This is a genomic window from Pedobacter sp. (assembly GCF_039594775.1).
Classification (GTDB): domain Bacteria; phylum Bacteroidota; class Bacteroidia; order Sphingobacteriales; family Sphingobacteriaceae; genus Pedobacter.
Window position 1 is genome coordinate 173,015 of the sequence record NZ_JBCNMT010000004.1, and the last position, 115,343, is coordinate 288,357.

Consider the following 115,343-nt stretch of genomic DNA (forward strand, 5'->3'; position numbering starts at 1 on the left):
AATTTAACATCAACAACATTTCTTTCCGTCCTGCTGCAAAACCTATCGTGGTGATTTGTATAGATGGCTCGGCAGATGAATATTTGGATGTAACCGCTGCGCATAATCGTTTACCGAACCTGTCAAAAATGAGCCGAGTGGGCTACCGTGGTATGGTAAGGGGGGCACTTCCTTCGTTCACTAACGTAAATAATTCCTCTATTGTAACGGGGGTTACGCCTGCCGTGCATGGTATTTCTGGCAATTTCTTTTACGATGCGGCCAAGGATCAGGAAGTGATGATGAATTCATCGGAATATTTAAGAGCAGAAACTATCTTGGCTACAGCTGCAAATGCAGGCAGAAAAGTAGCGGTAGTAACGGCAAAGGAAAAGTTAAGGGACATTTTATCCTATAAATTAAATGGTATTGCTTTCTCTGCGGAAAAAGCTAATCAGGCAGAAGAAAGTACCCATGGAATTGCGAATGCAGAAGCTGTAGTGGGTTATCCTACACCAGCAATTTATAGCCTGGAAGCTAGTCTTTTTGTATTGCGTGCAGGAACGGCATTGATCCAACAAGGCAAAGCCGATTTCCTTTATTTGTCGCTAACTGATTACATGCAGCATACGTATGCGCCGGAAGCAGAAGAATCCTTAGCTTTTTATGAAGAAATGGATAAAGAGATAGGGAAAATGTTAGACCTTGGTGCGGTAATTGGTGCAACTGCAGATCATGGGATGAATGCCAAAATCAAAGCAGACGGTTCGCCAAATGTACTTTTTGTGGAAGACATGTTGGAAGCACAATTTGGTGCTGGCTTTAGGGTGATTTGCCCAATTACAGACCCTTATGTGAAACATCATGGTGCCTTGGGTTCGTATGTAGTGGTGCATATAGATGATAAAACACGAATTAATGAAGTGAAAAACTGGTTGTCGTTACAGGCAGGTATTACCGAAGTTCATGATAAACAATCGGCAGTTGCCTTATTGGAGCAGCCAGAAGATCGTATCGGCGATTTAGTAGTGCTTTCTGCAAGAGATGTGGTAGTAGGCCGTCGTCCAAAAGATCATGATATTTCTGCTTTAGACGGTACGTTACGTTCTCACGGTGGCAGATATGAGGAAATGGTGCCTATGATTATCTCTCATCCCTTAAACCAAACCTACAAATTGAAAGCCTCTGGAGATCCTAGAAACTTCGATATTTTCGATTTTACGGTAAATGGTACCAACTAAAGGAGGGAAGGTTGATGGAGAACAAGGAAGTGAATAATGCCACTTGCTATGTGGCGGGTAAACCGGTTAAGGGAGAGAATACTTTAGAGGTAAGGAGCCCATACGATGGTCGCTTGGTAGGAGCTGTAGCTTTGGCCAACGCCGAGGATGCAAAGCGGGCCATTGATATAGCAATAAGCGATAAAGTATCATTATCAAAATATGAACGTTATGCCATTTTAGACAAAGCCCGAACCTTATTGGTTCAGCGCAAGCAAGAATTTGCCGCCACGATTAGCAATGAAGCAGGTCTGGCCCTACATGAAGCGCTTTATGAAACAGGTAGGGCACACGATGTGCTTTTTTTTGCAGCAATGGAGTGTTTAAAAGATGATGGACAGATTTTCTCTTGCGACATTTCGCCGCAAGGCAAAGCTAGAAAAATATTTACCCACCGTGAATCTTTAAATTTAGCGGTTTGTATTACGCCTTTTAATCATCCCTTAAACCAAGTACTTCATAAAATAGCCCCGGCCATTGCGGCAGGGACACCGGTAATTTTAAAACCTTCTGAAAAGACACCTCTAACTGCTATTAAAATTGTAGAAGTGTTGTATGAAGCAGGTTTGCCGCATAGCATGCTGAGTGTGCTATTGGGGCCAACAAATGAAATTGCCGAACCTTTAATTAAGGATGACCGGGTAGATATCGTTTCTTTTACGGGAAGCGTAGCCGTAGGTAAAAAAATAGCGGCTACTGCTGGTTATAAAAAAGTGATTTTGGAATTGGGCGGAAACGATCCGATCATTATCATGGAAGATGCAGATTTGGATTTGGCTGCTTATTTGGCTGCAGAGGGTTCGTTTCGTAACAGTGGTCAACGTTGTACTGCCGTAAAACGGATATTAGTGCATGAGCAGGTTAAAGAGCATTTTCTGGAGAAGTTTTTGGAAGTGGCAAAGAAATACAAGGCAGGAGATCCTTTAGCGGCCGATACCAAAGTGGGTACGGTCATTGATGAGGCTTCGGCCATTTATTTGGAAACTGTCGTGAAAAAAGCAGTAGCCCAAGGGGCCAAAGTATTGTTGGGCGGTAAGCGCACAGGTGCTCTGTTAGAGCCAACGATCATTGATGAAGTCCCTCGTGATGCTGATATGGTTGTGCATGAATCTTTTGGCCCATTGGCACCTATCCTTACTTTTAAGGATATTGATGATGCCATTGCGCTATCTAATTCTACAGCATACGGCTTGTCTTCGGGCGTAGTAACCAACAACATGCAGTACATCATGAGGTTTGTAAAAGAATTAAAAGTAGGTACGGTAAATGTAAACGAGGTTCCTGGCTATCGCATAGAAAGTTCGCCGTTTGGCGGGATCAAAGACTCAGGTTTGGGAATTAAGGAAGGTGTGATAGAAGCCATCAAGTGTTTCACCTTTGTTAAAACTTTTTCATTGCCTTGGTAGTTTTTCCATGAGTAGTTAGCTCAATTCCCTTTATCTAAATAATATGGGAATTGAGCTTTCATTGTACTATGTTTTTGTGCAAAAAAAACGATACTTAAATTTGTTACTCCTTATCTGTGAACTTGGCTATGTGTTATAAAGAGTATAAATGAATAAAAAATGATAAACATTAAAACAACGATGATGAAAACTGGGAAGCTAATGATGGGTGTATTGATGATAGGTATGTTGTTTGTAGGTTGTAAAAAATCCTCAGAACGAATTGTAGATTGCTTTGGAGAAAGTTTGAAGCTAAGCGTTCATGTTACGGTTAATCCAAATAACGCAAAGCAGGTTTCAACAGAAGTAAAATATTGGGGCGAAAAAAAGATAAGCGGTATTAAGTGGGAGTATGGAGATGGGGCGACAGAAGCAACGACGGGTCTCACGGGCAATCATCTATATGCATCGGCTGGAACATATACCGTTAAGGCAAGGGTCACTTTTACGGAAGGCAAGTCTTCTTGCGAGGTAGATCCAACCAAAGCCGTAACCATTCAGTAGGTGTATCAATTGATCTGATGAATTGCGTATAATCATTTTGTTAATCATAAAATATTCCTTTTAGAAGTAGTATTTTATTGCTATCTTGTAGCACGGGCTTCTTGTTTGCTTGGTGAGATTTAGTGATTTGAGGTCTGGCAGATTAACAAATTCAAATACGCTCATTATGAAGAAAAAATGTCTACTACTTTCATTTTTGTTCATTTTCTCACTGTCAGCTATCGCCCAGCAAACTGATATTTCGGGTATTGATAGAGATACCATTACCAACTATTCCACATATAAGCGTTCCATTGGTTTTGCGGGTCTGTTACAGACCAGATTTGTTGCTTCCCTTTCCGATAATGTAGATATCAATGGGAAGAATTTTAATGACGCATCGACGAGTAAAAACACCAATGCCTTTCTGTTAAAAAGAGTGCGGCTTCAGGTAAAAGGTAATGTAAATGACCATTTTGCCGCGAACATCATGTTCAACTTTGCGGAATTTAGTTCCAATCCAGCCAATAAGGTCTTAGAAAATGCTTATGTGAAATATACTTTAAGCAAGCATTTTCAGGTACAGGCTGGACAATTTAGACCTTTCTTTGGGATTGAGGATGCACTCCCTGTAGATGTCATCAGGACCTTCGACTATTCTAATCAATATTATGCTTTTGGCGCCAGCGGATGGCAAAGTTTCCAAATAGGTTTATCTCTGTTTGGCGATGTTACTTCAAAGGGCCAAATGCCCATCAGGTATTATGTAGGGGTTTACAATGGAAATAATAGAAACGAATCTAGCGATAACGATGATGCCAAAAACTTTTACGGTCGGATAGAAGCGGAATTGGCTAAGAAGTTAATTGTAGGGGTGAATGCTGCTGTGGGAAGCATGGGTAAAGGCCAGGGCGATGCTTGGGGAGCTGATGTGGTGACTACTCACAAATTTGGAAACAGGTGGCAACTCTCGTTGAGCGGCGAATATAAAAATGGTAGCAACCTTTCATTGTTCAATACTTTTACCACCAATGCTCCAAGTCTTTCCAAAGTGCGGATGCATGGTTTTTATGTGTTTCCAATCCTGCGCTATAATTGCAATCTGCCACGTTTGAGAGGGATTGAGTTCTCTTCGAGATACGAACACCTTGATCTGAATTATAAGCTTGATAAAAATGTGCGAAGGAATATTGTTCCCAATATCTCACTGGTATTTGCCGACGACTTTTATGCTGCCATCCAAACAGGGGTTTCCCTCAATTTGTATGATCGCAATGTTCCGTTAAGCACCACTTACAATAGTCATCTTTATTACTTGCAATTGCAGGTCCGTTTTTAAACCCTCATTTATGAAAGAAGTTAACCTAAAATCGCTGGCCATTACCGTAGTTATTGGCCTCATTATCTGGTTCATTCCAGTTCCAGAAGGTGTTAAGCCCAATGCCTGGCATTTACTGGCCATTTTTGCGGCCACTATTATCGGCATTATCCTTAAGGCAGCACCTATGGGCTCTATGGCCATGATCGGGATGACTGTTTGTGCAGCTACACAAGTATTGGCACCCGGAGATCCTACGCAATCCATTAAAAATGCCTTAAGTGGTTTTGGAAATTCAACCATTTGGTTAATTGGATTGGCTTTCTTTATTGCCAGAGGATTTATTAAAACTGGATTGGGTACCAGATTGGCCTATAACTTTATCCGCATGTTCGGTAGGAGTTCGCTAGGACTGGCTTTCGGCCTCAATACTGCCGATTTAATTCTCGCTCCGGCTATTCCTAGCAATACCGCAAGGGCTGGTGGGGTAATTTTTCCTATCATGAAGTCCATTGCGGTAAACATGGGCTCTACTCCGGAGAATGCAGAAAGTCATAGGAAAATCGGTTCCTTTTTAACATTGAGCAGCTATAATGCGAATATGATTACCTCGGTAATGTTTTTAACGGCTACAGCCAGTAACCCTATGGCACAAAAGTTTGCCAAAGATTTGGGCATCAATATTACTTGGGGCAGTTGGTTCATGGCAGCGGTAATTCCCGGCTTAGCCTGTTTTATATTGGCACCACTTTTCCTTTATAAATTTTATGCCCCTGAATTGAAAAGAACACCAGATGCTCCTCGTTTAGCGGCAGAAAAGCTAAAAGAAATGGGGCCTGTAACCAGACAGGAATGGTTAATGGTGGCTACTTTTATCATTCTTTTAGTACTGTGGATATTTGGAAACCTGTTTGCGGTAGATGCGACCACTGGTGCTTTAATCGGTTTGTCCATCCTATTGCTCTGTGGTGTATTAACCTGGGATGATGTAAAGTCTGAAAAAGGTGCATGGGATACCATTGTTTGGTTCTCTTCACTGGTAATGATGGGTTCCTATTTAAACTCCCTTGGTTTTATTGGTTGGTTCGGCAACTTGGTAGGTACTAAAATGAGCTCCTTTAGTTGGCAACTCGCCTTTCCGATCATCATATTGGTCTATTCTTATTGTCATTACCTTTTTGCAAGTGCAACGGCACAAGCTGCGGCCATGTATTCGGTGTTTTTGGCCGTGGGTATTTCGGTAGGCGTACCCGGTACCATGTTGGCTATTTTCTTGGGCGCTTGTGCTACGTTGATGGGCTCTTTAACACATTATGGACATGGTCCAGCGCCTATTTTCTTTGGTAGTACCTATGTAGATATGAAAGATTGGTGGAAACACGGCTTCTTCATTAGCGTACTCTTCTTGTTAATTTGGTTTGTAATTGGTGGGCTTTGGTGGAAAGTTATTGGATTATGGTAAAAACTATGGGAACTACACAGACCTATAAACTTTGGATGGCCTTAACCGGACTTTTTTTGTGCGTGTTTTTGGTCATACACGTATTGGGCAATCTACAGCTTTTTCTCCCTGCCGAAAAAGCAAGAATCCAGTTCAATTGGTATTCGCAGCTCCTGTCCAACAATATCATCATCAAGATTATTTCTTATGTGCTCTATCTATCCATTATTGCGCATGTGGTTTATGCCATTATTCTTTCTCTCAAGAAACAAAAGGCCAATGGGGTAAAATATGCTTATGACCAACGTGGAGCGGTGAGCCCCTGGTACAGTCGTAACATGGGTGTATTGGGTACCATTATTTTCTTGTTTCTGATTGTTCACCTGAAAGATTTTTGGTATCAATATAAGTTTACGGAATTACCCTTGGATGTGCATGGACAAAAAGATTTATACACGATTGTGGTGAGTGCCTATCAGGAACTGTGGTATGTGATTTTGTATGAAGCGGGTTTGATAGCCTTAGGGTTTCACCTATTACACGGGTTTTTCAGTGCCATCAGAACTTTAGGATTATATCATCCCAAATATGTGAAGTTGGCCAAATGGGTGGCATGGGTTTATACACTGGCCATTACGCTGGGGTTTATGGCCATGCCAATTTATGTTTATTTAAGCAACTGACATGAACGGTTTAAATGCAAATATTCCAGAAGGAGCTTTAGAAGATAAATGGTCCAATTTTAAGGAGAAGGCCAAATTGGTTAATCCTGCCAATCGGCTAAAAATGGAAGTAATTGTGGTGGGTACCGGTTTGGCTGGAGCTTCTTGCGCTGCTTCGTTGGCCGAACAGGGGTATCGAATTAAATCCTTTTGCTTTCAGGATAGCGCCAGAAGGGCGCATTCGGTAGCAGCTCAAGGAGGGGTGAATGCCGCCAAAAATTACAAGAATGATGGCGATAGCGTTTACCGGATGTTTTATGATACCATTAAAGGCGGTGATTTCCGTTCCCGTGAAGCTAATGTATATCGTTTGGCCGAATGTTCTTTAGCGCTAATTGACCAGTCGGTGGCACAAGGGGTGCCTTTTGCGAGGGAATATGGAGGTTATTTGAATAACAGGTCCTTTGGTGGTGTACAGGTGTCCAGAACTTTTTATGCCCGTGGACAAACGGGACAACAATTATTGTTAGGCGCTTATCAGGCTTTAATGCGACAAGAAAGTGTGGGAAAGGTAAAGACCTACACCCGACATGAAATGTTGGATTTAGTATTGATAGATGGAAAAGCCAAAGGCATTATCACCCGTGATTTGGTAACGGGAGAAATAGAACGACACGCTGCGGATGCAGTAGTATTGGCTACTGGCGGTTATGGTAAAATCTATTACCTCTCAACTTTGGCCATGGGCTGTAATGGTTCGGCCATTTGGCGGGCGCATAAAAAAGGGGCGTTAATGTCGGGTGTCAGCTGGATACAATTCCATCCCACTTCTTTACCACAATCAGGAGAGCAGCAATCCAAATTAACATTAATGTCCGAATCGTTACGTAACGACGGTAGGATCTGGGTGCCTTTAAAAGCGGGCGAACAAAGAGAGGCGGGACTTATTCCCGAAGAAGAACGAGATTATTATTTGGAACGTCGTTACCCAGCATTTGGAAACCTTTCCCCTAGGGATATATCTTCACGTGCAGCTAAGGAACGCATTGATGCAGGCTTTGGAGTAGGCCCAATGAAGAATGCGGTTTATCTGGATTTTTCAAGAGCCATTAAAGCGCAGGGAAGAGAGAAGATCAAAGAGAAGTACAGCAACCTATTTACCATGTACGAAAAAATAACAGGGATCAATGCTTATGAGCAGCCTATGTTGATTTCGCCAGCGGCCCACTTTACCATGGGTGGACTTTGGGTAGATTATCAATTGATGACTTCTATTCCAGGTTTATTTGCCTTGGGCGAAGCCAATTTCTCGGATCACGGGGCTAATCGATTGGGGGCCAATTCGCTCTTGCAAGCTTGTGTAGACGGTTATTTTATTGCGCCCTATACCATCCCGAATTATTTGGCCGATGAATTAAAAGCGCAACGAATAAAAACTTCGCACCCAGCGTTTGATGAAGCCGAAGCGCAAGTAAAAGCGAAGCTTCAACAGTTAATGAACATTAAAGGTAATTTCTCGGTCGATTATTTCCATAAAACATTGGGGAAACTGCTTTACGATAAATGTGGGCTCTCGAGAAGTAAAGAGGGGTTGCAACAAGCCATTGAAGAAATTAAAGCCCTTAGGAATAAATTCTATACTGATTTAAAGCTCACAGGCGACGAACATCTGAATAGTGAATTGGAAAAAGCGGGAAGGGTGGCCGATTACCTGGAACTTGGCGAGCTGATGTGTTTGGATGCACTGCAAAGAGAAGAATCTTGTGGGGCACATTTTAGGGAAGAGTATCAAACAGCTGATGGCGAAGCGGTGCGTGATGATGAACATTACGCCTATGTATCTGCTTGGGAATGGAAGGGTGAAGATGAGCAACACGTGTTGCACAAAGAACCTTTAACCTTCGAAAGAGTGAGTTTAACAGTTAGGAGCTATAAATAAAGGAAACAATGAAGTTGAACTTGAAAATATGGCGACAAGAAAATGCTTCGGAAAAAGGCAGGCTTGTTGATTATCAATTGGATGGGGTAACTACGCACATGTCTTTTTTAGAGATGATGGATATGTTGAACCAGCAGTTGATTGAAAAAGGGGAAAGAACCATTGAATTTGATCATGATTGTAGAGAGGGGATTTGTGGGCAATGTGGTATGATGATTAACGGTCGTGCCCATGGCCCTTTGGCCAATACCACGACCTGCCAATTGCACATGCGGAGCTTTAATGATGGCGATACCATTTATGTAGAACCTTTCAGGTCAAGCGCTTTTACTGTTTTAAGGGATTTAAAAGTAGATCGAGGCAGTTTCGATAGAATTATACAAGCGGGAGGATTTATCTCTGCTTCTACAGGACAGGCACCCGAAGCCAATAGCATTCCTATAGGCCATGAAACCGCCGAAGCTGCTTTTGATGCTGCAGCCTGTATTGGTTGTGGTGCTTGCGTAGCCACTTGTAAAAACTCTAGTGCTGCGCTGTTTACCGCTGCAAAAGTAGTTCATTTGGCCATATTGCCACAAGGTAAGTTAGAAACAGCTAAACGAGTGGATGCCATGGTACAACAAATGGATGCGGAAGGTTTTGGGCATTGTTCTAACACAGAAGCCTGTGAGGTAGAGTGTCCGCAGAGTATTTCAGTACTTCATATTGCCAGGTTTAATTATCTATACCACAAATCTCGCTTATTGAGCAAAACATAAAAAAGGGCCGTTGAATATACTCCAACGGCCCTTTAAATTTATCTTAAAATTTACGGTTTCAAAGTGTATTTGTCAGTAGTGATCATTGGCATTTCGTTGCCCAACATTTTAATCACTACCTCCACTCGGTCATTAACAGGTACATAGGTTTTATCCTTTTCAATGTACTGGTAGGTTACTTCGGTTGTGAGTTTGATAGCCTTGAGGATTTTGATTCTTAAGTCCTTCAAATTTACTTCGGTCATTTTCTTTAACCTTCCCGTTTTAGCATTAATGTGTAGCGTAAATAGGCAGTCCTTGAAAAAGCCGTGATCACCATCTATCGTAGTTGGGTCATATTGATAAGTAATTTCTAAAGTATTTCCATCATCTTTGGTTACTTTATAAGAGTTATCGTCAACCTTAAAATTGGTTTTCAGATTGTGCTCTTTATCAAAGGCTTTTTGTTCTCCTTTTGATGGATTTTTGCCGTTTACCGAAACCAAAGTCCATTGCGGTGGGTCTTGTTTGTTTGGGTCAAAAGTGGAAATGTACACTTTGTCTTTGTCATTAACGGTCACAGTTCTTTGTACTTCATGCGCATATTTTTCCAGATTGTCTTTCAAATTTGGGTTCAATACCTCTTCGCTAACATTATACTTTTTTAAGGCTTGAAGCACTAGGCTCTTTTGTGCAAATGCAGAATAGCCTAATAAAACCGCCATGATGGCAAGCAACAGTCTTTTCATGTTGTAGGAGCTTTAGTTATTTACGATATAATGGGCAACGTTTCAACAGGTATTGCAATGGACTGCTAAAACCACCATCTGTATTGGAGAAAAATGCCCTGTGACTCTGGTTGTAGATGTTGGCATTATTGTCGTTGTAAATGCTCAGGCTCACCGAAACATCATAGCGTTGTTCGGCGTTCGAGAAAGTAGAACCATAAGAGTTTACCTTGGTCACCTTATCGTTCCCATTTCTTTTTACGTTGGTGTTCGAATTGTCGCTGGTGTAACTGGTTTGTGAAGCTTTGTTTTGCTTAACGGTACCATCAATAATATATTCTACGCCAAGAATATTGCATAGTTCGTTCATGGTAAAGCCCGTAATATTTTCCTTGGTTACACCACCTTTTGCCAATAAAGCATTGGTGGTTCTAGGGTCAATTAAGGTATAGCCTGTGGAGTGTTGCGATAAAAACGCGTAGGTGTCTTGTTGTGCGCTCAAGCCTATCTCATCAGCACCGGGTTGGTTCTCAATCAAGTAATGGAAAGGAAGTACCGCAATACGATTATGATGGTCGGCAGGGGTACCTTTCATCACAATCTGGTCGTTTTTACGAATATCAGAAGGTAAGGGAGGTTGATTAATAATTTCTACCCTGCCGCTTGAATGGGTAATTTTCAAAATATCCGATTTTTTAACCGTATATTCCAAGGTTTCACCACTGTAAATAAAAGTGAGGTCGGTGTCGGTAATTTTAGTGATTTTACCTTTCATTTCATCGCCATTTACTTTTAGGATTACATCGACAGGAGTTTGGGCAAAAGTGCTGATAGAGAGCAACAGCGCTAACAGCAATAGGAGAGGTCTGCTCATGAGCTGATTATTTTTGTTTGCTATAAATTTACCTTTTAAGACTTTAAATATTACTCTTTTAGCGAATATTTTTTTATTTTCATAGCATTGAGTAGATGATGACTATTCTATTTATTTGATTTCATATGCAGCCTCAACTAATACGTCTATTCATTTTTTTACTTCTTTTAGTGGGGCTATTTGGTATGGCTTATGGCCAAACCAATAAATCAAGTCAAAAAGACACTGCGAATTCAAAAAGCTTTGTAGTAAGGATGCAGGATTTTGCTAAAAGCTCGGCCATTAGTAGTGTGGCAGATTTTGAAGCGGATAAAGCCGAGCAAGTACAAGAGGCTACTTTGGTAGAGATTAAGAAAAATATTCAAAAAGCCAAACTTTATCTGCGTACAGGTTTAGATACTTTAGCGGCAAAAAATGAACTCTCGTTAATTGCCGAGCACGCAAAGCTGGCAGGCGATGGGCTGTTTGCCAACAAGGAAACGCCAAGAACTTATCGGAATTTAGTATCTACCCAAAAGCTCCTTAATGCTTTATTGGAACGGTGTAATTTGCAGAAAACCAAATTAGATAATCACAAAAAGCAACTTTCGCAGTTTAAATATCAAATCGATTCTCTTTCCAAAACCAAGGAGCTGTTTAGCTTTCCTAAGGATTCCTTAAAGCTGTCGAAGTACATGCAAACCTTGGTGGTGTTGGCTCGTGAAGTAGCTCCTATTGATAGTGTGATTGACCAATCCATCATGCAGACCCAAACGTTGCAAAATCAAGCTAGTTTGCAGACCTATAGTTTAGAAAATCACCTTGATGAGGTCACTCATTTTCAGCAACAGATGTCAAATCAGCTGTTTCATCCCGAATTAAGTTATCTCTGGCAATCCTCTGAAATATTTAGACCATTTGGACAAATTTTTGATTATTCGGCACAAAAAAACCAGTTGATTTTAAGCTTTTTTACCTTCAGCAATGTGGGTATATTAACTTGTGTCCTACTGCTGATTTTGGTATGCTATTGCTTTGTATGGTCGCTTAAAAGTGCTTATCATAAAGAAACAGAAAGTCAGCCTGTTGAAAAGGAGCATTTGATCATTAGGAATCCATTACTTTCTGCTATTTTCATCATTGCAAACCTAGGACAGTTTCTGTTCAATGCACCACCCTTTATTTTTAGTATGTGTTTTTGGTTGGTTGCAGCGGTTGCACTTACCTTATTGCTGCGGGGCTATATCACTAAATTTTGGATGTATGCCTGGTTGGGAATGTTGTCGTTGTTTGTACTATCAGCCATTGATAACCTCTTTCTTCAAGCCTCTGGTATTGAAAGATGGTACATGTTCTTTTTGTCGGTTGCAGGTTTGGTATTGGGTTTTTTGATTTTTAAAAAGGGAAAACGTGAAGAGTTAAAGGAAAGTCTGATTGTTTATGCCATCGGGCTGATGGTGGTACTAGAGGTGTTTGCCCTATTGTTTAACATTTTCGGTAGCTACAATTTGGCTAAATCCTTATTGGTGGCGGGTTATGTGAACGTAATCATTGCTATTATGTTTTTATGGACGGTGAGGCTCATTAACCAAGGTTTACAGTTGGCCTTTAACCTTTACGCCAGACAGGACAAAAGCCTATTTTTCATGAATTTTGATAAAGTGGGGCAAAAAGCACCCATGTTGTTTTATGTGCTACTAGTTATCGGCTGGTTAATTTTGTTCGGGCGTAATTTTCCCGCTTATGCTTTTATTGTAGAGCCTGTACGTGATTTCTTCTTCGACCAACGGTCTATAGGAAGTTATACGTTCAGCATCAGCAATTTAATTTTGTTCTTCTTCGTCGTATCGGCGTCGGTGATTACTTCTAAAATAGTATCTTTCTTTGCGGTAGATAAAAGGACTTTCTCTAAACAGGACGGCAAAAAGGGCATTGGGAGTTGGATATTGTTAATTCGTATCACCATTATCCTTTTAGGCTTATTTTTGGCATTTGCAGCGGTAGGCATCCCTATTGATAAGATTGCAATTGTGCTGGGTGCTTTGGGTGTAGGTATTGGTTTTGGTTTGCAGTCCTTGGTCAATAATCTGGTAAGTGGGTTGGTCATTGCTTTTGAAAAGCCTTTAAATTTAGAAGATGAAGTAGAAGTAGCGGGTAAAAGCGGTACCGTTAAATCTATAGGGTTCCGTAGTAGTGTCATCACCACTTTTGATGGTGCTGAGATTGTGATGCCCAACGGCGATTTGCTTAACTCGCATTTGGTGAACTGGTCAAGTGGCGGCAGCAAGCGCCGGACTTCCGTTATTGTTCATATTGCCCATGGCGCAAACCTTCAGCAAATACAAAAAGGTATATTAGACTTGTTGGAGGCCGACGATCGGATATTAAAGCATCCAGAACCTTCCGTTTTCTTTAAAGACATTAGCCCAGAGGCATTGGAAATGCAGGTGTTTTATTGGAGCCGACAAACCAAGCAGCTTGCCGAAATCAAAAGTGATGTGATTGTAGCAATCAATCAGCTATTTATTAAAAACAATATTCAGATACCCTATCCAAAGCAAGAGGTCTTTATGCATACGGTTGACTCAAGAAAAAATAAAACTTAAATAAAACCATAAAAATTAACAGCAAATGATCAAGAAACTCTTACTCCTTTCAGCTTCGGTTTTTGTCTTTTCGGTAGCTAGTGCCCAAAAGGGAACAAATGCTATTCAGGTAGGTGCTCGTGTAGCTTTCCCAACCGAAAAATTAAATAAAATAGCCAATACAGGTTTTGGTGGTAGTTTAAAGGGCATATATGGTATTGGCGGCAAAAGTAGCCCACATCAGGTGACTTTGGAGGCAGGTTACAACCGATTTGGATTGAAAGACCTTCCTACGGGGGCAAGTGGTTCCTATTCGGCCATTCCGATTTACACAGGCTATCGCTATCTTTTTGGTAAAATCATTTTAGATACACAGGCAGGTATTTCTATCAATAGGGTTGCTGGTAAAAGCGCATCGGGTGTAAAAGCCAGTGGTAGCGAAACAGCATTTGGTTGGGCTGTTGGCGCAGGTTATATGATCAATCAAATTGAGTTGGGCGTAAAATACCAAAGTTCAGATATGAAAGATGATATTTACGATATCAAATTCGTGAGCATTAGGGTAGGCTACAATTTTGCATTGTAAACGTATTTAACTAAATTATCATGGTAGTTAAATTTGTTGGCTGATGATACGTACTGAAAAAACATTGTCGGAAGTAATGGAGGTGTTGCGAGGGAGAGGTTATGTAGAGGATTTTAATCTATTGGAAGAAAACATTTCCTATCGGGATGGTGGTGAGAAAGTGAACCTATCCGACATTATCATAGATAAGATTTATCGCTTTACCGGGCAGAATGACCCCGATGATGAAGCTATTTTATATGCCATGCGAAATGTGAAAGATGGGGCTAAGGGTATTTTTGTAAATGGTTTCGGCATTTATACAGATGATAGGGCGGATGCTGTTATTGCCCAAATTACCTTTGAAGAAGATCAGTCTGGCATTTGGCCTTAGCGTTTATTAATAGTTACTGCAAAGCTCGACTTTCTTCTGATCGGTGCTATCACCGCACCAGTTGACGTTAATGTGGTATGGTGATAACACCAACCACAGGTTAAAAACTTTTTACAACCTTTCCTAGTTTCAACAAAGTTGATAGTGATTTCAACGAAATCGAAATTGATGATAGTGGTTTGCAGCTAAATTTGTATTAGCCATTCATCTTGGTAAAAAATTAGGAGTGATGAGAAAGACAACGATTAAACAACTAGCTAAAGAACTTCAACTCTCCACGTCTACCATTTCCAGAGCCTTGTCTGATAATTACCAGATCAGCAAAGAAACCAAGGAAAGGGTAAAGCGTTATGCAACAGAAAGACGATATACCGTAAACCGATATGCCAAAAGTTTAAGGGAAGGAAATACAAAAACCATTGGTGTAATTATTTGTGCCATAGATAAACCATTTATGGCACAAGTGCTCAACGGTGTTTATGAGGGTTGTAACCAAGCTGGTTATCAATTTTTGGTGATGCAAAGCAAGGGAAGCTTTACGGCAGAAAAGGAATGTGTAGAAAGACTATTGCATAATGGTATCGATGGACTCCTGATTTCACCAAGCTTTAATAGTTTTGATCTGAGCTATTTGGTTGAACACCAAGCCAAGGGACTGCCCATTGTATTGTTTGATCGCATTAGCCAGCAAATAAAGACACATCAGGTTGCGGTAGATAATTTTTTAGGGGCACAAACATCGGCCGAACATCTTTTGAGCAAAGGGATTAAAAGGGTATTGGTAATTGGTTGTTTGGAAGAAGTATGGTTAAGCAGGGAAAGGGTAGACGGTTTCATGAGCACAATGGAAATACTTGCGCCAAACGAGCATGTGTGCGAAGTAGTTAACGTGGATCCTACCAACAGGGAACAGTTGGCGCAACAGTTGGAAAAAGTATTTGCCATGCGGTTAAAAAACGAACCTCAATTTGATGCCATATTTGCCACTACCGATACTTTTACGACTACTACCATCAGGTGTTTGAACAAATTACAGATTAACATACCGCTGATTGGATTTTGCAATAGCGAACTTTCCGATATCCTCATAGGAAATCCTACTAGAATTGTTCAGCCTGCCTACCAAGTAGGTACAGCTGCAGTAAAGCAATTGCTGGAATTGATCAAACATCCCAACCAAACAGATTTTGAAACGATCTATCTGCCTACTAAATTAGAGGAAGGTATAGCCATATAACGAATTAACAATAGATACTCATCCAATGATTAAAATGAAGAAAGTTTGCATCGCCTTAAGCGCGTTGTCTATGGGTTTAACTGCATACGCACAAACCGTTACCGTTGATAATTACTACAATAAGGAAACCAGAAAAACGAAAGACGGTAAAACGGAAGATTTCCATTATTTATGGACAGATCGAGAAATGTCGGGTTTTTCTATCCTTGGAGAAACATTTTTGAAAAATGGTGCAAAGGCATTAACTACGCTAACAGAAGCACCTACCATGCAGAACCTTAAAAAAACAGATGTCTACATTATTGTAGATCCTGATCATTTGGGCGATAGCCCAAGTCCTAACTATATGGACGAAAAAAGTGCACAACTGATAGCCAATTGGGTAAAAGCTGGTGGAGTATTGTTGTTAATGGGCAATGATGAGGCCAATGCCGATTTAAAACATTTTAATATACTTGCCGCAAAATTTGGATTTACCTTCAATAGCGATATTATTTTGGCCGTAAAAAACGACGAGCATTTTGATGATGGAGGTATTTCTACTGCTGGAGTTGGTTTGTTTAAAACCTCTAAAAACATTTTTATCAAAAATGCGGCATCTATAGCCATTCAACATACGGCAGTACCATTGTTGACCACTAAAGATGGTAAAAATGCCATGGTGACCGCAAAATATGGCAAAGGAGCAGTTTTAGCGGTGGGTGATCCTTGGCTTTACAACGAATACACTAATGGGAGGTTGCCTGTCAGATTTGAAAACGATAAGGCTGCCGTTGATGTCGTGCAATGGCTTTTGGAAAAGGCTAGAAAAACTAAATAAACTTTCTGTACTAAGACTTACGAAGTTTTTAAAACTTCGTAAGTCTCATCATAGCAAATCTAACTAGATGATCATTAATTCAGTTTAATGATCCTAATGTTATCGTGATAGGCCACTCGGGTAAGAACATTGTCGGTTAAAATCACATTCCCATTACTATCTTCCCCTGCTTCACGGTAAACGCCCCATTTAATATAGCCTTTTTGTCCATTAGACAATTGCGTGCCGGTAAAGGTACGGGCATTCACATTTTGAACGCGTAGCGTAAAGTCCTGCTCACCTTGGTACTTGGTGTATATTTTAAAATATCCGGTGTTATCCAAGGTCCATTTCACATCTATACGGAAATCGATCCATTTGTTAATTTGGGGACGAAAATCGGGAATTACAATAGCATTTCCAGAAGCGTCGTACCTTACTACAATGGCGTGTCGTTTAGTGAGCAATCTTACAGGAACGGGATCGCCCCCCGATACTTTTAACTGGAAAATATTATCACCATAGGGCGGATTGGCAGCGTTCCATTGTTCCCAATCTTTAAGGTAGAGACTGAACTCGTAACGACGTTCCTGCCCCGGAAAAAATAACGCATCGTTAATGTTAAGGGCATCTGCTTCGCTACGATAGGCCTCATTAGAATAATAATCAGGATTTCCCAAGGTCACTTTGTGCGCAATGGCATAATTGCCGCTACGTCCCGGATTTATTAGGCTTGCCGCATCGCTAGCGGTAGCCTTGGTGGGAATAATATCTGGATAGCCCCCATTTAAAGCACCTGTTTCATAGGTCACATTTAAAATGGTATCACTATTGCCAATAGTACCCGTTTGGCTACTTGGATTACTCGGCGTTCTTGGCTCTGGCGAAGCGTTTGGCTGACTACTTTTACCACATGCGGTACAGGTAATGATGCCTGCAATGGCTAGATAAATAAAACTCTTCATTTCCATTTCACCACTAATTAGTTCGACAATGATTTGATGTTTTTTGCTTTGCCATCAATGGTGATGGTAAGGTTGATATTGCCTTTAGCGAAATCATTTCCGGCATTTTCTTTCACACTAATCGCTGGTGCTTTTTGTCCCTGAAAAGGATAAACCACAGAAACGAAGGTTTGCGTATTGCCATCGGCCTTGCTTTTTTCGAACACAAAGGCTGGTCGCTCCATTTCCTTTCTATATTCATAGGAAACTTTGCTTGGCTCGGTGCTCAAGCTTGCTTTATCTTTGCTTAAATATTGGATCAATAAATTGTTGCCATCAGCATAATTGGTCTGTATACCACTTTGGCTATCGTTTATAGAAGCTTTGCTATCTTCTTTTAAATGGAAGTGAACACCTATTTTTCCAGTAGCTTTACCAATGGCCTGATCAATGATCAAGAAATATTGCTGATCAATAAAAAGTACCGTACGTTGATGTTCAAGCTCAGGATAGCTGGGGTTTGTATATGTAAGCTGATCTAAAGCAGGGCTCGTTTTCCATCGCTTTAACTGCGCTTTGGTAATCACCATATTCTTGTTGTCGAGTGTTAAGGTGTTGTGCAAACGCGTTTGGCGGTACCATTCTCTTTGTTTCATGATTTCGGCATCGCCACTATATACATACACCCCAGCATCTGGCATAAAATTGCGACCATTTTTCCAAAGCTCAAAGGTGCCATTATCAGGCTGCGCATGGAATTCGCCCGGAGGGCTTGCCTTTAGTACCATGATGGTAGCTGGGTCTTTCCAGGCATTTCGGAAAGTATAGAAACCCGCAGTAGTTAAGCCTTTGGATAGGAAATTAGGTGCTTTGCCCTCTTTCCCTTCGGTGGCAAAATAGCGGATGGCTTCATTTTTAGGAAAAGCTTCCAACCAACTATTGAACTGTTTCAGTCTCGCTCTTTTTTCGGCCACCCACGAGTCGCCAAACATTGGTGCGTTATAATCGGGGAAAGTGATGCTGGCAAATGCTAAAACCATGCTCTCCACCGTGTTTTTATAAGTTTCTGGGAACTCATTGGCCACGTTTGCTTTTTGCGCAGAGCGATAAGCCTTTAAGAAGATATCTATGGAGGCGGCATGATAAACTGGAGAAAGCTCAAACTGCATCCCATCAGGGTAAACCTGTTTTTTAATTTCGGCATTCAATACCTCTATGCCACTTTTTCTCCAAGCTGGAGCATCTTTAAATTCTGGAAAAGAAGCTCCTCCAAACAATACGCGTTGTGCTTCAAATAAACGGTGATTGCCTTGGTCTGCATAGTTAGGAGGAAGGTAATTGGCCTGTTGGTGGTAGCTATTTAAGAAGGCCATTAAAAAGGAAGCATCAAAATTTGGCGATTTAATGAATATGTCAAAAGTAGGCACCAAACTCTGCACCCTGTCCGACACTTCTAGCGGACGCCAAGCAAAACGGTCGTTGTCTTTGGATAATCCCAGTGGATTTTTTTTGGCCCAGTCCAAAAACTGTAGCATCCATTCTTTGGCGTAAGCTTCATTCTTATTACTGTAATAAGTTAAAGCCATGGCCTGCCACCATTTTACGCGGTGAAGCTGCCAACGTACCTCGTTATCTTTTATTGGCCAGTTTTGCCAATTGATATCTTTTCCATAGTCAAAAAAGCCATAACCTTTATGGGGTTGGAAACGATGTAAAAGAGCACTGTCTGCAGTGGCTTTGGTGGTTTTGTTCAAAGGCTGTTTAACATCTATGGCAGCTTCGGCATTACTAAAATCAGGTTCCTTTTTTTCATTTTTAACCTTATAGTAGCTCAACAAGGCATCAGCGGCCTTTTCATAGTTGCCAGCTTCATAGTTCTTTTTAACACTTTCCAATCCAGGGTAATCCAAGTTGATGACCTGAAAGCTCTCTTTGCTGATTTTGATTTGTGCATTGGAAAAGAGCACAAATAGGCAGAGGGCGCAACATAATAATATCGATTTTTTGTTCATCTGGTATATTGGTTTAAAGTTTTAGTTTGATATGTTTGATTTTACCTGCCACGCTAACGTTTAGATCAATATCACCTTTAGCTAAATTATGCATAGCATTTGGGATAATTTTAATAGCAGGCGGTAGTTTGCCCTCATAAGGATAAACTACCGTGGTAAAGGTTTGCGTAGCGTTATCAGTCTTTGGTTTTTCAAATGCAAATGCGGCTCTTGGCGTTTCTTTTTGATACTCGTAGGATACAAAGCTTTCCTCCTGTTTTAAGTTTGATTCTTTATTAAAGGACTGGATAAGCAGATTGTTCCCGTCGGTATAAGTGGTATACACGCGATGATTGGCAATATCAAAAGATGGTTCGTTACCCTCTTTTAAATTAAAGTGGATGCCAAGTGTACCAGTTTCTGAGCCTATGGCCGCATCTAGAATGATGAAATAGGTTTTGTCTACAAACAAGAAAACACGTTGGTGCTGTAGGTTGGAATAGCTCGGGTTAAGGTAATTCAATACATCGAGCGTATCGCTGGTTTGCCATTTTAGGAGCTTGGCATCATTTACAATATCCCTGTTGTTAAGGGTAAGTGTTTGGTGTACCTTGGTACTGCGGTACCAATCCCTTTTGGTATTCTCCTGCCCACCAACATTGGCATATACAAAACTACCTGCATCGGGTGTGAAATTGCGGCCTTTTACCCAAAGTACAAAGTTGCCATTATCAGGCTGGGAGTGGAACCCAGCTGGAGGGCCTGCTTTGATCTGCATCACGGTTGCTTTGGTGTTCCATCCATTTCTAAAGGCATAAAAACCAGCATTTGGCAAGGCACTCGATAAGTAGTTGGGCTTTTGTCCAGCCGCACCATCGGTAGCATAATATTCAATTACTTTATTGTTTGGAAAAACCTTTGCCCATTCCTTATAGTTTTTTAGCATGGTTTCTTTGTTGGTTTTAAAAGAATTGCCAAATAATGGATAGGTATAATCGGGAAACGAATATTTGCCTACGCCCAATACCATTTTTTCTACCAAAAGGCTATAGTTTTTGGGAAATTCATTTGCTATGCCTGCCAATTGGGCTATCTGTAAGGCATCCAAAAAGATTTTAATGGTGCCAATATGGTAACCTGGCGAAAGTTCAAACTGTATGCCATCAGGTAGTACTTGCTTTTCAATATCGGCGTTGAGCACTTCAATGCCACTTTTCCGCCAAGCCGAAGCCCGTTTGAATTCTGGAAAATTGCTTCCAGCGTACATCAGATGTAAAGCTTCGTACAAACGATGATTGCCTATATCGGTATAGTTGGCCATCACATAGTTGGCCTGCTCGTTATAGGATTTTAAAAACTCCATTAAAAAGGCGGGACTAAAGTCAGATGAGTTAAGGAACAGGTTGAATAGTCCGCTCCAATGGTTAAGCCTAAAAGAAACCACAAAAGCCTTCCAGGCATAGTCCTTATCATCGGCATAAGCGCCTTGTTTGTTTTTCTTGATCCAGTCGCGTACCTGAAAAATCCATTCTTTGGCGTAACGTTCATCGCCGCTGCTTCTATAAACAAGGCCCAAACTTTCCCAAAAGGCAGTCCTATGCAAAAAGGTGGTAAGCAATTGGTCTTTTACCGGACGGTACTGCCAATCAATGTCTTGGCCATAATCATAGCTTGGATAGCCTTTATGTGGCTTAAACTTATGCAGTAAAATGTCATCTGCCAGTTGTTGTGTTTCAGCATTTACCTTTTTGCCAGCAAATTTCAAATGATCATCACTGTTAAAATTAAGGTGTCGAACTTTTGTGCGTTCACGATAGTATTGCAGCAATGCCTTAGCGGCAGCCTCATATTTAGCGGCTACAAAGGTTGCTTTAACCTTTTGTAATGCAGGGTCATCTAAATTGATACTGGCAAAGCTCTCCTTGGTAATGGCTTGCTCCTGTGCCCAACTATGAAGGGCTAGGGACAATATCGTAATGCTGATGAAAAATTTTCTTAGCAAGTTCATGAGGATTGAATAGGGATGACCAATCTTATTTCTTGGCTGGCTTATTTTGCCCTTTAATGGCAATATATCTTTTTAGGGCCTCAAGATAATAATAGTCTGCATAATCCAAAGGTGTATCTATTTCCGAATTATATAAAAAGGCACCAACACTATGTTTTAAGATAAAGAAGTTGTTTTCGCCAGCTTTAGCCAAGTAATTGTCGGAAGATAGCGATTGTAACATCTCTTCCGCATAGTTAAAGTACTTTTGACCGTTTTTTACCTGTGTGCTTAAATTAAGCAGGGCCGAAGCCATAATTGCGGCAGCGGAGGCATCTCTAGGCGCTTTTTCTTCTACATCTAATGCGTTATGTACATCAAAGTCCCAAACCGGAACCTTATCCTTAGGCATACGCGGATGGTTCATGATAAATTTGGCCACTTGTTCTGCCTGCGTTAAAAAAGCTGGGTTTTTGGTGTTTTCATAGCACATGGCATAGCCATAAAGCGCCCAAGCTTGTCCACGGGCCCAGGCAGATTCGTCGGTAACCCCTTGGTGCGTACGCTTAGCCAATACTTTTCCGGTTTTAGGATCATAATCAACCACGTGATAAGAACTAAAATCTTTCCTAAAATGATTTTTAATGGTGGTTAAGGCATGGGAGTTAGCTGCAACGGTATAACTAGGCTGGTTAAACTGTTTTGAGGCCCAATAAAGGTACTCCAAGTTCATCATGTTATCAATGATTACAGGGAAGTGCCACCAAGAAAAATCCCATGAACGAATAGCGCCAACTTTATTGTCAAAACGTTGGTATAAATGATTTGCGCCATCGGCCAATGCCGGTAAATAGGCTTTGTCGCCGGTAATACGGTAGGCATTGCCATAAGAGCAGTATAGCATAAAACCAAGGTCGTGTGTATCTTTAATATATCTGGCCGAGTCAAGAGCTAAGGTGAAACGTTTAGCCTGCTCAGCAAGTCCCTTATCGCCCGTAAGCTCGTATCCGTACCATAACGAGCCGGGGAAAAAGCCAGTAGTCCAATCCCTATAATTGACTAGTCTTACGGATCCATCAGGGTTGGTTGAACGTGGATTTTTACCAGGTTTGTATTTGTTGCTCGCTTGTTTTAATTGATAGGCAATTACGTCGGTAGCTTTTGCTAACCATTTGTTTTGGGTTTGATCAGTTTGGCCATGGGCGTATCCACCGTAGGCAATAGCAGTAGCCGTTAGTAAAATCCTAAAGGTCTTTTTCATTAAAGCTGAATAATTCGGTTTATATCTTTTGTTAATTAACGAAAGGTGAAGTTAGCGGAAGCTTTTTCCATGGGCTTTTGATTTTCGATATAATGCTTTTGATTTTGGTGAATGGATTGGAATGTCTTGCACGATCCTTTCTTTTTTGTGAAGAGAGAGGTTATTATGTTTAAACTTTTATCCATGCGTCATTCCCGCGTAGGCGGGAATCTTAATGCAATGATAGCATCTTATAAGACTTACGAAGTTTCAAAAACTTCGTAAGTCTGAAAATATTAAAGCATTACGATTGCCAGTCGAACTGGCAATGACGGCAATCAGATTGGGTAATGGGAGCAACCTTAATAAAACCTTTCTGCCTGTTGCATAGTAGTGACCAATTCCCTCTCATTTTCAAGGAGAGGGCTAGGGAGAGGTTTTTGAATAAACGACCCTCTCTGTCCTATGGACATCTCTCCCTTAAAGGGAGAGAGAAACGCTTGGGAGAATTCTCAGTACATTAAATAACGATTTACAATATCCTCCTTCTTGGAGGGGCAGGGAGAGGTTTATTCTATTCAGACTTTCATCCGTACGTCATTCCCGCGTAGGCGGGAAACCTAAAGCGGTAGTAAAGCCTGCTATTGCATTATGATACCCAGTCGAGTTGGGTATGAAGCCAGTCAGTTGAGCAGACAATGATGGCTAACAATAGATTTAGTTGAAGACAATGTAGCTTAATCACAATTACATCTAGCTCGTGAAATGTATTGCATTGAGCTTTAAATAAGGCCAATTAATTAAATTTGATAGTATTTTAATCAAATTTGAAAGATGATAAGCAATACCTATTGCTATTTTCGCTCCTACCAAATATGACCGAGTTCTGTTCAGCTAGCAAACGATAGAATAGCGAAGGGTTGTCCTTTAATTTTTAATTTGTTTTGAGTTGATTGGCAATTAAAGCTTATGCTTTCTCGGCTACATATATTTTGGTATTTGAGAGCTAATTAAACAAACTAACCCAACATGAAACAAATCTCCTTAACTTTTTTGTTCATCATTTGCGTTTTGCAGATGTATGCACAGGATGTTGCCTTGATCAAGGGCATAGTCAGAGATCAAACTAACCAACCCGTTCCTGGAGCTACCATTACCGAAAAGGGAACTTCCAATGTCGTTATTTCTGGTAATGATGGTACCTATCAAATTAAAGTTCAAGCTGGCGCTACTTTGGTATTTAGTTACTTAGGCTTTAAAACACAGGAACAAAAGGTAAACGGACGAACTACTGTTGATGCCCGTTTGCAGGATGAACAGAACAATCTTAACGAAGTGGTGGTAGTGGGTTACGGTCAAACTGCCGTTAGGGGCGATTTGACTGGTTCCATCTCTTCTGTAAAAGGGACAGAGATTGCAAAAGTTCCGGTACAAAACGTTGCACAGGCTTTACAGGGACGTATTGCCGGAGCACAGGTTTCCATGGCCGATGGTACTCCTGGTTCGGAGCCAAAAATTACCTTGCGTGGAGGAATGTCCATCACCCAAAGTAATGAGCCACTTTATGTAGTTGATGGTGTACCGCAAACTGATGGACTTTCTTTCCTAGACCCTATGGATATCGAATCCATCGATGTGATGAAAGATGCCTCTTCTACATCTATTTATGGTGCCCGTGGAGCCAATGGCGTAATTTTGATTACTACCAAGAAAATCAAATCTGGTAAGGTGAGAGTAAGTTATGACAATTATGTAGGAGCTAAGAAAATCACCAACGAACTGCCTATGCTATCGGGATATGAGTATGTTTTGGCACAATATGAATATGCCGCGAATTCTTCGGCCGCTATTCAACAGAAGTTTTTGTCTGCCTACGGAACGTTTGCTGATTTAAAGAAGAACTATGAAAATAGAGTGGGCAACAACTATCAGGATGTACTTTTTGGAAACACGGCAATGAGCCAATATCACAAATTTAGTGTAAATGGCGGTAGCAATGAAACGCAGTTCAATGCTTTTTATTCGCATAATCAAGATGAAGGCATTATGCTTTCCAGCGGTTCTGTAAAAGACATCGCCAAGCTAACGGTCAACCATAATATAAGCAAAAAGCTAACGGTGAATGCTATTGTTAATTATGCCAATCAGCAAATTACCGGTGTGGGTACCACCGAAGGGGGAAATGCACGTTTAAGCTTCTTGCAAAATATTCTGCAATACCGACCTGTTATCGGTTTAAACGGAAGCGATCAAGATTTGTTGACCCAAGACGCAGATCCTTTGGATCCCAATCCAAATGCACCTACTTTCCAAAATCCACAAACTGCTGCCGAAGCCAACCAAAGAAACAATCGTTTAAAATCGCTAAATCTTAACGGCAGTTTGCAATACAGTTTCCTTAAAAACTTAACGTATCGTGGTTTGGTGAGCTATTCGGATATTAGCAATAAAACCAAAGCCTTTACCGATGCGAGGTCTATTGTTGCCGTTAGAAGTGGGGGCGCTTTCGGAAGCATTGCCCAAAATGCCGCTAGTCGTTTTAATTACAACAACACCATTACCTATGCTAACATCTTTAACAAAAAACATAAATTTGATGTTTCTGTAGGACAAGAATATATCTATAATTATACCGAAGGTTTCTCTGCTTCTGCCTCTGCTTTCCCTGCCGAAAACGTGGGATGGGATAATTTGGGCTTTGGAACAATCTCTGCTATTCCAAATTCTTTTGCACAAGATGAAAAGATGCTGTCTTTCTTTGGTAGAACCAACTACAGCTATAAAGGCAAGTACCTGTTAACTGCTAGTTTGCGTGTAGACGGTTCTTCTAAATTTGGAGCTGACCATCGCTGGGGTGTTTTCCCTTCTGCTGCGGTAGCCTGGAAAGTTGTTCAGGAAGATTTCATGAAATCTGTACGTGCCATTTCTGATTTGAAACTACGTTTTAGCTACGGTACTTCAGGCAATAACAGAATCAGTGATTATTTGGCTTTTGGTACTTTTGGAAACGTAAGTTATGCGCTAAATAATCAACCAGCTACAGGTGTAGCATTAAATAGCCTACCCAATCCGGGCTTAAAATGGGAAGCTTTACAGAGTGCTAACATTGGTTTAGACTTAGGTTTGTTTAAGCAAAGAATTACGTTAACTACCGAGGTTTACAGCAACCGCTCTAAAGATTTATTGTTCAGCTCCCGCATTCCGGCAAGTTCTGGTTTTGCTACGCAGTTAAGAAACATTGGTACTACTTCTAGCAAGGGAGTAGAGGTTACCTTGAATACCGTAAATGTGCGCAATGCCAATTTTAACTGGAACAGTACCTTAAACTTTGCCTTTAACAAAACCAAGGTGTTGAGTTTAAGTGATAATGAAACTTCTATGGTGGTTCCTAGCTACACCACCACCAATGATTATATTTTGCAGGTGGGCAAAGCGGTAGGGAACATGTATGGTTACATTCAAGATGGTTTGTACCAGGTAAGCGATTTTGATTACAATGCTACCAACAATACCTATACCCTTAAAAGTGGTGTGGTAACTGATGCCACTACGGTAAGGCCAGGCTACATCAAATTTAAAGACCTTAATGGTGATGGTAAAATAGATGAAAAGGACCGTACCATATTAGGTAACGGAAACCCTAAGTTTACCGGAGGCTTTAACAATACTTTCAGCTACAAGGGGATTGATTTAAGTGTCTTCATTAACTGGTCGGTTGGCAATAAAGTATATAATGCCAATAAGCTCAATATGCAGCTTTTGGATGAATACAGTAACGACTTTGCTTACATGGCTAACCGTTGGACAACCATTAACGCTAACGGGCAGCTTGCTTCGCCTGCAGAATTGGAAGAACTGAACAAGGGCAAGACCATTGCAAACACCATTGGTACACAGGATAGACGTTTGTATGATAAAATGATTGAAAATGGTTCTTTCCTACGTATCAACAACATCAGTTTAGGATATACATTGCCGCAAAAATGGTTGAGTAAAGTAAAAATCGGCAATGCCCGTATCTACGTTACAGCTTATAACTTGCATGTGTTCTCTAATTACTCCGGCTATGATCCAGAAGTAAGCGTGATGAGAAATCCATTAACTCCTGGTGTAGATTTTAGCGCCTATCCAAGGGCAAAATCGTTTGTGGCAGGTATTAATCTATCCTTATAATTATAATCGAGATGAAAATGAAATTCATAAATAATAAAGTGTTGTTAAGTGCAATCTGTTTATCACTTTTTGCAACATCTTGTAAAAAAGCTTTGGAGGTAGAACCTTATTCGTCATTTACCAGTGGCAATTTTTTTGAGAATGAAAATCAGGCCTATATGGCAACCTTGGGAGTATACCAGTCGCTTGCCCAACAAGGTACCTATGGTTGGTATATTAATTTGGTTTACGATAATGATACCGATATTTCGCAGATTGATGGAAATGTGGACGCCAATCAATGGCGAGCCATACCTCATTATGCGCCTACCAAAGAAAGTGCATTTTTAGACCAAACTTGGATAGCCCTTTATCAAGGTATTGGAAGAGCCAATGTTGTTTTGGCTCAAATTCCTCAAATGGCTACCTACACCAATGGTACGGCAGCCCAAAAAGCAGTACTAAACCGTTTAATCGGGGAGGCAAAATTTTTACGTGGCTACTACTACTTTGACTTGGTTCGCTTGTTTGGCGACGTGCCCCTTAAGTTAACGCCATCTCAAGCTGGAGAAAAATTTGATGTTCCTCCAACAGATCGTTACGTCATCTATGATCAGATTATTAAAGACATGAAAGAAGCGGCAGAAGTGTTGCCAGCTACTTTGCCAACAGATGAGAGAATCAATAAATGGGGTGCAAAAGCAGTATTGGCCAGAGTGGCTTTATATGCTGGAGGATATTCATTGCGCAATAAGGGCGCAGGTGTAGGAGCTATGGAAAGACCCGCCAATTATAAAACTTACTATATCTTAGCAAAACAGCAGATTGATGACGTGATCGGTAGTAATTTGTATTCGCTTAATGCCGATTATACCAAAGTATTCAAAAATCAATGCCAGTACATTTTAGAGCCAAAAGAGAGCTTGTTTGAGGTTGCTTTTTTCAATCAGGCCAGTTCAAGTGTTGGCGGTAATGCCGTGGGCCAGTTTAATACACCAACCACTGCTAATGGAGTTTATAGACAGGCTAATGCAAGGGTTTTAGTGCTTAAACCGTTCTTCGATTCTTTTGATACCAAAGATCTTCGTCGTGATTTTTCTGTGGCTGCCTATCAGATCAATGCGGCAGGGTTAAAAGTTCCTTACCTCGCTTCAAGAGGTGAAGAGAATTGGAGAGTGGGCAAATGGAGCAGAGAATACCAAACAGGTGCCTTACAGGAACAATTGAGTACCCATATCAATACCGTATTAATGCGTTATGCGGACGTATTATTAATGAGGGCAGAAGTGGAAAACGAATTAAATGAAGGACCAAATACTGCGGCTTACGATGCCATTAACGAAGTGAGAAGAAGAGGTTATGGAATCAATGCCCCAGGCAATAGTATTTCCATAGAAATAACCTCAGCTGGAAGCGGCTATTCGGCAGTTCCCACTTTCACCATTGCCGGTGGTGGCGGAACGGGAGCCATTGGTGGCGCAAACTTAATTTCATCTACTGGCGCTTTAGGACCAATGACCATTGTGACAACAGGCTACCCTAATACCATTAACGCTGGTTATGGTTATACAAGCGTACCTACGGTAACGGTAACAAACCCTTGGCCTGATAACACGGCTAATTGGGCGGCAGCCAGAGCTTATACTGTTGGTACTTATGTAAAACAAGGAAACAATTACTACAGGGTAGCTACTGCGGGCACTTCTACCAATACCCCTCCAACCCATACCTCAGGTAATTCAACAGCGGCAAGCACGGGGGCGGTATTTACTTATGCAAGTGTTGCGGTAGTTAAAGCTAACCTATTGCCAAAGCCAACCAATGCTGATGCAGATTTGGCTGCCGGATTGAATAAACAAGCATTTTTTGATGCCATTGTAAAAGAAAGGGCACTTGAACTTAGCTTCGAGGGTGGACGTAGGGGAGACTTAATTCGTTGGAATATGTTGGGTGCAAAAATTGCCTATACCAAATCAATTATTAGAACAAACTATACCTATGTGTCGGCAACTAACTTCAGACCAAATCAGCATGAACTTTACCCCATTCCGTTAAGTGAAACTGATGTGAACAAATCAATTGGACAAAACCCAGGATATTAAACTAAAAACTAAATAAAATGAAAAGATTACTATTAACAGGTCTGATGATTTTGGCAGCTTCGGCACTATTTGCCCAAACTAAACCAAAAGGCATGAAAGAAGTGAGGGATTCTGTGTTTACTTCACTTAAGCTATCGGATGAAAACAAACAAAAAATGCACGACCTTATTCTGGAAACCAGTAAGGCAAAGGCAGAAATTATCAAAGATGCAAACTTGACAGACGAACAGAAAAAAGCAAAATTGGAAGAACTTAGCAGTGCCCAAAGCAAAAAGGAGCAGGAAATCATGACTCCTGAACAAAGGGCTGCTTGGACTAAATTTGCCAGGGAGTATAAACGTCCAAAAAACTAAATTTAATTATCTTTAAGAAGCTTTTATTTCCAGTTAAAATGCAAAGACGGAGTTTTATATACCTATTACTATGGTGCTTTTCGGCAATCGGTGTCAAGGCGCAAACCTCTACCAAACCGAACATTTTGGTGATTATGACCGATCAGCAAACCGCTGATGCTATGAGCAATGCAGGTAATAAAAACCTAAACACCCCAGCTATGGACAGGTTGGCTGCTAATGGTGTACGTTTTACCAAAGCCTATTGCGCTCAACCTTTATGTACCCCATCACGTACTGCCATTTTTAGTGGGAAAATGCCATACGAGACAGGCTTTGTAGGTAATGCTCCGGAAAAAGATGGCCAATGGTCGGACAGTTTGTTGGTAATGGGCAAGATACTAAAAAATGGAGGCTATAAAACTGGTTATGTAGGTAAATGGCATTTGCCTATACCTACCACCAAGGTAAATCAACATGGTTTTGATTATATAGAGAATACCAACTTTTTGGATTATAACGATGCCGCAACTCCTTCCTTTTGCGCTCGTTTCCTAAAAGAAAATAAGAATAATCCGTTTTTGCTAGTAGCTTCATTCCTAAATCCACATGATATTTGTGAATGGGCGAGAGGCGATGCCATGAAGATGGATGTGTTGGCAGATGCACCGCCGCCACACCTATGCCCTGAATTACCAGCCAACTGGGACATTCCAGCTGATGAGCCTAAAATTGTACGGGAGCAGCAAAAGGTAAGTTTCAGAACTTACCCAACCGTTAATTGGACAGGCGATCAATGGCGTCAATACCGTTGGGCATATAACCGCTTAGTTGAAAAAGTTGATGTTTATATTGGCATGTTGCTGGCTTCGCTTAAAAAATACGGCCTTGAGAAAAATACCATCATTATTTTTACTGCCGATCATGGCGATGGCTATGCCGCACATCGTTGGAACCAAAAACAGATCTTATACGAAGAATCTGCAAAAGTACCTTTCATTGTTTCTAAGCTGGGCGAATGGAAACCCCGAGTGGATGACATGTTGGTGTGTAACGGTATCGATATTATTCCCACCATTGGCGGTTTTACTGGGGTAAAATTGCCAAGTTACCTTAAGGGAGTTGACCTTAGCAAAAGAATTGCTGCTCCCAATCAACAATTAAGGGATACGTTGGTGATAGAAACTGATTTTGCAGATAATGAACAGCTGATGGGCATTAACGGTAGGGCAGTAATTACCAGAGACTTTAAATATATTGTTTATAACAAAGGTGAAATCCGCGAACAGCTATTTGATTTGAGTAAGGACCCCGGAGAGATGAAGAACTTGGCGGTTGATAAAGCTTACGCTAAAAAGCTGAAAAGTATGCGCAGCTACTTGAAACATTGGTGCAAGCAAAATGGCGATACATTTAACGCAGGGATATAATTTAACCACATACCAATCCCCTCTCCTTGTAAGGCAGAGGGGATTTTTTTGATAGGTAAGTAGCTTAAAGTTACCAGAAACTTTCCCAAGCGTTTCTCTCTCCCTTTAAGGGAGAGATGTCCACAGGACAGAGAGGGATATTATTTCAAAAACCTCTCCCTAACCCTCTCCTTGAAAAGGAGAGGGGACAGGTCATTGCTAGCTCGACTATCGTCATACCCAACTCGGTTGGGTATCATAATGCTTTAGTATTTTCAGACTTACGAAGTTTTTGAAACTTCGTAAGTCTTATAAGATGCTATCATGCATTAAGATTCCCGCCTACGCGGGAATGACGCATGGATGGAAGAAAAACAGTTTAACCAAAATTGAATGTTATTTAACCAAAATTGAAATGGGGTAGTAGTATGGGTTTTTAGCTTTGATTGGCGGTAAATACCGCCCTAACCAATTAAACTGAAGTGAAACGCTTCTATGACTAAAACCCCGAGTGATATGAAAAAAACTCTACTTTTTATTGCCTTTTCGTCTCTGTTTTTACAGCTAAAGGCTCAAACAACTTATGATTTTGGAACTACCAACCAAGCAACAATTGCTCCTTTGTACGCTAGTGGTTCCACCGCCCCTCAGTGGCCTTTGGATACAGGTTCGCCCTATATTCCTTTGTCGAGTATGGGGACTGTCGGTATCACCTCAAGAAATAACACAGCTGGTAATGTTCAATTGGTGAATAGTCCAATAGCTGGTCTTACTGGAGGTTATCTGAAATTTGTAACAGGTTCAACTACTGATATCAATTCGAAATTTGGAGTATACGATCAGGTTGGAGCAACCAAGGTAGCCACAGTAAAATTTAAAATTCATGTGCCCAGTACTTCCGCTACGGGTAGTTATGTGTTTGCTTTCGGGAATGGTGCTGCAGCGGCATCAGCAAATTTAGGTCCTAATGTAGGTCAAAATTTGGTGGTGCTAAGATTTGCAATTGGAGCTGGAGTAGTGATTAATCACTATTCGAGCGTTACCAGTGGATATGTAGGAAATGATTTTATTGGTGGAGCAAATTCCATTTCAAAGGATGTTACCCATACCGTAACCGTTTTTATGAATAACGAAGCTACTGGCCAATCTTATGAGACTACTGGAACCAACAATTTATCCCCTGGTACTTACGATGTTTGGGTGGATGGAGCAAAGGTGTTGGCTGGAGCAGTTACAGCAGGTTTGGCATCAAACAACGTGATAGAAGACATGAACTTTATCAATTCGGTAGGCCATGCCACCTCATCTGTGGTTTACTTTGATGATTATGTATATTCAAATGCACTTACGCCATCAGTACTCCCTGTAACACTTTCTGCAGCACTTGGTGCAAAAGCTGTAGGCACCCACGTAGCCTTAAACTGGACAACAGCGTCAGAGCAGAACAGCAACCGCTTTGAAATATGGCATGCTACCAACGGCAAGGATTTTAATCAGATAGGTCAACGCCCAACCACTGCTCCAAATGGTGCAAAATATAGTTTTACACATAGTAATGCTCCAAAAGGGAATAATTATTACAAATTGATACAGGTAGATAATAATGGTAACCGTACAGAATATGGTCCGGCTGTGGCCTTCGTTTCGTTATCGCAAACCGATTTAATAGTGAAAGGAAATTGTACGAGTGTAAGCATTACGCTAAACAGCGATAAAGCATTGAAAGAAGGATTGATCAATGTTACAGATATTACCGGACGTGTAGTGGGCAAGCTAACCGTGAACATTGCAACGGGAGCCAACCAATATAACCTGCCGTTGAATTTGGCTGGTGGAGTTTACGTAGCGACGGTAAAAGGAGATGGCTTACAATTGGCCCAAAAGTTTATCCTATATTAACAATAATTATATTTGGTTTCTGGAAGCCGCCTTCATTGGCGGCTTCCTACATTTAGCAGAAGACCTTAAGCGGCTTTTTTAGATGCTTATGCTTAACATGTTGAAAGAAATTAATAGATGTTTGATGAAAAGTAGGGCTAATTTTTGGTATTTGTATTTAGGCTTGTTTTTGACGCTGTGGGGAGTTAGGGAAGCTCATGCCCAGCGAAGCGAAAAACATTTCCGTAATATCTCAGTAGAAAAAGGCCTTTCGCAAAGCACTGTTTTTTCTATCACGCAAGATACCCTGGGCTTTATATGGATGGCTACCAAAGATGGCTTAAACCGTTATGATGGTAAGCGTTTTGCCATTTATCGTCCAAGTAATGATCCTAAAAGTATTGCCTCAAGCTATATTAGTTATCTGTATGTAGATAAAGAAGGGCAACTATGGGTAGGAGGTAACCGAGGAATCAGTAAATACAATTATGCTACCGACAATTTTGAGAACTATCAATTAGCTCGTACAGCGGGCGAATGGAATATTTCCAGTATCATTGAAGATGACCATCAAAATCTGTGGGCAAGCTCTACCGGAGGCGATATCTTCTCTTACTCAAAAACGTCAAAAAAGTTTGTCCCCCTTAATGTTGATGTAAGGGCCTATGGCATCAAACATGTTTCGTTTATCAGCTATTGGAAAAATAGTTTGATAATGGGAACAGAACTTGGTTTATATCAAGTATCTGCCAACAAACTAAAGCTCGATAAAATTGATCTGGGCATAGCCAAGCCCGAAGTTAACTGTGGTTATGTAGATGGTGACCTATTATTGGTAGGGACAGAAGGCAATGGCTTATTAACCCTGCATGCCAAAACAGGCTTGGTAAAGGTAGACAAGCATTCGGCTGCCCCAAATACTCTGGCCGATAATAACGTAAGAACCATTTGTAAAGACCAATCGGGAAATGTGTGGGTAGGTACTTTTCGTGGACTTTCTATTTATAGTCCAATAAGCAGAACTTTCCAAAATTATTATCACCAGCTTTCGGAGCCCTTTACCCTTAGCCAAAACTCAGTTCGCTGTATTTTTAGAGATAGACAAAACGGCATGTGGCTAGGCACCTATTACGGTGGGGTAAACTATTACCATCAAAACCATATTAAATTTAACCTGCTAAGTCAAAAAACAGGCGAACTTTCCCTAAATGACGAAGTGGTAAGTGTAATCAAGGAAGATGGCGAGGGCAATATTTGGATAGGAACCAACGATAAAGGTCTTAACTATTGGAACCGGAAAAGTAACCACATCAGTTATTACACCGCAAAAGAAGGTAATTCAAACGGCTTGAATACCAATAACATCAAATCACTGGTATTTGGCCCCAACAACCAAGTGCTTATTGGCACCCATAACGGAGGACTTAATGTATTAAACAAAAGTACCGGAGCCGTTAAGCACTACCTGCACAACGATTCGGACCCACAAAGTATTGCAGGTAATTTGGTATATAGCCTACTTAAAGATGATAAGGGCCGTATTTGGGTGGGCACCTATTCTGGCCTAGATCAGTTTAATCCCCAAACAGGAGTGTTTAACCATTTCCTTTTGGATAATGCCGGACGTAGGTTGCGTTCTGATGAAATTACCTATCTTTTCCAAGACAGTAAGAAACGTATTTGGATTGGTACTACAAGCGGTATTGCCCAATTTTATCCTGATAACTTGTTGTTTGGCCTATTGCCCAATTCCAAACTAGCAGATGACGTGATCAATTGCGTGGCCGAAGACAAAAAAGGCCGTATTTGGGTAGGTACCCGTAGGGGCATCAGTCAATACCATGAAGCGAGCCGTTCGTTCATTACCAACGACACCAGAAAAGACTTTGTAAATGGTACCGTTTATGGTATTGTGCCCGATGAGAACGGTAACCTATGGATTTCTACCAACCATGGTTTGGTACAATTTAATCCCGATCAGCGCAGTGTGCATACCTTTGATGAAAAGGACGGTCTACAGAGCAACCAATTTAACGAATATGCATTTTGCAGAACCTCGGATGGCATGTTGCTATTTGGAGGCATTAAGGGAATATCCTATTTCCATCCCTCCTGGGTGAAACAAGCACCCGTAAAATTGCAATTACGTTTAACAGGTCTTGAAGTGCTCGGCAAAAATGTGGTTTCTAATGACGGAACAGATATTTTGGAAGGTCCTATTGATGAAGCTTCGAAAATTACCTTGGGCCCTGAAAGCAAGCAGTTCAATATTTATTTCAATAGCTTTAACTACCTGTCGGCCAACCGTACCAATTATTTGTATAAGCTCGAAGGTTTTGATACAGAATGGCAACCTACCGAAGACCCTAAAGTGGCCTATAGCAATGTGCCCGCAGGTACCTATACCTTTTGGGTAAAAGCCATTGGGCCAAATGGCGAAGAGAGCAATGTTAAGCAGCTGGAAGTTAAAATTCTACCACTTTGGTATAAATCAACCTGGTTCTATTTATTATTGGCCGGACTAATACTTGGTTTGTCATACCTTGCCTACCGTATTGTCTCCGAACGTATGAGCACCTTGCACCAACTCAAAATGGAACGTTTGGATAAGGAGAAAGTGCGTTATATCAATCAGGTAAAAATGGATTTTTTTACCAATGTTTCCCATGAACTAAGAACTCCTTTAACCCTAATGCTAGCCCCATTAGAAGAAATGTTGGAAAGGGTAGGTACAGACAAATGGCTACGTAAACAACATGAACTGATGTTTTCTAATGCCAAACGATTATATCATTTGGTAGATCAACTGTTTGAGTTTAAGAAGACAGAGCGAGGTACCCGAAAATTAAAGGTAACCCGTGGCGATATGGTAAGCTTTGTACAGGAAATTTACGAATCGTTTAAGCCATTGGCCGAAAAGAACAACATCCACTATACCTATCAGCCCGCCATGTCATCGCTGTCCTTACTTTTTGATAGGGATGCTTTGGAAAAGATGCTTTTTAATTTATTGTCCAATGCCTTTAAATACACTAGGCCCCAACAACGAATCAGCGTTATTTTGTCGGTAAAGGATGATTTTGTGGTATTGGAGGTTAGTGATACTGGAATGGGTATTGCCCCTGAGGAACTGGATAAAGTATTTGATCGTTTTTATCAGGTTGATGGTGGCGAGGCCAATTTAGGTTCGGGCGTAGGTTTGGCTTTCACCAAACGTTTGGTCGAATTGCACCATGGTCGTATTTATGTAGAAAGCGAATTGGATAAGGGAAGTAGCTTTGTAATAGAACTGCCCATGCCAGAACATTATTATACCGAAGATACTAAGCCCAAACAAAATGCCGACGACCTTGAGCGTAAGGCAGAGGAATTGGGCTTGGTAGAAGAAACGGATGAAGAAACAGTGCCACTGCGGGATGAAAACTTTAAAACCGCCAAAATTTTATTGGTTGATGATAATGAAGAGATTTTAAACTATCTGGAGGAATTTTTGCGAGATAGCTTTGAGATCCAAACCGCTACCGATGGGCAAAAGGCACTCCAATATTTAGAAAATACCCCCGTAGATTTGGTGTTGAGTGATGTGATGATGCCTGAACTTGACGGGCTGCATTTGTGCAAGCGCATTAAACAGAATATTAATACTTCCCATATCCCAGTTATTTTGCTCACGGCAAAAACTGAACTGTCGCAGCAATTAAAAGGAATGGAAATGGGCGCCGATGACTATATTACCAAACCATTTTCGCCGCCCTTGTTGAAGGCAAAATTGCTCAATATTCTTAAATCGCGTAAACGGTTAAAAGAGTACTATGCCGAAAGCAAGGAGATTGTTCCCGAGAACATTGCTTTTAATACTATCGATGAAGAATTTTTGAAGGAAGCCATTGCCATTATAGAAAACCATTTGTCGGATTCTGATTTTTCGGTAGATAAGTTCAGCAGGGAAATAGGCATGAGTCGTTCTAATCTATATTTGAAGTTTAAGGCCATTACCGGCGAATCGGCTACCGATTTTATTAAGCGCATTCGTTTTACCAAAGCAGTAGAATTGATGCAGGCCCAACGCTACACCATTGCCCAAATTGCCTATATGTGTGGTTTTAATTCACCTTCTTATTTCTCTACTGCATTTAAACAGTATTATGGGTATATGCCTTCTGAGTATATGGAAAAAAGAAATGGATAATTTGAAGGTGGTAATGAGGTGGTTTAATGATATGAGAATGCGATAATTGGATATATCCTTTTTGTCATTGCTCCTTCTTGTCATTCCTCCTTTTTCCCTGTCATTCCGAGTGTAGCGAGGAATCTCTTAGAATGCCAAAATACCCTTCGCTATATCCTAGCTGAGAGGAACAATATCGAATAAACCGTAAATAGCCCGTTAACACAGCCATTTCTACAAGTACTTTCCTCGCTGAATACGTAATTTAAAAGTGCCCTAAACCTTGGCCATGTTTTGTTGTTCTGTTTTCGGAAAAGGACGAGGCCAAAAGCGGATGGGAGCTTAGGTCTTGTTCTTTTCTTCATTTGAATGGAGGTCTTAAAGGCTGCTCAGGAGAACACCCGGAATTAAACTTTAAAATTTAAAAAGAACATCATATGGCAACATCATCAAATACATGGTTAAATGAGCTAATTGAGCTCAATAATGACAGGATAGCTGGTTTTGAAAAAGTATTGTCGGATATCGACGATGCTAATGTGGATTTAAAAGAGCTTTTTCAGGAGTATGCGGCGCAAAGCCGTAGGTTTAGTCAAGAACTTACCGCTATAGTGGCTGCAAGCGCAGGAGAACCTGAAACAGGCAATAGTGTTGCAGGAACATTACATCGTGCTTGGATTGACGTAAAGGCCTTATTTGGAGGAAGAGACAGGGAAAGTATTCTGTCAGAGGCCGAAAGGGGTGAAGATGCCATTAAAAAGGCTTACCATACTGCTATTGCTGAGGGAGCGCTTAGCGGCGAAGCTTTGGAGAAAGTTACGGATCAATCAAGGTCTATTAATAAGGCCCATGATACCGTGAAAGCATTAAGAGACATGGCCAAGGCATAAAAACAACAGAGATTAAAATAAAAAATCATAACCATGATTGGCAATCATTTTTTAAGAACCAAGTCCAATAGCCATCAAATGGTGGTAGCTGTGGGAGTAGCAGCTTTGGCCGGAATTGCTCTGATTTATGCTATTCCGCAAACTCGTAAAGCTTGCGGACGTTGGGTCAATGGAATAATGGCACGTGCAGAGGGACGTATAAAACAGGCAAATGGTAGCAATTGGAAACGCGATTTGGCCAATGCCGAAAAATTGAAGGGGCCAGTGGACAAGCGTAAAAAAGCTATTCAAATTAATGGCCCCGCAGTGGCAAGCTCTGCTTGGAAAGACGAATGGTCAAGTGAATAATTACTCTTTATAATATTGTATGTTAGTGTGTAAACCACTCCCCCGTGGAGTGGTTTTACTTTATACGAAAAACAGCCTGCCCCCGGGTAAATACAAAGGCTGGTAAAGCCAATCAAAGGCCATGTGCCAAATAAGAATGGCCAAGATTTGGAAATTAAAAAACATTTCTAAACAACAGGATCAATCACTAATACAGGAATAACATGGAAAATCAAAATCAATATGATAGCGTTGAACAAGATTCGGCCTCAAAACATTCAGGACAGGTAAAGCGGCAGTCAGATCGTGATATGCCAACATCTGCCAGGGGCAATAAAGATGGCGAGGGTCTTAATCAAGAAGAGCTCAAGAGCGAAGCCCAATTGCCCAAAAATGATATAAGTGAAGACGCAGAATCAAGGGTGCTGAATGAGGAAGAAAATAACATGGAACCTCAAATAGGCCAAGATGGTGAATTTAAAAGACAAGCTGGTTGGACCAGGAAAGAAGGTTTAAGCGAAGAAGAGCGGAGGACCTCCGAAGAAGAAGACCTAAATGGGAGGCATTCTGATGATGCTTCTGCACTGTAAAATAAAAGGCATCTGTAATGACTACAAATGCCTTTTTAAATTACTGATGTAATCATTATTGCCTGGTTTTTATTCTTTTTTTTAACAGATTTTTGGTACTGCCATAGGGTTGTCAGTAGGCCATGATAATTTCGTTTCATCAAACTCAAATCATGGAAACTAAAGATGGAAAAATGGCAGTATATGCCCCTAGTAGAAAAGATTGGCGGAAATGGCTGTCCGAAAATTATGAAACAAGTAATTCGGTATGGCTTATTCTATACACCAAAAAGAGTAAGGTATCAAGCATTAGCCTAAGTGAAGCTACTGAAGAAGCCCTTTGCTTTGGATGGATAGATAGCTTGTGCAAAAAAAGAGATCATGAAAGCTATTATCTCACTTTTGGTCCCCGAAACCCAAGAAGAAGCAGGTGGAGCGCAATCAACAGAGAGCGGGCCTATCAAATGATTAGTAAAGGATTGATGATGCCACAAGGTCAACTCATGATTGATCTTGCCAAAATAAGAGGCTGTTGGGAATCTTAAGTGTTTGGGGGATAGGGGTTAATTTTGTGAATTGGTTTCTTAGTTGTTGGCAATTTTATTCTAAAAGAATAAAAGTATCCACTTTCTTACCTTATTTTATTATTTGGATAGTGATATCGAAAAGAGGTTGCATATGCCTCAATGTTTGGGACTATTGGAATAGGGTGATAGCGAAGCTATATACAAGTTGAACAGAAGCTAAATACTATAACTATGCACTTCTACGGACTTTTAAAAGGGAATGGACATTGATGAGAGGAATATCTAACTAAATATAAACAAAATCTGTTTCATGAAAAGAAGTTGGTAAAAGGAATAATGCTGTAGGCTTGTTTACATTTTTTCCTGTCATTCTACACCTTGCCTGTCATTCCGAGTATATCGAGGAATCTCTATTGCATCAAGAAAAGACCTTTCACTGCGCTCTAGGTGACAAAGTATAAAAACCCATCATCTCCATTTCATTATTTATGATTATTTTTAATCAAACCTACACCTATGATAAAACAACACAACTATTTCGTGTATATTTTGACCAATCGTTATAAAACCGTTTTATACATTGGCGTAACCAATGATTTGGAAATTAGGATTGCACAACATCGAAAAGGCGAAAGCACAAGATCATTCACTAAAAAATATAAATGCTTTTATTTGGTGCATTATGAACGTTATCAATACATCAATGATGCTATTGATAGGGAAAAAGAGCTCAAAGGATGGTCGAGAGCAAAAAAGGAAGCATTGATCGTAATGGAAAATCCCAATTGGAGGTTTCTGAATGAGGAGATAAAGGAAGAATAAGAGGCTTGTCGTTTTCACTTTGTCTGTCATTCCTTAAACAAAATGACAAAAAATGGCGTTTAAAATGTAGCGGAAACCGTAGCTTTACACATACAATAACATTAGCGCATTTGGAAGAAGTAAGGTTACATAGCACTAGCACTAAAAAATTGCTGCCAATTATTTTGGCTACATCTATTTTTATGCAAATGCTGGATTCGACAATCCTTAATACTTCGCTGCCTACCATTGCCAAAGATCTAAACGAATCACCGCTCAACATGCAAAACGCCATTATCAGCTATGTGCTTACTTTGGCAGTATTTATGCCCGTAAGCGGTTTCTTGGCTGATAAGTTTGGAACCAAAAAGATATTCATCTTTGCCCTGGTCTTGTTCAGTGTAGGCTCATTGTTCTGCTCCCTTTCCAGTAATTTGACCGAATTGGTAATTTCACGGATGATACAAGGCTTAGGTGGTAGTTTAATGACGCCCGTAGGCAAGCTGGCACTTATTAAAACCTTTCCCAAAAACGAGTTGCTCAAAGCCATGAACTTTGCCATTGTTCCGGCGCTAATTGGTCCCGTATTAGGCCCTTTGGTGGGCGGTTACATGGTCGATTATCTTTCGTGGCATTGGATTTTCCTCATCAATATTCCCATTGGTATGATTGGGATTTTGTTAAGCCTCAAATATATGCCCGACTATAAGTCTGCCATTATCGATTTTGATCTGAAAGGATTTCTCATTTTTGCTGCGGCTTCTTTGTTGCTTTCCATAGCTTTAGAACTTTTTGGCAATACCGTTCACGTTACCCCTGTATTAACGGTGCTGTTGTTGGGCTTTTTAATGTTGTATTTCTATTATCGACATGCAAGTAAAGACAATAACCCCATTTTTCCGCTCAACTTATTTAAGGTGCGTACCTTTAGGGTAGGCATAGTAGGCAATTTGGCTACCCGTTTGGGCATCAGTTCGGTACCCTTGCTTTTGCCCATGATGATTCAAATAGCCTATGGGCAATCGGCTGTTACCTCTGGTTGGATCATTGCTCCAATGGCCCTCACCGCCATGTTCGGTAAATCGGCAGTGATCAAAATACTCGAGACTTTTGGTTACAGAACTACCTTGATGGTAAACACCTTTTTGATAGGATTGTTGATTTGCTGCATGGCCATTCCGGTTATCCAAACCTCTATTTATTGGTACGTGCCTATTATTGCTACCCTAGGTTTTTTCAACTCTATCCAATTTACAGCTATGAACTCCATTTCTATTGCCGATCTAAGGCAATACCATACCAGTAGCGGCAATTCCCTGGTTTCGGTGAACCAGCAATTGGCCATTGGTTTTGGAGTAGCTTTTGGGCTTATCGTACTTAAGATTTTTCAGGGCGATGCCAAGCTCATTCATAATGAAATCCATAATGCTTTTCGCTATACCTTTTTGGTCATTGGAGGTTTAACCATTCTTTCGGGGCTGGTTTTCAGACGGCTGCATTTTAAGGATGGCGAAAACATGCGTTCCAAAACATAATTGCTTCATTAGTTGACGGCTTGTTTGCGATTATCAAAAGGTACTTTTATCTTGGTGTTAAATTGAACCCGATTATGGCAAATGCAATGAATAGACAAATTATGTACACAGGGCATTTGTTCATGTTACTGGTGTTTGGCATGTTAATTTTAACTTCTTCGTGCACCCAAAATCAATCTAAAAATTCTGTAAGTATGTCAAGCGAAAAAGATAGCATCTCTTTTACCGGTGGTTATTCAACCGTAAATGGGATCAACATGTATTATGAAATTTATGGAGAAGGGCAGCCTTTGGTGCTGATCCATGGAGGTGGATCTACCATTCAATCTAATTTTGAAAGGGTAATCCCATTATTCGCTAAAAGCAGAAAGGTCATTGCGGTAGAATTGCAGGCGCATGGTCGTACCAGTGATCGCGATACAGGTGTCACTTTTGAGCAGGATGCTGATGACGTAGCTGCGTTGTTGGAGAACCTGAATATTGCCAAGGCCGATTTTTTGGGGTTTAGCAACGGAGGCACAACTACCATGCAAATCGCTATTCGTCATCCACAGTTGGTTAACAAAATTATTTTAGCATCAGCTTTGGCCAAGCGTAGTGGTGTACCGCCCCAGTTTTGGGATTTCATGAAGCAGGCCTCGCTGGATAATATGCCGGCCCCTTTAAAGGAAGCTTATTTAAAGGTGACACCAAGCCAAAAGGGCTTACAGGCCATGCACGATAAGGATGCACAAAGAATGGTGGTTTTTAAGGATATCGAAGATGAAAAGATTGCCGCCATTAAAGTGCCTACGCTCATTATCATTGGAGATAAGGATGTGATTACTATTGAACATGCATTACAATTACACCGACAGATTGCCAGCTCGGAACTGGCCATTATTCCCGGCGGACATGGAGAATATATTGGCGAAGTGACCACTTTAAGCCCCCAAACCAAGGATACTGAGTTTGTGGTTCCCATGATCGAGAAGTTTCTATCGAAAAAGTAAGATACTAATGGAAAGCACTAAAGAAATAGCAAAAAGATTTGCTGAGGTAATTTTGAACGGCACTTGGATTGCCAATACCAATTATCACGATCAATTGGCACATTTGGACTGGCAAACCGCTACAGCCCAAGTAGGCAGTTTAAATACTATTGCGGCCTTGGCCCAGCATGTGCATTATTACATTAACGGTATTAACCAAGTGTTTAAGGGAGGTACTTTGGATATTAAGGACCAATATAGTTTCGATTTTCCACCTATGACTTCACAGGCACAATGGGAAGCTTTTCTATTGACCTTTTGGCGTGATGCCGAAGAATTTGCTATATGGGTAGAAAAAATGCCAAAGGCTAAACTGAGCGATGTTTTTGTAGATGAAAAATACAGCACCTATAATCGTAATATCCAAGCTATGATTGAGCATAGTTATTATCACTTAGGGCAAATTGTACTGATTAAGAAATTATTATTGGAAGGAATTAAATAGAAACTGATGCTAAACTATACTTTAATGGCTCTTTTTGAAAGAGATTTGAAAAGAGTGATCAATGAACTGGAACTTTATCGTAACGAAGCCGATTTGTGGCGTGTGGAAAAGGAAATTGCCAATTCGGCAGGGAACTTAGTGTTGCACCTCATCGGCAATTTGAATACTTATATTGGCAAGGAGCTTGGTCAGACGGGTTATGTGAGGAACCGTGAACTGGAATTTTCACAAAAGGACGTGCCTCGAGAAGAACTGATTGCCAAGGTAAATGAAACCATTACCGTAATCAAGAATGCGTTGCCTGCCGTAACAGATGAAATGATGCAACGGGAATATCCCTTGGTAGTGTTGCAAGAAGGTACTTCTACCGAATATTTCTTAGTGCATTTAAGTACGCACTTGAATTATCATTTGGGTCAGATCAATTATCATAGACGATTGGTTGGGGATAGATTTTAGCATCGATTATATTTTATAAACGATACCATAGACATGTTAAATAAAAAATTATAAAGAATTATGAACCTAAAGCACGCTCCATTTTTTATATTCTTGTTTTTTACCGTTGAAGTTTTTGGACAGCAAAGGATAGAAAAAGAAGGAACAAATTGGTTTTTATATGGACTATATGCTGTTATATTAATCTGGTTTATAATATATATCAGAAAAGCCAGTAAAAATCAAGCGAAGAACGGGATAAATTTAAAAACCGTTTACTGTCCAAATTGTAATGAGAAACAACCATTTATACGTTTACCAAAAAATATTTCACAAGCGTTGTATGGTGGAACAACTTGTCCAAAATGTGGTACAGAATTAGATAAATATGGGAATATTATTTAGTAAAATGTCAATTACCATTAATAAGAACTTATTTAGGCCTCGAGCAAAGTACAAGAGACCGAAGCAGCAAAAGCTAAAATTGATATTAACTGATAACTTACCATAAATCTATAATATAATGAAACATTCTCTTTTATTATTCCTTTGCCTAACCTCATTCTGCTACTCATTTGCGCAAAATACGGTTTCGGGGAGTTATGTCACCAAAACTAACAATACCATCAATGCTAAAATTATAGTGCCGAGTTCAATTTTCGTGGCTGAGGACTTATCAAAACTGTTTTTTAAGGTGAAAATTGTTGACAGTATTAAGGGAGCTATCACACTCAAGCCCGAGGATATCAATAGCTTTGAGTTTTTATTAAATGGAAAACAGTATCAATTTTACGCAAAACCATTCAACGCAAAAAATAACCTCAGATTTCTTCAGTCGCTAGTTATAGGCCCAAAGAGCTCTCTCTATTGGGCTCAGACGGTAAATCAAAATGGAGCTGTTGTTGGCACTTTCTATACTTTTGAAAAAGCAGACGGTACCTATGCCTTTTTGATCAATACCATGAGACTTGATAAATTTAAAACCGAGCTAAAAGAGTTTTATAAAGATAATTTAGAGGCACAACAAATCATTGATGCAAAGTTTCAAAGCAAAGCTGTTTTGCATAGCGATATTATAGAAATACTGCAGACAGTGAATAGAATAACGAGTAAAGAATAGAATGGTAGACTTCGATTCAACACTATTTTCAGAAGAGAATAGGGATAAATGGCGCAATGAGCGATGGGAAAAACATGGTATTTTGAAATTGCTTCGTAAAGATGGCTTCACTTTTAAATCGGATGGAAGATCGGGTTACATTTACTATATTGAACAGGGAACTTTGGTTGAGATTTACGTAGAAATGTCGGGTGTTAAAAGGTATGATATGTTGGTATATTTCGATGAAAAACTGAAACGTTTTCCTAGTGAAAGTATCCTAAATAATGATGAAAAAGAAATATTAAAAGAGAAGCTGCTATCTTGGTTTGAAAAAAAAGGTATTAAAAGTGACTTGTAGCCAGAAAATGAAACATCACAGGTATTTCACTTTTTACATTTTTGATATTTATTCCGTTGCCTTGTGAGTATTGTTGTATCTGGCGATAATAATGAACCATTGATTTGCTCCTGCTCAAAATAGGGAATGAGTTGCTAGATGTTACGATTGAAGGAGGAAGATTAATGAAAGGTTTTTTATATATAGACGAAGATAATATTGGAGAGGTGATTTTCTCAGTTACTGATGAAAGTATGGGAGTTATTGGTGGTGATTTAATCGCAAATGACAATTACAGAAAGTATCAGGCTACAATTCAACAACATTTTGAGAAGAAGGGAGTATCTAACATGGACAACTTTAATTTTCGGGTTGTTCTTAGAGATGAATCTGAATTAAAGCCAGAAGGTGGTATTGGTGTCACAGATTCAGCAGAATTTGGGGAAATTTATGTTGAAGCCGCAGGACTTGATGTAGAAATAATGAATAACATAAAAAAGGCCTCTAGCATTAGCTAAGCGTCCTCCATTGTCAATAATTTGTCTTTATTGAATAATTTGATTGTATTCTAAAATTTATTTATCGTAATATTGCGATGTATATATGGGACTTACTAAGAGCAGCATTTTTACGGAGCAACAAAACGAATTGGCTAATACCCTAAAAGCATTGGCACATCCTGCACGTATTGCTATCCTGCAGCATATCATTAAGCAAAGGGCCTGTATCTGTAATGATCTGGTAGAGGAGCTGGGCCTTGCACAAGCTACCATATCGCAGCATTTAAAAGAACTTAAGGGAATTGGTATTATTAAGGGAAGTATAGAAGGAACCAGTATCTGCTATTGTATAGACGAAAGTGTTTGGCTTAATATCAAGAGTTTGCTCAATAACTTTTTGGTTGATGAAGTTACCTCCAAAGGTTGCTGCTGAGTTTTTTTAACTATATATATCGTAATATTGCAATGTAACAATAAATAGATGAAACTATCACAAGTAAAGGCAAGCTTAACGGGGTTAGACAACGTAGAGTTTCAATTAGAGAATGGTAAGTATGTACCAGAGCATTTCCATGTCACAGAAGTAGGTTTGGTAACCAAACGTTTTATCGATTGCGGCGGAACTGTACGTAATGAAAACGCTATTAGTTTTCAATTGTGGGATGCTAATGATTATGAACACAGGCTAAAGCCCGCAAAGTTGCTTTCTATCATCAAATTATCTGAGGAAGTATTAAAGTTGGAAGATTTGGACGTGGAAGTTGAATATCAAGGGGATACAATAGGCAGGTATGAATTGGATTTTAATGGAAAGCAGTTTATCCTTAAAACAAAAACTACTGCTTGTTTAGCGACGGATGCTTGTGGCGTTACTGATACTAAACAGAAACTGAGCCTAAATGTATTGGGTAAAGCAGCATGTTCGCCTAATTCTGGTTGTTGTTAACCATGTACAAAGACATCAAAAAAAGCATTGCCGAGCTTTTGGTGCTGCCTATTAGCAATGAACGTAAGGAAACGCTGAGTGCACTGGTTGCATATGTGCAGCATAAGGTAACAGCGGACCTTGATGTTAACATTAACTTTATTTGTACACATAATTCAAGGCGTAGCCACCTTTCGCAAATATGGGCACAGGTGGCTGCGTCGTACTACAATATTCCCAGGGTATTTTGTTGCTCTGGAGGTACCGAGGCTACGGCGCTATATCCTAAGGTGGTAGACACTTTAGTTAATACTGGTTTCGTCATCGATAAACTTAGTGAGGCGGATAACCCCATCTATATCATCAAGTATGCTGATAGTGTTATGCCTATTGTCGGTTTTTCCAAAACCTATGATCATTTATTTAATCCCAAGCGGGGTTTTGCTGCTGTAATGACATGCGTACAGGCTGATGGCGGTTGTCCTTTTGTAGCAGGAGCAGAAAAACGTATACCCATCATATTCGAAGACCCTAAAGTGTCGGATGGTACGCCGGAGCAAACTAAGGTTTACAGCCAACGAAGTTCGCAGATTGCTTCGGAAATGTTCTATGTCTTCTCCATGATCAAAACCAATAGATGCTAAACCTATTTTTGCAGGGGTAGTATTTGCCAATGAGCTAACTCTAAAGTTCTATTTTAAACTGATCTACCCAAACCGCTTTCCTGTCGTAACTTTCCTTAAAACCTGCGATGATGATCTCTTTATTATAAATAGGTTTCCTCACCATCTTTTTAACGCCGTTCACATATACCGTTACAGGTTGGTTCATATCCACCATTTCGGGCGAAATCAATACGGTAATGGATTTTACGGCTGAAGTTTCGAGGCGAAACACATTGTTTTGGTAAGTACCTTTTACCACGCCAGATTTTCGGGGGAAGTTAAAAGCCTTCACCAAGGTATCGGTAGTTACCAAACTGTCTTTTTTATAGCTCAATAATTTATAAATGTTAAAGTTGATGGGATGGTGCCAAGGGGCATTTTGGGTTAAAGTATCTAATTGGTTAATCTGAAGCCAATCAGCCCTGCCATACCTTACATCATCACATTCCCAATAAATATTTGGTTTATAAGCGTTCCTGTTTCTGGTGACAATGTCCTTAAAAATCATCGGGTAAACGGGTTCCGACTCATCAAATTGCGGAAACCAATGTGGCCAACCGTTATATCGGTGATCCTGATAGTCGGCTTTGATGTTTTTCATGATCACGTTTAAACTATCATTCGCATCAGGAGGAAAATAATAGTCCTGATCGGTAGATACATTGAAATAAGAACGGTTGGCAATGTTAAGGATAAATGTTCCACCAGTTCTCACTTTGGGCTGGGTGTTAAAACCATAGAAACCTGCAAATGGGCTCTGTTGCTTCATGAGGTAAGAAAAGGAACCTGTTGCCCCGTTAGAATGGCCCGTAATGAAAACTTTATTGTCGTCTACATTAATTGCTTGCTTAATTTCCCTTAGCATAGCGGGCACCATGAAAAAGCCCTCATCGGGATTCATCCAATTGTATTTTTTGGAGCCCTTGGGGTAAACCATGATCACTTCGTTTAGCGCTGCGTATTTGGTGTAGTACCTGTTCCAATCGCCCAATATGGTTTCATTCTGATATTCGGCCAAGCTATTTCCCTGTACTGCACCATGTAAAAAGAAGAGCAAGGGATAGCTTTTCTTTGGATTGTAGCTACTCGGCAAACTCACAAAATAAGAGGTATAGGTACTATCAACCACCCTAAACTTAATGGAATAGTTGCGGGCTTTTTTCTGCTGAAAACCTTGATAGGATTTAATCAATTGGTAAGCTTGTTTGCCATCCTTGCCCTTGGTAAAATCAAGGTCCTTTAAGCTTCCGGTTTCAAACTCTTCTTGCTTATCTTTTAAATTTTTAAGAAAAGCGGCCTTCATTTGTTGTGCTTTTTCCGCAATGATGGGCCAGCGTTGATCACTTAGTAAATTTTTATATTCTGATTGAACATATCTACCCGTTAGCGAGCTCCAAGTAGTCGTTAAATGGGTGTTAATGGACAGTAATTGTTCTAAATAAGCAAAAGATTTATCCAATTCATTCAGTTCTCCGGCTATAACCGCTGCTTTGTATAAAGCTTGTGCATTAATTTGTTTAGGATATAGTTTAAAGGCTTTTTCGTATACGTTTAAGGATTGACGATAACCTAGGGTATCCTTTGCAGCCCACATGATGCGTAGGGCACTATCGGCAAGTTTGGCATAGGTTTGTGCTTTAATTTGGCCTACTACAAGGAGTAACAGACCTATGATCAGATATCTTTTCATGCTGATTTAAATTACTATCCCAAAAGTAACCGATCATGAAAGGCGAAAATTGTAAAATTGTGACCTATCTAGCGAAGCTCCAAAAAGTGTCTTCGGACCCTATCATTTCACCATCTTTAAAAAATTGAGAAGGGGTTAAACCCGTGAGCTGTTTACAAGCTTTAATGAAGTGGGATTGATCGGTGTAGTGCACTTGGTGCGATAACGCGGTTAGATTTTGCGGTTCATTTTGATGAAGCTTGCAGTTTATTAATTGTCTGAAACGAACAATGCTGCGGTATTTTTGCGCAGTAACTCCAATATATCGCTTGAATAGCCTATTTAAATGCTTCCTACTAATGCCCAATTTCACTTCCGCAAGCTCATCTATACCCACTTCATCTGTGGTTGAACTGAAAATTTCTATGGCTTTGGTGAGGTAGGGATTTTCCATTGGAGTAAATAGCTTGAGCAGTTGAACATCCAACAGGTTAGCCATAGCTGTAAATTGATACCCGTTGAAAAGATTACGCACAAAACCTTCGTCGAAAAAATGAAATGCAGGAGAACAAGCCCTTTCATTGAGGGGGATCTTTTTGCGTAAAAATTGATTGATCCCAAAAGGTTCGAAGACAATCCCAACTTTAAAAACGGGGCCTCGTTGTGTAACCTTTAGGATATTTTCCCTTAATGGAGTGAAGATTTGAAGAGGAGCAGCATCTTTTTCAAAACTAACTATCGAATGGTTGTTTTGTAATGAAGTCGTATGGCTTTTATATAACGAAATGGTATTGTTGTAATGCGGATAGCAGATATATTCGTTACAATAATCCTCATCATCAGCAATATCAAGGTAGTAATAGCTGATGTATTGTTGTAGAAATGGATGACCTGGTTTGATGGTTTCAAATATCCTCATTAATTAAACGACAACTTTTTTAAGGGAATGTTGCGTGTTTTACAACATATATTATTGAAGGCTGTGCAAACATTTGTAAATATTCATCTAAAGACCTAGTTTAGGAGTAATTAACGGATCATTACAAGAAATAAAAATCTTCTCTCAAATAACTATACATCATGACGGAACAAATAACGCCGGAAGAAAGCCTTCAGCAATTGGCAGACTTGATGAGTGCGCCACTTATTGCTGCGGCACAAGCCAATGCTAAAATGTCACAGGCACAAATTGATTTTTTATTAGCATACTGTTTTACAAAAAATGGTGACAGCTATACGCCTAAAATGGTTAAAATGGAACTGACCAGAAACGTAATCACACCGGCGGTACCAGGTGAAATTGACCAATCTCCTAAAATAGTAGAAGGCACTACCTCTTTCGATTTGCCATTGCTTACCATTATACCGTTAAGTAGTTTGGCTGTTAATCAATTAGAGGTGAAATTTGAAATGGATATTAGCCATTTGGAAAATAATCCAGAAGGAGAGCCGCAGTTATTGGGGAAAATCCTTAAGGGTACTAAAGAAGAGGGGATTAAGATGGACGTTTCACTTAACGCCGCTCTCGTACCATTACCGGCTGGCATGGTAACCATTATAGAAGCCTTTACCAAGAGTGTTCAGCCAATTAGCCATTAATATGAGTATAGTTAACCTTAATTGTCCAGTATGTCACGTAGTTATAAAAATAGACGTATATGGCCTATTAAATGGAGCAGCTTTTCATTGTGAAAATTGTAAGGCTGGGATCTCGATGAAATCAGAAAATAAAGAGGTATTGCAAAACGCGATGGAAAAATTTGAAACGCTCAAAAAAGGACATCAACAGTCATGAGAGAGGTGATTACTTTTGTTGATTTTATGCTCGCCTTGCGCAATTCGGTATTGAGCGCTGCTGCAAGTTTAAACGAAAAGAACCAAAAGCTACTGGGTCGCTATTTTGAAACAGATGGCCAAACTCCTAAAAGTATCTCTATTGCTGGCACTGCCACAGGCGAAATGAATGTGCCAATATTAGCCATAGCTCCTCTAACAACTTTGGGTATTCAATCGGCTTCCTTTAATATCACCTTGCCCGTGTTTGCTAAGGATGATGGGTTGTGGGTGAGCTTAAATAGCAATACCCATCAAACTGATGATGAAATTCAGCTGAAGGAAATACAAACAAGTTTGTGTGTAAATCCTTATGAGCAACCAGATGATTTCTTGGAAAAGATTAAGGGAATGGAACGGGGATTTTTAACTGAAACTTGGTAGAATGTAGGCGTATGTTTCATTTGTAAAATTGAAATGTTAGTGCTAGTTTAGACCCAGTTAACAGCTCGAAATTCTAGCATAACCAAATAATTTAATAGGCATAAGTTACCAGTAATGCGATGACAGACTACGGGCTTAAAAACGTCGATCCAGAAGATATTGAAGAGCTACTTGGGAAAGTGGAGAAATCTTTTGACATTAAGTTCGTTGGTAATGAGTTAGTCCATATTGATACCTTTGGAGGACTTTGTGATCATATTTTGAACAAAATTCAGCTTAACCACGCTGACGACTGTACCTCTCAACAAGCATTCTATAAACTCCGTGATGCCATTTCATCAACACTGCAGGTTGACCATAAGATTATCTCGACCGACCTTTTGCTTGCGGATATTTTACCACCACAAAACAGACGTTTAAGAGTTAGAAAATTGGAAGAAGCCTTGGGCTTTAAGTTGAATATTTTGAGTCCACCGGCTTGGGTAACATGGACACTTTTGTTTTTATTGTTTGGAGGGCTCATAACTTTATATTTTAGCTGGAAAATAGGACTTTCGGGTATTGTATTTTCAATAGCGGGATTTTGGTTAGCAGGCAAGGTTGGTAATGAGCTTGACCTGCAAATTGTTGAGCAGCTGGCTGAAAAAATGACCAGAGAAAACTATTTAAAATCAAGGCGAAATTCAAAGACATTTAATAGAAAGGAAACTGAAAAACTACTGACAGATTGGTTTGCTGAGGAACTTGGTCTTGAGAAAGAGGAATTAACGAGGGAAGCTAAGCTGGTCTAGCGTGATACATAACTGATCTTTTAAATGAATACAGAATACGAAAGTTCTAATAATGTATGTGACGTGTTGTTTATCAAAACAACTTCGTGTTTGGTATGGTTGATTTTGTATATATTGCGTATATGATCATGTTGAAGGTAATTTAACAGGTACCGTACAAGCGACAAAAAATAATCTGATAAAAACGTGACTTCGATATGTGCAGATATGCAATGACAAATTATAAACCTCATTACGCTTGCTTTAATTGCCGTAAGACTTTTAAGCGAAGATTATTGAGTGACATTGAAGGCAAAGGCGGCCTTCATTTGACAGAAGCAAAATGCCCTGAATGCGGACAACTAATGGCTGATATGGGTAAAGACTTTGAAGCACCCAAAAAGTCAGATATCAAAGGATGGGGGCAAATCAAACTTTTATATTCAGTAGGTATAACTTTTCATTCCTGCGGATGTACGGGACCAGGCTACATCCCGAATACCCCAGAAAGACTAATTGCTTATTTTCAAAAACTAAAAGAGGGCTATCAAGCTCAATTAACTTTTTGGAGACAACGTGAAGAACCAACAACCAAAAAAGAAATTGATAGGGATGTAAGTAAAAATTGGACGTTTATTAGCCAAGTTCCCAATAGCCTGAAACCAAAAAAAGGTGCAATTAGCAATGAAGATGCTAAGAGTTATTGGATTGGAAAAGTAAAAGAGATTGAAGAAAAACTTAGACAAATAACTACCGCCAAAAATGGTATTGCCAAAGCGGGGCTAAATCGCTTTGGTTAGACATTAGTATAAGAGTTCAACATCAACATAATTAATTGCTATTAATGGTAGTGCTAAACTTTAGTGTTGTGGTACTTGTGTTTAGGCAGTGCAAATATGATTAGGAAGATCGGTACTACGCCAAGGTAATAAGCGCAAAACATCACGCCATCGTTTCACTCTGTCATTTGCAATTAACATTGTATTCTGTTAATTTAGTTTAACTTATGCTCTCAATCCTTTCACTAGTATTTCGTAAAGTTTTAGAGTGTTAATTTAGTTGAGTTACACAAACACGACCAGCTTTGGTTGACTTTATGTAATAAACTACATAAATATATAAGTTAGCTACAATTTTGACGAACGACAGTAATGAAGATAAACTTGAAATCAATATTTGGAATTAAACCGACATCGACAGACAAATCATCAGTCGACAAGGACGAAATTGAATATGATAAGCACGTTGATTTTTATTATACGAACTTGATAAACTCGCTAATTCTTTTTTCGCTGACATCAAAAGAGTTAGATAAACTTGCTGGGCCTGTATTTAATCCAATGACCGAACTTGAATCAGAAATTGACTATGCGTTTACACCAGTTTGCTTCGACACAATTTTCAGAAAAGGCTTAATTGACAAATCTTTCAAGGCCGAGTTGCTACAATTTAAAAAAAGTACGGACGACATTCCTTCCGAAATTTGGGAATTGGAATTTATCGACAATCACGAGACTTGGGTTACCACAAGAAAAAAAGCAAATGCTCTTCTTGACAAACTTGGCGTGGCAAGTCGGACTTACAATGACGACTATACAACCATTTATGACAACGAAGGAAACATAATCAAGAAAGGAAAAAAACTGTAGCTAACACGGGTTTTGCGTCAGGCGGGCTGACGTGCAAAATTGGAGCTTTGTACTTCTATTCATGTTCAGTTCTTATTGACAGTTTTGTGCTCCGAAACCCACCCGAACGCAAAGCCTCAAAACGTTGGCGGTAATTTTATGAAAACACTGCATATTACAGACATAGAGGAAGAACCGATTGAGAGGATTTCATTTTTGACAATTCCTCAAAATAGCCTTGAACCATCTGAATATAGTCTGCCAATCTATAAGGGGAAAATCAATGGACTTCCCGAAAATATAGTAGCAATTGTTGTTGCATCTGATTTGCAAGGTGTCGTAATACAAAATAATGAGAGTGTTCTTTTAGGTGAAATTTTAGCCGACAACTTGAAACTAATTTTTGAGATTTATTTTCAAGAAATTGACAGAAATAGAACGATTGCTTTTTTATGTGGCGACCTGTATGCAGATTTAATTAAACGAGGACAAAGTGGAGATCCAACAAAGGTATGGGAGAAGTTTGCTTCTGTTTTTGGTCAGACAATTGGGATTGCAGGAAATCACGATAAATTTAACAACATCGAAAATTTGCATAAAATTAAGAATGCTAAATTGTTGATAAACGAAATTTTTGAAATTGAAGGATTAAAAATTGGAGGATTAAGCGGAATTATTGGACGAGGAAACAAAAACTTCAGGTTACAGGAAACCGACTATTTAAAAGCATTATCAAATTTATTGAATAAGAAGCCAAATATTTTATTAACTCATTTGTCTCCTCAAATATTAGACAAGAATTTGGAAGGAGATAAAAACATAACTAAAATATTAGAAAATGGAAATACAACAACATTATTTTGCGGACATTCACATTGGGAATACAACAGCGCTTTTGATATGAAAAATGAAACACAAATACTAAATGTAGATACAAAGGTGTTTATTTTGATAAAAGAATAAAAACTACCATCAACAAGATATTGCCAAAAGCGGGTCTGAATGACCTCGATTGAACATGTGTGCAAATGTTCAACTTTCGTTCTTCGATTGAGCTTTTGTGCTAAAAATCCCCACAACGCAAAGCCGCAATCTGGTATGCGTAATTTTTAACGACAGCATCTCAAAATGGAACTACAGACACCAATACAAGCAAAATATGTCGAGAATGACGGCAATTCCATAAGGCAACACTATGCAGAATATGAAGCTACATTTGTAATCTTACACCCATTCCTAAAAATTAAGGACGGCAGCGACATTAAATTTGTAACAGGAAAATGGCCCATAAAGGACGAAATTGTAAAAAATACAACACGGCTGACCTGGACTGAGATAGTAGACGAAGCACAGCTAAAAGATATAAATGAACTTGACAGATTACTAGCATTTCTTCACTGTGCAAGACGTACGGCAGATAAAGATGGATGGGTAAAATTAATGACAGTTATTGATACGAATAATTACGTTATAGCACAGGTGGACAATTATCCAGAGATACTAACAAATCCAACACTAGAACTTTTAAAGTCTTATGGATACGATAAAGTTTTCCATTATTCAGACATTAGCGATGAAAGGACATCTTATGATATTCAAGACTTGATTAATGAAAAGAATAGTCTTCCTGAAAGTCACACACGAATTTTAACACCTGACAATAAAATTTTATTTGAAACAGATTTCGACAACCGTTTTACTTATTTGTCGTCAGACAGAAAAACAATAGGTGATATTGTAGAAAGATTAGACCTTGAGGGATTTTATTGCAATGACAATACGAAATCACATTGGTCATATGAAGATCAAAATAAAAATCTAATTGATTGGGATAGCGAAGAACGGAATAAAAACTATGCATAACATAAGGATATGAGCTTGATTGCAATTAAACTATAAACATTGGAGATTAGAGTGAAAGTAATAAGAAAACGAAGCTATAAGTTGTAGCAGCACTCAGAGGCCTATAAAAAAGAAAAGAGACAATCCATCCAGACTTGTCTCTCTTTCTAACCAAATATAAACCTGTATGAACGGGTTGATCTTTATTCCAATTAAGGAGGAATTTCTAATTTTCAAATGTCGGCTCTTAAACCAACGATACAAATGTAGGCATTATTTTTCTTAGTGTAAATAATACACTAAGAAAATTTTATTTTGTCATTCGTTATGACATTTCTGTGACTTTGCGTTGCGTGTTTATGCAAACATGCTATAAAGTAGTGTCAATTATTGTAAATATTGCAGCTATCCACCGCAAAAACTATGATTTAAACGCAAAAATACTAATCGCATTGTGAAGTGTTAAGCAAAATAGTTTTGTTCATGTTGTATTTAACTTTAATTAACATTCGGGGTTGTTAGTTGGTTGGTTGGTTGGTTGGTTGGTTGGTTTTTTAGGGAGGCGTTCATTGGTACACTAGTTCATTGGGTGTTAGGTTCCTGCCTTATCATCCAGAGCGAAGCGAAGGATTTTTTGGGTTAATTGTTTAACTGGTTAATTGTTGATTTGTCATCCGAAGTGGATTGTCAGAGATTTACTTCGTGTAGGTGCTTTTCGGTCACGGCCTGGGTTGTTGAGGGAGATTCTTCACAGCGTTCAGAATAACAAGCAAGGATAGGAATACCCATAAAACAAAAAAGCAGTACCCTAAGATACTGCCTTTGCTATTTTGGTTGGGATATTACGATTAAATGAACTTACCTACTTCTTGAGCTAAGTCGATGATTTTGTTGGAGTAACCCCACTCGTTATCGTACCAAGAAACAACTTTTACGAAGTTGTCGCTCAAAGAGATACCAGCTTTAGCATCAAAGATAGAAGTACGAGCATCACCTAGGAAATCTGAAGAAACAACTTCATCCTCAGTATAACCTAAAATACCTTTCAATTCGCCTTCAGAAGCTTCTTTCATGGCAGCTTTGATTTCTTCGTAAGAAGCACCTTTTTCTAAACGAACGGTTAAATCTACTACAGAAACATCGGCAACTGGTACACGGAACGACATACCGGTTAATTTACCTTTTAATGAAGGCAATACTAAACCTACCGCTTTAGCAGCACCAGTAGAAGAAGGGATGATGTTAGAGAAACCACCACGGCCACCTCTCCAGTCTTTAGCCGAAGGACCATCAACTGTTTTTTGAGTAGCAGTTACCGCGTGAACAGTAGTCATTAAACCTTCTAAAATGCCATATTTATCGTGTAATACTTTAGCAATTGGCGCTAAACAGTTGGTGGTACATGATGCGTTAGAAACGATGTTTTGATCAGCTTTAAGCTCTTTGTGGTTTACACCCATTACAAAAGTAGGAGTGTCGTCCTTAGCAGGAGCAGACATGATTACTTTTTTGGCACCTGCATCAATGTGTTTTTGTGCAGTTTCCTGAGTTAAGAACAAACCCGTAGATTCGATCACTACCTCAGCACCTACTTCATTCCATTTCAAGTTAGCTGGATCTTTCTCAGCAGTAACACGGATTGTTTTTCCGTTCACTACTAAATTACCATCTTTTACTTCTACTGTTCCATCAAATTTACCGTGGGTAGAATCATATTTTAACATGTAAGCCATGTAATCTGGCTCCACTAAATCGTTAATACCAACTACTTCGATATCGTTACGTTTTACCGCGGCTCTAAAGGCTAGACGGCCAATACGGCCAAATCCGTTAATTCCTATTTTCATTGCTCTATTTATTTTATTTTTAATGGTGATGAAGCTGTTTTGATTGACACCAAAACGGTTTCATTGTAATGTTAATTCGTGTAATAGTTTAATATGTTATGTATGGGTTCCCTGGTAACAGACACGATTTTAATGCCGTGCTGATCGGCTACTTCCCTAAGCTGGTCTTGGAAATGTCCGGCTACCGAACCCACAAAATGTATGTCTTCGTTAGGATGTTTTTCAAGGGTAGGTAGGATATAGGTACTGATATATTTTTCAAAGCCCTGTGCTATCAATTGCTGTATAAACTTATGGTTTCTGTTCTCGAGGTAGAAATCAAGAAAAGAGGCTAAATAGGTTTGTACCTGAGGTTTTCTATAAACGCGCTCCAAAATGTTTGGACGGTCTAAATGGTATTGCGCCTCTATCTTCGTTTTTAAATCGGCCGGAAGCTTATCTTCCAAGAAGTTTTTCAGCAATATTTTGCCAAAGTAATTGGCAGAGCCTTCATCGGCCAAAATATAGCCAAGGCCGTAATTGTTCTTCTCTGGCTTTTTGCCATTGTAATAGGCACAATTGGCACCACTGCCCAAAATACCTACAATACCCGTTTGATCATGGCAGGCCGCAATGGCAGCACCATATAAGTCATCCTTTACTTTTATTTTGCTGTTCACAAAAAACTGTTCCAGGGTATCGGCCAATTCTTTTTGTTTTTCTTTGGCTGAGGCACCAGCAGCAAAAACATAGATTTTCTTAATGCTTTCGGCGTTGTGGATCAAGGTAATGTTCTTGCTCAGGATCTGAAGCGTTTGCTTAGCATCATTAAAGCAAGGATTAATGCCTGCGGTATGAGTTTCAATCATAGATTTACCCTCTTGCGAAATTTTCCAGCAAGCGTTTTTGGAACCGCTATATACTACTGCTATCATTTATGCTATATGGATAAAACATGTGTCATTTCAAGCAGGTCGTCTTCCAGCTTGTAGTTACTTAATCCGCTTAGGGCTTCGCTCAATGGCGTTAGTCCAATTTCATTGCCTTTCAGTCCCACCATTTTCATGGTTTCGCCGGCAATAAGGGCATTGGTTGCTGCAAAGCCCAAACGGCTTCCCAAAATTCGATCGAAACCACTAGGGCTACCGCCACGTTGCAAGTGTCCCAAAATGGTCACCTTGGTGTCGTAATGGGTAAACTTGCGTTTTACCGCTTTGGCAATATCATAGGCACCTCCGTATTTATTTCCTTCGGAAACAATTACGATACTAGATGACTTTTTGGTTGAAGCACCTACTTTCAGCTTGGTGATCAATTCTTTTAAAGAAGTTTCTCTTTCTGGCAACAACACGGCTTCGGCTCCGCTGGCAATGGCACTACGTAGGGCAATGCAGCCCGAATCGCGGCCCATTACTTCCACAAAGAAAAGTCTGTCGTGTGAATCTGCCGTATCTCTGATTTTGTCAATGGCTTCGATTACGGTGTTAATGGCTGTGTCGTAACCTAAAGTAAAGTCAGAGCCATAAAGGTCATTATCTATGGTTCCAGGTACGCCAATGACATTAATGCCAAATTTTTCGCCAAATCTTTTAGCGCCTGTAAAGGTTCCATCACCGCCAATTACCACTAATCCGTCAATCTCTTTTTCCTTTAAATTTTTGAAGGCTGTTTCCATTCCCGCATCTTCCTTAAACTCCAAACATCTGGCCGTTTTTAAGATGGTTCCGCCCATGTGTAAAATGTTGCTTACAGAACGGGCATTCATGGGAATGATGTTGTTATTAATTAAACCTTGGTAGCCTTGTATGGCACCGAACATGTTTTTGCCATGATAAATTCCGGTACGCACAACAGCTCTAATGCAGGCATTCATGCCTGGAGCATCGCCTCCTGAGGTCAGTACTGCTATGTTCTTGATATTTGGTTTCATTCTGATTATACGAATATAACGTGTATTTTTTACACTAAGTAATTTTTTTTCAAAAATTTTATGAATTAACGAAATAAGTGTCTTTATTTTGTTTCAAATTTGGAACATTTTAAATCATTGCTTTGACAGAAATAACCCCCGGTTTTGACTTTGCAGTATCTATAGATTGTGTGCTTTTCGGTTTCGATGGCAGCGAGCTCAAGATATTGCTGATCGAGAGAAATGAAGAGCCTTTCAAGGATTGGTGGGCATTGCCTGGCAACTTGGTAAATAAGGACGAGAGCGTGGACCAATCGGCCCAACGTATTTTAAAGGAGCTCACTGGATTGAGCGACATCTACATGGAACAATATTATGCTTTTGGCGAGGTTAACCGACATCCGCAGGGTAGGGTAATCTCGGTGGCTTATTATGCCATGTTGCGTTTAGGTGGCGAAAAACCTCTGAAGCCTTTAAGTAGTTATGCTAAAAAAGCGCAGTGGATCAATGTGGCCGACTTGCCTAAGTTGGCTTTCGACCATCAGCATATTTTAAATAAAGGTCTGGAAAAAATAAAGCGCAGGATCAAACATTTGCCTTTAGCTTTTGAGCTATTGCCAGAAAAATTTACCCTTACTCAGGTACAAAGTGTTTATGAGCTGATTTTGGGTAAAAAATTGGATAAACGTAATTTCAGAAAGAAGATATTGAGCTTTAAGGTACTGAAGGAGCTAGAGGAAAAACAAAGAGGCGTTTCGTTCCGTGCGGCCACCCTTTATAAATTCGATAAACGCAAATACAATAAGCTTTTCGGAAAAGAGATTTCTTTTTAGGGACTAGGGAGCTAGTGGCTAGTGATTAGTAACTAGTAGTTAGGAGCTAGTAATTGGAAATGGATGGGTGATTGTGCTTTGTGTGCCTGTTGTTATCTCGACTTCGTCTATCTAGGCCCTTCAAGATATAAATATGATATCAAACCTCGCAGGTTTTTAAAACCTGTGAGGTTTTTTTTATTGGCTATGAGCCTTTAAGGCGGTTAGGTAAGTAGGCGTTGCTTTTTGTGGACTAAACCCGATTGAAATGGAAATCCTTTTTGTTTGTCACGCTGAGCCCGTCGAAGCGTTTTTGCGATTGTTATCCTTCCATAAGTTAAGATGACAGGAAATTAAAGGCATTGGCTGCCACAAAAAAGATTGGAATGGAAAGCGGGACTTGCGGAGGCGATTAGCAGTAAAGTATTTTTTCAAATTAAAACCAGCCCAACAAAAAAGCCCCGATATGATCGAGGCTTTGCTATGTTAAATCCGTAATGGATTATCTTTTGCTTAGGTGATATTCTACCAAGTCATCTATCGGCGAACGGATGATTTTTCCTACACCCATCTCATATTTGTCGGCAACAACGCTCAAACGGTCTCTGAAGCTGTAGCCCACAGAACCTACCACGTTTAACAAATGCTTGTTATAGTTTGGATAGTGAATAACCAATTTCTCGAAGAATGCAGTAAAAGCAGTGTCTATCACATCTTCTGCATATTCGGTATAAACGGTTTTGAAATCGTATAAAAACTTACTGAAACTTGCGCAGAAACGGTTAGGTAGGGGTTTGTTATAAATGTTGTCGAAAATATCTTCGTTGCTTAAACCATAAATGTTAAAGAAACTTTCGCTAAGGCCTTTTGGCATAAAGCCTTTCATGTAATCGGCCAACAGACGTTTACCGATATTGCTACCGCTACCTTCATCACCAAGGAAATAACCCAATGAATCGATGTTTAGGGCAATGCCTTTACCATCGTATAAGCAAGTGTTGGTTCCTGTACCTAAAATGGCAGCAAAGCCAGGTTCATCACCTAAAAGTGCACGGCATGAAGCAAGCAAATCGTGGTCAACGTTTATTTTTGCGTTCACAAAAACCTTTTGCATGGCATCAGCTACAATCTTTTTGTTGGCATCGGTAGAGCAGCCAGCTCCGTAGTAGTAAACTTCGTCCAGTTTTGTAGGATCTAAGCTGTCCGGTAAAGTGGTTCTTAGGGAGTTTTCAATGTAATCTTGCTTTGCAAAATAAGGGTTGTATCCCTCGGTGTTAAAGTGAATTTTCCTACCCGCCTCATTAATTAAACACCAGTTGGTTTTGGTAGATCCACCATCTGCAATAACTATCATTTTTTTGGTTTGTTAAGTTGTAAATTTTGTATAAAAGTTTGGCAATATATCAGCCTTTATTGGAAATAAAAAATTAATATTAAGTTTTTTATTAGTTAACCTAGGGAGGATTCAAACGTTTGATTGCAGATAAATGAAGCGGTTTTTTTGTAAAGTGTATTTTTTACACTAATAAGGGCTTTTTTGAACTGCATACTGCTTGGGGAAAGCTGACGAAAAAAAGTGGAAAAAATGTGCGAAAGGAAAATGTAATTTTTTCATTAAAAAGATTTTTGCCATCTTCATTATGGCATATTTGGAAAAAAATTGATAAAACCATGGAACAGAAAATTGACTTCAGAAGCGACACCGTTACTAAACCTACACCCGGCATGTTAGATGCCATGTTGAGCGCAAAAGTTGGGGATGATGTATATGGCGAAGATGAAACGGTGAACGCACTTGAAACCAAGTTGGCAAATATGTTCCATATGGAGGCCGGCTTGTTTTGCCCATCAGGTACCATGACCAACCAAATTGCCATTAAATGCTTCACCCAGCCTATGGATGAGGTAATTTGCGACCAAACGGCACACGTTTATCGTTATGAAGGTGGGGGTATTGCCTACAATTCTATGGCCTCGGTGCGTTTGCTGAATGGTGAAAGGGGCATTTTAACGCCAGAATTGATTGAACCAGAAATTAACGAGGAGAACATTCACTATCCGAAAAGTAGTTTAGTAGTACTTGAAAATACGGTGAACAAGGGCGGCGGTAAATGCTATCACTTGGACCAAATTGAAGCCATCCATAATTTATGTGCCATTAAGGGATTGAAACTACATTTGGATGGTGCCCGGATTTTTAACGCTTTGGTAGCTACTGGCGATAAGGCAGCAGCATATGGACATTACTTTGATGGGATATCGGTTTGTCTTTCTAAAGGCTTGGGTGCACCGGTAGGCTCGGTATTGTTGGGTTCATCAGACATGATCCAACAAGCTCGTAGAATAAGAAAAGTGTTGGGCGGAGGAATGAGACAGGCCGGTTTTTTGGCCGCTGCGGGAATTTACGCGTTAGACCATCAGGTGGATCGTTTGGCCGAAGACCATCAGCATGCCAAGGCCTTGGCACATGCTTTAGCGCAAACCGATTATGTGGCACAAGTAATGCCCGTAGAAACCAATATTGTGCTTTTTGATGTGGCAAATAAACTAAATGCCGATGAAGTGGTGAGAGCATTGGGCAGAAAGGCGATCCTATGCAATCCAACTTCTGCTAAAACCATTCGTTTGGTTACCCATTTGGATATTTCAGTGGCCATGATTGACCAAGCCATTGAAGTTATTGGCAAGCTAGACGTTTAGGCTACTCGAACTTTTTCTTGATTTTTTTAACGATAGATTCGTCTTCTTCGATAGAACTCAATTCTAATTCGAGTGCTTTGGTGCTGAGTTGTATTTCCAATAGCGAAATCAATAGCGATACCATAAAGAAAATCAAGCTCAAAGCAAAAAAGACTTCGGCGGTAACGTTTTTTTCAAGATAGATAAATAGCATACAGAACAAACAGCAGGCGAAACTCACCACGCCAAAAGCCTGCATGTTTTTGATGAGCTTTAAGCGATAACGTAAATTTTTAATCTGTTTTTGTAGAGCAATATCATTATCGGTTTGTTCGTATTTTGATTTTAAACTCCTTACTAAAGTAGCCAAGGCTAAAAACCTATTGGTATAAGCTAGCATAATAAGGCTAATGGCCGGGAAAAAAAGGGCAGGTACGTTTAAGCTGAGTTGCATTTTTTAAGGGTTCAATAGTTCATTGGTTCACTTGTTCATTAATTAGTCGGGAAGTCCGAAAGCTTGGAGACCGAAAGATTTAGCTGACAAATTACAATAACGACACAATATAATAATTTACAGCATGTTTTCGGCAGCCAGTTGTCTTAACCAATCTCCAAAACAATTAAACACTCTAACCACTAATCCCTAACTACTAATCCCTAACTACTAGTTCCTAATCCCTAATTACTAACAACTAAAAACTAGCCACTAACAACTAGCCACTAGTCCCTAAAACAAATTTGCCATTTAACGATAATTTCTTCATCTTGTACCACTAACCAAATGATATCGACATCTGTTAAGGATATGAAAAAAATATTAGTTGCCAATCGTGGTGAAATTGCCCTTCGCATTATGCGTTCGGCAAAGGAAATGGGCATTAAAACTGTAGCCGTTTTTTCAGAAGCAGACCGTAATTCGTTACATGTTCGTTACGCCGATGAAGCCATTTGCATTGGCCCAGCGGCCTCCAATCAATCCTATTTGGTAGGAAGCAAAATTATCGATGCCTGTAAACAGACCGGTGCCGAAGCCATCCATCCAGGTTATGGTTTCCTTTCAGAAAATCCGGCATTTGCCCAACAAGTAAAAGCGGCGGGATTAACGTTGATTGGTCCAAGTCCCGAAGCCATGGAAATTATGGGTAACAAGCTTTCGGCAAAAGCAGCGGCTTTAAAATATGACATCCCAATGGTTCCAGGTACCGAGGAAGCCATTACCAATGTAGAAGAAGCCAAGGTTAGGGCAGTTGAGGTCGGATTTCCTATTTTGATTAAAGCGGCGGCAGGCGGCGGCGGTAAGGGCATGCGCATTGTAAATACCGTAAACGATTTTGAAGAACAAATGCAATTGGCCGTTAGCGAGGCAACTTCAGCCTTTGGCGACGGAGCAGTGTTCATTGAGCGTTACGTGACCTCGCCCCGACACATCGAAATACAGGTATTGGGCGATACCCACGGAAATATTGTGCACCTTTTCGAACGCGAATGTTCGGTACAACGTCGCCATCAAAAGGTGGTAGAAGAAGCACCCTCATCAGTACTTACTCCCGAAATTAGGGAAAAGATGGGCAGATGTGCAGTTGACGTAGCCCGTTCCGTAAATTACGTAGGTGCAGGCACGGTCGAGTTCATTTTGGATGAAAACCTTGATTTTTTCTTCCTCGAAATGAACACCCGCTTGCAAGTAGAGCATCCAGTTACGGAAATGATTACCGGGTTAGATCTGGTAAAAGAACAGATTAAAATTGCCCGTGGCGAAGCCATCAGTTTTAAACAAGAAGACCTCAAAATAAACGGACACTCCATTGAATTAAGGGTGTATGCCGAAGACCCCTTGAATAATTTCTTGCCAGATATTGGTACACTACAAACCTATCAAACCCCAAAAGGAAACGGCGTAAGGGTTGATGACGGTTTTGAACAAGGCATGGAAATCCCTATTTATTACGACCCAATGATTGCCAAATTGGTTACACATGGAAAAGACCGTGCAGAAGCCATAGAGCGTATGATTAGGGCAATTTTGGAGTATGATATTACAGGGATACAAACAACTTTGAACTTTGGCAAGTTTGTAATGCAACACCCGGCCTTCGTTTCGGGCCAGTTTGATACCCACTTTGTAAGCAAATATTTTACGGCCGATAGCCTTAAAGCCGAAGATGAACACGAAGCATTAATTGCTGCCATCAGTGCCGTACTGCTATTGCAAGAGCAAAAAGCAGCTGCACAGCCCTTGTTGGCTTCGGCTGCCCATAAAAGCAATTGGGTTAAAAACAGAAAAGCATATTAACATAAAAGTCAAAAAAAGCAGTACACTAAACATTATTGCATTTTACTTTTTACTTTTGCCCTTTAAACTAAAAATATGTTTACGGGAATTATAGAGACCTTAGGTACCGTTCAAAATATACAGCACGATGGCGGCAATGTACATTACACCATTCAATCCGCTATCAGCAATGAGCTAAAGATAGACCAAAGCGTTGCACACAATGGTGTTTGTTTAACCGTGGTATCGCTAAACGACCATACGCACACCGTAACCGCTATTGAGGAAACTTTGCAGAAAAGCAATTTGGGAAGTTTAAAAGTGGGTGCTAAAGTGAATTTGGAGCGTTGCATGCAAATGAATGCCCGTTTAGATGGGCATATTGTGCAGGGCCACGTAGATCAAACGGCTACTTGTATTTTGGTAAATGAATTGGATGGAAGCTGGGAATATCGTTTTAAATATGATGCAACCAAAGGTAATGTAACAGTCGAAAAAGGTTCAATCTGTGTCAATGGCATCAGCTTAACCGTGGTTAATTCTGCTGACGACGAATTTTCGGTTTTTATTATCCCCTATACCCATGAGCATACCAATTTGCAGGAAGTAAAACAAGGCGATCCGGTGAATTTGGAGTTCGATATTATAGGTAAATACGTAGCCCGTTTAATGGGGAAATCTTAATTTTTTAGAAAAATAACGGCAGCATTCCATCGCTTAAAAGTAGCCCTGCTATTCGCCTTTACTCCCTCATTTCATTTCGGGGGTGTCGGCTACTATCAGGTTTAAATAATACAGGCTTGTGCGGCTATTAAAATTTGTTTCGGTGGTACTTTAAACTTTGCGCACTTTGCGAATACTTTAAAAACCTTTGCGTTAAATTTTTAATCGCTAAGAAAAGAAGAGTTTCACAAAGAAGGCAAAAGGGATTTTTTATAGGGCCGCTACAAACTTTTAACTTTATACTTTCCACTATAAACTTATACTTTTCACTTTAAACTTCGTAAAATAAAAATGTTCAGCAGGGAAGAAGCCGCCAGATTAAGGCAACAGTTTTGGATTAGTTTTGGCCAGTACATGAAGCCAATTCCAGGTGTAGAAGGGTTGCCCGTGAACTGGGTGAACTATAAAACTGGCGTAAAACATATCTTCTTCCGTATGGATGCTGAAAAAAAGCATGCCAGCATAGCCATTGAAATTGCCCATCCAGATGAAGGTGTGAGGGCCCTGCTTTTTGAGCAGTTTGAAGAATTTAAACGATTGCTGGAAAATACCTTAAACGAGGAGTGGGATTGGCAGCCGCAAGCTTCCAACGCTTTTGGCAAGCAAGTAGCCCGAATAGAACTTTTGCTGCCAAACGTAAGTGTTTATAACCAACAGCAATGGCCGGATATCATTGCTTTTTTAAAACCCCGTATCATTGCGCTCGATGAATTTTGGGTAGACGTAAAGCCTGTTTTCGAAGACTTAAAATAACTCGAGCTCTGATTGCTAAATTGATTTTTGAGCCAACTCGAGCCCAAGTATTGCCTTTTCATATCCAGAATTCATATGAATAATAAGCTTTAACGCTTAAGCTCCGACAATCTACCTTTTACATATTCCACCTGTGGCTCATCATCTTTATCCAATTCCTTGCTTTTTAAATAAAGATTGTAATAGGCCAATGCAGATTTGGTCTGTTTCAATTTCAAATCATATAGCAAGCCCAACCTGTAATAGCTATTTTTATTGACCTGATATTCCAATCCCTTTTTATAAGCATTACCCGCTGCGGTAAATAGTTGTTTTTCCTCATAAATACCACCTAACAAATTATAATAAGCAGCTATATTGGGCGAAATGCCTTCGGTAATGGTTTGCTTAGCATAGCTAGCCGCTTGGTCGTAATTTTTCAGCTCACGGAAACAAAGTGAAGTAAAATATAGGGTGCTTTCCGTTTGCATGCTGGTCTTTTCCAACATTTGGTAAAGGCTAATGGCTTTTTTATAATTCTTTAAGAAAAAATAAGCTTTCGCCACATCTGCAACCACATTTGCATCAGCACCGTTTTTAAGCAGCTTCTCGCCAACATTCACTACCTCATTGTATTTATTCAATTGATTGGCCACTGGCAGTAGGGCTTGTTGCAGTACAAAATTTCCGGTATCGGCCGCAATGGCAATTTTTAGTACATCATAGGCAGGTTGAAGTATTTTCAGTTTCCTGTAACCAGCCGCTAAATCATAAGCTACATCAGCCTCTGTTGCATTAAGCTTATTAGCCTTTTGCAAGTATCTCACCTTTAGGGCCAAACTATCGGTGTAATCTGCCAAACGCTTAAGCGCATTAAAATTGGCACTGTCCAAAGCAATAATTTCCTGTAAATACAACATGGCATTTTTATTATTGCCTCTTCTAGAGTTAATGTTAGCTAAATTGAACAATATCGGTATTTGCTTGGGCTGTATTTCGTTTATCCTTTGGTAATTCTTTTCTGCATCCACTAATTTTCCCGCCATCATATTACAATAGGCAATTTGACCCAGTACTTTCACATCATTGGTTTCTGAAGGGTAAATGCTGTTAAGGTAAGTTGCCGCTTCGGCATAGCGCTGATTTTGGTAAAACTCTAAAAGTTTCTCTTTGTCTAAAACAACTTGTTGCGCATTGCAAAATGTTGCAACCCATAAAAATACAAAGGAAATATAAATGCTTTTCATGAAAACTAAATTATTAGTTATTCGTGGGATATGCAAATCTTTCGCCTATAAAAAACATAAAATCAAACAAAATCGACATGGAAGGGTTGTTAAAGAGAGTTTATCATTTAAATAAAAACAGAATTTATGGAAACTTTAAAGAAATTCGAGTTGATGGAAAAGATAGTGAGGGAGCTGGAAGATTTGCAGCACTCGCAACAGGCCATCATACAAAAAATAGGGAAAATAGAAGTTGATAATATTGAGCTTGGTGATAAAAAACTTGAGCAAGACTTGCCCGATATGCACCAAAGAGTAGCAGATAATTTAGACACTATAGTGGGCATATTAGATTATTTTGCGAACAAAACAGAGAAATTCGGCAATAAAAATAATGTCGACGAATTAAGAGAACAGCAGGCAATTAACCAAGTCACAGGTAAATAGTCTTTTTGATTTCTTATAAAACATAAAGCTATTCTGTTATTCAGAGGGGCGGGATTCCAGACAGTTTAATGCTGTGGAGGTGTTCTTAGCCGTGCTCCAAATAATAGGATAGCTTTTTTAATCGCCCGTAGGAACAAGTAGACAAAACGTTGTCCCTTTCCCCAATTGGCTTGAAACGCTGATTTCGCCATCGTTTCTGGTCATGAAATCTTTGCAGATCATTAAGCCAAGTCCGGTGCCTTTTTCATTTTGTGTTCCCCTAGAAGATACATTTTCGTCTTTAAAGAGTTTTTCCAAGGTCGCGTCAGACATTCCCACACCATTATCCTGGATGCATATTTTTAACATATGATTGCGTTGATAGCTTGCCGTAATAACGATTTGGCAACCTTCATTACAAAATTTAATGGCATTGTTGAGGATATTCCTGATCACAATTTGAAACATCAGCACATCGGCATAGGCAATTTCATTAGGAAAAACATCATGCAAAATGTTCACTTTCTTGAGTGTGGCCGAGGGCAGGTGGTAGTTGATTTCGTTGAGGATAATGTTGCGCACATTGAAGAATTCTTTTTGAATGCCAAAACCCTGTAGCTGACTTCTGGACCAATGAAGCACATTTTCAAGCAAATCGGTTGTGTAAATAATGTCCTTACTTAATTCAGGTGAAATTTTCTCAAATTCTTCCTGACTAACTTGGTTGTAGGAAACCATCTTTAAAATCTCCGACAGATTGACCAGTGGGCCTCTCAAATCGTGTGCAATGATGGAAAAAATGCGGTCTTTAAGTTGGTTCACTTTTTCCAGTTCCAAAGCCTGTTCTTTGGCAATTAATGCATCTTTCTTTGCTGAGGTAAGATCTTGTAGCTTAACAATGGTAAAGGCATCATTAATTTTGCTTTCATTAAGCAATAAAATTTCTGCTTCAAAATAGATGATTTCCTCTCCTACAAAGGCTTGCATTTCCATTTTTCCGCTAAATCCACTTTCTATTTTTTGGATAAAATCCATATGCTTTGGAAACAACTCGCCGATTGATTGTCCAATAATTTTTTGATTTTTTGAGAGGTTGATGTATCGATACAGGGAGGAATTATAGTCTATGGCTCGGTGTTTTTTATCCAACACCAAAAAGCCATCATCCATTAATTCTAGTGCTTTTTCTCTGGCAATGGGCACAATGTCGAAAAGCCTGAACCTATAAATGCCCAATAAAATGAGAAAAGTGGTGAGAATAAATGCGAAAGGGGTAATGTCTATAAACCCTAGGGGCCTTAAACCAATGAGGTAGCTGATATTGCCAATCCAAGGTAATAGGGCAGCAATAAGAATGCTGTAGTTCTGTTTTTTGTAAATAGGGTCCGAACTCCTGAATTTGTTGAAAATCAGATAGCAGCCACAGGCCAGCAATAAGTAAAAGTAAACGGTAAAAATATGGTACCAAGTCCCTGGATATATCTTAATCATGGGGAAAGGTCCGTCAAAGAACATCTTTACGTCTTTGTAATGCAAATGGTGCATCGGATTTGTCCACACCATAAAAAGAGTGGTGATAGGGGCAATGAGCAATAAAGTGAGATTCAGCGGTTTCTTGTACCAACACTCTTTGTTGCAAAAAGCAAGGCAAAACAAAAACCAATTTAACGGTAAGGTCGCAATGCCAAGGTATTCAATGTTGATGAAAAACAGCGCTTGTTCGAGATGGTAGCTCGAGAGTTCAAATCCGTAGGCGATAGACCAAATGGCATTGGACCCCATCATTAGGCCAAACCACCTCACCACACTGGTGCCCCGTTTATAAATGTAAATTGCTAAAATGGCCGTTAAGGTTCCAAAAAATAGTAAAACTAGCCCGTAACCGTTAAACGTAAAATCCATTGAGCAATAATTAATTTATCTTAAAGAAAGTAAAATTATGAATTTAATTTACCGAATAAAAACGGAAAAATAGGTCGGATAAAATCTAAAGTTCCTCCAAGTACAACTTGGCTATATGTTGATAATTAGCTGACGAAATCCCTTATATTTTTCGTTAATTTTGGTATCCTCATTTTTTAGCTATGTACTTAATTTTTGATACCGAAACAACAGGTTTGCCGCGTAATTTTAACGCCCCAATTACCGATACGGATAACTGGCCGCGTTGTATACAAATTGCCTGGCAGTTGCACGATGATATGGGAAGGTTGTTGGAGCACCAAGATTATTTGGTACAACCCGAAGGTTTTAACATTCCTTACGATGCCGAACGTATCCATGGTATTTCTACCGAGTTGGCACAGGAGCAGGGGATTCCCTTGGCCGAAGTATTAGAGAAATTTAAAGAGGTTTTGGGGAAAGCCAAATTTGTTGTAGGACAAAACATCGGTTTCGACCTTAATATTATGGGCTGCGAACTGTATCGTTTTGGACAGGAGAACCTATTGGCCCATATGCCAGTGTTGGATACCTGTACTGAAGTTACCGCTGAATTGTTGAAAATCCCTGGAGGTAGGGGCGGTAAATTTAAATTGCCCAACCTTACAGAACTGCACCAATATTTGTTTGGGGTGCCTTTTGCCGAAGCGCATAATGCCACTGCCGATGTGGAAGCCACTACACGTTGTTTTTTGGAATTGATTAAACAACAGGTTTTTACCAAGGAAGAGTTACAAGTTGATACCGATTATTTCCTTAAGTTCAAGGAAGCCAATCCTTTCACGATAGAATCGGTAGGTTTAAAACATGTCAACCTAAAAGCGGCTTCAGATGAAATAAGGAAAAGAAAAGGTGCAGATACAGGAGGTGTTTCTAAACAAACTTTAGAGGACAATAAGGCTGCATTGGCCGATGCAGCATTTGCTCATCTGCACAATCATACCCAATTTTCGGTTTTGCAAAGTACCATTAGCGTACCTGCATTGGTAAAAGCTGCTGCCGAAAAAGGTATGCCTGCAGTAGCGTTAACCGATCACGCCAACATGATGGGTGCCTTCCATTTTGTAAGCAATGTACTTAATCATAACAAAGCTGCGGAAGCCAAAAATGCGGAAGCCTTGGAAAAAGGTGAAGCACCAACAGCAACTATATTAAAACCTATTATTGGTGTGGAGTTTTTTGTATGTGAAAACCACACCGATAAAACCCGAAAAGACGATGGATACCAAGTCGTATTTTTGGCGAAGAACAAGCAAGGCTATCATAACTTGGCAAAAATGTCATCAATAGCCTATACCAAAGGTTTTTATTATGTGCCTAGAATAGATAAAAACATTGTTGAGCAATACAAAGAGAATTTGATCGTACTTACAGGCAACTTGTATGGAGAGGTGCCAAGTAAGATTTTAAATATTGGTGAGAAGCAAGCAGAAGAGGCATTGCTTTGGTGGAAAGAGCAGTTTGGTGACGATTTATACATTGAACTCATGCGTCACGGCCAAGAAAACGAAGACCGTGTAAATGAAGTGTTGGTGAAAATGTCTGCCCAAAATGGGGTGAAGATGGTGGCCACCAACAATACCTATTACGTGAACAAAAAAGATGCGCATGCCCACGATATTTTACTTTGTGTAAAAGATGCCGAAAAACTAGCCACGCCAATTGGTCGTGGTAGAGGTTTTAGGTATGGCATGCCCAACCAAGAATATTATTTCAAGTCGGCAGATGAGATGAAGGAAATCTTTGCCGATTTACCAGAGGCCATTATCAACGTACAGGAAATCGTTGATAAAATAGAAACTTACAAACTTGCCAGAGAAGTATTACTTCCAAAATTTGACATTCCTGAGGAGTTTTTGGTGGCTGAAGACGAAACTGACGGTGGAAAAAGAGGGGAGAATAAATACCTTCGCCATTTAACCTATGTGGGCGCCCAAAAACGCTATGGTGAACTTACGCCTGATATTACAGAGCGTTTAGATTTCGAGCTGGCTACCATTGAAAAAACAGGTTATCCCGGTTATTTTTTGATTGTACAGGATTTTATTGCCGAGGCTCGTAATAGGGATGTGTCTGTTGGACCAGGCCGTGGTTCTGCCGCGGGTTCGGCCGTAGCTTACTGCTTGGGGATTACCAACATCGATCCCATTAAATACGATCTCCTTTTTGAGCGTTTCCTTAACCCCGACCGTGTATCCATGCCCGATATTGATATCGACTTTGATGACGAGGGTCGTGGCCGTGTAATGGATTATGTAATTGGAAAATATGGCTCTAGTCAGGTGGCGCAAATCATCACTTATGGTACCATGGCAGCCAAATCTTCCATTAGAGATACGGCGAGGGTATTAGATTTGCCGCTCTTCGAGGCAGATAAAGTGGCTAAACTGGTGCCGAATATGAAGCTGGCCAAAATTTTCAATTTGCAAGATAAGGCGCTAAAAGAAGCACTCAGACCTGACGAATTTGAAAATGTTAATCAGCTTAAAGCGCTAGCTTCGGGTAAAGACTTGGCGGCCGAAACTTTACAGCAGGCTATTGTATTGGAAGGTTCGGTACGTAATACGGGTATCCACGCGTGTGGGGTAATCATTACACCAGATGACATTACCAATTTTGTACCTGTATCTACAGCCAAAGACAGTGATCTGTACGTTACGCAGTTTGATAACTCGGTGGTGGAAAGCGCGGGTCTATTAAAAATGGACTTTTTGGGACTAAAAACATTGACCCTAATTAAAGATACCGTAAAGCTTGTCAAAAAGCGATTTAATATTGATCTAGACCCCGATAATTTTCCTATAGATGATGTAAAGACTTATGAGCTCTTCCAGCGTGGCGAAACGGTAGGTATTTTCCAGTACGAGAGTCCTGGTATGCAGAAATACATGAAGGAGCTAAAGCCAACGGTTTTTGGTGACTTGATTGCCATGAATGCCTTATATCGTCCAGGGCCAATGGAGTATATTCCTAGTTTCGTTAGACGTAAACATGGTATAGAACCTATTACCTATGATTTGGATGCCTGTGAGGAGTATTTGCAAGAAACCTACGGAATTACGGTTTATCAAGAGCAGGTGATGCTTTTGTCGCAAAAATTGGCTGGCTTTACCAAAGGCGAGGCCGACGTTCTGCGTAAGGCCATGGGTAAAAAACAAAAAGACGTATTAGATAAAATGAAGCCGAAGTTTGTAAAACAAGCTTCAGAAAAAGGTCATAAAGCCGAGATTTTAGAAAAGATTTGGAAAGACTGGGAGGCATTTGCCTCTTACGCCTTTAACAAATCGCACTCTACCTGTTACGCCTGGATTGCTTATCAAACTGCTTATTTAAAGGCCCATTATCCAGCTGAGTATATGGCTGCGGTACTATCCAATAACATGAGTGATATTAAGCAAGTGGCCTTTTTCATGGAAGAATGTAGACAAATGGGCGTGCCAGTACTCGGGCCAGACGTAAACGAATCGGAAATGAAATTCTCGGTAAATGCCAAGGGCGAAGTTCGTTTTGGTTTATCTGCAGTAAAAGGAGTGGGGGAGAAAGCAGTAGAAAGTATCATTGAAGAACGCACGGAAAACGGACCATATCCTACGGTTTTTGAGTTCGCGAAGCGTTCTAACACCCGTATCGTTAACAAAAAGGCTTACGAGAGTTTTGTTTATGGTGGCGCCTTTGATGCATTTGGCTTTAACAGATCGCAGTTTTTCTTCATTGGCCCTAACGATAAACTAAATGGTATCGAAAAGCTGATTAAATATGCTAACGACTTCCAGAATAACCAGAATTCCTCTCAATCGTCATTATTCGGCGGTTCAAAAGCAGATTTGATTTTGGAACCATCTTTTGCCATGACACCAGAATGGAGTTTAATTGATAAGTTGAAATATGAAAAAGACGCAATTGGAATTTTTCTTTCTGGACATCCCTTGGATGATTATCGTTTTGAACTGGACAGATATTGCCCGCATAAAGTGAAGCATTTGAGTATCATCAATAAAGTAAGAATGGGCGATTCAAATGAAGAGATTATGGCGGAATTTGAAAATCTGAAAAATCGTGAATTGGTAGTGGGGGGATTGGTGGTCATGGCTTCTCAACGGATCACCAAAACAGGCAAGCCTTTCGGGATTTTCACGTTCGAAGACTACGATGACAGTTGTGAAATTGCTTTGTTTGGTGATGACTTCCTGAAATTTAAGCAATTTTTAACCGAGGGATATTTCCTACAGATACGTGGTAAATTGGGGCTGCGCTTTGGTAAAGAAGGAGATTGGGAGTTTAAAATTACGACCATTGATTTACTCGCTGGCCTGAGAGATAAGCTTACCAAGTCGTTAACTATATTTTTCCCTATCGAAATTGTGAACGATAGTTTTATGCAGCAAATACAGGCGATTTTAGACGAAAATAGGGAAAATGCAGATGCGCAAAACTGTAAGCTCAATTTTGAGGTTTATGATGTGGAGAAAGGCCTGAAGCTTGAACTGCCATCCAAGAATCAGAAAATAAATCCAAATAATCAGTTTCTGAATGAAATCAAGAAGTTGGACTTTGTGGATTATAGGTTGAATTAGGTAGGAGCTAGGGTGTTAGTGACTAGTGATTAGTAGTTAGGAATTAGTCTCAAACTTTTTGCTGATGAAATTTCTTTCGGTCTACGCTTTAAACATGTGGAATCAACCGGTAGGGACTGAATCACGTAACTAGAGGTTAGGGAAATAGGGATTAGGAGCTAGGAGTTAATAACGGGCAGAGAGGGTGTTGTAGGACACAAAAGTGTCAAATTGACATTTGCCTATTGATGGCACCACAATTGATAATATATTTGTACATAATAAAAATTTAGATATGGCTTTAGAAATAACAGATGCTAACTTCGAGGAAGTAGTATTAAAATCAGATAAACCTGTTTTGGTAGATTTTTGGGCAGAGTGGTGTGGCCCATGCCGTATGGTTGGTCCAGTGGTAGAAGAAATTGCTAAGGAATACGAAGGTAGAGCTTTGGTTGGTAAGGTAAATGTTGACAACAACCCTCAAATTTCAATGCAGTTTGGTATCCGTAATATTCCAGCTTTATTGTACTTTAAAGATGGTCAGGTAGTTGACAAACAAATTGGTGCAGTGCCAAAATCGATTTTGGCAGGTAAATTAGACGGCCAATTATAAGAATAGGATTTATTCATCTTCATATAAAGAAAAACCGATGTGCTTTATAGTACATCGGTTTTTTTATTAGCTTTTTTGCTTGAATTAATATCTGCCAAACTTATAAGTTAAGCCCACACCTAAAGTTTCTTTCAACTGCAATTTGCCAATTTGATTATCATCATAAAATAAGTCGGCTGTAATTTGGGTAGAAATAAACTTATTCACTTTCATATCCAAGATACCTGAATACGATAATACCATGTTTTGAGGTTTCTCCAGGTAATTGGTGAAAATTCCAAAGCGGTTGTCAAGCATGATATTCTCCATCAATTTCACTTTATACCTGCCGCCTACATAAGCACCTAATTGGTAAACCAAGCTTTCGGTAGGTTTTGCGCCGTAAGCCTCGGTAAGAATACCATCTCTATTGGGGTCAAAAACGGCTTTGTCGGCGATAATGGTAAATCTTGAAGTTAATGGGTGAACGCTAAATTGGAAATTATCATTGGGGATATAATCAAGACCTAAGCCCAATGTAACATAACCCGGAGAAAACAGATTGGAAATGTAGCTTTGTTCAGGTTTGCCGTAATCATAACCTTTTGCAAATTGCGTTTTAAGGTTTAAGGCAACGGCACCATACCAATTGCTTGTACCAAGTTGGTAGCCATATTTCGAAGTTAAATCAATTACGTCTTCCACCTTGGTGGCTTTATTGTTCTCCTCAGAACGTAGACCATACCCTGCTAAAAGGCGATTTTCCCAGAGGTTTTTGCCTCTTTTAAGATTAAATTCATAATCTGCCCGTCCGGTTAATGCAATGGAGTTAATACCACCCGCAACCCAGTTAGAGAAAGCCGCTTGGTTGAGCAAAAGGGTATTGGTACCTCTAACCGTCCAACCTTCTTGTTTTTTTGCAGTGTCCAATTTGTTGGCAAGCTTGGCACTTTCGGTGTTTATTTTTCCACCTTGCACGGTTTGTGCATAGCTGCTATTGGCTATCATAGCGCCAATAACAAAAAATAAAATTCTTTTCATATGATGTTTTTTAGTGTGTAACAAAGCTAAACAAAATCTTTTTCATTAGTTTTAGGGTATGCAAACATCGCAAAAACCAGAAGAAATTAGATTTGAAAGTAGTTTGGAGCTTTTAGCAAGGCAGGTAGTGGAAGGATTTATTACTGGATTGCATAAAAGTCCCTTTCATGGTTTTTCTGTTGAATTTGCAGAACATCGGCTCTATAATAATGGTGATAGCGTTAAAAGTATTGATTGGAAACTGTTTGCCAAAACAGATAAGCTATTCAGCAAGCGTTATGAAGAAGAGACTAATTTGAGATGTCAGTTTGTACTTGACGTTTCCTCGTCGATGTATTTTCCAAATGATAAGTATAACAAACTTACTTTCGCGGTGCAAAGCATTGCCGCTTTAATTTATTTGCTTAAAAGGCAACGAGATGCATTTGGATTAAGCCTTTTTACCAATGAACTCAAATTAAATACACCAGCTAAATCTACCAGCGTACACCAAAAGTTTTTATTTGCCAAATTGGAAGAAGTATTGTCGGCTTCTAAATTGAATGTGCAAACCGATCTTTCCTCGGCCTTGCATCAAATAGCCGACTTTATCCATAAACGTTCCTTAGTGGTTATTTTCAGTGATATGCTACAAACTGCTGATAGCAGTGATAGGCTGGATAAACTGTTTTCTGCCCTACAACATTTAAAATTTAATAAACATGAGGTAATTGTCTTTAATGTTACCGATAAGGCCAAGGAGCAAGATTTTGATTTTGAAAACAGGCCTTATGAGTTTGTAGATATGGAAACTGGTGCTGTTTTGAAAGCCCATGCATCTAAAGTGAAAGATGCTTACTTATCGCAAATGACGGCTTATAGGAAAAATCTAGCCTTAAAATGCGCCCAATATAAAATTGATATGGTGGATGCTGATATTAACGCTGGCTTTAATCATATTTTAGAAGCTTACCTGATTAAGCGCCAGAAAATGAGTTAACTACCTTTTTCCGTTCTAGTTAAATGAAAAAATAACCACATAGGTACATAGACGCATTGTTTTATGATTATAGTGGATTAGTTTTTAAAGAGAAAAAACCACAACATTTTGTTAATACTATGAGTCCACTATGTGTCTATGTGGTTCATTTAGGTAATTTTCTACTTAAAATAGCACATCTGCAATATCAGGATTTTTGTCAAAAACTGATTTGGCAAACGGACATAATGGCATGATTTTTAAATGATTGGCTCTTGCGTATGCTACTGCTTTCATCACCATTTGTTGGCCGACTCCTTTGCCTTTAAAATCAGGATTAACTTCCGTATGGTCGATGATGAATTTAGTACTTCCAGCCCAAGTGTAGGTCATTACACCAGCTTCTTTGCTATCTTCTATGGCTTTAAATAAGCCTCTTCTATCGTCGTTCTCTTGAATGATTTCCATTTTTCTAATGAATTATTTGTTTAAAGATAGCAAGAAGTGCTAAAAATAGTGCAACAAAAAATGCGCAGGGCAAGGCCGCTGCGCATTGTACTAACTAGGAACAAGTACTATGATTTTTTATGTGCTTTGTGCTTTACTTTTTTAGCCGCTGTATCAGCCTTAGCTTCTACTTTTTCAGCTTTTTTCTCAGCTTTCTTCTCTACCGCTTTAGTAGCAGGAGCAACTGTTTTTACTGGCGCTTTAGCAGCAGGTGAAGTTTGTGCGTTTGCGAAGTTTACTGTAAATGCTGCAATTAATGCAACCATTAAAAATTTCACTGTTTTCATTTTCTTTTTATTTTTAGTGAACGATGTTGTTGTTTAACAATACTAAGTTCATCTATCAACATGAAGAAATCATGAAGTTTTACAGACTTATAAAAAATGCTTTTTAAATATGCTTTTCAAGCGGGAAAGTGATACTAACTCTAGTGCCTTCATTTTTTTTGGAGGAAATACCGAGCGAAATATGATGAAATTTAGCGATACTATTGCAGATGGCCAAACCTAGTCCAAGGCCACTGACCTCTTCGTTGTTCTCCCTTTCAAAGCGATGGAAAGCTTTTTTGACAATTTCATTTTCCATACCAATGCCATTATCGGTGACACTTAGCACATAAACGTCCGGAGTTAATTGGTCGGTGATGACGATTTTTCCTGCTTTGTTGCTGTATTTTATTGCATTATTAATGATATTGACCAATAATGTATGGATTAGTGGTTGGTTTCCCAAGAAAATAAAATCCTCCTTAGTTTGATTTTCATAGGTAATCCGTTTATCTGAAATACGTTCTGTTAAATCTTCATAGATATCTTCAAGCTCTTGTTTGATGATGATCTGGTCTTTTTTAACATATTGTTCATTCTCCACTTTGGAAATTAGTAATAAACTGTTGATGATAGACTTTAACCTACTTAAAGTTTTTAAAGAGGCCATTATTTTTTCTTCATGCTCTTCGGCCAGTGTTTCAGACGCAAGAATGTTTTCTAACCTGCCATTTAAAATGGAAATAGGGGTAAGCAGTTCGTGCGAAACATTAGCTATAAATTGCTTTTCGAGCAGAAACAAGTCTGTGATTTTCCTCATTAAGCCATTAATGCTATCGTCCAAAAGCACAAAATCAGTGGTGTTGGTAGGAATTTTACTGTAATCAAAGGTGATGGGGTCGTTAACCTTATTGATTTTTTGGTCCAGTATCTTATAGAAAGGTTTGAGCAAGAATCTGGTAAAGGCATAATCGGTTACCAATGTAATGGATAGTGAAACCATCAGCACAATGAACATGTAGATTCCCAGCGATTTTTTGATAGAAATGGCCCCAGCAGCCGTAGTGCCTAGCTCTAGCTGGTAATACTTGTTTTTGTATTCAAATTGCTTGGTGAGAATGCGGTAGGCCTCAATATCGCCCATAATTTCTCGGTCTCCGGTACTAAATTTTTCTGTGGGATCAATAGTCTGTTGCTTTGGAATAAGCGTGAGTACGATAAACTCGTCTTTTAAGATGTTATAATCGGTGAAAGTCTGTTGGGCATTTAGTAAACTATCTACTTCGCTATCATTGAGGTTCCTGATGAGTTTGGTTTCTTTTTTAGATAGCCGGTTATCCAAGTGGTTGATGGAGATTTTTTCTAAGGAAAATAGAATAATAGTTCCAAGGATAAAAATGAGTGCAATTTTGGTGGCGGCATTATATAAGGTAAGTTTTTCTTGCAGTCTCATCTTTATCTCATCTTTAAAGCGTTATTCTATAACCAATACTTCTTACGGTTTCCAGCCAATCAGTCTTGGCATGGCACATCAGCTTTTTGCGAAGATTTTTCACATGCACATCTACAAAGTTCGAATCGGAGTTGACCTCTAGAATGTCGCCCCAAACGTGTTCGGTTAGACTGGTGCGTGAAACTACCCGGTTTTTATTTAATACCAGATAATTTAAAATCTCAAATTCTTTTTTGGTCAAATGAATTCTTTCCCCTCTAAAAGTTACCACCCTGTTTTGGATATCCAATACAAAATCATGTACTTGGATGTCATTTTTTTCCAGCTTGTGTTTTCTACGGGTTACGGCATGCATTCTTGCCAGGAGCTCGTTCAAAGAAAAAGGTTTTGGCAGATAATCGTCAGCACCTTCTTCCAGTCCCTTAATGCGGTCATCTACCGCGCTTCTTGCGGTAAGAATGATGATGGCGTCATCTCGGTTTTTCAAACCTTTAATCAGTTTTAATAACTCAAAGCCATCACCATCTGGTAAGCCCAAATCAAGCAGAATAAAATCATAACTGTTAACGAAAATTTTCTCTTCTGCAGAAGACTTTCTTCTGGCATGATCTATAATATAGCCCTCCTTACTTAGAAAATCATTGATTTCTAAGGCTAGGCTTTTTTCGTCTTCTACAATTAGTACATTCATCCCAGTTTATTTTGATGGGCAAATTTTCTCTATATTTCTCATAATGATGCTGCATGCCGTTCTAATTTCATTCTCCTTAATGGTGAGGGGTGGGGCAATGCGCATGGCATCACTACAATGCAAAAACCAGTCGGTAATAATACCATCTTCAATGCAGGCATCAATAATTGCTTTGTTGATTTCAAAACTATCAAAACTTACGGCAAGCATCAAGCCCTTTCCTCGTATTTCGTTGATGGCTGGATGTTGTAATAGTTCTTTGAATAAAGCGCCTTTTGTTTCAACATCAGCTACTATATTTTCATTTAACAGTGTATTTAGAGTGGCTAGTCCGGCAGCACAACATACGGGATGGCCGCCGAAAGTAGTCATGTGACCCAAAATAGGGTTGAATGACAATACCGACATGATTTCTGCTGAACTGATAAAAGCGCCAATAGGCATTCCGCCGCCAATACCTTTAGCCAAAAGAAGAATGTCGGGTACAATGTTATAATGTTCGAAAGCAAACATTTTTCCCGTTCTGCCAAAACCTGTTTGAATTTCGTCAAATACTAGTAATGTGCCAGTGGCTAAGCATCTCTCTTTTAAAGCTTCCATGAAAGCTTGATCAGCTACTCTAACACCAGCTTCCCCCTGTACAGGTTCAATAAATACTGCGGCAGTTTGGTCGGTAATTTTCGCTAGGTCAACAAGGTTGTTGTGCGTGATAAAATCAACGTGCGGCAAGAATGGACCATAGCCAGCTGAATAGAAATCACTTTCCATCAAGCTTTCTGCCCCTTGTGTACTGCCGTGATAAGCGTTTTTGCAGGCTATAAAACCCTTTCTTCCCGTATATCTTTTGGCTAGTTTCATAGCACCTTCAACGGCTTCAGCACCGGAATTGACAAAATAGGTACAGTTAAGTTGATCGGGTAAAACGGATGCCAAAGCAGTTGCAAAATTAACTTGCGGACTTTGTACAAATTCTCCGTAAACCATGAGGTGCATGTAGGTTTCAACCTGCTTTTGCACAGCGGTTACCACATTGGGATGACAATGGCCTACGTTACTTACCCCTATGCCAGCAATTAGATCTATATAAGCTTTTCCTTCTGTGTTATATAGATTAACTCCTTGAGCTTTTACAAATTCAAGCATTAAGGGAGTGGTAGAAGTTTGGGCGTTATGTTTTAAAAAAAGTTGTCGTTGGGTAAGCATGTTGCAAAAGTAGCGGATTTAAGGTTCATTTTTTTGGAAATGATGCCAAATAAAAAAGGACGCCTTTTAAAGGACGTCCTCTTCGGTTAATCATTTGCGTGACCTAATTATTTTGAGGTGCGGGAACTGCCGCTCTGTACTGTTGCAATATCTCTTTTTTAAATGCTTCTTGTGCTCTGTAAAACTTCCCTACCGTTTTAATGGGTAAACTTGATTTGAACTTATTGTAATACTTACGTTCGATATTTAAATCTCGCTGTCTGAAGTTGAAATCGTTTAAAATTAAGGTCTGAATTTCTTCGTCATCCAAATCTTCAATTTCCTTAAGTTTCCTAAAGCTGATCATTTTTTGGGTGCGTTCTTTTCTCAACGTTGAGAGTTCCCTCACATAATCATTGTAGATAGGCCAAAAAATCTTTGCATCCTCGGCAGATAAATCTAGCTTTGTGGTTAGCCAAGCCACTTTTCTGGCTTCCATTTTTTCGCCACCCATTTTAGGTCCTTGTGCTGAAGCCAAAAAGGGAACGAAGATCAATAGTGCAAAAACAAAGTTTTTCATCTGTTTATAATTTGTTTTTATTTGTGATGAAGCTATCATGATTTATAGTTGTTCATTTTGAAAAACCATGATGGTTTCATCTGTTATTTATTGTTTAATTGTGCTAAATGGGTCTTGATGTAGCCATCTGGCCCAGATTTATAAATTATTAGATAAATCTGTTGTAGAGAAGTTATCTAAAATATAATTTTCCATTTCACTGTCGGTCACATTGCCTGTTTTTCCCTGCTGAGCCTCTTGTACATATTCTATAATTACACTTTCGTCAATATCATAGAGCAATTGTTCTTTGGCTAGTTCCGTTTTGCGTAACTGATGGCTCTGATACTGTTTGTTGGCAAACCAGCCGGTAGTAGACATAATTACCAAGCAGGCCGCAACGGCATACTTAAATAATGGTTGATGCCACAGCTTGACTGTTTTTTTGGTATTGGTGGTTTTAGCGGCAATGTTTTGCTGTAATTGCTCAAAATATCCATCAGGAATGCTAAAACCTTGCGGCTCACTTACCATTGTTGATAGCTTAGCTTGAGAAATAATTTGATTGCTAAGCGTTTCGAAATACTCTGGTGGCGTGGTAAAACCATTGCTAGCTGATTTTTCCAACGAACTCATAAACACAGACTGATTAATCCGTTCTTCTAGTTCCTCAAAATAATTTGTTGGAACTGTAAAAGGGTTAGATTTTTTCAGTTTCGCTAGTTGTGGCGCTTCGTTTTCCCATTCCATATTTTCGGCCATTTTACTCATTCATATTTATTGATGTTTTTTTAGGCAAAAGGTTTAATATCAATCTTCATTTATTAAAATTGCTTCGATTTTTTTGACGGCAATATGGAAAGAAGCCTTTAAAGCACCCACGGTAGTGCCTAAAACTTCAGAGATTTCTTCGTATTTCATATCATCAAAATATTTCATGTTAAAGATGATGCGCTGTTTTTCGGGAAGGGTAAGAATGGCTTGCTGCAGTTTGCGCTGAATTTTATCGCCATCAAAGTGTGAAGAAGAAGCAAGTGTTTCTGCTAACTCAGAATTTACCTCATCTAAAGAAACGTTATTCCTATTTTTTTTCTTGTTAAGGAAGGTGATGGATTCGTTGGTGGCAATCCGATAAATCCAAGTGTATAATTGAGAATCGCTACGAAACGAGTGTAGGTTTTTCCAAACCTTTACAAAAGTTTCTTGAACAAGGTCATCGGCATCATCGTGGTCGATAACCAAACGTCTGATGTGCCAATAAATTTTCTGTTGATATTTTTGTAAAAGCAAGTTGAAGCCGTTATTTCGAGTTTTTTCATCCTGAAATTTAGAGAGAATCTCTGCGTCTTCAACTTGCTTCATAGGTTATTTCGATTTTCTAGCTATTGCTTTTTGGGCAGCTGCTACGATATCTGAAGGGTCTAACTTGTATTTTGTCATTAACTGATCAGGTGTCGCACTTTCGCCAAAGCTGTCATCAACAGCCACAAACTCTTGTGGAGCCAAATAAGTAGTGGTCAAGAAACGAGCAACGCTCTCTCCTAAACCGCCAAATTTATTGTGCTCTTCGCAAGTAACAATGCAACCTGTTTTCTTTACAGATTTTAAGATGGCTTCTTCGTCCAAAGGTTTAATGGTATGGATATTTATAATTTCAGCATCGATACCCAATTTCTCCAATTCCTCTCCTGCTTGGATTGCTCTCCAAACCATATGGCCAGTAGCTACAATCGTTACGTCTTTACCTTCGTTTACCATCCAGGCTTTACCAATTTCAAATTTTTGGTCTTCTGGAGTAAACACAGGAATTACCGGACGGCCAAATCGTAGGTAAACAGGGCCTTCGTGGTCCATAATGGCTAGAGTTGCGGCTTTGGTTTGGTTGTAATCACAAGGATTGATCACGGTCATTCCTGGTAACATTTTCATTAAACCAATATCTTCTAAAATTTGATGGGTTGCACCGTCTTCACCTAGCGTTAGCCCGGCGTGAGAAGCACATATTTTCACATTTTTGCCTGAATAGGCAATAGATTGACGTATTTGGTCGTAAACCCTACCTGTAGAAAAGTTGGCGAAAGTACCTGTAAAAGGAATTTTACCGCCAATGGTTAAACCAGCCGCAATGCCCATCATGTTGGCCTCTGCAATTCCTACTTGGAAAAATCTTTCAGGGAAATCCTTAATAAAAGCATCCATTTTTAACGAGCCAACCAAATCAGCACAAAGGGCAACTACATTTTCGTTTCTTTTCCCTGCTTCGTGCAGTCCGGCTCCAAAACCAGAGCGTGTATCTTTTTTATCTGTGTAAGTGTATTTTTTCATTTCTAATTGGATTGAGTAAGCTGTGCTTCGTTATTTTATCTCGGCAAGCTTTACCTAAATTTAGTAATCTCCCAAGGTTTCTTTAATTTGTCCAAGGGCATTGGCCAATTGCTCATCGTTTGGAGCAGAACCGTGCCATTTATGAGTGCCCACCATGAAATCTACGCCGTATCCCATTTGAGTACTCATCAAGTTTAAAATAGGTTTGCCTTTTCCGGTTAATGATTTGGCGTATTCTAAACCCTTCACAATTTCTTCCATGTCATTGCCATTAGTGGTAATCACATGCCAACCAAAAGCTTCAAATTTAGCATGAAGGTTTTCCAAAGAAAGTACTTTTTCGGTAGGGCCATCAATTTGTTGTCCGTTGTAGTCGATACTAGCAATTAGGTTATCCACCTTGTTATGAGGAGCAAACATAAATGCTTCCCAATTTTGGCCTTCTTGTAATTCGCCATCTCCCAAAAGGGCAAAAACCAATGATTTGTCGCCATCAATTTTTTTGGCAAGCGCAGCGCCTATGGCAACTGATAAACCTTGTCCCAATGAGCCAGAAGCGACACGAACACCTGGCAGACCTTCATGGGTGGTAGGGTGTCCTTGTAATCTTGAATCCAGTTTTCTAAAAGTACTTAGTTCACTTACATTGAAATATCCTGCTCTAGCCAATACGCTATACCAAACTGGTGAAATATGTCCGTTTGATAAAAAGAAAAGATCTTCATTTTTACCATTCATGTCAAATTTCGGGTTATGGTTCAACACCTCGAAATATAAAGCTGTAAAGAAATCTGCACAGCCCAAAGATGCGCCCGGGTGCCCGGACTGTACCGCATGTACCATTCTCAGGATATCTCTCCTTACTTGGGAAGCGATATCTTCTAGTTCACTGATTGTATGTTTCATCCAAAAAAAATAATTGTTGTAATGTAACAAAGTTAATTTAAATATCCGTTTGCCAATTATTTAGGCTCGATTTTTTGCTCGGAATGATGTTTTTTGGCCTTATAGTTTTCCACAATATTGTGTTTGAGATAAAATAAATGTTGATAAGTTTGTTATAGTCATAAATATATTCTTATTTTGAGTATATTATTACCCAAAAATCAACAGATAAACGTTTTCGCTTATGAGGATTTCTACTTTTTTAACATTCTTGTTTTTTTCATCTTTTGCCTATGCCCAAAATGGCTCTATAGGTATTGGTACGGAAAAGCCTAACAATAAATCAATTTTGGAAATTTACTCTACCGAAAAAGGTTTGTTGATTCCCCGCTTAACTGAAACTCAACGAAATAATTTACAGGCAACGGGGGTAAGTAATACATCGATTAATGGTTTGTTGATTTACAATGTCACCACCAGTAAATTTAATAACTGGAATGTAGATAAATGGGAAGAGGTAGGTTCGCAGGGCGTAAAAGGTGATAAGGGTGATACAGGTGCCCCTGGGGCAAGCTGGTCGAACGGTACGCTTAATCCGCCTGTGTCCGCTACAGAACCAGCAGGGTCTAAAAATGGCGATTATTACCTGAATAATAATAGTGGAAAAGTATTTATAAGAGATGGCGGCATATGGAAAGAGGTCGCTAATTTAACTACTGGTGTGGTAGGCCCAGCGGGTCCAATTGGTCCCCAAGGTGCCAAGGGCGATATAGGTTTGCAGGGCCCTCAGGGTGTTCAAGGTGCCAAAGGCGATAAAGGAGATGTGGGAGCGATAGGTCCTCAAGGCCCAATTGGCTTAACAGGTCCTCAAGGTTTACAAGGTACCAAGGGAGATGTTGGCGCTGCTGGTCCACAAGGGCCAGCCGGAGCAACTGGACCGCAGGGATTGCCTGGGGCTAAGGGCGACAAAGGTGATGTGGGAGCTAAAGGTGATAAGGGAGATGTAGGAGCGGTAGGTCCTCAAGGACCAATTGGCTTAACTGGCCCTCAAGGAGCTAAAGGTGATGTAGGAGCTGCCGGTCCGCAAGGGCCTGTAGGAGCAACTGGACCTCAGGGTGCGCAAGGGACCAAAGGTGATAAAGGAGACAAGGGCGATGCTGGGGCGGTTGGTGCCCAAGGTCCACAGGGTTTAATTGGCCCGCAGGGGATTCAAGGGCCAAAGGGCGATCAAGGTGATCCGGGAGAGCAAGGGCCTGCAGGACCACAAGGTCCTTCCGGAAGTACTACGGCTTGGTTAAGAACAGGAAATGGTACAGGTAATATAGGGGGTACAACAACTCCTGGAGTGAATAGTGATTTTGTGGGAACAACCGATGCTAAAGAACTGATCATTGCATCAAACAGAAAAGAAGGAATAAGAATTGCTACTGACGGTAAGGTTCGAATTGGAGAAAAGGGCTCAAGCCTCACCTCGATTTCTAAAGCTTCATTGATTGCAGATCTGCCATCTATCGCAACAAAATCATTTTACAAGCAAACTTTTACGCTTACTGGAGTGGAAATAGGCGCTAGTGTTGCCGTATCTCCAAGTATTGAACTGCCTTACGGGCTAATTATTGCCTATGCTAGGGTGATAAGTGCTAACACTATTGAAGTTAAATTTATTAATGTTAGTGATAGTTCAATTGATTTGCCTTCGGCTACGTTTCATATTAGTGCTGTGCTATGATGAAAAGAAAAATTTATGTCGTTTTTCTCGTCGCTATAGTATTGCTGATTGGCAAAAAAGACACTTTTGCGCAATTGGTGAATAATGGGGTTAAGATATTTATCGACCAAAATGCCTTGTTGTATGTAGGGGATAAAAGCATTCACAATGATGGAATAGTATTGAATAATGGAGAGATGGTGGTTGAAGGCGACTGGGTAAATAACAAGACCGCTGTTTTTGCGCTGGAATCGAATGGTAAAGTTAGATTCATCGCAAAGCGAGCTATATTTTCAGGGACTAGTACTACAAGTTTTCCGAGATTGGTGTTTAGTGGGCTGGGGATTTTCGAGATAAAGAGCAACCAAGATGTAAGGTTGTCCCTGGACCTAGACGATGCCGAAGTTCAACTGGACAATAGCCAGCTTCATCTTGATAATAGCGGGGCTGCTTTGCTTAGAAATAAGGGTTTTATCAGTACAACAGGTAGTGGCCAGTTTATTAGGAACATGGATGCGGGGAAAGAGTATGTATTCCCGTTGGGCTCAAGTAAACTAGGTTTGATGAGATTTGTAACGCTTAAGCCTAAAGATGCAAGCGTCATTGGTGCATCATTCTATGACAAAGACCCTTCTGCTGATGGCTATAGTAGACTGAGTAAAGAAAACGCCATTGTTGGTGTTAATGACAGTTACTATCATGTTTTAAAGAATTGGAAAGGTAGCGGTGCTGCAGATGTAAGTTTTTATACCTCTTCGACTGAAAAATATAGTGCCCTGGTGAATTGGACCAGTAAAAATAATTGGGACCGAGTTTTTCCGGTAAGTACACAAGATAATAGTAGTTTCTTTCCGGGTTTGAGCAAATCATTGGTTTCGCAGGACGCTAAGTTGGTAAACGGTATTAGTGTGCCTTTTGCGTTCGCTGAAGTGACCAATGCCGGTCCACTTGAAATTTATAACGCTTTTTCGCCAGATGGCGATGGGAAGAATGATAGATGGGAAGTGAAAAATATTGATGCCTTTCCTGATAACGATTTAAAGATTTTTGATCGTTCCGGTAATTTGATATATCGGGTAAGCGGTTATAATTCCTCTAAATACTGGGATGGACAAAACGCTGCTTCAGGTACTTACTTTTATGTGCTACGGGTAAAAATAGACAGTAAGGACCAATTTTTTAAGGGATCTATCACTATGGTAAAAAACTAAAGCGATGAGAAGATTTTTACTTCAAATTTTGATTGTTGTTAGCCCGTTTGTGGCCAGATCTCAAAATGAGGTGACCTATAGCCAATATATGTTCAATAATTTATTGATTAATCCAGCGTATGCGGGCTATAAGGAAGATTTAAATATCAACCTACTCAGCCGTAACCAATGGGTTGGTTTAAAAGGAGCGCCTACAACGCAATCGTTAATTGTTGATGGTGCTTTCTTTAACAATAATAACGTGGGGCTGGGCCTTTCTATTTTGAACGATAGGGTTGGGATACAGGGGCAAACGGCTATTATGGCAAATTACGCTTATAGGTTACCTGTTGGCGAACAGGGAAGGTTGAGCTTTGGTGTAGGTGTGGGTGCCGTACAGTTTTCGTTAAATAGTGATAAGGCCATTATTGGCGACCAAACGGATCCATCTTTTAGTGGTGTGCAAAATTACCTTTCTCCCGATGCAAAGATTGGGGTGCACTATAGCGACAATATTTTTTATGCAGGACTTTCAGCAAATAACTTGCTCACCACTGCACTAAATAAAAATAATCAACGTGCAAAATTTATCATTTTGCCACCTGTCCACATTTTCTTAACAGTTGGAGCACTTGTAAATGTTAATGAAGATGTGAAATTTAAACCCTCTTTAATGTTGCGTGATGATCCCAATACTATGGGTAATTTTGATGTAAACGCATCTTTTTTGTTTAAGGATATGTTGTGGATAGGAGGGTCTTACAGAGTGGGTGTTGATATGTGGAAAAAAACTAACAATTTAAATGGGACTTTTCAACAAAATTCGCTTGTTGGATTAGTTGAAGTTTTTGTTGCCAAAAAGTTTAGGATTGGATATGCTTACGATTACAGTTTGTCGGATTTAAATTCATATTCATCTGGTAGCCACGAAATATCTTTAGGGTTAGTAATTGGAAAAAACTACAGAAACAATGCTTTAACTACTCCGCGGTACTTCTAACGCAGAGTTTCTATGACATTTAAAAAGTTTTTCAGGGTTGCAGCTCTTTTCTTGGTTATTTATCTCCTGCCTTCGGTACTATTTTCTGATGATATTAAGGAAGCTGATAAGCTTTATAGGCAACTTGACTATAAATATGCTCTTGAGATTTATGATAAAATCATGAAGACCAATCCAAGCATGGAGGTAGCCCAAAAAATTGCCAACTGCTACAGGTTTATCAATAATACAGAAGCTGCCGAAATCTGGTATAAAAAAACATTGACCTATCCTGATGCCTCAGCGGATAATTACAAGTATTTAGCGGAAGCTTTAAAACAAAATGGAAAGTTTGAAGAAGCGGCCAGTAATTATATGGCTTGGGGACAAAAAAATCCAACGCAAGTTAAGGAAGCAGAGCGGCAAGCTAACATTTGTGGCGTAGCAAAAACTTGGGCAGAAAATCCTGATATCGGAGCTTCTGTAGAAAGTGAAATTGGCCTTAATTCTGAAAATTCTGACTTTAGTCCAGCCAAATTTGGCTCAAATATCCTTTTGATTTCAGATCGTTGGCAAAAGAATAAAAAAGGTCAGGAAGTATATGGATGGACAGGTAACCCATATTTGAAAATATATAGTGCCACACCTTCTTCTAAACAGGTGGATATTTTAAAAGGTTCTATCAATAAAGGATTTCATAGTGGTCCCGTGGCAGTGTATCCAAGTTTGGATACGCTCATTTTTACCAGATCGGTACTGGCCAATAATAAAAAAGCTAAATTGGGAGAAGTGGGTAAGCAATATTTATTGATTGCTGTTAAGAAGGGAGATGAATGGGTAGAAAAGGACAAGCTTCCTTTTAATAGTGGAGGCGCTTTTTCAGTGCAGCATCCAGCATTATCACCTGATGGAAAGCTTTTGTATTTTGCTTCTGATATGCCTGGTGGTTTTGGCGGAATGGATTTGTACTATAGCGAAAAGCTACCTAATGGAAGCTGGAGTCAGCCTGTAAATTGCGGAAGCCAAGTTAATACACCTCAAGATGATGTTTTTCCATCGGTTAGAAATGATGGTAAATTCTATTTTGCGTCAAGAGGACATATCGGTATGGGTGGCTTGGATATTTTTTCTGCGGTAGGTAGTCGTAGTAGCTTCAAGGACGTTGAAAATTTAAGAGCACCACTTAATTCTCCGAAAGACGATTTTGGCATTTTATTTAATGATGACAACAAGACGGGTTATCTTTCGAGTAACAGAAGTGGTGGTGTAGGATTAGATGATATTTATAGGTTTGCCACAGGTGTTAAGGCCGAGCCAAAATCGCAAGATAAAATTTATGCAGTAAATGGTTCTGTGGTTGAAAAGGGAACTAACCAACCTATTGCGGGGTTAGAGATATTATTGCTTAATAAAGATAAGGGAACTCAAAGCTCTGTTTTTTCTGATGCAAGTGGCAAGTTTGCTTTTACCTTGGATAAGGAAACTGATTATGTTGTGAAAGGGAATCCTCAGCAATATTTTACCAGCCAAACTGGGGAAATCTCGACCAAAGGCATTAATCAATCTACCATTTACGATATTAAATTTGAACTAGAAAGAGCCAAAGATGTTTTTACAGTGAAATTAAATAACATTTTCTACGATTTCAATAAATGGAATATCAGACCGGATGCTGTAGCGGATTTGAATAAAGTAAATGCATTTATGGTTAATATGCCTAATGTGAAAATGGAACTTGTTGCGCATACTGATGCTAGAGGTAAAGCAGCCTACAATCAGTGGTTGTCTGAAAAGAGAGCGAATAGTGCGATGGATTATCTGGTGAACAAAGGAGTGGCGGCCGACCGATTGACTGCTGTAGGTAAAGGTGAAAGTGAGCTGCTTAACCAATGTGCTGATGGTGTGAAATGTACTGAAGCACAGCATCAGCTTAACCGTCGTACCGAATTTAAAATTGTAAAAGTTACTCCGGTAATGGCAGTGGTTAAAAACGATAGGCAACTGATGAACTAAATAAACACACATTAATATAAATGAATCCTTTCCAGTTTTTGGAGAGGATTTTTTATGTGGTTTATGTTCGAGAGGAGAGATTTACGAAGTTTTAGAAACTTCGTAAATCTAAGCCTCAAAAAACTACTTTAACAATTCTAATACCTGTGCGGTAGAATTTTTAGTGTCCACTTTTTTAATGATGTGTGCAATATTGCCTTCCTCATCAATCACAAAAGTAGCGCGGTTAGTGCCCATGTATTTTTTACCATACATGTTTTTTTCACCCCAAACACCGTAAGCTTCTACAATATTTTTATCAGTATCGGCCAAAAGGGTAAATGGTAAATTATGTTTCGTGATAAATTTTTGGTGTGATTTTTCGTCGTCTATACTTACACCAAGCACCTCAATGCCTTTAGCCTGTAAACCTTGGTAATTGTCCCTAAAATCGCAGGCTTCTGCGGTACAGCCCGGGGTGTCATCCTTTGGATAAAAATATAACACCACCTTTTTACCTTTAAATTGGTCGAGTGTAACGGTATTCCCGTTTTGGTCTTTTGCGGAAAATGCAGGTGCTTTATCGCCTTCTTTTAGTGTACTCATTAGATTAACTTTTTTAAGAATTTAATTGGTTAATTGTTTATTGATCAAACAGCGATTATCTGTAAAATTCAATAGCGTATCTCTTCGTATTGTCTTTCATATCAACAACAAGTAATTCGAAGGTATGTTTACCTGCGGTAGTTTTTTCATCAAAGGTATGCCAAAGATTAGCTGTTTTGGTGTCGAACTCCATCAATACCCATTTGCCATCTATATATCCATTGAAGCTTTTAATGCCCGAAAGATTATCACTGATCCTAAAACTCATTTTGCTGATACCTGCCATATTTTTGCCGTTAGCAATGTTTACAGGGACGATATTAGGAGCAATAGTGTCTATAGCAATAAAGAAATTTCCAAAATTACGAGGTTTGGCTTTTACCCAGCCGTTTTCGAAATATCCGCCTTGTGATGAACGGTTGCTATTTACAATTAATGCCTTGTTTTGATACTTGGTAAGGGAACTATCGGCCTTTATCCATAGCTCGAAACCAGTATGCAAAGGCGTGAGGTTGTTTTGGATGTTGTGAATTTCGGAAAAGGCATTTTGTTGTGGCTTGGCTGTTTTCTTGTAAATAAAATTAAGGTCGTTGTACAGGGTGCCTTTGGGCAAAATTACTTTAACCTCATTATTGCCAAATTCATTTTGTTTGTTGTATCCGAATAAGGTGCCCACAGGAAAATCGGGAGTGTTAATTACCGCTTTTGAATCTGCTAGTACGTTAAAGGCCAGAGTGCTTTTATTTCCTCTGGCATCTGTGACGGTGTATTTAACGGTATGTAATTTGCCATCGTTAAAGGTAATACGGCCATTGTTTACCAAGTTAAAATAGATTTGCAATGGATTTCCTGGGTCTACGAAGCTCTTTTGAATGCTTTGTTTGGTACGCACATAGGTGGGGTAATCAATATGGGAATTGATGGCCTTGCTATTGTCGAAAGTAAAACGTTCAAGAGCAGAGGTGTAAACGGTAACACCGTCAACGACAAGTTCAATGGAATATACACCGTTATTGCCCGATGCTCCATTATGTCTATCGTTAGCTACAATGGCAAAGCCAACTTCGCCACTGAGGTGGATGGTATTTACTTGGTTAAGCTTATAGGTGCCCTTACCACCTGCAACTTGGAAATACTGTTTTGGGGTAAATTCGTTAAAAGGTTTTCCATTTAAGCGATAAACGTACATGGCGTGTATTACCGGAGGAATGTCGTCGGGAATACTGATGCCCAACAGTTGTGGGTTGATTGTTGCTTCGGTTTTGGCATCTCGTATTTCAAAATGCAGGTGTGGACCTCCGGAACTGCCCGTGTTTCCAGTATAAGCAATAACTTCACCTTTTCTAACAGGAATAAGGTCGGCTGTTGGAAATTCGTCGATTTCATACGACTGCTTTTTGTATTGAATGTTCTTTACAATTTGCGCTATTTTAGGGTTAAACCTAGATAAGTGCCCGTAAACGGTAGTGTAACCATTGGGATGATTAATGTAAAGTGCCAGTCCAAATCCGCTATTTTGTACTCTTAAACGAGAAATGAAACCATCTGCGGGTGCATAAACTGGGTAGCCGATTCGTTGATTGGTTCTAAAGTCAATGCCAGAATGGAAATGGTTGGCCCGTAGCTCTCCAAAAGAACCAGCCAAAGCTGGTGGTTCTATATCCAATGGCGACCTAAAATCGGTTAATGGATAGGTGTTGTTGCTGTAGGTTTGCTGAGCTTTTGAATCAAACGAAAGAAATGCCGAAAAAACAGCAGCTAAATAGGTAATGTAATGACGCATCTTTTATTTTATTTCAAAATTAAGGAGTTGTTTGCCTTCAAGCCAAGCCTCTAATCTGTCGCCCTGATCTACTCTTCCGACACCTTCTGGTGTTCCAGTAAAAATAAGGTCGCCCTTTTTAAGGGTAATATATTGTGAAACAAAGGAGATGATTTTTTCAAACGAAAACAGCAGGTTTGCAGTATGTCCTAACTGTTTAGTTTCGCCATTTTTTTTCAGCTCAAACTTTAAATCATAAAGGTTGCTGTAGTCAGCTTTTGGTGAAAAATTGCTCACCACAGCTGAATGATCAAAAGCTTTGGCTAGTTCCCAAGGTAAGCCCTTTTCTTTATGCTCTGCTTGGATGTCTCTTGCTGTAAAATCGATTCCTAAACCAATTTCATCGTAGTAATTGGCTGCAAATTTTTCTGAGATATGCTTGCCTTCTTTACAAACTTTAAGTACAATTTCCAATTCGTAATGTACATCATTAGAAAAACTTGGAATATAAAAAGGCTTATTGTCCTTTAAAACCGCGGTGTCGGGTTTTAAAAAAATGATAGGCTTGGTTGGGATGGCGTTATTGAGCTCTGCAGCGTGTGCGGCGTAATTTCTACCTATTGCAATGATCTTCATATTGCAAAACTAGCAAAAGAAAAATTGATATTAGAGTACCGATATTCTTTTAATGACAGGTTCTCCGCCAGCCATAATGCGTAGGAAGTAGATACCTGCATTTAATTTAGAGGGCATGTTATAGGTTTTGGTATGCTCTCCGTGAGGCAGACGCTCATTGGATAGTGTCACAATATCATTGCCCAACAAGTCGGTAATTTTAATAGAGATACTCGTTTCCTTTTCCAAGCGTAGGTTGATATTAAGTTGTTCTACTACCGGGTTTGGATAAATTTTAAGAATGGTAAGGTTTTTTTCACTCTTTTCTCTATTGGTCGTATTAGCGTTAACTACTGGATTTACAGAAGGTAAATAATTGTAAACGTTTGGTCTGTAGGGTTGTACGCTGCCCTTAATAACTGGAAATCGGTTGCTGGGCTTGGCTTTAAGTTTCAGGGAAATTCTGCTGGTATCAACCTTTTGAGCAAAAACAACAGAGCATATCAGCAAAAGCATAGCCGTAAGGCATGCTATATTGAAATTGAGCGCTATTTTTACTCTGTTTGTCTTCATTTAAATGTTTTACAAAAATATAAATAAATAAACAAAGAACTCAAACAAAGGGAGGCGTTATTATATTATTTAACAATATTTAACAAGGTAAAATATCTCCTCTATTTACGCCGGTTTTTTGGATAAGTTTTGGCTTTTTAATGAAATAGATTTTTATACTGATTATTTAATGTAATTTTGCAGTCAAATTTTAAGTACGTGTCAAGTCATAAAAACGTTAATGCCCTCACTGCCGGAGGGTTATTAGTTACACTGGGAATAGTGTTTGGTGATATCGGGACATCTCCCCTTTATACTTTAAAAGCAATTTTTAAATCGGTAATTGATACCGGGCAGCACATTACTCCCGATTTGGTACTTGGTGCTTTGTCGTGTATCATTTGGACTTTAACTCTCCAAACTACCATCAAGTATGTAATCATTACACTTAGGGCCGATAATAAAGGTGAGGGTGGGATTTTCTCGCTTTATTCGTTGGTGCGTAAAAAAGCCAAGTGGTTGGTGATTCCAGCAATTATTGGTGGAGCTGCGCTTTTAGCCGATGGCATGATTACGCCTAGTATTACCGTTACTTCGGCCATAGAAGGCTTGAAATTGAAATTTCCTGAAGTACAGGTTATCCCTATTGTAATTTCGATCATTGCCCTATTATTCATCATCCAACAATTTGGTACTAACTTGGTAGGTAAGCTTTTTGGGCCAATCATGCTGTTTTGGTTTGGGACGCTGGGAGTAATAGGTATTCTACAAGTTATTCACGATCCTTGGATTTTTAAGGCTTTGAATCCATATTATGCCATACACTTGATGGCTACCAATCCTGGAGCGCTATTGATTTTGGGAGGGGTTTTCCTTTGTACTACCGGAGCTGAAGCACTTTACAGCGATTTGGGCCATTGCGGTAGAAATAATATCCGCATTAGCTGGATTTTTGTGAAGTCGATGCTTATCCTTAACTATTTGGGACAAGGTGTTTGGGTATTGAAAAATGCTGGAAGCTATGACCCGCATGATGCACTTTCCAACCCTTTCTTTCAATTGGTGCCGGAAAGCATGGTGCTCTATCTGGTAATTTTGGCTACCACAGCAGCGGTAATCGCATCGCAAGCCATGATTTCGGGTTCTTTTACTTTGATATCGGAAGCAGTAAGGTTGAATCTATGGCCAAAAGTACGTATCAATTATCCGAGTGTACAAAAAGGACAATTATATGTGCCGTCTATCAACTGGTTGCTTTGTATAGGCTGTATCATCATTGTATTGGTTTTCAAAAAATCAGACAACATGGAAGGCGCTTACGGTTTAGCCATTAACCTTACCTTTTTGATGACCACCATTTTAGTGGCGGTGTATATGTTGCGTAAGAAATTCCCAATGTACCTAATTGTGATTTTTGTGGCTATTTACATGGCTATTGAACTTTCTTTCCTAGTAGGTAACATGGCAAAATTTGTGCACGGTGGTTGGGTAACGCTACTCATCAGTATGGTGTTGCTTAGTGTAATGTGGACTTGGTATGCCTCTAGAAAAATCAAGAATAGGTTTGTGAAATATGTGGAGATCGAAGATTACTATGACATCATCAAAGAACTAAGTAACGATACTTCGGTACCTAAATTCTCGTCGCAATTGGTATATCTAACCAGTGCTAATTTCAAAACCGAGATAGAGTCGAAAATTATTTATTCCATCATTCAGAAAGAGCCCAAACGAGCCGATGTTTATTGGTTGGTGCATGTGGATGTAATGGATGAACCTTATACGATGGATTACAAGGTGGAATTCCTGATCCCAGGAAAACTTATTCGAATTGACTTTAAGCTTGGTTTCAGGATTGAACAACGTGTAAACTTATTGTACCGTAAAGTAGTTGAAGAACTGGTTAAAAATGGGGAAGTAGATATAACCAGCCAATATACCTCATTAAATAAGCACAATATTGCGGGTGATTTTAGGTTCGTTCTGCTTGAAAAACATCTTAGTAAGTTTACCAATTTGAGCTTCTATGAAGAAACGATTATGGATTACTATTTTATTCTTAAAAAGTTGAGTTTGTCTGAAGTAACCAGTTTCGGTTTAGATTCAAGCTATGTTGATGTAGAAAAAGTGCCGTTGATTTTCGTAAGTCCAGATGATATTGAGCTGAACAGGTTGCCGGTGTAGGAGCTAGTGACTAGGGGTTAGTATTCGTTGCTAGTGGTTAGGAGCTAGGAATTAGTGATAGAAGTTAGGAGCTGTTAAGTTTTTGATAGGCACAATCTCCTTCAGTCTGCGGTTTTAATCTGCGGAATCAGCGGGGTGTGTTGGGAATTGTTTAGGAATTAGTGGTTAGGAGCTAGGAATTAGTAATAGTTGAGCTTTCTGCAAGTGGAATCTCTTCTTCGGTTTGTGGTCTAAATCTGCTAAATCAGCGGAAAATTAGCTAGAAGCCATTAGCCATTTATCCTTAACCATTAACCATTAATCATTAGTTAGTTATCTGCTTTTCAAATAAGCGTCTACCAAAAAGCAAATAGCAAATACTACAGAAGCATAGCCGTTGGTCGTAGCAAAAGCTCTGTCCACTTTGCTGATGTCGTTAGGCTTAACCAAGCGGTGCTGATAAACGAGCATGGTACAGAAAAATACCACTCCGGCATAATAAGGCCAACCGAAATCCATAAAGTAGATAGGAGCTATTACGCAAGCTGCAGATAAAACATGTAGAAAGGAAGAAAGTCTTAAAGCATTTTTACGGCCTAGCGCCGATGGTATTGAATGTAGTTTTTCAGAACGGTCAAATTCTTCATCCTGTAAGGCATAAATAATATCAAAACCACTTACCCAAAATAACACCGCAAATGAATATAAAACCGGGACAATGTTAAATTGGCCTGTAACCGCAATATAAGCACCTATTGGAGCCAATCCCAATCCAAGGCCTAATACCAAATGGCACAAAGCGGTAAAACGTTTGGTGTAACTATAAAACAATACCACAAAAATGGCAATAGGTGATAGGTAAAAACAAAGCGGATTGATTAAATAGGTCGTAGCAATAAAAAGCACGCAGTTAACAATCACAAAAATAAGTGCTTCCCTAGCCGAAATCTTTCCCGAAGGAATATCTCTCGTAACCGTACGAGGATTTTTAGCATCAATATCGCGATCTAAATACCTATTAAAGGCCATAGCGGCATTACGGGCAAATACCATGCACAATACTACAGCCAATAATAAATACCAATTAAATGGATTAGCAGTAGTGGTTACGCCCAAAAAAAAACCAATAAAGGCAAATGGCATTGCAAATATGGAATGGGCAAATAAAACTAGAGAGAAAAATTTCTTCATTAATGTGTTAAAAAACGGATTACTCTGATTTGCTGGCAGAATAAAATTGAGGGTCAATAATTGGTTTTACAAAATCTTCATTTACTTCTTGAACAAATTGCAACAGTTTTTCTCTCCCTTGCCCTTTTTCAGAAGAGGTGATGAAAAATGGAGGTACTTCTTCAAACCAGCCTAATAAGGCTTTATTAAACTTGGCTACATTTTGATCGGTTTTAGGGCCAGATTGCTTGTCGGCTTTAGTATACACTAATGCAAATGGGATTTGACATTCGCCCAACCACGAACAAAATTCTAAATCAATTTTTTGAGGTTCCAAGCGACTATCAATCAAAACAAAAACACACTGCAGATTCTCCCTTTTGGTAAGATAAGCCCTAATAAACTTCTCCCATTTCTCTCGGCTGCTCTTAGAAACCCTGGCATAGCCATATCCAGGTAAATCTACAATATACCATTTCTCATTAACTAAAAAATGGTTGATTAGCTGCGTTTTCCCAGGTTTCTGAGAGGTTTTTGCCAGACCTTGCTGATTGACCAGCATGTTGATCAATGATGATTTTCCTACGTTAGAACGACCGATAAATGCATACTCAGGCATGTCGGGTAAAGGCAATGCCGATACTTTGGTGTTACTAACTACAAAGGTTGCCGATTTAATAATCATGTTGCAAAGATAAGGTTAATTGTGAAAAACGTTTAATCGGTTAATCGATTGTCAAATACAATTAACCAGTTTTTACAGTTAACCGATTAACCAAAATAACCCTATCTTTGCCACACATTATGAATCCACAAATCACTCCATATTCCAGTACCGAAACCAAAAAAGAGCAAGTTGCCAATATGTTCAATAACATCTCTGGTACTTATGATTTCCTCAATCACTTTTTGTCTTTAGGTATTGATATCATTTGGCGTAAAAAGGCCATTAAGGAACTGTTATCATCTAAACCTCAAAAAATATTAGATGTTGCTACTGGGACTGGTGATTTCGCTTTTGAGTCTATCAAGATTTTAAAGCCGCAACAAATTATTGGAGTGGATATTTCGGAAGGAATGTTGAAAGTTGCTCGTAAGAAAATAGCAGAGCGAAATTTAGGGGACGTTTTTTCAGTGCAAAAGGGGGATTCGGAAGGGCTGAATTTTGAAGACAATACCTTTGATGCCATTACGGTGGCCTTTGGTGTGCGTAATTACGAAAATCTTGAAAAAGGATTGACTGATATGTATCGTGTATTAAAGCCAGGAGGAAAGGTGGTAATTCTAGAGTTTTCAAAGCCTAGGGCATTCCCAATCAAACAGTTTTATAATTTCTATTTCAAGCATATATTGCCATCTATTGGAAAAGTATTTTCGAAGGATAAAAAAGCCTATTCGTATTTAGAAGAGTCGGTACAGGCATTTCCTGACGGTAGAGACTTTACCACTTTGATGGAAAAAATTGGCTATCAACATACCAAACACCGTTCTTTAACGTTTGGTATTAGTGCCATTTATACAGGTGTTAAATGAAGAAACCTTTATTGATTCTCTTATGTTTCCTGTTTGCCAAATCTGTTCAAGCCCAAAACTGGGGCGGAGGAATTGATCAACAGGATTTCAACTGGGGTTTCAGTTTCCAATATGTGCTTTCAGAATATAAAATCATTACAAAACCCAATTGGCGGGAGCCTTTTATCAATACAGATCCACAAGAAGGACCTTTGGGGCCAGTAACACCGCCCCTAACAGGAATTAAACCTAAGCCATCCGTAGGATTTGGGATTGGTTTTGTGGTTAACTATAAGCTCAATAATAATGTTGATTTGCGTAGTACGCCCAGTTTAGTTTTTGCTGATAAATTGGTGGACTATACCTTTAGCACGGGGCCAGATAAAGAGCAAAAGGTGAGCCCTGTAATTGTGGATTTACCTTTGGGTATCAAACTAAAATCAGAAAGACGTAGAGACTTTAGGGCATATGTGCTTTTGGGTCTTAAATACTCATTGGATTTAGGAGCGGGCAAAAAACCAAAGGATGATGGTTTTGCATGGGCAGACCGCATGTTGAAAAACAAAGGTAAATATGCTTCATACGAAGCTGCTATAGGTTTTGATCTTTATTTTGAATACTTTAAAATGTCGCCTGAAATCAAGGTAAGCCATTCTTTTAAAGACGTTACCAAGCGAGAAGGACATCCATATGACACCCCCATAGACCGGGCAATTTTACGAAATTTTACTTTCAGCTTGTTTTTTGAGTAAAGCGCTTTTAAGAAAAAGCATAACTTTGTGCAAAATCCAATAAAAACAGATGGCCAAAATAGCATTAATTACCGGGGCAACATCTGGCATTGGCGCTGCCTGTGCTGATACTTTTGCCGCCCAAGGTTATGATTTAATCCTCGTTGCCAGAAGGGAAAACCTCTTAGACAGTCAGGCGCAACAGCTCAATGAGAAGTATGGGGTTAAAATCAAAAGACTTGTTGCCGATGTAAGGGATAAGGAAAACATTAATTATGTGCTAGACACCCTGCCTGCCGAGTGGAAAAATGTAGATGTATTGGTTAACAACGCTGGTTTAAGCCAGGGGCTTGATCCCATAGATAAAGGTGATACGGAAGATTGGGATACGATGATTGATACGAACGTTAAAGGTTTGCTATACGTGACCAAAGTAGTATCGGGATGGATGGTAGAGCGAAAACAAGGGCATATCGTCAATATTGGTTCCATTGCCGGAAAAGAAGTTTATCCTAATGGGAATGTATATTGCGCCACTAAGCACGCAGTGGATGCATTGAGTAAGGGGATGCGTATTGATCTTTTACCACATAACATTAAAGTAACGCAAATTAATCCGGGGATGGTAGAAACTGAATTTTCTATTGTACGTTTTAAAGGTGACGAAAATAGGGCTAAGAAAGTTTATGATGGACTAGAACCTTTAATTGCACAAGACATTGCAGACGCCATTTGGTATGTAGTAAGCAGGCCGGCACATGTTAACATTAATGATATGCTGATTATGCCGACTGCCCAAGCCACAGGAACGATAGTAAAAAGAGACTAGAATTGTTTAACCGTTAAAATCGTTGATTTGTTTAATTGCTACTGAACGATTAACAGATTTACCAACAAAACAATTAACCAGTTAAACAAATAAACATTTAACCCATTTGAACATGATATCAACAAATATAGATCAGGAAATAAAACAGGCCATGTTGGCTAAAGACCAAGTAAGATTAAGAGGTCTTAGAGCTATAAAATCTGCATTGCTATTAGCAAAAACAGAAAAAGGCCAAACTGAAGAGCTTAATGAAGAAGCTGAAATAAAAATTTTACAAAAACTGGTTAAGCAGCGTAAAGAATCGGCTGATATTTACCAGGCTCAAGGTAGAGATGACCTTTACCAAGTGGAACAGGAAGAAATTGATGTAATTTCTCAGTTCTTGCCAAAACAATTGGAAAGGGCAGAAATAGAGTTGATTATCTCCAAAATAATTGCCGAAACAGGAGCCACTTCCATTAAAGAAATGGGTAAAGTAATGGGCTTGGCCAATAAAGAATTAGCAGGGAAAGCTGAAGGTAAATTGATAGGAGAAGTGGTGAAAAGCCAGCTTTCATAACCCTTTAAAAAGACGATTAAACACCGTAAATGTTAAAATGTGATTTTAATTCTCATTAATTACATTTACTCTATTAACTTAGTGGCATATACCAAGACCATACATAAAAATATTTATGAATTACGAAGTAATTGAACAAGAGGGATTTAAATTTATTGAGGTTGGAGAAGGAGAACCTTTAGTATTACTTCATGGTTTAATGGGCGAACTAAGCAATTGGGAGCATGCTATAGACAAGTTCAAATCGAGCTATCGCGTACTTGTGCCCATTTTGCCTATATACGAATTGCCCATTTTAACTTTGGGAGTAAAAAGTTTATCTAAATATTTACATCGTTTCCTTAAGTTCAAAAAATTAAACCAAGTAGTTTTAGTAGGGAATTCTTTAGGTGGTCACGTGGGTTTAGTATTTACTGTTGCCCATCAGGAATTTGTAAAAGCATTAGTGCTTACAGGAAGCTCTGGTTTATATGAAAATGCTTTCGGGGGGTCATTCCCAAGAAGAGAGAGCTATGACTTCATCAAGGAAAAAGTGGAATTTACTTTCTATGATCCTGCCACAGCAACTAAGGAATTGGTAGATGAAGTATTCCAGACAGTTAATGATCGTTCGCGTGTAATTAGAATATTAGCGCTTGCCAAATCGGCCATTAGGCACAATATGGCAAAAGAACTTAAAAAAATTACCATTCCGGTATCGTTAATATGGGGAAAACAAGATAAAGTGACCCCGCCTGATGTAGCGGAAGAGTTTCATGAATTGTTGCCTAATTCAGAGCTGAACTGGGTTGACAAGTGCGGACATGCCCCTATGATGGAGCAACCAGAAATATTTAATAGCCATCTGGAAAAATTTTTGGACAGAATTTTGCTTAAGTAAACTATATGCTAGCAGGAGAACTCATATCAAACGTTATACCGCCACTGCGTACTTCCGATACCGCTCGGAAGGCTTTGGAGCGTATGAATGAGTTTAAACTGTACCATTTGCCCATTGTTAACGAAATTCAATATTTAGGCTTAGTTTCTGAAGAGGAGCTCATGGAAGCTCGCGACATGGAAATCGCTATTGGCGCCTTGCCCGTAAAGTTATTGAATACGTTTACTTTTGAGAACGCCCATATTTATGAAGTAATCAGACTGTTTAGTGAACTGCAGCTTTCGGCGGTACCCGTACTTGATCAGCAAAAGAATTATTTGGGTATCATATCCATTAATAATCTATTGAATTTCACAGCTAACCTTTATTCGGTAAGTGAGCCAGGAGGTATTATCGTGCTTTCTATTAGTAACAGAAACAACTCGTTGGCTCATATGGCTCAAATAGTTGAGGCAGATAATGCACAAATACTTTCTTCATATATCAATACCTTCCCCGATTCTACCAGATTAGAAGTGACCTTAAAAATTAATAAAACAGAAATTTCTGCAATAGTGGCCGCCTTTGAGCGCTACGATTATGAAGTTAAAGCAGTATTTAATAATAGTAGTCATGATGACGATTCAATGGATAGATTTGATTCGTTCATGAACTATTTAAACGTATAATTCTTGCATGAAAATAGCCTTATACGGTAGGGATTTTAATGATAGCGTATTGCCCTTTGTACAAGAGGTATTTGATGCGCTTACTGCCAATCAGATTGAAATTACCGTTTATCAAAAATTCTTTGAGTTTATAAAGAATAAATTGGTATTGCCCCATAATCTCGCCACTTTTTCAGGACACAAGGAGTTGGTAAACAGAGCCGATATTCTGGTAAGTTTAGGTGGCGACGGAACACTTTTGGACACCCTTTCATTTGTCCGTGATTCGCAAATTCCAGTCATTGGGATTAATTTTGGTCGTTTGGGATTTTTGGCAAGTATCAATAAATCTGAAATTGATGCGGCTATCAAGGCGTTGGTAAATGGCGAGTATACCATTGATAAACGTAGCTTGCTTAACCTAGAATCTAAAACCGGGTTGTTTAATGACGAAAATTTCGCTCTGAATGACATCACCATCCACCGTAGAGACGATTCAGCGATGATGATTATCCATGCCTATATGAATGGAGAATTTGTAAACTCCTACTGGGCCGATGGCTTGATCATCGCTACACCTACAGGTTCAACAGCCTATTCATTAAGTTGTGGCGGGCCAATTATATTGCCGAGCGCCCAAAACTTTGTCATTACGCCTGTAGCGCCACATAACTTAAATGTTAGGCCCATTATTGTGCCTGATGATGTAGAGCTTACCTTTGAAGTAGAAGCACGTAGTACCAAATTCTTACTTACTTGCGATTCGAGAACCGAGACGGTAGATCGGAGCGTGAAAATCAATATCAACAAAGCAAAATTTAACATAAATCTTATTCGTCTTAACAATGAAACGTTTTTAACTACGTTAAGGAATAAATTGCTTTGGGGTATTGATACCCGTAACTACTAGAATGAGTTATAAAAAGACGCTATTAGCCATTGTTTTAACTACGCTTTTTGCCTTCAACACTATGGCCCAAGTATGGGAAATAGGTGCACAGGCAGGTGGTGCTGGCTATATGGGCGATTTAAATCCTACAAAGCCATTGAAAATTAGTGGACTTTCTTTTGGTGGTTTTGCAAAAGTTAATTTCGACCCCAATTGGGCACTTTCCTTAAATTATAATTTTGGTAAGATTAAAGCTGATGATGCCAAATCCTCTAATGAAGGTTTCAGAGCACGTAATCTTAGTTTCAGCAATAACCTCCATGAAATTAGCTTTATGGTTGACTTTAATTTCTTTGATTATTTTGCGGGGGGAGGTTTCTCAAAATTTTCGCCCTATCTCTTTACCGGAATAGGTGGAGTAATTTTTAACCCAAAAGCAGTTTATCAAGGAAAGGAATACGATCTGGCTTCTTATCAAACGGAAGGAGAAGCATATAAAACTTATGCATTGAGTGTTCCGTTTGGTTTAGGGGTGAAATACAGAATTGGTGAAAGATGGAGCCTGATGAGTAACATTGGATACAGAAATGCCTATACCGATTTTTTGGATGATGTGAAAGGCCTGTATCCCGACGCCAGTAAACTTTCAAGCGATCCCAATACTCGTCAGATGCAGCAAATTTTGTCAGATCGTTCCGGAGAAAATACAGGAAATTATATTGGTTTGCCTAATACCCAGCGTGGAGATTTTAGAAAAAGAGATACTTATATGTTTGTAGGTATTGGCATAACTTATACCTTTGTGAGCCAAAAGTGTTTTTAACTCATAACGACCTCAAAAACAGTAAATGAATTTTAAAGATCAAATAGATATTAACCGCTTACCAGAGCATATTGCTATTATTATGGATGGCAATGGTCGGTGGGCAAAAAACCAAGGAAAATTTAGGGTTTTTGGGCATGAGAGTGGAGTGCTTTCCGTAAAGGACATTGTGGAAGGCTGTGTAGAGATAGGCGTTAAATATCTTACTGTTTATGCTTTTTCAACAGAAAACTGGAATCGTCCAATTGATGAGGTGAATGCACTAATGGAGCTGTTGATCTCTACAATTAACCAAGAGGCAGAGACACTTAACAGAAATAACATCAGGCTAAATGCCATAGGTGATTTAAAATCGTTGCCCCAAAAATGTATAGACGATTTGGCAGATGCCATGAATAAAACCAAGGAAAATACAAAATGTACCTTAACCTTAGCATTGAGCTATAGTGCAAAATGGGAAATTGTTGAAGCCGCAAGGAAAATAGCGGAGCAGGTAAAAGATGGCCAAATTGGTGTTGATCAAATTGACGAAAAGCTTTTTGCTTCTAAGCTTACTACTGCAAACATTCCCGATCCTGAGTTGATGATCCGCACCAGTGGCGAGCATCGCATCAGCAATTATCTTTTATGGCAAATGGCCTATACAGAATTGTATTTTACCGAAACTCTATGGCCAGATTTCAGAAGAGAACACCTTTATGAAGCCATTGTAAATTATCAAAAACGCGAACGTCGCTTTGGCAAAATTAGTGAACAACTTAACTAATTTTTCTTTTAACACTTTTTAACAGGAGTTTAAATTAACTTAGCAACGTTTTTTAGATTGTAAATGAGAAGAATATATCACCTAGTATTTTTGCTATTGATGGGTTTACCAGCATTAGCTCAAATTCGTAACCCACAACAAGCTACACCTTCATTAAAAGTAAATGGTCTGAACCTAGATTATTTTGCTCCAAGAGAATATATTATTGGAGGAACAACATTGTCAGGTTCTAAATATTTAGATAAAGATGTTATCATCGTACTTTCTAAATTAACAAAGGGAGAAACCATTATGCTCCCAGGAGAAGCAACAGCCAATGCCATTAAAAACTTATGGGCACAAGGCTTATTTGATGACATTAAACTAAACGTATCCAAAATTAATGGCGATACCGTTTATTTTGATATCGAAGTAGTAGAACTTCCGCGTTTAAGCGGCTTAGAGTTTACAGGAATCAGTAAATCTCAAAAAACAGATATTCAGGAGAAACTGGGAGATAAGGTAGGTAAATCTATCATTAACGATAACCTTTACAACACCACCAGGTCTGTAATCACTAAATTTTTGTATGAAAAAGGATTTTTCTATACTAAGGTAGATTATAAAACCAAACCAGACCCTAATCAGGAGAACAGTATGATTCTTCAGGTGAATATTGATAGAGGGAAAAGAGTTAAAGTTCAAAAAATTGAGTTCGAAGGAAACAAGGAATTTAAATCGGCAAAGCTTAGAAAATATCTAAAGAAAACTAAGCAACGCGCTTTCTATAAAATTTTTGGTAGCGGAAAGTTCAATAAAGAAAAGTACGAAGAAGACAAACTTAATTTCGTAGCCAAGTTGCACGAAAAAGGTTATCGTGATGCAGCACTGATCAGTGATAGTGTATATCGTTATAATGATAAAACTGTAGGCATCAAAATCAAAATGTACGAAGGCCCCAAATATTATTTTGGTAAAATTAGCTGGGTAGGTAACGCAAAATACTCTACAGATTTATTGACCAAAATTTTTGGTATTGAAAAAGGCGAAGTATTTAGTGAAGAAAAACTAGAGAAAAAGCTAAGAGGTAGTGCCAACGGTGATGATGTTTCGAGTCTTTACTTGAACGATGGTTATTTGACGTTCAATGTTGATCCAGTACAAACCAGAATTTATGGCGACACCGTAGACGTTGAAATGCGTATTTACGAAGGTCCAAAATATACCGTTAACAAAGTAAGTGTAGTGGGTAATACAATCACTAATGATAGGGTAGTATTGAGGGAAATTCGTACCAAACCTGGCGATTATTTTTCGAAAGAGGCTTTAATACGTGGTGTTCGTGAAATTGGCCAGTTGGGTAATTTCGACGAATCCAAAACTAATCCGGTACCTAAGCCAAATCAAGATGGTACAGTAGATATTGTTTATCACGTAGAAGAAAAACCTTCAGATCAGATTGAATTATCAGGTGGTTTTGGTGGTGGCCGTGTAATTGGAACCCTGGGGCTAACTTTCAATAACTTCTCCTTAAAGAATTTATTTAAAGGAGAAGCCTATAGGCCATTGCCAAAAGGAGATGGACAAAAACTAAGTTTACGTGGACAAACGAACGGTAAGTACTACCAATCATATAGCTTCTCATTCTCGGAGCCTTGGTTTGGTGGTAAAAAACCTGTAAGTTTTGGCGTAAGCGCATTTACCTCATTGCAATCCAATGGTCTTGCAAAAAGCAATGCTAACTACTACGGTATCCGTTTAAATGGAGTATCGTTTAGTTTGGGTAGAAAACTAAAATGGCCTGATAACTGGTTCTCTTTGGTACACTCTATCAACTTAAACCAATATATCTTAAATAACTATCCTGGTTACTTATTCAGCACAGGAGAATCATACAACTTAAATATTACCCAGGAAATTGCTAGGGATTCAAGAAATCACCATATTTTCCCAACAGGTGGAGCTTATTTAAGGTTCACTGTACAAGCTACTCCTCCTTACTCGTTATTTAACAATGTAAATTACAATACCGCTTCCGACAAGCAACGTTATAAATTTACCGAGTATCACAAATGGAAATTTGAAGCACAGTTTTTTGAAACTGTGGTGGGCAAATTGGTGTTCAAGGGACAAGCACAGTTTGGTTTCTTAGGCTCGTATAACAGTGCAGTAGGTCAATCGGCATTTGAACGCTTTAAGTTAGGTGGTGATGGTATGCAAGGCTTCGACTTCTTGCAAGGGTCAGAGATTATTGCGATGCGTGGCTATGCCAACAATGCTGTAATTCCGGTGGGTGCAAATCCATCTATTGCACAAAGTTCGGGTAGCCCAATATTTACTAAATATGTAATGGAATTACGTTATCCGGTAATTAATTCGCAACAAGCAACTGCCTTTTTAACCGTTTTTGGTGAAGCAGGTAATACTTGGAATAAGTTTGGCGATTTTAATCCGTTTAATGTTAGAAGGTCCGCAGGTATAGGAGCTAAAATATTTTTACCGATATTTGGATTGTTGGGTATTGACTATGGACACGCCTTTGACAGAATTCCAGGCGTACAAGATGGAGGTAAACAAAACTTCACCTTTAGTATAGCCCAACAACTAGGTGGATTTAATTAATTGAACACAATTTAGAAACCAGGAGATATGAAAAAGATATTTTTTATAAGCTGCTTACTTCTAGTGACATTGGGAGTATCGGCACAAAAAACAGCTTACGTTGATACGGAATATATCCTTAAACATATACCCGATTATAAATCATCTCTAACTCAGATAGAAGGTTTATCAAAACAATATCAAAAAGAAGTTGACGATGTATTTAAAGAGGTAGATGCCATGTACAGAACCTATCAAGCAGATCAGGTACTTTTAACTGATGACATGCGCAAACGTAGGGAAAATGATATCATCGAAAAGGAAAAGAAAGCAAAAGAACTGCAACGCCAAAGGTTTGGTCCAGAGGGAGATTTATTCCAGACCAGAACTAAATTGTTGAAACCAATTCAAGAAAAAGTTTCAACTACGGTTGCAGAAGTTGCAAAAAACAAATACATTGACTTCGTTTTTGATAAAAGTAGCGAAAGCACTATGATGATTTATGCAAGTGCCAACTACGACATCAGCAACGATGTAATTATTAAACTAGGATTTAAGCCAGGTACATTGGTAAAATAACACACACAGAAAACAAATATTAGGAAAAATAAAAAATGAAAAAGTTAATTAAAGGATTATTTGTAGCTGCAGGATTACTTTTAACTACTCAGGTTGTAAACGCTCAACAAAAGTTCGGTCATCTAAATTCAGACGAAATTTTCGCAGTATTGCCAGAAGCAAAAACGGTTTCAACTACAATTGAAAACTTGGCAAAGTCTAAACAAGGAGAAATTGACAAGATGATTGCTGAGTACCAAACTAAATATAAAGCTGCTCAGGAAAAAGAGAGAACAATAAGTGAGGCAAACAAAGAAGTTGTAGTTAAGGAACTTCAGGCTGCTCAAAATGAGCTACAGGATTTACAAAAAAGAATTGAAGATGCTCGTACAAAAGCAGATAAAGATTTAAGAGATAAACAAGCCGAGCTATATCCTCCTTTGCAACAAAAAGTAGCTACAGCTATCAATTCAATCTCCAAAGAAAAAGGTTTGGCATATGTTTTCGATACAGCTGCTTCACAAGGTTTCAATAACTTGGTATATTTTGATGGAGGCGAAGATATTACAGGTGCGGTAAAAGCTAAATTGGGTATTTCCGCTACTACTGCTCCGGCTGCTAGTAAACCTGCTACAGGTCCAGCTAAAAAACCTTAATTTTAAACAATAAAATTAAATAGCGGAATTAGTTTAACTGGTTCCGCTTTTTTGTGCTCATGAGCTTCCAAAAAAATGCAATAGGAATATTCGATTCTGGTTTTGGCGGTTTAACCGTTTTTAAAGCCATTGCGGAGCAATTACCTAACTATAACTATATCTATTTAGGTGATAATGCCCGTTCGCCTTATGGTGATCATTCTTTTGAAACCGTTTATCAATATACCTTGGAGTGTGTGGAGTGGTTGTTTGCTCAAGGCTGCCCCGTGGTAATCTTAGCATGTAACACAGCCTCAGCCAAGGCACTACGCAATATTCAACAACTCGATTTGCCAAAAAAATATCCTCTAAACAAGGTGCTGGGGGTAATTAGGCCTACTGCAGAAGTGATAGGAAATATGAGTAATAGTAAGTCTATTGGAGTATTGGGTACCAGGGGCACGGTACGTTCCGAATCTTACCTCATTGAAATCCACAAATTTTTTCCAGAGACTAACGTATATCAGCAAAGCTGCCCGATGTGGGTACCTTTGATAGAAAATGGTGAGTATGAAAATGAAGGTGCAGATTATTTTGTCAAGAAATATTTGAATGAGTTATTGAGCCAATCTGATCAAATAGATACTATTTTGTTAGCTTGTACGCATTATCCTTTATTGGTGCCTAAAATAAAAGAACAGCTCAATTCAAACATTAATATTGTTGCACAGGGCGATATTGTGGCAGCCAGTCTGGTTGATTATCTGAAAAGACATTCGGAAATCGATACTCGTTTAGGCCAACAATCCGAGCAGGCTTTCTATACTACTGGTGATGCCGAAGCATTCGATCAACATGCTTCTGTTTTTCTAGAAAGAAGTATTATCTCTACAAAAGTGAAAGTCTAACTTTTTCTGTCTCAAAAATATAACACAAAAATGATGTATATATAGAAAATCAGGTATTTTCTTACTAGGTTTTCATTGTGTAAAAGGGTAAATTTGCACCTTCATTCACAATCAATGAGCGAACAAATCAAACACGAGTGCGGAATAGCCTTTATCCGCTTGTTAAAACCTCTCTCATATTACCAGGAAAAATACGGTACTGCACTCTATGGCCTCAACAAATTATACTTGTTGATGGAGAAACAGCATAACCGTGGTCAAGACGGAGCAGGTATTGCCACCATTAAGTTAGACATGAAACCGGGTAGCCGCTACATCAGCCGTTACCGTTCAATGGCACAAAATGCCGTTGCAGACATTTTCGGTTACGTGCAAAACAAATTTGTGGGCATACAGGAAGAAACACCAGAACTGATGAAAGATACTGAGTTCTTGAAACAGAACGTAAGTTTCATTGGTGAAGTTTTGTTGGGACACCTGCGCTATGGTACACACGGTAAAAACAGTATTGAAAACTGTCACCCCTTTTTACGCCAAAACAACTGGATGACCAGAAACTTGGTGATTGCGGGTAACTTTAACATGACCAATGTTGACGAGTTGTTGGAGCAACTGTATGAACTTGGACAACATCCGAAAGAGAAAGCAGATACGGTAACAGTATTGGAAAAAATTGGCCATTTCTTGGACGATGAAAACCAGCTCTTGTTTGATGAATATAAAAAAGAAGGCCTTAGTAACGTAGAGATTACTCAAAAGATATCTAATAGCCTAAATGTGGCCAACATTCTTCGTCGTTCAGCCAAAAGCTGGGATGGCGGTTACACGATGTCGGGTATTATAGGCAACGGTGACGCTTTTGTGATGAGAGACCCAGCAGGTATCCGTCCAGCGTTTTATTACGTTGACGACGAAGTAGTGGTAGCGGCATCGGAGCGTCCGGCTATACAAACTGCTTTTAAAGTACAGATCAATAGCGTAAAGGAAATTAAGCCAGGTCATGCCTTAATCATTAAAAAGGATGGAACCGTTTCGGAAGAAATGTTCCGTGAACCATTGGAGAAAAAAGCCTGTTCGTTCGAGCGCATCTATTTCTCAAGAGGTAGTGATGCCGATATCTATAAAGAACGTAAAAAACTGGGCGAATTATTATGCCCACAAGTATTGAAAACCGTAAACTACGATTTAAAGAATACTGTTTTCTCGTTCATTCCGAATACCGCAGAGGTATCTTTTTATGGAATGGTAGATGGTTTGCATAAATACATTAGGGATGTACAAAAAGAGACTTTATTGCAACGCAAAGAGGTTTTGGATGATACTGCTCTTGATGAATTACTATCTATGCGTCCTCGAGTAGAGAAATTGGCCATTAAAGATGTGAAGTTGCGTACCTTCATTACGCAAGATGCGGATAGGGGAGAAATGGTGGCTCACGTTTATGATACCACTTATGGCGTAATCAAAAACCATACGGATACTTTGGTAGCGGTAGATGATTCGATTGTAAGGGGAACAACCTTGAAACAAAGTATCATTAAGATCATTGATAGGTTGCATCCTAAGAAAATCATTATCGTATCCTCAGCGCCACAAATCAGATATCCTGATTGCTATGGTATAGATATGTCTAAAATGGGACAATTTGTAGCTTTTGATGCCGCTATCCAATTATTAAAAGAAAGAGGCCAAGAGCATATCATTGAAGAAGTTTACCAAAAATGTAAAGCTTCATTGGAGTTGCCTAAAGAGGAAATTGTGAACCATGTAAAAGAAATTTATGCATCGTTTACCCCTCAGGAAATCTCTGACCAAATTGCAAAAATTATTACCCCAGCAGATACTGTAGCGGAAGTAGAAGTGATTTACCAAACTTTGGAAAATCTACATGAAGCTTGTCCTAACCATATGGGCGATTGGTACTTCTCGGGAGATTATCCAACCCCAGGCGGTAATAAAGTGGTAAACAAAGCTTTTGTAAACTGGAAAGAAGGAAATAACCAAAGAGCATATTAAGTTGAAAGTGAAAAGGCTAAAGTAAAAAACGCCGTCATTTCGACGAGTTTACGAGGAGAAATCTAACATCAAGATGTAAGGTTTCTCCTTTTTTGTTTTAGGTTGCCACGTCATTGCTATAGCGGGACTTTGTCATTCAGAGCGTAGCGAAGAATCTTAAAGTGAAAAGAGTTTACTATCATACTTTGTAAGATTGCTTCTCCCTATGAAAATCGGTATCGCAATGACGAGCTATTGAGGGTTTCTATTAAACTAACAAACTATAAATCGGCAATTCCTCTACAAAAAGAAATCCTTTATTTTCGTGGTCTATTTGTGCATAGTAATGATTAAGCCCATTGGTAATCACAATCCATTTGGCTTTGTAAACAGAATTGTATCGAGCTGCTTGATCAAAGGTAGCCTGTGTAATATTTACCGATGGCGCTTTACATTCAACTACCATCAATTTTTCTCCACTATTCGTATAAATCAAAATATCACTGCGCTTTCTGGTTTGATTAAGGCTTAAGCCACCCTCAATTTGCATTAAACTTACAGGGAATTGTTTTTCATTGATCAGGTATTTGATAAAGTGTTGACGGACCCATTCTTCTGGCGTGAGTACCAGATGTTTCTTTCTCGCTTCATCAAAAATATAATGTACACCATCTCTTTGGGTAATTTTAAAAGGATGAAAAGGTAAATTGAGTGGAGTAGGATTGAACATTGACTGGCAAAGTTAAAAGTAAAAAGCTAAAAGTAAAAAGTTAGAGATTGCAATGTTGTAGGCAGCGTAATATATTAATTTCTCATTTTAAATTCACTCATTCACTCATTCTAAAATTTGTAACTTTGAACAATGAGCGCCGATGAAATCATCAAGGATATAAAAGCAAGAAAATTTAAGCCAGTATACCTATTGCAGGGAGAAGAACCTTACTATATAGATCAGATTGTAGATTATATGGAAAAGAATATTCTCTCTGATGGTGAAAAAGGTTTCAACCAGACTGTGCTATACGGGAAGGATACGGATATGGCTACCATTATGAACGCCGCGAAGCGTTATCCAATGATGTCCGAATATCAGCTGATTGTCGTAAAGGAAGCACAGGATTTGAAATGGGGTAACGAAGGCGCCAGTAAGGAAGCCGATTTTACGCTTGCTTATTTTGAAAAGCCTTTACCAAGCACTATTCTGGTGCTGGCCTATAAGTACGCCAATTTTGATAAGCGAAAAAAGATCTACAAAGCCATTAACAGTAATGGTGTTGTTTTTCAGAGCGACCCTGTGCGTGACTATAAATTGGTGCCATGGATTGAAGAGCATATTAAGGGAAAAGGTTATAAGATTGATCCGCAAGCGGTGGCACTAATGGCCGAATATCTAGGAACCGATCTTTCTAAAATTGCCAACGAAGTAGAGAAACTTTGTTTGAACATTGATAAAGCTACTACTATTCAAACAGATCACATTCAAAGAAATATTGGAATTAGTAAAGAGTATAATGTATTTGAATTGCAGAAAGCATTGGTCACTCGTAATGTGGTAAAAAGCAATCAGATCATCAATTATTTTGCGGGCAATCCAAAAGCCAACCCAATGATCATGGTAATGGCAAATCTTAATTCCTATTTCTCTAAAATATTAAAATACCATTATTTGCCCAACAAGGCCGATGCGCCGAGGGAGCTTGGGGTAAGCCCGTACTTTATTAAAGATTACGAAGCTGCTGCCAGAACCTTTAGTGCGGGAAAAACTTTTGATATTATCAGCTTGCTTAGGGAATATGATCTAAAAAGCAAAGGTTTAGATAGTACCGGTAATATTTCGGATGGAGATTTGCTGAAAGAACTGGTTTTCAAGATCCTTCATTAAGCCCTTCGCTTATATTTATTCAAAATCCTTTAGGATGTAACTAAGAAGTTATACGTAATTCTGAAATTATCGTAGCGCTAAACTTATTTTTACTTCGCAATTAACTTATTCAAAAAATTGATGAAGAAAAATTTATTTACCCTATTAATGGTTGCTGGTGCGGTGACTTTTGCACATGCTCAACGACCAACTCAAGGTGGTGCCCCAACCGACACTACTCGTAGAGCTCCAGGTGCATTTGGTGCTGCCGCTGCTCCTAGAGCACAGCCAAAGCCTTATGATCAAGTGATCACTAGCAAGGCTTTTACTCGCAAAGGCATGATTACTGCCCATAGGATTGATGACAAATTCTATTTTGAGATTGCCGATAGTACTTTAAACAGAGATATTTTGGTGGTAAGCCGGATCTCAAAATCAGGGGCCGAAGTACGTGCAGCCCAAGGTTATGCCGGCGACCAAATTGGTAGCTCAGTGATCCGTTTTGAAAAAGGACCTAATAATAGAATTTTCATGCGTAAGGTAAGCTTTAGAGCTTATAGCGCAGACAGTACTTCTTCGATGTACCAGTCTTTGAAAAACTCTAGCATACAGCCTATTGCTGCTTCATTTGATATTGCAGCTTATACGCCAAGTAAAAATGGTAGTGTAATTGATGTGACTGCTTACATCAACAGCGATAACGACATTTTTTACTTCGGTTCTTCAATGTTCAAATCTAGATTTGGAATTGGAGCGCAACAGGCAGATAGAAGCTATATCCAGGATGTGAAGAGCTTCCCTACCAACGTAGAAATTAAAACCGTAAAAACCTATGCTAAAGCTGCTCAAAGTTCAGGAATGGGTGGCGGTGGTGGCACACCTTCTTTTGGTGGTGGTGGTGCCCCAACTGGTTCTGTTACTTTAGAATTGAACACTTCATTGGTAATTTTACCTAAAGTGCCGATGAAAGCCCGTTATTTTGATCCTCGTGTAGGGTATTTCGCGGTAGGTTATACCGACTTCGATTTAAACCCTCAAGGAGTTAAAGAAGTAGAATTAGTGAAACGTTGGAGATTAGAGCCAAAGCCGCAAGATATGGCTAAATATAAGCGTGGTGAATTGGTAGAACCAGCTAAACCTATTGTTTTCTATATTGATCCAGCAACCCCTAAAAAATGGGTACCATACCTGATTGCAGGTGTTAACGATTGGCAAAAAGCTTTTGAAAAAGCAGGTTTTAAAAACGCCGTAATCGGTAAAATGGCGCCAACTAAAGAGCAAGATTCTACATGGAGCTTAGATGATGCGCGTAACTCTGCTATCGTTTACAAACCATCAGAAATTCCTAATGCAAGTGGTCCAAGTATTTCAGATCCACGTACAGGTGAAATCATGGAAAGCCACATCAACTGGTACCATAACGTAATGAAATTGGTTCGCGATTGGTATTTTATTCAAACTGCTGCAGTTGATAAAAGAGCTCGTACCGTTAACTTTAGCGATGAATTGATGGGCGATTTGATTCGCTTTGTATCATCTCACGAAGTAGGTCATACTTTAGGTTTGCGTCATAACTATGGTTCAAGCTCAACGGTTCCTGTAGAAAATTTGCGTAATAAGAAATGGGTAGAAGAAAATGGTCATACACCATCGATTATGGATTATGCTCGTTTTAATTATGTTGCTCAGCCAGAAGATAATATCTCTAAATCAGGTTTATATCCGCGTATTGGTGATTATGACAAATGGGCAATTGAGTGGGGGTACAAATATTTTCCAGATAGCAAAACCGTTGCTTCCGATATGAAAATATTAGATAAAATGACCGTTGAAGCAGCTAAAAATAGACGTTTATGGTTTGGCACTGAAATTAATCCTGACGATCCGCATTCTCAAAATGAAGATTTAGGTGATAATGCAATGAAAGCTAGTGATTATGGTATCAAAAACCTAAAGGTAATTTTAGCTAATCTGAAAACCTGGACTAAACAACCAGGGGAGAACTATGA

Annotated in this window: 105 protein-coding genes (2 of these 105 running past the window's edge); 72 read left to right on the forward strand and 33 right to left on the reverse strand. The window is 39.3% G+C overall.

All coding sequences use genetic code 11. From position 1 onward, the window contains the following. From phnA to ABDV71_RS12195, 8 genes are all read left to right on the forward strand, one after another. On the forward strand, positions 1 to 1,220 hold the 3' portion of the coding sequence (phnA, locus tag ABDV71_RS12160) for a phosphonoacetate hydrolase (RefSeq protein WP_343532905.1). The gene continues 22 nt to the left of window position 1, outside the view; the window shows 1,220 of its 1,242 coding nt (coding positions 23-1,242); its start codon lies off the left edge, out of view; its stop codon occupies positions 1,218 to 1,220. A gap of 14 nt (positions 1,221 to 1,234) precedes the next feature. Then, positions 1,235 to 2,665 carry a phosphonoacetaldehyde dehydrogenase gene (gene phnY / locus ABDV71_RS12165; protein ID WP_343532907.1) on the forward strand — a complete coding sequence of 477 codons (1,431 nt, stop codon included), beginning with the start codon at positions 1,235 to 1,237 and terminating at the stop codon, positions 2,663 to 2,665. Between the two features lie 159 nt (positions 2,666 to 2,824). After that, positions 2,825 to 3,208, forward strand: coding sequence for a PKD domain-containing protein (locus ABDV71_RS12170; RefSeq protein WP_343532909.1), 384 nt, complete (start codon positions 2,825 to 2,827; stop codon positions 3,206 to 3,208). Between the two features lie 166 nt (positions 3,209 to 3,374). After that, positions 3,375 to 4,526 (forward strand): porin, encoded by a 1,152-nt coding sequence (locus ABDV71_RS12175; protein ID WP_343532911.1) that lies wholly within the window; start codon positions 3,375 to 3,377, stop codon positions 4,524 to 4,526. Between the two features lie 10 nt (positions 4,527 to 4,536). Then, the gene (locus ABDV71_RS12180; protein ID WP_343532913.1) at positions 4,537 to 5,967 is read left to right on the forward strand and encodes an anion permease; all 1,431 of its coding nucleotides are present in this window, start codon (positions 4,537 to 4,539) and stop codon (positions 5,965 to 5,967) included. A gap of 5 nt (positions 5,968 to 5,972) precedes the next feature. Then, positions 5,973 to 6,629 carry a succinate dehydrogenase cytochrome b subunit gene (locus tag ABDV71_RS12185; protein WP_343532915.1) on the forward strand — a complete coding sequence of 219 codons (657 nt, stop codon included), beginning with the start codon at positions 5,973 to 5,975 and terminating at the stop codon, positions 6,627 to 6,629. 1 nt (position 6,630) lies between these two features. Beyond that, positions 6,631 to 8,547 carry a fumarate reductase/succinate dehydrogenase flavoprotein subunit gene (locus ABDV71_RS12190; RefSeq protein WP_343532917.1) on the forward strand — a complete coding sequence of 639 codons (1,917 nt, stop codon included), beginning with the start codon at positions 6,631 to 6,633 and terminating at the stop codon, positions 8,545 to 8,547. 8 nt (positions 8,548 to 8,555) lie between these two features. Continuing rightward, positions 8,556 to 9,305 (forward strand): succinate dehydrogenase/fumarate reductase iron-sulfur subunit, encoded by a 750-nt coding sequence (locus ABDV71_RS12195; RefSeq protein ID WP_343532919.1) that lies wholly within the window; start codon positions 8,556 to 8,558, stop codon positions 9,303 to 9,305. Between the two features lie 50 nt (positions 9,306 to 9,355). On the opposite strand, the gene ABDV71_RS12200 is transcribed toward ABDV71_RS12195, so the two are convergent. Together ABDV71_RS12200 and ABDV71_RS12205 are read right to left on the reverse strand one after the other, a co-directional pair. Then, positions 9,356 to 10,033 carry a hypothetical protein gene (locus ABDV71_RS12200; protein WP_343532920.1) on the reverse strand — a complete coding sequence of 226 codons (678 nt, stop codon included), beginning with the start codon at positions 10,031 to 10,033 and terminating at the stop codon, positions 9,356 to 9,358. Between the two features lie 16 nt (positions 10,034 to 10,049). After that, a complete protein-coding gene (locus tag ABDV71_RS12205; protein ID WP_343532922.1) occupies positions 10,050 to 10,886 on the reverse strand; it encodes a hypothetical protein in 837 nt (278 codons plus the stop codon). Positions 10,887 to 11,011: 125 nt separating this feature from the next. Here ABDV71_RS12205 and ABDV71_RS12210 point away from each other — a divergent pair, with 125 nt between their 5' ends. From ABDV71_RS12210 to ABDV71_RS12230, 5 genes are all read left to right on the forward strand, one after another. Further along, positions 11,012 to 13,471 (forward strand): mechanosensitive ion channel domain-containing protein, encoded by a 2,460-nt coding sequence (locus ABDV71_RS12210; protein WP_343532924.1) that lies wholly within the window; start codon positions 11,012 to 11,014, stop codon positions 13,469 to 13,471. A 25-nt stretch (positions 13,472 to 13,496) separates the two neighbouring features. Then, positions 13,497 to 14,036, forward strand: coding sequence for an outer membrane beta-barrel protein (locus tag ABDV71_RS12215; protein WP_343532926.1), 540 nt, complete (start codon positions 13,497 to 13,499; stop codon positions 14,034 to 14,036). Between the two features lie 43 nt (positions 14,037 to 14,079). Beyond that, positions 14,080 to 14,409 carry a phosphoribosylpyrophosphate synthetase gene (locus ABDV71_RS12220; RefSeq protein ID WP_343532928.1) on the forward strand — a complete coding sequence of 110 codons (330 nt, stop codon included), beginning with the start codon at positions 14,080 to 14,082 and terminating at the stop codon, positions 14,407 to 14,409. Positions 14,410 to 14,638: 229 nt separating this feature from the next. Then, complete coding sequence (locus tag ABDV71_RS12225; protein ID WP_343532930.1) at positions 14,639 to 15,646, forward strand: LacI family DNA-binding transcriptional regulator; 1,008 nt, start codon at positions 14,639 to 14,641, stop codon at positions 15,644 to 15,646. A gap of 34 nt (positions 15,647 to 15,680) precedes the next feature. Then, complete coding sequence (locus ABDV71_RS12230) at positions 15,681 to 16,466, forward strand: hypothetical protein (protein ID WP_343532932.1); 786 nt, start codon at positions 15,681 to 15,683, stop codon at positions 16,464 to 16,466. A gap of 74 nt (positions 16,467 to 16,540) precedes the next feature. Here the strand turns inward: ABDV71_RS12230 and ABDV71_RS12235 are convergent, their stop codons facing one another. Genes ABDV71_RS12235 through ABDV71_RS12250 form a run of 4 tightly spaced genes read right to left on the reverse strand, consistent with a single transcriptional unit; the run spans position 16,541 to position 22,628 of the window. After that, positions 16,541 to 17,416 carry a heparin lyase I family protein gene (locus ABDV71_RS12235; RefSeq protein ID WP_343532934.1) on the reverse strand — a complete coding sequence of 292 codons (876 nt, stop codon included), beginning with the start codon at positions 17,414 to 17,416 and terminating at the stop codon, positions 16,541 to 16,543. Positions 17,417 to 17,427: 11 nt separating this feature from the next. Then, positions 17,428 to 19,401: a heparin-sulfate lyase HepC gene (gene hepC, locus ABDV71_RS12240; RefSeq protein ID WP_343532936.1), complete on the reverse strand. Its 1,974-nt coding sequence runs from the start codon at positions 19,399 to 19,401 to the stop codon at positions 17,428 to 17,430. 13 nt (positions 19,402 to 19,414) lie between these two features. Further along, positions 19,415 to 21,388: a heparin-sulfate lyase HepC gene (gene hepC / locus ABDV71_RS12245; RefSeq protein ID WP_343532938.1), complete on the reverse strand. Its 1,974-nt coding sequence runs from the start codon at positions 21,386 to 21,388 to the stop codon at positions 19,415 to 19,417. A gap of 25 nt (positions 21,389 to 21,413) precedes the next feature. Beyond that, positions 21,414 to 22,628 carry a glycoside hydrolase family 88 protein gene (locus ABDV71_RS12250; RefSeq protein WP_343532940.1) on the reverse strand — a complete coding sequence of 405 codons (1,215 nt, stop codon included), beginning with the start codon at positions 22,626 to 22,628 and terminating at the stop codon, positions 21,414 to 21,416. Positions 22,629 to 23,636: 1,008 nt separating this feature from the next. Here ABDV71_RS12250 and ABDV71_RS12255 point away from each other — a divergent pair. The 22 genes from ABDV71_RS12255 (at position 23,637) to ABDV71_RS12360 (ending at position 46,719) form a co-directional block, all read left to right on the forward strand. Further along, positions 23,637 to 26,780, forward strand: coding sequence for a TonB-dependent receptor (locus tag ABDV71_RS12255; RefSeq protein WP_343532942.1), 3,144 nt, complete (start codon positions 23,637 to 23,639; stop codon positions 26,778 to 26,780). A gap of 17 nt (positions 26,781 to 26,797) precedes the next feature. After that, positions 26,798 to 28,861, forward strand: a complete 2,064-nt coding sequence (locus ABDV71_RS12260) for a RagB/SusD family nutrient uptake outer membrane protein (RefSeq protein WP_343532944.1) — start codon at positions 26,798 to 26,800, stop codon at positions 28,859 to 28,861. A gap of 17 nt (positions 28,862 to 28,878) precedes the next feature. After that, entirely contained in the window at positions 28,879 to 29,214 is a 336-nt protein-coding gene (locus ABDV71_RS12265; RefSeq protein WP_343532946.1) for a hypothetical protein, read from the forward strand. A 38-nt stretch (positions 29,215 to 29,252) separates the two neighbouring features. Then, on the forward strand, positions 29,253 to 30,623 hold the full coding sequence (locus ABDV71_RS12270) for a sulfatase-like hydrolase/transferase (RefSeq protein WP_343532948.1): 1,371 nt from the start codon (positions 29,253 to 29,255) through the stop codon (positions 30,621 to 30,623). A gap of 495 nt (positions 30,624 to 31,118) precedes the next feature. Next, positions 31,119 to 32,501: a T9SS type A sorting domain-containing protein gene (locus ABDV71_RS12275; RefSeq protein ID WP_343532950.1), complete on the forward strand. Its 1,383-nt coding sequence runs from the start codon at positions 31,119 to 31,121 to the stop codon at positions 32,499 to 32,501. Between the two features lie 124 nt (positions 32,502 to 32,625). Next, entirely contained in the window at positions 32,626 to 36,669 is a 4,044-nt protein-coding gene (locus ABDV71_RS12280; RefSeq protein ID WP_343532952.1) for a two-component regulator propeller domain-containing protein, read from the forward strand. 416 nt (positions 36,670 to 37,085) lie between these two features. Continuing rightward, the gene (locus ABDV71_RS12285) at positions 37,086 to 37,538 is read left to right on the forward strand and encodes a PA2169 family four-helix-bundle protein (RefSeq protein WP_343532954.1); all 453 of its coding nucleotides are present in this window, start codon (positions 37,086 to 37,088) and stop codon (positions 37,536 to 37,538) included. A gap of 33 nt (positions 37,539 to 37,571) precedes the next feature. Then, entirely contained in the window at positions 37,572 to 37,886 is a 315-nt protein-coding gene (locus ABDV71_RS12290; RefSeq protein ID WP_343532956.1) for a hypothetical protein, read from the forward strand. 203 nt (positions 37,887 to 38,089) lie between these two features. Beyond that, positions 38,090 to 38,455 (forward strand): hypothetical protein, encoded by a 366-nt coding sequence (locus ABDV71_RS12295; RefSeq protein WP_343532958.1) that lies wholly within the window; start codon positions 38,090 to 38,092, stop codon positions 38,453 to 38,455. Positions 38,456 to 38,607: 152 nt separating this feature from the next. Beyond that, complete coding sequence (locus ABDV71_RS12300; protein ID WP_343532960.1) at positions 38,608 to 38,979, forward strand: hypothetical protein; 372 nt, start codon at positions 38,608 to 38,610, stop codon at positions 38,977 to 38,979. 498 nt (positions 38,980 to 39,477) lie between these two features. After that, the gene (locus tag ABDV71_RS12305; RefSeq protein ID WP_343532962.1) at positions 39,478 to 39,783 is read left to right on the forward strand and encodes a GIY-YIG nuclease family protein; all 306 of its coding nucleotides are present in this window, start codon (positions 39,478 to 39,480) and stop codon (positions 39,781 to 39,783) included. A 110-nt stretch (positions 39,784 to 39,893) separates the two neighbouring features. Then, the gene (locus tag ABDV71_RS12310) at positions 39,894 to 41,297 is read left to right on the forward strand and encodes an MFS transporter (RefSeq protein ID WP_343532964.1); all 1,404 of its coding nucleotides are present in this window, start codon (positions 39,894 to 39,896) and stop codon (positions 41,295 to 41,297) included. 194 nt (positions 41,298 to 41,491) lie between these two features. Next, entirely contained in the window at positions 41,492 to 42,289 is a 798-nt protein-coding gene (locus ABDV71_RS12315; RefSeq protein ID WP_343532966.1) for an alpha/beta hydrolase, read from the forward strand. A gap of 7 nt (positions 42,290 to 42,296) precedes the next feature. After that, entirely contained in the window at positions 42,297 to 42,773 is a 477-nt protein-coding gene (locus ABDV71_RS12320) for a DUF1572 domain-containing protein (protein ID WP_343532968.1), read from the forward strand. 6 nt (positions 42,774 to 42,779) lie between these two features. After that, on the forward strand, positions 42,780 to 43,232 hold the full coding sequence (locus ABDV71_RS12325) for a DUF1572 family protein (protein WP_343532970.1): 453 nt from the start codon (positions 42,780 to 42,782) through the stop codon (positions 43,230 to 43,232). Between the two features lie 60 nt (positions 43,233 to 43,292). Then, complete coding sequence (locus ABDV71_RS12330) at positions 43,293 to 43,616, forward strand: hypothetical protein (RefSeq protein ID WP_343532972.1); 324 nt, start codon at positions 43,293 to 43,295, stop codon at positions 43,614 to 43,616. Between the two features lie 118 nt (positions 43,617 to 43,734). Continuing rightward, positions 43,735 to 44,331 (forward strand): hypothetical protein, encoded by a 597-nt coding sequence (locus ABDV71_RS12335; RefSeq protein ID WP_343532974.1) that lies wholly within the window; start codon positions 43,735 to 43,737, stop codon positions 44,329 to 44,331. 1 nt (position 44,332) lies between these two features. Further along, positions 44,333 to 44,671, forward strand: a complete 339-nt coding sequence (locus ABDV71_RS12340; RefSeq protein ID WP_343532976.1) for a hypothetical protein — start codon at positions 44,333 to 44,335, stop codon at positions 44,669 to 44,671. A gap of 104 nt (positions 44,672 to 44,775) precedes the next feature. Further along, a complete protein-coding gene (locus ABDV71_RS12345; RefSeq protein WP_343532978.1) occupies positions 44,776 to 45,168 on the forward strand; it encodes a hypothetical protein in 393 nt (130 codons plus the stop codon). An 85-nt stretch (positions 45,169 to 45,253) separates the two neighbouring features. After that, on the forward strand, positions 45,254 to 45,583 hold the full coding sequence (locus ABDV71_RS12350; protein WP_343532980.1) for a metalloregulator ArsR/SmtB family transcription factor: 330 nt from the start codon (positions 45,254 to 45,256) through the stop codon (positions 45,581 to 45,583). A 48-nt stretch (positions 45,584 to 45,631) separates the two neighbouring features. After that, positions 45,632 to 46,096 carry a DUF6428 family protein gene (locus ABDV71_RS12355; RefSeq protein WP_343532982.1) on the forward strand — a complete coding sequence of 155 codons (465 nt, stop codon included), beginning with the start codon at positions 45,632 to 45,634 and terminating at the stop codon, positions 46,094 to 46,096. A 2-nt stretch (positions 46,097 to 46,098) separates the two neighbouring features. Next, a complete protein-coding gene (locus tag ABDV71_RS12360; RefSeq protein ID WP_343532984.1) occupies positions 46,099 to 46,719 on the forward strand; it encodes a protein-tyrosine-phosphatase in 621 nt (206 codons plus the stop codon). Positions 46,720 to 46,759: 40 nt separating this feature from the next. Here the strand turns inward: ABDV71_RS12360 and ABDV71_RS12365 are convergent, their stop codons facing one another. Then, on the reverse strand, positions 46,760 to 48,430 hold the full coding sequence (locus ABDV71_RS12365) for a hypothetical protein (RefSeq protein ID WP_343532986.1): 1,671 nt from the start codon (positions 48,428 to 48,430) through the stop codon (positions 46,760 to 46,762). A 64-nt stretch (positions 48,431 to 48,494) separates the two neighbouring features. Further along, positions 48,495 to 49,328 (reverse strand): helix-turn-helix domain-containing protein, encoded by an 834-nt coding sequence (locus ABDV71_RS12370; RefSeq protein ID WP_343532988.1) that lies wholly within the window; start codon positions 49,326 to 49,328, stop codon positions 48,495 to 48,497. 161 nt (positions 49,329 to 49,489) lie between these two features. Between ABDV71_RS12370 and ABDV71_RS12375 the strand changes: the two genes are divergently transcribed. From ABDV71_RS12375 to ABDV71_RS12405, 7 genes are all read left to right on the forward strand, one after another. Continuing rightward, on the forward strand, positions 49,490 to 50,008 hold the full coding sequence (locus ABDV71_RS12375) for a DUF2589 domain-containing protein (protein ID WP_343532990.1): 519 nt from the start codon (positions 49,490 to 49,492) through the stop codon (positions 50,006 to 50,008). 192 nt (positions 50,009 to 50,200) lie between these two features. Then, positions 50,201 to 50,626, forward strand: coding sequence for a hypothetical protein (locus ABDV71_RS12380; protein ID WP_343532992.1), 426 nt, complete (start codon positions 50,201 to 50,203; stop codon positions 50,624 to 50,626). 119 nt (positions 50,627 to 50,745) lie between these two features. Further along, entirely contained in the window at positions 50,746 to 51,417 is a 672-nt protein-coding gene (locus tag ABDV71_RS12385) for a hypothetical protein (RefSeq protein WP_343532994.1), read from the forward strand. Between the two features lie 212 nt (positions 51,418 to 51,629). Continuing rightward, entirely contained in the window at positions 51,630 to 52,196 is a 567-nt protein-coding gene (locus ABDV71_RS12390; RefSeq protein WP_343532996.1) for a hypothetical protein, read from the forward strand. 540 nt (positions 52,197 to 52,736) lie between these two features. Further along, positions 52,737 to 53,045 carry a hypothetical protein gene (locus tag ABDV71_RS12395; protein WP_343532998.1) on the forward strand — a complete coding sequence of 103 codons (309 nt, stop codon included), beginning with the start codon at positions 52,737 to 52,739 and terminating at the stop codon, positions 53,043 to 53,045. 138 nt (positions 53,046 to 53,183) lie between these two features. Beyond that, positions 53,184 to 53,987 (forward strand): metallophosphoesterase, encoded by an 804-nt coding sequence (locus ABDV71_RS12400; protein WP_343533000.1) that lies wholly within the window; start codon positions 53,184 to 53,186, stop codon positions 53,985 to 53,987. A gap of 165 nt (positions 53,988 to 54,152) precedes the next feature. Beyond that, positions 54,153 to 54,887 carry a DUF2711 family protein gene (locus ABDV71_RS12405; RefSeq protein ID WP_343533002.1) on the forward strand — a complete coding sequence of 245 codons (735 nt, stop codon included), beginning with the start codon at positions 54,153 to 54,155 and terminating at the stop codon, positions 54,885 to 54,887. An 827-nt stretch (positions 54,888 to 55,714) separates the two neighbouring features. Here the strand turns inward: ABDV71_RS12405 and gap are convergent. The 3 genes from gap to pfkA form a co-directional block, all read right to left on the reverse strand. After that, the gene (gene gap, locus ABDV71_RS12410) at positions 55,715 to 56,713 is read right to left on the reverse strand and encodes a type I glyceraldehyde-3-phosphate dehydrogenase (protein WP_343533004.1); all 999 of its coding nucleotides are present in this window, start codon (positions 56,711 to 56,713) and stop codon (positions 55,715 to 55,717) included. Positions 56,714 to 56,784: 71 nt separating this feature from the next. After that, a complete protein-coding gene (locus tag ABDV71_RS12415; RefSeq protein ID WP_343533007.1) occupies positions 56,785 to 57,627 on the reverse strand; it encodes a hypothetical protein in 843 nt (280 codons plus the stop codon). 5 nt (positions 57,628 to 57,632) lie between these two features. Beyond that, positions 57,633 to 58,622, reverse strand: a complete 990-nt coding sequence (gene pfkA, locus ABDV71_RS12420; protein ID WP_343533009.1) for a 6-phosphofructokinase — start codon at positions 58,620 to 58,622, stop codon at positions 57,633 to 57,635. Between the two features lie 122 nt (positions 58,623 to 58,744). On the opposite strand from pfkA, the gene ABDV71_RS12425 reads away from it, so the two are divergent. After that, positions 58,745 to 59,434, forward strand: a complete 690-nt coding sequence (locus tag ABDV71_RS12425) for an NUDIX domain-containing protein (protein ID WP_343533011.1) — start codon at positions 58,745 to 58,747, stop codon at positions 59,432 to 59,434. A 481-nt stretch (positions 59,435 to 59,915) separates the two neighbouring features. On the opposite strand, the gene ABDV71_RS12430 is transcribed toward ABDV71_RS12425, so the two are convergent. Next, a complete protein-coding gene (locus ABDV71_RS12430) occupies positions 59,916 to 60,767 on the reverse strand; it encodes a BadF/BadG/BcrA/BcrD ATPase family protein (protein ID WP_343533013.1) in 852 nt (283 codons plus the stop codon). 317 nt (positions 60,768 to 61,084) lie between these two features. Here ABDV71_RS12430 and ABDV71_RS12435 point away from each other — a divergent pair, with 317 nt between their 5' ends. Beyond that, positions 61,085 to 62,113 carry a GntG family PLP-dependent aldolase gene (locus ABDV71_RS12435; RefSeq protein ID WP_343533015.1) on the forward strand — a complete coding sequence of 343 codons (1,029 nt, stop codon included), beginning with the start codon at positions 61,085 to 61,087 and terminating at the stop codon, positions 62,111 to 62,113. Between the two features lies 1 nt (position 62,114). Here ABDV71_RS12435 and ABDV71_RS12440 read toward each other — a convergent pair whose 3' ends face one another. Then, positions 62,115 to 62,546 carry a DUF2721 domain-containing protein gene (locus ABDV71_RS12440; RefSeq protein WP_343533017.1) on the reverse strand — a complete coding sequence of 144 codons (432 nt, stop codon included), beginning with the start codon at positions 62,544 to 62,546 and terminating at the stop codon, positions 62,115 to 62,117. Between the two features lie 351 nt (positions 62,547 to 62,897). On the opposite strand from ABDV71_RS12440, the gene accC reads away from it, so the two are divergent. The 3 genes from accC to ABDV71_RS12455 all read left to right on the forward strand — a co-directional run bounded on the left by accC (position 62,898) and on the right by ABDV71_RS12455 (position 65,840). Then, positions 62,898 to 64,385, forward strand: a complete 1,488-nt coding sequence (gene accC / locus ABDV71_RS12445; RefSeq protein ID WP_343533019.1) for an acetyl-CoA carboxylase biotin carboxylase subunit — start codon at positions 62,898 to 62,900, stop codon at positions 64,383 to 64,385. 75 nt (positions 64,386 to 64,460) lie between these two features. Beyond that, positions 64,461 to 65,048 carry a riboflavin synthase gene (locus tag ABDV71_RS12450; protein WP_343533021.1) on the forward strand — a complete coding sequence of 196 codons (588 nt, stop codon included), beginning with the start codon at positions 64,461 to 64,463 and terminating at the stop codon, positions 65,046 to 65,048. 330 nt (positions 65,049 to 65,378) lie between these two features. After that, positions 65,379 to 65,840: a DUF4268 domain-containing protein gene (locus tag ABDV71_RS12455; RefSeq protein ID WP_343533023.1), complete on the forward strand. Its 462-nt coding sequence runs from the start codon at positions 65,379 to 65,381 to the stop codon at positions 65,838 to 65,840. Positions 65,841 to 65,929: 89 nt separating this feature from the next. Here ABDV71_RS12455 and ABDV71_RS12460 read toward each other — a convergent pair whose 3' ends face one another. Then, positions 65,930 to 67,066: a hypothetical protein gene (locus ABDV71_RS12460; protein ID WP_343533025.1), complete on the reverse strand. Its 1,137-nt coding sequence runs from the start codon at positions 67,064 to 67,066 to the stop codon at positions 65,930 to 65,932. A gap of 126 nt (positions 67,067 to 67,192) precedes the next feature. Here ABDV71_RS12460 and ABDV71_RS12465 point away from each other — a divergent pair, with 126 nt between their 5' ends. Continuing rightward, on the forward strand, positions 67,193 to 67,492 hold the full coding sequence (locus tag ABDV71_RS12465; protein WP_343533027.1) for a hypothetical protein: 300 nt from the start codon (positions 67,193 to 67,195) through the stop codon (positions 67,490 to 67,492). Positions 67,493 to 67,609: 117 nt separating this feature from the next. Here ABDV71_RS12465 and ABDV71_RS12470 read toward each other — a convergent pair whose 3' ends face one another. Further along, positions 67,610 to 69,373, reverse strand: coding sequence for a histidine kinase N-terminal 7TM domain-containing protein (locus tag ABDV71_RS12470; RefSeq protein ID WP_343533029.1), 1,764 nt, complete (start codon positions 69,371 to 69,373; stop codon positions 67,610 to 67,612). A gap of 182 nt (positions 69,374 to 69,555) precedes the next feature. On the opposite strand from ABDV71_RS12470, the gene dnaE reads away from it, so the two are divergent. Together dnaE and trxA are read left to right on the forward strand one after the other, a co-directional pair. Beyond that, positions 69,556 to 73,986, forward strand: coding sequence for a DNA polymerase III subunit alpha (dnaE, locus tag ABDV71_RS12475; protein ID WP_343533031.1), 4,431 nt, complete (start codon positions 69,556 to 69,558; stop codon positions 73,984 to 73,986). Between the two features lie 274 nt (positions 73,987 to 74,260). Beyond that, on the forward strand, positions 74,261 to 74,578 hold the full coding sequence (trxA, locus tag ABDV71_RS12480) for a thioredoxin (RefSeq protein WP_113663246.1): 318 nt from the start codon (positions 74,261 to 74,263) through the stop codon (positions 74,576 to 74,578). Positions 74,579 to 74,662: 84 nt separating this feature from the next. Here trxA and ABDV71_RS12485 read toward each other — a convergent pair whose 3' ends face one another. Beyond that, on the reverse strand, positions 74,663 to 75,598 hold the full coding sequence (locus ABDV71_RS12485; protein WP_343533035.1) for a DUF3078 domain-containing protein: 936 nt from the start codon (positions 75,596 to 75,598) through the stop codon (positions 74,663 to 74,665). Positions 75,599 to 75,656: 58 nt separating this feature from the next. Between ABDV71_RS12485 and ABDV71_RS12490 the strand changes: the two genes are divergently transcribed. Then, positions 75,657 to 76,577 (forward strand): DUF58 domain-containing protein, encoded by a 921-nt coding sequence (locus ABDV71_RS12490; RefSeq protein ID WP_343533037.1) that lies wholly within the window; start codon positions 75,657 to 75,659, stop codon positions 76,575 to 76,577. A gap of 165 nt (positions 76,578 to 76,742) precedes the next feature. On the opposite strand, the gene ABDV71_RS12495 is transcribed toward ABDV71_RS12490, so the two are convergent. From ABDV71_RS12495 to ABDV71_RS12540, 10 genes are all read right to left on the reverse strand, one after another. Next, positions 76,743 to 77,024 carry a GNAT family N-acetyltransferase gene (locus tag ABDV71_RS12495; RefSeq protein WP_343533039.1) on the reverse strand — a complete coding sequence of 94 codons (282 nt, stop codon included), beginning with the start codon at positions 77,022 to 77,024 and terminating at the stop codon, positions 76,743 to 76,745. A gap of 107 nt (positions 77,025 to 77,131) precedes the next feature. Beyond that, a complete protein-coding gene (locus tag ABDV71_RS12500; protein WP_343533041.1) occupies positions 77,132 to 77,350 on the reverse strand; it encodes a hypothetical protein in 219 nt (72 codons plus the stop codon). 103 nt (positions 77,351 to 77,453) lie between these two features. After that, the gene (locus tag ABDV71_RS12505; RefSeq protein ID WP_343533043.1) at positions 77,454 to 78,782 is read right to left on the reverse strand and encodes a HAMP domain-containing sensor histidine kinase; all 1,329 of its coding nucleotides are present in this window, start codon (positions 78,780 to 78,782) and stop codon (positions 77,454 to 77,456) included. 13 nt (positions 78,783 to 78,795) lie between these two features. After that, a complete protein-coding gene (locus ABDV71_RS12510) occupies positions 78,796 to 79,473 on the reverse strand; it encodes a response regulator transcription factor (protein ID WP_343533045.1) in 678 nt (225 codons plus the stop codon). 6 nt (positions 79,474 to 79,479) lie between these two features. Continuing rightward, complete coding sequence (locus tag ABDV71_RS12515) at positions 79,480 to 80,616, reverse strand: aspartate aminotransferase family protein (RefSeq protein ID WP_343533047.1); 1,137 nt, start codon at positions 80,614 to 80,616, stop codon at positions 79,480 to 79,482. Between the two features lie 163 nt (positions 80,617 to 80,779). After that, entirely contained in the window at positions 80,780 to 81,235 is a 456-nt protein-coding gene (locus ABDV71_RS12520) for a hypothetical protein (protein ID WP_343533049.1), read from the reverse strand. Between the two features lie 138 nt (positions 81,236 to 81,373). After that, the gene (locus tag ABDV71_RS12525) at positions 81,374 to 81,985 is read right to left on the reverse strand and encodes a hypothetical protein (protein ID WP_343533051.1); all 612 of its coding nucleotides are present in this window, start codon (positions 81,983 to 81,985) and stop codon (positions 81,374 to 81,376) included. A 39-nt stretch (positions 81,986 to 82,024) separates the two neighbouring features. Continuing rightward, positions 82,025 to 82,576 carry a sigma-70 family RNA polymerase sigma factor gene (locus ABDV71_RS12530; protein ID WP_343533053.1) on the reverse strand — a complete coding sequence of 184 codons (552 nt, stop codon included), beginning with the start codon at positions 82,574 to 82,576 and terminating at the stop codon, positions 82,025 to 82,027. Between the two features lie 3 nt (positions 82,577 to 82,579). Continuing rightward, entirely contained in the window at positions 82,580 to 83,539 is a 960-nt protein-coding gene (locus tag ABDV71_RS12535; RefSeq protein ID WP_343533055.1) for a transketolase family protein, read from the reverse strand. A 60-nt stretch (positions 83,540 to 83,599) separates the two neighbouring features. Continuing rightward, complete coding sequence (locus ABDV71_RS12540) at positions 83,600 to 84,445, reverse strand: transketolase (RefSeq protein ID WP_343533057.1); 846 nt, start codon at positions 84,443 to 84,445, stop codon at positions 83,600 to 83,602. A gap of 223 nt (positions 84,446 to 84,668) precedes the next feature. Between ABDV71_RS12540 and ABDV71_RS12545 the strand changes: the two genes are divergently transcribed. Genes ABDV71_RS12545 through ABDV71_RS12560 form a run of 4 tightly spaced genes read left to right on the forward strand, consistent with a single transcriptional unit; the run spans position 84,669 to position 90,314 of the window. Beyond that, positions 84,669 to 86,153: a hypothetical protein gene (locus tag ABDV71_RS12545; protein WP_343533059.1), complete on the forward strand. Its 1,485-nt coding sequence runs from the start codon at positions 84,669 to 84,671 to the stop codon at positions 86,151 to 86,153. Next, complete coding sequence (locus ABDV71_RS12550) at positions 86,150 to 87,343, forward strand: gliding motility-associated C-terminal domain-containing protein (RefSeq protein WP_343533061.1); 1,194 nt, start codon at positions 86,150 to 86,152, stop codon at positions 87,341 to 87,343. The genes ABDV71_RS12545 and ABDV71_RS12550 overlap by 4 nt, the downstream gene beginning before the upstream one ends. A gap of 4 nt (positions 87,344 to 87,347) precedes the next feature. Next, positions 87,348 to 88,322 carry a type IX secretion system membrane protein PorP/SprF gene (locus ABDV71_RS12555; protein WP_343533062.1) on the forward strand — a complete coding sequence of 325 codons (975 nt, stop codon included), beginning with the start codon at positions 87,348 to 87,350 and terminating at the stop codon, positions 88,320 to 88,322. 12 nt (positions 88,323 to 88,334) lie between these two features. Next, positions 88,335 to 90,314: an OmpA family protein gene (locus ABDV71_RS12560; RefSeq protein ID WP_343533063.1), complete on the forward strand. Its 1,980-nt coding sequence runs from the start codon at positions 88,335 to 88,337 to the stop codon at positions 90,312 to 90,314. Positions 90,315 to 90,437: 123 nt separating this feature from the next. On the opposite strand, the gene bcp is transcribed toward ABDV71_RS12560, so the two are convergent. The 4 genes from bcp to ABDV71_RS12580 are packed head-to-tail and all read right to left on the reverse strand — an operon-like array spanning position 90,438 to position 93,849. Continuing rightward, positions 90,438 to 90,899, reverse strand: a complete 462-nt coding sequence (gene bcp / locus ABDV71_RS12565) for a thioredoxin-dependent thiol peroxidase (RefSeq protein ID WP_343533065.1) — start codon at positions 90,897 to 90,899, stop codon at positions 90,438 to 90,440. Between the two features lie 55 nt (positions 90,900 to 90,954). Next, positions 90,955 to 92,682: a M23 family metallopeptidase gene (locus ABDV71_RS12570; protein ID WP_343533067.1), complete on the reverse strand. Its 1,728-nt coding sequence runs from the start codon at positions 92,680 to 92,682 to the stop codon at positions 90,955 to 90,957. Positions 92,683 to 92,685: 3 nt separating this feature from the next. Beyond that, on the reverse strand, positions 92,686 to 93,297 hold the full coding sequence (locus tag ABDV71_RS12575; protein ID WP_343533069.1) for a fumarylacetoacetate hydrolase family protein: 612 nt from the start codon (positions 93,295 to 93,297) through the stop codon (positions 92,686 to 92,688). A gap of 30 nt (positions 93,298 to 93,327) precedes the next feature. After that, a complete protein-coding gene (locus ABDV71_RS12580) occupies positions 93,328 to 93,849 on the reverse strand; it encodes a T9SS type A sorting domain-containing protein (protein WP_343533071.1) in 522 nt (173 codons plus the stop codon). A gap of 198 nt (positions 93,850 to 94,047) precedes the next feature. Here ABDV71_RS12580 and ABDV71_RS12585 point away from each other — a divergent pair, with 198 nt between their 5' ends. Beyond that, positions 94,048 to 96,012, forward strand: a complete 1,965-nt coding sequence (locus ABDV71_RS12585) for a KUP/HAK/KT family potassium transporter (protein ID WP_343533073.1) — start codon at positions 94,048 to 94,050, stop codon at positions 96,010 to 96,012. A 312-nt stretch (positions 96,013 to 96,324) separates the two neighbouring features. Here ABDV71_RS12585 and ABDV71_RS12590 read toward each other — a convergent pair whose 3' ends face one another. Next, entirely contained in the window at positions 96,325 to 97,182 is an 858-nt protein-coding gene (locus ABDV71_RS12590; RefSeq protein WP_343533075.1) for a UbiA-like polyprenyltransferase, read from the reverse strand. A gap of 19 nt (positions 97,183 to 97,201) precedes the next feature. Beyond that, entirely contained in the window at positions 97,202 to 97,846 is a 645-nt protein-coding gene (gene yihA / locus ABDV71_RS12595) for a ribosome biogenesis GTP-binding protein YihA/YsxC (protein WP_343533077.1), read from the reverse strand. 119 nt (positions 97,847 to 97,965) lie between these two features. On the opposite strand from yihA, the gene ubiE reads away from it, so the two are divergent. The 14 genes from ubiE to ABDV71_RS12665 all read left to right on the forward strand — a co-directional run bounded on the left by ubiE (position 97,966) and on the right by ABDV71_RS12665 (position 111,494). Beyond that, positions 97,966 to 98,694, forward strand: a complete 729-nt coding sequence (gene ubiE / locus ABDV71_RS12600; protein ID WP_343533079.1) for a bifunctional demethylmenaquinone methyltransferase/2-methoxy-6-polyprenyl-1,4-benzoquinol methylase UbiE — start codon at positions 97,966 to 97,968, stop codon at positions 98,692 to 98,694. Next, on the forward strand, positions 98,691 to 99,425 hold the full coding sequence (locus ABDV71_RS12605; protein WP_343533080.1) for an outer membrane beta-barrel protein: 735 nt from the start codon (positions 98,691 to 98,693) through the stop codon (positions 99,423 to 99,425). The genes ubiE and ABDV71_RS12605 overlap by 4 nt, the downstream gene beginning before the upstream one ends. Positions 99,426 to 99,474: 49 nt before the next feature. Next, positions 99,475 to 100,233 carry an SDR family NAD(P)-dependent oxidoreductase gene (locus ABDV71_RS12610; RefSeq protein ID WP_343533082.1) on the forward strand — a complete coding sequence of 253 codons (759 nt, stop codon included), beginning with the start codon at positions 99,475 to 99,477 and terminating at the stop codon, positions 100,231 to 100,233. 112 nt (positions 100,234 to 100,345) lie between these two features. After that, positions 100,346 to 100,792 (forward strand): GatB/YqeY domain-containing protein, encoded by a 447-nt coding sequence (locus tag ABDV71_RS12615; RefSeq protein ID WP_343533084.1) that lies wholly within the window; start codon positions 100,346 to 100,348, stop codon positions 100,790 to 100,792. 115 nt (positions 100,793 to 100,907) lie between these two features. Further along, on the forward strand, positions 100,908 to 101,672 hold the full coding sequence (locus ABDV71_RS12620; protein WP_343533086.1) for an alpha/beta hydrolase: 765 nt from the start codon (positions 100,908 to 100,910) through the stop codon (positions 101,670 to 101,672). A 5-nt stretch (positions 101,673 to 101,677) separates the two neighbouring features. Continuing rightward, the gene (locus ABDV71_RS12625) at positions 101,678 to 102,340 is read left to right on the forward strand and encodes a CBS domain-containing protein (protein ID WP_343533088.1); all 663 of its coding nucleotides are present in this window, start codon (positions 101,678 to 101,680) and stop codon (positions 102,338 to 102,340) included. Positions 102,341 to 102,347: 7 nt separating this feature from the next. Further along, complete coding sequence (locus ABDV71_RS12630; RefSeq protein ID WP_343533090.1) at positions 102,348 to 103,229, forward strand: NAD kinase; 882 nt, start codon at positions 102,348 to 102,350, stop codon at positions 103,227 to 103,229. Between the two features lies 1 nt (position 103,230). After that, entirely contained in the window at positions 103,231 to 104,031 is an 801-nt protein-coding gene (locus ABDV71_RS12635; protein WP_343533092.1) for a DUF6089 family protein, read from the forward strand. Between the two features lie 25 nt (positions 104,032 to 104,056). Next, the gene (locus tag ABDV71_RS12640) at positions 104,057 to 104,797 is read left to right on the forward strand and encodes an isoprenyl transferase (protein WP_343533094.1); all 741 of its coding nucleotides are present in this window, start codon (positions 104,057 to 104,059) and stop codon (positions 104,795 to 104,797) included. A gap of 63 nt (positions 104,798 to 104,860) precedes the next feature. Then, a complete protein-coding gene (bamA, locus tag ABDV71_RS12645) occupies positions 104,861 to 107,398 on the forward strand; it encodes an outer membrane protein assembly factor BamA (protein WP_343533096.1) in 2,538 nt (845 codons plus the stop codon). Between the two features lie 27 nt (positions 107,399 to 107,425). Further along, positions 107,426 to 107,956: an OmpH family outer membrane protein gene (locus ABDV71_RS12650; protein WP_343533097.1), complete on the forward strand. Its 531-nt coding sequence runs from the start codon at positions 107,426 to 107,428 to the stop codon at positions 107,954 to 107,956. A 35-nt stretch (positions 107,957 to 107,991) separates the two neighbouring features. After that, positions 107,992 to 108,591, forward strand: coding sequence for an OmpH family outer membrane protein (locus ABDV71_RS12655; RefSeq protein WP_343533099.1), 600 nt, complete (start codon positions 107,992 to 107,994; stop codon positions 108,589 to 108,591). A 59-nt stretch (positions 108,592 to 108,650) separates the two neighbouring features. Next, positions 108,651 to 109,478, forward strand: coding sequence for a glutamate racemase (gene murI / locus ABDV71_RS12660; RefSeq protein WP_343533101.1), 828 nt, complete (start codon positions 108,651 to 108,653; stop codon positions 109,476 to 109,478). Between the two features lie 114 nt (positions 109,479 to 109,592). Then, complete coding sequence (locus tag ABDV71_RS12665; RefSeq protein WP_343533103.1) at positions 109,593 to 111,494, forward strand: class II glutamine amidotransferase; 1,902 nt, start codon at positions 109,593 to 109,595, stop codon at positions 111,492 to 111,494. 247 nt (positions 111,495 to 111,741) lie between these two features. Here ABDV71_RS12665 and ABDV71_RS12670 read toward each other — a convergent pair whose 3' ends face one another. After that, positions 111,742 to 112,203 carry a type I restriction enzyme HsdR N-terminal domain-containing protein gene (locus tag ABDV71_RS12670; protein ID WP_343533105.1) on the reverse strand — a complete coding sequence of 154 codons (462 nt, stop codon included), beginning with the start codon at positions 112,201 to 112,203 and terminating at the stop codon, positions 111,742 to 111,744. Between the two features lie 132 nt (positions 112,204 to 112,335). Between ABDV71_RS12670 and holA the strand changes: the two genes are divergently transcribed. Continuing rightward, entirely contained in the window at positions 112,336 to 113,355 is a 1,020-nt protein-coding gene (holA, locus tag ABDV71_RS12675) for a DNA polymerase III subunit delta (protein WP_343533108.1), read from the forward strand. 120 nt (positions 113,356 to 113,475) lie between these two features. Continuing rightward, on the forward strand, positions 113,476 to 115,343 hold the 5' portion of the coding sequence (locus tag ABDV71_RS12680) for a zinc-dependent metalloprotease (protein ID WP_343533110.1). 700 nt of this gene lie beyond the right edge of the window; the window shows 1,868 of its 2,568 coding nt (coding positions 1-1,868); it begins with the start codon at positions 113,476 to 113,478; the stop codon falls past the right edge of the window.

Bases quoted from the DNA above. Each gene is read 5' to 3' on its own strand.
- ABDV71_RS12670 (WP_343533105.1), bottom strand. From the start codon at position 112,203: ATGTTCAATCCTACTCCACTCAATTTACCTTTTCATCCTTTTAAAATT.
- ABDV71_RS12285 (WP_343532954.1), top strand. From the start codon at position 37,086: ATGGCAACATCATCAAATACATGGTTAAATGAGCTAATTGAGCTCAAT.
- ABDV71_RS12510 (WP_343533045.1), bottom strand. From the start codon at position 79,473: ATGAATGTACTAATTGTAGAAGACGAAAAAAGCCTAGCCTTAGAAATC.
- ABDV71_RS12400 (WP_343533000.1), top strand. From the start codon at position 53,184: ATGAAAACACTGCATATTACAGACATAGAGGAAGAACCGATTGAGAGG.
- ABDV71_RS12470 (WP_343533029.1), bottom strand. From the start codon at position 69,373: ATGGATTTTACGTTTAACGGTTACGGGCTAGTTTTACTATTTTTTGGA.
- ABDV71_RS12200 (WP_343532920.1), bottom strand. From the start codon at position 10,033: ATGAAAAGACTGTTGCTTGCCATCATGGCGGTTTTATTAGGCTATTCT.
- bamA (WP_343533096.1), top strand. From the start codon at position 104,861: ATGAGAAGAATATATCACCTAGTATTTTTGCTATTGATGGGTTTACCA.
- ABDV71_RS12630 (WP_343533090.1), top strand. From the start codon at position 102,348: ATGAAAATAGCCTTATACGGTAGGGATTTTAATGATAGCGTATTGCCC.
- ABDV71_RS12190 (WP_343532917.1), top strand. From the start codon at position 6,631: ATGAACGGTTTAAATGCAAATATTCCAGAAGGAGCTTTAGAAGATAAA.
- ABDV71_RS12260 (WP_343532944.1), top strand. From the start codon at position 26,798: ATGAAATTCATAAATAATAAAGTGTTGTTAAGTGCAATCTGTTTATCA.
- ABDV71_RS12530 (WP_343533053.1), bottom strand. From the start codon at position 82,576: ATGAAGCAAGTTGAAGACGCAGAGATTCTCTCTAAATTTCAGGATGAA.
- ABDV71_RS12640 (WP_343533094.1), top strand. From the start codon at position 104,057: ATGAATTTTAAAGATCAAATAGATATTAACCGCTTACCAGAGCATATT.
- ABDV71_RS12290 (WP_343532956.1), top strand. From the start codon at position 37,572: ATGATTGGCAATCATTTTTTAAGAACCAAGTCCAATAGCCATCAAATG.
- murI (WP_343533101.1), top strand. From the start codon at position 108,651: ATGAGCTTCCAAAAAAATGCAATAGGAATATTCGATTCTGGTTTTGGC.
- ABDV71_RS12500 (WP_343533041.1), bottom strand. From the start codon at position 77,350: ATGAAAACAGTGAAATTTTTAATGGTTGCATTAATTGCAGCATTTACA.
- bcp (WP_343533065.1), bottom strand. From the start codon at position 90,899: ATGAGTACACTAAAAGAAGGCGATAAAGCACCTGCATTTTCCGCAAAA.
- ABDV71_RS12215 (WP_343532926.1), top strand. From the start codon at position 13,497: ATGATCAAGAAACTCTTACTCCTTTCAGCTTCGGTTTTTGTCTTTTCG.
- ABDV71_RS12340 (WP_343532976.1), top strand. From the start codon at position 44,333: ATGGTAGACTTCGATTCAACACTATTTTCAGAAGAGAATAGGGATAAA.
- ABDV71_RS12535 (WP_343533055.1), bottom strand. From the start codon at position 83,539: ATGAAAAAATACACTTACACAGATAAAAAAGATACACGCTCTGGTTTT.
- ABDV71_RS12305 (WP_343532962.1), top strand. From the start codon at position 39,478: ATGATAAAACAACACAACTATTTCGTGTATATTTTGACCAATCGTTAT.
- ABDV71_RS12605 (WP_343533080.1), top strand. From the start codon at position 98,691: ATGAAGAAACCTTTATTGATTCTCTTATGTTTCCTGTTTGCCAAATCT.
- ABDV71_RS12265 (WP_343532946.1), top strand. From the start codon at position 28,879: ATGAAAAGATTACTATTAACAGGTCTGATGATTTTGGCAGCTTCGGCA.
- ABDV71_RS12360 (WP_343532984.1), top strand. From the start codon at position 46,099: ATGTACAAAGACATCAAAAAAAGCATTGCCGAGCTTTTGGTGCTGCCT.
- yihA (WP_343533077.1), bottom strand. From the start codon at position 97,846: ATGATTATTAAATCGGCAACCTTTGTAGTTAGTAACACCAAAGTATCG.
- ABDV71_RS12375 (WP_343532990.1), top strand. From the start codon at position 49,490: ATGACGGAACAAATAACGCCGGAAGAAAGCCTTCAGCAATTGGCAGAC.
- ABDV71_RS12235 (WP_343532934.1), bottom strand. From the start codon at position 17,416: ATGGAAATGAAGAGTTTTATTTATCTAGCCATTGCAGGCATCATTACC.
- ABDV71_RS12620 (WP_343533086.1), top strand. From the start codon at position 100,908: ATGAATTACGAAGTAATTGAACAAGAGGGATTTAAATTTATTGAGGTT.
- ABDV71_RS12570 (WP_343533067.1), bottom strand. From the start codon at position 92,682: ATGCGTCATTACATTACCTATTTAGCTGCTGTTTTTTCGGCATTTCTT.
- ABDV71_RS12430 (WP_343533013.1), bottom strand. From the start codon at position 60,767: ATGATAGTTATTGCAGATGGTGGATCTACCAAAACCAACTGGTGTTTA.
- dnaE (WP_343533031.1), top strand. From the start codon at position 69,556: ATGTACTTAATTTTTGATACCGAAACAACAGGTTTGCCGCGTAATTTT.
- trxA (WP_113663246.1), top strand. From the start codon at position 74,261: ATGGCTTTAGAAATAACAGATGCTAACTTCGAGGAAGTAGTATTAAAA.
- ABDV71_RS12590 (WP_343533075.1), bottom strand. From the start codon at position 97,182: ATGAAGAAATTTTTCTCTCTAGTTTTATTTGCCCATTCCATATTTGCA.
- ABDV71_RS12195 (WP_343532919.1), top strand. From the start codon at position 8,556: ATGAAGTTGAACTTGAAAATATGGCGACAAGAAAATGCTTCGGAAAAA.
- ABDV71_RS12395 (WP_343532998.1), top strand. From the start codon at position 52,737: ATGACCGAACTTGAATCAGAAATTGACTATGCGTTTACACCAGTTTGC.
- ABDV71_RS12490 (WP_343533037.1), top strand. From the start codon at position 75,657: ATGCAAACATCGCAAAAACCAGAAGAAATTAGATTTGAAAGTAGTTTG.
- ABDV71_RS12295 (WP_343532958.1), top strand. From the start codon at position 38,090: ATGGAAAATCAAAATCAATATGATAGCGTTGAACAAGATTCGGCCTCA.
- ABDV71_RS12350 (WP_343532980.1), top strand. From the start codon at position 45,254: ATGGGACTTACTAAGAGCAGCATTTTTACGGAGCAACAAAACGAATTG.
- ABDV71_RS12355 (WP_343532982.1), top strand. From the start codon at position 45,632: ATGAAACTATCACAAGTAAAGGCAAGCTTAACGGGGTTAGACAACGTA.
- ABDV71_RS12525 (WP_343533051.1), bottom strand. From the start codon at position 81,985: ATGAGTAAAATGGCCGAAAATATGGAATGGGAAAACGAAGCGCCACAA.
- ABDV71_RS12175 (WP_343532911.1), top strand. From the start codon at position 3,375: ATGAAGAAAAAATGTCTACTACTTTCATTTTTGTTCATTTTCTCACTG.
- ABDV71_RS12230 (WP_343532932.1), top strand. From the start codon at position 15,681: ATGAAGAAAGTTTGCATCGCCTTAAGCGCGTTGTCTATGGGTTTAACT.
- ABDV71_RS12270 (WP_343532948.1), top strand. From the start codon at position 29,253: ATGCAAAGACGGAGTTTTATATACCTATTACTATGGTGCTTTTCGGCA.
- ABDV71_RS12390 (WP_343532996.1), top strand. From the start codon at position 51,630: ATGACAAATTATAAACCTCATTACGCTTGCTTTAATTGCCGTAAGACT.
- ABDV71_RS12225 (WP_343532930.1), top strand. From the start codon at position 14,639: ATGAGAAAGACAACGATTAAACAACTAGCTAAAGAACTTCAACTCTCC.
- ABDV71_RS12280 (WP_343532952.1), top strand. From the start codon at position 32,626: ATGAAAAGTAGGGCTAATTTTTGGTATTTGTATTTAGGCTTGTTTTTG.
- hepC (WP_343532938.1), bottom strand. From the start codon at position 21,388: ATGAACTTGCTAAGAAAATTTTTCATCAGCATTACGATATTGTCCCTA.
- ABDV71_RS12545 (WP_343533059.1), top strand. From the start codon at position 84,669: ATGAGGATTTCTACTTTTTTAACATTCTTGTTTTTTTCATCTTTTGCC.
- ABDV71_RS12540 (WP_343533057.1), bottom strand. From the start codon at position 84,445: ATGAAACATACAATCAGTGAACTAGAAGATATCGCTTCCCAAGTAAGG.
- ABDV71_RS12170 (WP_343532909.1), top strand. From the start codon at position 2,825: ATGATAAACATTAAAACAACGATGATGAAAACTGGGAAGCTAATGATG.
- ABDV71_RS12460 (WP_343533025.1), bottom strand. From the start codon at position 67,066: ATGAAAAGCATTTATATTTCCTTTGTATTTTTATGGGTTGCAACATTT.
- accC (WP_343533019.1), top strand. From the start codon at position 62,898: ATGAAAAAAATATTAGTTGCCAATCGTGGTGAAATTGCCCTTCGCATT.
- ABDV71_RS12520 (WP_343533049.1), bottom strand. From the start codon at position 81,235: ATGAAAAACTTTGTTTTTGCACTATTGATCTTCGTTCCCTTTTTGGCT.
- ABDV71_RS12625 (WP_343533088.1), top strand. From the start codon at position 101,678: ATGCTAGCAGGAGAACTCATATCAAACGTTATACCGCCACTGCGTACT.
- ABDV71_RS12505 (WP_343533043.1), bottom strand. From the start codon at position 78,782: ATGAGACTGCAAGAAAAACTTACCTTATATAATGCCGCCACCAAAATT.
- ABDV71_RS12320 (WP_343532968.1), top strand. From the start codon at position 42,297: ATGGAAAGCACTAAAGAAATAGCAAAAAGATTTGCTGAGGTAATTTTG.
- ABDV71_RS12615 (WP_343533084.1), top strand. From the start codon at position 100,346: ATGATATCAACAAATATAGATCAGGAAATAAAACAGGCCATGTTGGCT.
- ABDV71_RS12250 (WP_343532940.1), bottom strand. From the start codon at position 22,628: ATGAAAAAGACCTTTAGGATTTTACTAACGGCTACTGCTATTGCCTAC.
- ABDV71_RS12580 (WP_343533071.1), bottom strand. From the start codon at position 93,849: ATGAAGACAAACAGAGTAAAAATAGCGCTCAATTTCAATATAGCATGC.
- ABDV71_RS12635 (WP_343533092.1), top strand. From the start codon at position 103,231: ATGAGTTATAAAAAGACGCTATTAGCCATTGTTTTAACTACGCTTTTT.
- ABDV71_RS12365 (WP_343532986.1), bottom strand. From the start codon at position 48,430: ATGAAAAGATATCTGATCATAGGTCTGTTACTCCTTGTAGTAGGCCAA.
- ABDV71_RS12435 (WP_343533015.1), top strand. From the start codon at position 61,085: ATGGAACAGAAAATTGACTTCAGAAGCGACACCGTTACTAAACCTACA.
- ABDV71_RS12610 (WP_343533082.1), top strand. From the start codon at position 99,475: ATGGCCAAAATAGCATTAATTACCGGGGCAACATCTGGCATTGGCGCT.
- ABDV71_RS12370 (WP_343532988.1), bottom strand. From the start codon at position 49,328: ATGAGGATATTTGAAACCATCAAACCAGGTCATCCATTTCTACAACAA.
- ABDV71_RS12485 (WP_343533035.1), bottom strand. From the start codon at position 75,598: ATGAAAAGAATTTTATTTTTTGTTATTGGCGCTATGATAGCCAATAGC.
- ABDV71_RS12210 (WP_343532924.1), top strand. From the start codon at position 11,012: ATGCAGCCTCAACTAATACGTCTATTCATTTTTTTACTTCTTTTAGTG.
- gap (WP_343533004.1), bottom strand. From the start codon at position 56,713: ATGAAAATAGGAATTAACGGATTTGGCCGTATTGGCCGTCTAGCCTTT.
- ABDV71_RS12665 (WP_343533103.1), top strand. From the start codon at position 109,593: ATGAGCGAACAAATCAAACACGAGTGCGGAATAGCCTTTATCCGCTTG.
- ABDV71_RS12465 (WP_343533027.1), top strand. From the start codon at position 67,193: ATGGAAACTTTAAAGAAATTCGAGTTGATGGAAAAGATAGTGAGGGAG.
- hepC (WP_343532936.1), bottom strand. From the start codon at position 19,401: ATGAACAAAAAATCGATATTATTATGTTGCGCCCTCTGCCTATTTGTG.
- ABDV71_RS12415 (WP_343533007.1), bottom strand. From the start codon at position 57,627: ATGATAGCAGTAGTATATAGCGGTTCCAAAAACGCTTGCTGGAAAATT.
- ABDV71_RS12650 (WP_343533097.1), top strand. From the start codon at position 107,426: ATGAAAAAGATATTTTTTATAAGCTGCTTACTTCTAGTGACATTGGGA.
- ABDV71_RS12405 (WP_343533002.1), top strand. From the start codon at position 54,153: ATGGAACTACAGACACCAATACAAGCAAAATATGTCGAGAATGACGGC.
- ABDV71_RS12220 (WP_343532928.1), top strand. From the start codon at position 14,080: ATGATACGTACTGAAAAAACATTGTCGGAAGTAATGGAGGTGTTGCGA.
- ABDV71_RS12325 (WP_343532970.1), top strand. From the start codon at position 42,780: ATGCTAAACTATACTTTAATGGCTCTTTTTGAAAGAGATTTGAAAAGA.
- ABDV71_RS12185 (WP_343532915.1), top strand. From the start codon at position 5,973: ATGGGAACTACACAGACCTATAAACTTTGGATGGCCTTAACCGGACTT.
- ABDV71_RS12205 (WP_343532922.1), bottom strand. From the start codon at position 10,886: ATGAGCAGACCTCTCCTATTGCTGTTAGCGCTGTTGCTCTCTATCAGC.
- phnY (WP_343532907.1), top strand. From the start codon at position 1,235: ATGGAGAACAAGGAAGTGAATAATGCCACTTGCTATGTGGCGGGTAAA.
- ABDV71_RS12495 (WP_343533039.1), bottom strand. From the start codon at position 77,024: ATGGAAATCATTCAAGAGAACGACGATAGAAGAGGCTTATTTAAAGCC.
- ABDV71_RS12450 (WP_343533021.1), top strand. From the start codon at position 64,461: ATGTTTACGGGAATTATAGAGACCTTAGGTACCGTTCAAAATATACAG.
- ABDV71_RS12330 (WP_343532972.1), top strand. From the start codon at position 43,293: ATGAACCTAAAGCACGCTCCATTTTTTATATTCTTGTTTTTTACCGTT.
- ABDV71_RS12575 (WP_343533069.1), bottom strand. From the start codon at position 93,297: ATGAAGATCATTGCAATAGGTAGAAATTACGCCGCACACGCTGCAGAG.
- ABDV71_RS12180 (WP_343532913.1), top strand. From the start codon at position 4,537: ATGAAAGAAGTTAACCTAAAATCGCTGGCCATTACCGTAGTTATTGGC.
- pfkA (WP_343533009.1), bottom strand. From the start codon at position 58,622: ATGAAACCAAATATCAAGAACATAGCAGTACTGACCTCAGGAGGCGAT.
- holA (WP_343533108.1), top strand. From the start codon at position 112,336: ATGAGCGCCGATGAAATCATCAAGGATATAAAAGCAAGAAAATTTAAG.
- ABDV71_RS12275 (WP_343532950.1), top strand. From the start codon at position 31,119: ATGAAAAAAACTCTACTTTTTATTGCCTTTTCGTCTCTGTTTTTACAG.
- ABDV71_RS12385 (WP_343532994.1), top strand. From the start codon at position 50,746: ATGACAGACTACGGGCTTAAAAACGTCGATCCAGAAGATATTGAAGAG.
- ABDV71_RS12315 (WP_343532966.1), top strand. From the start codon at position 41,492: ATGTCAAGCGAAAAAGATAGCATCTCTTTTACCGGTGGTTATTCAACC.
- ABDV71_RS12515 (WP_343533047.1), bottom strand. From the start codon at position 80,616: ATGCTTGAATTTGTAAAAGCTCAAGGAGTTAATCTATATAACACAGAA.
- ABDV71_RS12255 (WP_343532942.1), top strand. From the start codon at position 23,637: ATGAAACAAATCTCCTTAACTTTTTTGTTCATCATTTGCGTTTTGCAG.
- ABDV71_RS12655 (WP_343533099.1), top strand. From the start codon at position 107,992: ATGAAAAAGTTAATTAAAGGATTATTTGTAGCTGCAGGATTACTTTTA.
- ABDV71_RS12455 (WP_343533023.1), top strand. From the start codon at position 65,379: ATGTTCAGCAGGGAAGAAGCCGCCAGATTAAGGCAACAGTTTTGGATT.
- ABDV71_RS12300 (WP_343532960.1), top strand. From the start codon at position 38,608: ATGGAAACTAAAGATGGAAAAATGGCAGTATATGCCCCTAGTAGAAAA.
- ABDV71_RS12555 (WP_343533062.1), top strand. From the start codon at position 87,348: ATGAGAAGATTTTTACTTCAAATTTTGATTGTTGTTAGCCCGTTTGTG.
- ubiE (WP_343533079.1), top strand. From the start codon at position 97,966: ATGAATCCACAAATCACTCCATATTCCAGTACCGAAACCAAAAAAGAG.
- ABDV71_RS12335 (WP_343532974.1), top strand. From the start codon at position 43,735: ATGAAACATTCTCTTTTATTATTCCTTTGCCTAACCTCATTCTGCTAC.
- ABDV71_RS12550 (WP_343533061.1), top strand. From the start codon at position 86,150: ATGATGAAAAGAAAAATTTATGTCGTTTTTCTCGTCGCTATAGTATTG.
- ABDV71_RS12440 (WP_343533017.1), bottom strand. From the start codon at position 62,546: ATGCAACTCAGCTTAAACGTACCTGCCCTTTTTTTCCCGGCCATTAGC.
- ABDV71_RS12380 (WP_343532992.1), top strand. From the start codon at position 50,201: ATGAGAGAGGTGATTACTTTTGTTGATTTTATGCTCGCCTTGCGCAAT.
- ABDV71_RS12560 (WP_343533063.1), top strand. From the start codon at position 88,335: ATGACATTTAAAAAGTTTTTCAGGGTTGCAGCTCTTTTCTTGGTTATT.